General features: G+C 60.5%; 97 protein-coding genes, 9 pseudogenes and 1 riboswitch (2 of these 107 cut by a window edge). Of the genes and pseudogenes, 56 read left to right on the forward strand and 50 right to left on the reverse strand.

The features are described 5' to 3' along the window. Positions 1–1,312, forward strand: partial view of a glycosyltransferase gene (locus PP1Y_RS00540; protein WP_013831328.1) — the 3' portion only. The gene continues 2,462 nt to the left of window position 1, outside the view; only the last 1,312 of its 3,774 coding nucleotides appear in the window; its start codon lies beyond the left edge, outside the window; its stop codon occupies positions 1,310–1,312. 53 nt (positions 1,313–1,365) lie between these two features. On the opposite strand, the gene PP1Y_RS24970 is transcribed toward PP1Y_RS00540, so the two are convergent. The 7 genes from PP1Y_RS24970 to PP1Y_RS00575 all read right to left on the reverse strand — a co-directional run bounded on the left by PP1Y_RS24970 (position 1,366) and on the right by PP1Y_RS00575 (position 9,381). Then, a complete protein-coding gene (locus PP1Y_RS24970) occupies positions 1,366–2,193 on the reverse strand; it encodes a right-handed parallel beta-helix repeat-containing protein (protein WP_232512214.1) in 828 nt (275 codons plus the stop codon). Between the two features lie 461 nt (positions 2,194–2,654). Then, entirely contained in the window at positions 2,655–3,842 is a 1,188-nt protein-coding gene (locus PP1Y_RS00550) for a glycosyltransferase (protein WP_013831330.1), read from the reverse strand. After that, entirely contained in the window at positions 3,839–5,041 is a 1,203-nt protein-coding gene (locus PP1Y_RS00555) for a glycosyltransferase family 1 protein (protein WP_041558010.1), read from the reverse strand. Before PP1Y_RS00555 ends, PP1Y_RS00550 begins: the two co-directional genes overlap by 4 nt. Next, complete coding sequence (locus PP1Y_RS00560) at positions 5,038–6,771, reverse strand: glycosyltransferase family 1 protein (RefSeq protein ID WP_148274759.1); 1,734 nt, start codon at positions 6,769–6,771, stop codon at positions 5,038–5,040. The genes PP1Y_RS00555 and PP1Y_RS00560 overlap by 4 nt, the downstream gene beginning before the upstream one ends. Positions 6,772–6,795: 24 nt before the next feature. Beyond that, entirely contained in the window at positions 6,796–7,467 is a 672-nt protein-coding gene (locus tag PP1Y_RS00565; protein ID WP_013831334.1) for an ABC transporter ATP-binding protein, read from the reverse strand. After that, positions 7,464–8,261 carry an ABC transporter permease gene (locus PP1Y_RS00570; RefSeq protein ID WP_013831335.1) on the reverse strand — a complete coding sequence of 266 codons (798 nt, stop codon included), beginning with the start codon at positions 8,259–8,261 and terminating at the stop codon, positions 7,464–7,466. The genes PP1Y_RS00565 and PP1Y_RS00570 overlap by 4 nt, the downstream gene beginning before the upstream one ends. 10 nt (positions 8,262–8,271) lie before the next feature. Then, positions 8,272–9,381 carry a sugar ABC transporter permease gene (locus PP1Y_RS00575; protein ID WP_013831336.1) on the reverse strand — a complete coding sequence of 370 codons (1,110 nt, stop codon included), beginning with the start codon at positions 9,379–9,381 and terminating at the stop codon, positions 8,272–8,274. A gap of 318 nt (positions 9,382–9,699) precedes the next feature. On the opposite strand from PP1Y_RS00575, the gene PP1Y_RS00580 reads away from it, so the two are divergent. Then, entirely contained in the window at positions 9,700–10,887 is a 1,188-nt protein-coding gene (locus tag PP1Y_RS00580; RefSeq protein ID WP_013831337.1) for a polysaccharide biosynthesis/export family protein, read from the forward strand. Positions 10,888–10,911: 24 nt separating this feature from the next. Further along, entirely contained in the window at positions 10,912–12,207 is a 1,296-nt protein-coding gene (locus PP1Y_RS00585; protein ID WP_013831338.1) for a glycosyltransferase, read from the forward strand. 37 nt (positions 12,208–12,244) lie between these two features. On the opposite strand, the gene PP1Y_RS00590 is transcribed toward PP1Y_RS00585, so the two are convergent. Continuing rightward, positions 12,245–13,723, reverse strand: a complete 1,479-nt coding sequence (locus tag PP1Y_RS00590) for a phosphomannomutase (RefSeq protein WP_013831339.1) — start codon at positions 13,721–13,723, stop codon at positions 12,245–12,247. An 8-nt stretch (positions 13,724–13,731) separates the two neighbouring features. Then, on the reverse strand, positions 13,732–14,814 hold the full coding sequence (locus PP1Y_RS00595; RefSeq protein ID WP_013831340.1) for a mannose-1-phosphate guanylyltransferase/mannose-6-phosphate isomerase: 1,083 nt from the start codon (positions 14,812–14,814) through the stop codon (positions 13,732–13,734). Positions 14,815–15,005: 191 nt separating this feature from the next. Here PP1Y_RS00595 and PP1Y_RS00600 point away from each other — a divergent pair. From PP1Y_RS00600 to PP1Y_RS00615, 5 genes and pseudogenes are all read left to right on the forward strand, one after another. Beyond that, a pseudogene (locus PP1Y_RS00600) lies at positions 15,006–15,284 on the forward strand (transposase); the annotation flags it as partial. A gap of 159 nt (positions 15,285–15,443) precedes the next feature. Further along, positions 15,444–15,671, forward strand: coding sequence for a hypothetical protein (locus PP1Y_RS24980; RefSeq protein WP_013831343.1), 228 nt, complete (start codon positions 15,444–15,446; stop codon positions 15,669–15,671). Continuing rightward, the gene (locus PP1Y_RS00605; protein ID WP_013831344.1) at positions 15,671–17,053 is read left to right on the forward strand and encodes a hypothetical protein; all 1,383 of its coding nucleotides are present in this window, start codon (positions 15,671–15,673) and stop codon (positions 17,051–17,053) included. The genes PP1Y_RS24980 and PP1Y_RS00605 overlap by 1 nt, the downstream gene beginning before the upstream one ends. Positions 17,054–17,056: 3 nt before the next feature. After that, positions 17,057–18,616 (forward strand): sulfatase-like hydrolase/transferase, encoded by a 1,560-nt coding sequence (locus PP1Y_RS00610; RefSeq protein ID WP_013831345.1) that lies wholly within the window; start codon positions 17,057–17,059, stop codon positions 18,614–18,616. Between the two features lie 377 nt (positions 18,617–18,993). Then, positions 18,994–19,275 carry a hypothetical protein gene (locus tag PP1Y_RS00615; protein ID WP_013831347.1) on the forward strand — a complete coding sequence of 94 codons (282 nt, stop codon included), beginning with the start codon at positions 18,994–18,996 and terminating at the stop codon, positions 19,273–19,275. 484 nt (positions 19,276–19,759) lie between these two features. Here PP1Y_RS00615 and istB (PP1Y_RS00620) read toward each other — a convergent pair whose 3' ends face one another. Further along, complete coding sequence (gene istB, locus PP1Y_RS00620) at positions 19,760–20,488, reverse strand: IS21-like element ISSsp4 family helper ATPase IstB (protein WP_013831348.1); 729 nt, start codon at positions 20,486–20,488, stop codon at positions 19,760–19,762. Next, positions 20,475–21,989, reverse strand: a complete 1,515-nt coding sequence (gene istA / locus PP1Y_RS00625; protein WP_013831349.1) for an IS21 family transposase — start codon at positions 21,987–21,989, stop codon at positions 20,475–20,477. The genes istB (PP1Y_RS00620) and istA (PP1Y_RS00625) overlap by 14 nt, the downstream gene beginning before the upstream one ends. A gap of 583 nt (positions 21,990–22,572) precedes the next feature. On the opposite strand from istA (PP1Y_RS00625), the gene PP1Y_RS00630 reads away from it, so the two are divergent. From PP1Y_RS00630 to PP1Y_RS00655, 6 genes are all read left to right on the forward strand, one after another. Beyond that, the gene (locus PP1Y_RS00630) at positions 22,573–23,826 is read left to right on the forward strand and encodes a neprosin family prolyl endopeptidase (RefSeq protein WP_041558016.1); all 1,254 of its coding nucleotides are present in this window, start codon (positions 22,573–22,575) and stop codon (positions 23,824–23,826) included. A gap of 18 nt (positions 23,827–23,844) precedes the next feature. Beyond that, positions 23,845–27,330, forward strand: coding sequence for a hypothetical protein (locus tag PP1Y_RS00635; protein ID WP_041558018.1), 3,486 nt, complete (start codon positions 23,845–23,847; stop codon positions 27,328–27,330). Between the two features lie 33 nt (positions 27,331–27,363). Further along, on the forward strand, positions 27,364–28,590 hold the full coding sequence (locus PP1Y_RS24520) for a hypothetical protein (RefSeq protein ID WP_013831352.1): 1,227 nt from the start codon (positions 27,364–27,366) through the stop codon (positions 28,588–28,590). A gap of 230 nt (positions 28,591–28,820) precedes the next feature. Then, positions 28,821–29,963, forward strand: coding sequence for an AAA family ATPase (locus PP1Y_RS00645; RefSeq protein ID WP_083835144.1), 1,143 nt, complete (start codon positions 28,821–28,823; stop codon positions 29,961–29,963). Positions 29,964–30,072: 109 nt separating this feature from the next. Continuing rightward, positions 30,073–31,146, forward strand: coding sequence for a ParB/RepB/Spo0J family partition protein (locus PP1Y_RS00650; RefSeq protein ID WP_013831354.1), 1,074 nt, complete (start codon positions 30,073–30,075; stop codon positions 31,144–31,146). A 104-nt stretch (positions 31,147–31,250) separates the two neighbouring features. After that, positions 31,251–32,528: a replication initiator protein A gene (locus tag PP1Y_RS00655; protein WP_013831355.1), complete on the forward strand. Its 1,278-nt coding sequence runs from the start codon at positions 31,251–31,253 to the stop codon at positions 32,526–32,528. A gap of 691 nt (positions 32,529–33,219) precedes the next feature. Here PP1Y_RS00655 and PP1Y_RS00660 read toward each other — a convergent pair. Next, positions 33,220–34,485, reverse strand: a complete 1,266-nt coding sequence (locus PP1Y_RS00660; protein WP_013831356.1) for a type II toxin-antitoxin system HipA family toxin — start codon at positions 34,483–34,485, stop codon at positions 33,220–33,222. Beyond that, positions 34,475–34,711 (reverse strand): type II toxin-antitoxin system Y4mF family antitoxin, encoded by a 237-nt coding sequence (locus PP1Y_RS00665; RefSeq protein WP_013831357.1) that lies wholly within the window; start codon positions 34,709–34,711, stop codon positions 34,475–34,477. The genes PP1Y_RS00660 and PP1Y_RS00665 overlap by 11 nt, the downstream gene beginning before the upstream one ends. A gap of 421 nt (positions 34,712–35,132) precedes the next feature. On the opposite strand from PP1Y_RS00665, the gene PP1Y_RS00670 reads away from it, so the two are divergent. Genes PP1Y_RS00670 through PP1Y_RS00680 form a run of 3 tightly spaced genes read left to right on the forward strand, consistent with a single transcriptional unit; the run spans position 35,133 to position 37,079 of the window. Then, entirely contained in the window at positions 35,133–36,365 is a 1,233-nt protein-coding gene (locus PP1Y_RS00670; protein ID WP_232512217.1) for a tyrosine-type recombinase/integrase, read from the forward strand. A 33-nt stretch (positions 36,366–36,398) separates the two neighbouring features. Continuing rightward, positions 36,399–36,641: a hypothetical protein gene (locus PP1Y_RS00675; RefSeq protein WP_041558020.1), complete on the forward strand. Its 243-nt coding sequence runs from the start codon at positions 36,399–36,401 to the stop codon at positions 36,639–36,641. A 12-nt stretch (positions 36,642–36,653) separates the two neighbouring features. After that, positions 36,654–37,079 carry a hypothetical protein gene (locus PP1Y_RS00680; RefSeq protein ID WP_013831360.1) on the forward strand — a complete coding sequence of 142 codons (426 nt, stop codon included), beginning with the start codon at positions 36,654–36,656 and terminating at the stop codon, positions 37,077–37,079. A gap of 48 nt (positions 37,080–37,127) precedes the next feature. Here PP1Y_RS00680 and PP1Y_RS00685 read toward each other — a convergent pair whose 3' ends face one another. The 3 genes from PP1Y_RS00685 to PP1Y_RS00700 form a co-directional block, all read right to left on the reverse strand. Beyond that, positions 37,128–38,378, reverse strand: a complete 1,251-nt coding sequence (locus PP1Y_RS00685) for a type II toxin-antitoxin system HipA family toxin (RefSeq protein WP_013831361.1) — start codon at positions 38,376–38,378, stop codon at positions 37,128–37,130. A 6-nt stretch (positions 38,379–38,384) separates the two neighbouring features. Continuing rightward, positions 38,385–38,726, reverse strand: coding sequence for a helix-turn-helix domain-containing protein (locus PP1Y_RS00690; protein WP_013831362.1), 342 nt, complete (start codon positions 38,724–38,726; stop codon positions 38,385–38,387). 134 nt (positions 38,727–38,860) lie between these two features. Further along, the gene (locus tag PP1Y_RS00700; protein ID WP_041558022.1) at positions 38,861–39,181 is read right to left on the reverse strand and encodes a hypothetical protein; all 321 of its coding nucleotides are present in this window, start codon (positions 39,179–39,181) and stop codon (positions 38,861–38,863) included. A gap of 107 nt (positions 39,182–39,288) precedes the next feature. Here PP1Y_RS00700 and PP1Y_RS00705 point away from each other — a divergent pair, with 107 nt between their 5' ends. Continuing rightward, complete coding sequence (locus tag PP1Y_RS00705; protein WP_013831363.1) at positions 39,289–40,560, forward strand: hypothetical protein; 1,272 nt, start codon at positions 39,289–39,291, stop codon at positions 40,558–40,560. Here the strand turns inward: PP1Y_RS00705 and PP1Y_RS00710 are convergent. Then, a pseudogene (locus PP1Y_RS00710) lies at positions 40,557–41,381 on the reverse strand (IS110 family transposase). The gene PP1Y_RS00705 and the pseudogene PP1Y_RS00710 sit on opposite strands and share 4 nt — an antisense overlap. A 319-nt stretch (positions 41,382–41,700) precedes the next feature. On the opposite strand from PP1Y_RS00710, the gene PP1Y_RS00715 reads away from it, so the two are divergent. Genes PP1Y_RS00715 through PP1Y_RS00740 form a run of 6 tightly spaced genes read left to right on the forward strand, consistent with a single transcriptional unit; the run spans position 41,701 to position 52,200 of the window. Continuing rightward, positions 41,701–42,060, forward strand: a complete 360-nt coding sequence (locus PP1Y_RS00715) for a hypothetical protein (protein WP_041558024.1) — start codon at positions 41,701–41,703, stop codon at positions 42,058–42,060. Continuing rightward, positions 42,060–42,797, forward strand: coding sequence for a cellulose synthase operon protein YhjQ/BcsQ (locus PP1Y_RS00720; RefSeq protein WP_051009904.1), 738 nt, complete (start codon positions 42,060–42,062; stop codon positions 42,795–42,797). Before PP1Y_RS00715 ends, PP1Y_RS00720 begins: the two co-directional genes overlap by 1 nt. After that, positions 42,794–47,272, forward strand: coding sequence for a UDP-forming cellulose synthase catalytic subunit (bcsA, locus tag PP1Y_RS00725; protein ID WP_013831367.1), 4,479 nt, complete (start codon positions 42,794–42,796; stop codon positions 47,270–47,272). Before PP1Y_RS00720 ends, bcsA begins: the two co-directional genes overlap by 4 nt. Beyond that, positions 47,272–50,745: a cellulose biosynthesis protein BcsC gene (locus PP1Y_RS00730; RefSeq protein WP_232512204.1), complete on the forward strand. Its 3,474-nt coding sequence runs from the start codon at positions 47,272–47,274 to the stop codon at positions 50,743–50,745. The genes bcsA and PP1Y_RS00730 overlap by 1 nt, the downstream gene beginning before the upstream one ends. Next, positions 50,742–51,209, forward strand: coding sequence for a hypothetical protein (locus tag PP1Y_RS00735; RefSeq protein ID WP_041558026.1), 468 nt, complete (start codon positions 50,742–50,744; stop codon positions 51,207–51,209). The genes PP1Y_RS00730 and PP1Y_RS00735 overlap by 4 nt, the downstream gene beginning before the upstream one ends. Continuing rightward, positions 51,199–52,200 carry a glycosyl hydrolase family 8 gene (locus tag PP1Y_RS00740; RefSeq protein WP_013831370.1) on the forward strand — a complete coding sequence of 334 codons (1,002 nt, stop codon included), beginning with the start codon at positions 51,199–51,201 and terminating at the stop codon, positions 52,198–52,200. The genes PP1Y_RS00735 and PP1Y_RS00740 overlap by 11 nt, the downstream gene beginning before the upstream one ends. A gap of 3 nt (positions 52,201–52,203) precedes the next feature. Here the strand turns inward: PP1Y_RS00740 and PP1Y_RS24995 are convergent. The 3 genes and pseudogenes from PP1Y_RS24995 to PP1Y_RS25930 form a co-directional block, all read right to left on the reverse strand. Then, a pseudogene (locus PP1Y_RS24995) lies at positions 52,204–52,782 on the reverse strand (type II toxin-antitoxin system HipA family toxin); the annotation flags it as partial. Continuing rightward, positions 52,775–53,128 (reverse strand): helix-turn-helix domain-containing protein, encoded by a 354-nt coding sequence (locus PP1Y_RS00750; protein ID WP_041558030.1) that lies wholly within the window; start codon positions 53,126–53,128, stop codon positions 52,775–52,777. The pseudogene PP1Y_RS24995 and the gene PP1Y_RS00750, both read right to left, overlap by 8 nt. Before the next feature lie 1,150 nt (positions 53,129–54,278). Continuing rightward, positions 54,279–54,683, reverse strand: coding sequence for a hypothetical protein (locus PP1Y_RS25930; RefSeq protein WP_158511814.1), 405 nt, complete (start codon positions 54,681–54,683; stop codon positions 54,279–54,281). Here PP1Y_RS25930 and PP1Y_RS00755 point away from each other — a divergent pair. Further along, positions 54,682–56,958 carry an FdhF/YdeP family oxidoreductase gene (locus PP1Y_RS00755; RefSeq protein ID WP_013831376.1) on the forward strand — a complete coding sequence of 759 codons (2,277 nt, stop codon included), beginning with the start codon at positions 54,682–54,684 and terminating at the stop codon, positions 56,956–56,958. The two genes, PP1Y_RS25930 and PP1Y_RS00755, sit on opposite strands and share 2 nt — an antisense overlap. 32 nt (positions 56,959–56,990) lie before the next feature. Here PP1Y_RS00755 and PP1Y_RS25630 read toward each other — a convergent pair whose 3' ends face one another. Next, on the reverse strand, positions 56,991–57,236 hold the full coding sequence (locus PP1Y_RS25630; RefSeq protein WP_041558032.1) for a hypothetical protein: 246 nt from the start codon (positions 57,234–57,236) through the stop codon (positions 56,991–56,993). Positions 57,237–58,242: 1,006 nt separating this feature from the next. On the opposite strand from PP1Y_RS25630, the gene rnk reads away from it, so the two are divergent. Continuing rightward, positions 58,243–58,962, forward strand: coding sequence for a nucleoside diphosphate kinase regulator (gene rnk / locus PP1Y_RS26580; protein WP_065762381.1), 720 nt, complete (start codon positions 58,243–58,245; stop codon positions 58,960–58,962). 377 nt (positions 58,963–59,339) lie between these two features. On the opposite strand, the gene PP1Y_RS00770 is transcribed toward rnk, so the two are convergent. After that, a complete protein-coding gene (locus tag PP1Y_RS00770; RefSeq protein ID WP_013831382.1) occupies positions 59,340–59,891 on the reverse strand; it encodes a hypothetical protein in 552 nt (183 codons plus the stop codon). A gap of 75 nt (positions 59,892–59,966) precedes the next feature. Further along, positions 59,967–60,218: pseudogene (locus tag PP1Y_RS00775) on the reverse strand (aconitase family protein); the annotation flags it as partial. A gap of 366 nt (positions 60,219–60,584) precedes the next feature. Here PP1Y_RS00775 and PP1Y_RS26585 point away from each other — a divergent pair. The 4 genes from PP1Y_RS26585 to PP1Y_RS00790 all read left to right on the forward strand — a co-directional run bounded on the left by PP1Y_RS26585 (position 60,585) and on the right by PP1Y_RS00790 (position 62,401). Beyond that, positions 60,585–60,719, forward strand: a complete 135-nt coding sequence (locus tag PP1Y_RS26585; RefSeq protein ID WP_369799470.1) for a hypothetical protein — start codon at positions 60,585–60,587, stop codon at positions 60,717–60,719. A 10-nt stretch (positions 60,720–60,729) separates the two neighbouring features. Continuing rightward, positions 60,730–60,945: a type II toxin-antitoxin system RelE/ParE family toxin gene (locus tag PP1Y_RS26590; RefSeq protein WP_369799471.1), complete on the forward strand. Its 216-nt coding sequence runs from the start codon at positions 60,730–60,732 to the stop codon at positions 60,943–60,945. Next, a complete protein-coding gene (locus tag PP1Y_RS00785) occupies positions 60,942–61,253 on the forward strand; it encodes a DNA-binding transcriptional regulator (RefSeq protein WP_232512205.1) in 312 nt (103 codons plus the stop codon). Before PP1Y_RS26590 ends, PP1Y_RS00785 begins: the two co-directional genes overlap by 4 nt. 260 nt (positions 61,254–61,513) lie before the next feature. Continuing rightward, positions 61,514–62,401, forward strand: coding sequence for a hypothetical protein (locus tag PP1Y_RS00790; protein WP_013831385.1), 888 nt, complete (start codon positions 61,514–61,516; stop codon positions 62,399–62,401). Here PP1Y_RS00790 and PP1Y_RS25640 read toward each other — a convergent pair. Continuing rightward, the gene (locus PP1Y_RS25640; RefSeq protein ID WP_041558035.1) at positions 62,365–64,161 is read right to left on the reverse strand and encodes a hypothetical protein; all 1,797 of its coding nucleotides are present in this window, start codon (positions 64,159–64,161) and stop codon (positions 62,365–62,367) included. The genes PP1Y_RS00790 and PP1Y_RS25640 overlap by 37 nt on opposite strands. A gap of 273 nt (positions 64,162–64,434) precedes the next feature. Here PP1Y_RS25640 and PP1Y_RS00800 point away from each other — a divergent pair, with 273 nt between their 5' ends. The 3 genes from PP1Y_RS00800 (at position 64,435) to istB (PP1Y_RS00810) (ending at position 67,119) form a co-directional block, all read left to right on the forward strand. After that, positions 64,435–64,716, forward strand: coding sequence for a type II toxin-antitoxin system RelE/ParE family toxin (locus PP1Y_RS00800; protein ID WP_013831390.1), 282 nt, complete (start codon positions 64,435–64,437; stop codon positions 64,714–64,716). Positions 64,717–64,823: 107 nt separating this feature from the next. Continuing rightward, on the forward strand, positions 64,824–66,350 hold the full coding sequence (istA, locus tag PP1Y_RS00805) for an IS21 family transposase (RefSeq protein ID WP_013831391.1): 1,527 nt from the start codon (positions 64,824–64,826) through the stop codon (positions 66,348–66,350). Then, positions 66,340–67,119, forward strand: coding sequence for an IS21-like element helper ATPase IstB (gene istB, locus PP1Y_RS00810; protein WP_013831392.1), 780 nt, complete (start codon positions 66,340–66,342; stop codon positions 67,117–67,119). Before istA (PP1Y_RS00805) ends, istB (PP1Y_RS00810) begins: the two co-directional genes overlap by 11 nt. 119 nt (positions 67,120–67,238) lie before the next feature. Here the strand turns inward: istB (PP1Y_RS00810) and PP1Y_RS25045 are convergent, their stop codons facing one another. Continuing rightward, positions 67,239–67,508 (reverse strand): type II toxin-antitoxin system RelE/ParE family toxin, encoded by a 270-nt coding sequence (locus PP1Y_RS25045; RefSeq protein ID WP_013831393.1) that lies wholly within the window; start codon positions 67,506–67,508, stop codon positions 67,239–67,241. Between the two features lie 63 nt (positions 67,509–67,571). Here PP1Y_RS25045 and PP1Y_RS00815 point away from each other — a divergent pair, with 63 nt between their 5' ends. From PP1Y_RS00815 to PP1Y_RS00825, 3 genes are all read left to right on the forward strand, one after another. Then, positions 67,572–68,048 carry an Hsp20 family protein gene (locus PP1Y_RS00815; protein WP_013831394.1) on the forward strand — a complete coding sequence of 159 codons (477 nt, stop codon included), beginning with the start codon at positions 67,572–67,574 and terminating at the stop codon, positions 68,046–68,048. Positions 68,049–68,453: 405 nt separating this feature from the next. After that, positions 68,454–68,696, forward strand: a complete 243-nt coding sequence (locus tag PP1Y_RS26235) for a hypothetical protein (RefSeq protein WP_041558037.1) — start codon at positions 68,454–68,456, stop codon at positions 68,694–68,696. 57 nt (positions 68,697–68,753) lie between these two features. Continuing rightward, positions 68,754–69,173 carry an SPW repeat protein gene (locus PP1Y_RS00825; RefSeq protein ID WP_148274761.1) on the forward strand — a complete coding sequence of 140 codons (420 nt, stop codon included), beginning with the start codon at positions 68,754–68,756 and terminating at the stop codon, positions 69,171–69,173. A 451-nt stretch (positions 69,174–69,624) separates the two neighbouring features. On the opposite strand, the gene PP1Y_RS00830 is transcribed toward PP1Y_RS00825, so the two are convergent. The 4 genes from PP1Y_RS00830 to PP1Y_RS00850 all read right to left on the reverse strand — a co-directional run bounded on the left by PP1Y_RS00830 (position 69,625) and on the right by PP1Y_RS00850 (position 73,152). After that, entirely contained in the window at positions 69,625–70,056 is a 432-nt protein-coding gene (locus tag PP1Y_RS00830) for a phasin family protein (protein ID WP_013831397.1), read from the reverse strand. Positions 70,057–70,225: 169 nt separating this feature from the next. Further along, positions 70,226–70,948 carry an acetoacetyl-CoA reductase gene (gene phbB / locus PP1Y_RS00835; protein WP_013831398.1) on the reverse strand — a complete coding sequence of 241 codons (723 nt, stop codon included), beginning with the start codon at positions 70,946–70,948 and terminating at the stop codon, positions 70,226–70,228. Between the two features lie 1,122 nt (positions 70,949–72,070). Beyond that, entirely contained in the window at positions 72,071–72,424 is a 354-nt protein-coding gene (locus PP1Y_RS00845) for a PilZ domain-containing protein (RefSeq protein ID WP_013831400.1), read from the reverse strand. Positions 72,425–72,786: 362 nt separating this feature from the next. Continuing rightward, positions 72,787–73,152, reverse strand: coding sequence for a PilZ domain-containing protein (locus PP1Y_RS00850; protein WP_013831402.1), 366 nt, complete (start codon positions 73,150–73,152; stop codon positions 72,787–72,789). A gap of 845 nt (positions 73,153–73,997) precedes the next feature. Between PP1Y_RS00850 and gntA the strand changes: the two genes are divergently transcribed. Beyond that, positions 73,998–74,660 (forward strand): guanitoxin biosynthesis heme-dependent pre-guanitoxin N-hydroxylase GntA, encoded by a 663-nt coding sequence (gene gntA / locus PP1Y_RS00855; protein WP_013831404.1) that lies wholly within the window; start codon positions 73,998–74,000, stop codon positions 74,658–74,660. Next, complete coding sequence (locus tag PP1Y_RS00860) at positions 74,657–75,247, forward strand: DUF1989 domain-containing protein (protein ID WP_013831405.1); 591 nt, start codon at positions 74,657–74,659, stop codon at positions 75,245–75,247. The genes gntA and PP1Y_RS00860 overlap by 4 nt, the downstream gene beginning before the upstream one ends. A 300-nt stretch (positions 75,248–75,547) precedes the next feature. On the opposite strand, the gene PP1Y_RS00865 is transcribed toward PP1Y_RS00860, so the two are convergent. Beyond that, complete coding sequence (locus PP1Y_RS00865) at positions 75,548–76,453, reverse strand: hypothetical protein (protein ID WP_148274762.1); 906 nt, start codon at positions 76,451–76,453, stop codon at positions 75,548–75,550. Positions 76,454–76,973: 520 nt separating this feature from the next. Here PP1Y_RS00865 and PP1Y_RS00870 point away from each other — a divergent pair. The 3 genes from PP1Y_RS00870 (at position 76,974) to PP1Y_RS00880 (ending at position 79,428) form a co-directional block, all read left to right on the forward strand. After that, positions 76,974–77,516, forward strand: coding sequence for a helix-turn-helix domain-containing protein (locus PP1Y_RS00870; protein WP_232512206.1), 543 nt, complete (start codon positions 76,974–76,976; stop codon positions 77,514–77,516). Beyond that, a complete protein-coding gene (locus PP1Y_RS00875; RefSeq protein WP_013831409.1) occupies positions 77,513–78,727 on the forward strand; it encodes a type II toxin-antitoxin system HipA family toxin in 1,215 nt (404 codons plus the stop codon). Before PP1Y_RS00870 ends, PP1Y_RS00875 begins: the two co-directional genes overlap by 4 nt. Before the next feature lie 254 nt (positions 78,728–78,981). Further along, positions 78,982–79,428, forward strand: coding sequence for a carboxymuconolactone decarboxylase family protein (locus PP1Y_RS00880; protein ID WP_013831410.1), 447 nt, complete (start codon positions 78,982–78,984; stop codon positions 79,426–79,428). Positions 79,429–79,682: 254 nt separating this feature from the next. On the opposite strand, the pseudogene PP1Y_RS00885 reads toward PP1Y_RS00880, so the two are convergent. The 4 genes and pseudogenes from PP1Y_RS00885 to PP1Y_RS25070 all read right to left on the reverse strand — a co-directional run. Continuing rightward, positions 79,683–80,114, reverse strand: a pseudogene (locus PP1Y_RS00885) (RNA polymerase sigma factor SigJ); the annotation flags it as partial. Positions 80,115–80,155: 41 nt separating this feature from the next. After that, positions 80,156–80,320: pseudogene (locus PP1Y_RS00890) on the reverse strand (IS3 family transposase); the annotation flags it as partial. A 48-nt stretch (positions 80,321–80,368) separates the two neighbouring features. Next, positions 80,369–81,583 carry a DUF1624 domain-containing protein gene (locus PP1Y_RS00895; protein ID WP_013831413.1) on the reverse strand — a complete coding sequence of 405 codons (1,215 nt, stop codon included), beginning with the start codon at positions 81,581–81,583 and terminating at the stop codon, positions 80,369–80,371. A gap of 415 nt (positions 81,584–81,998) precedes the next feature. Continuing rightward, a pseudogene (locus PP1Y_RS25070) lies at positions 81,999–82,181 on the reverse strand (transposase); the annotation flags it as partial. 54 nt (positions 82,182–82,235) lie between these two features. Here PP1Y_RS25070 and PP1Y_RS00900 point away from each other — a divergent pair. Next, positions 82,236–82,469: pseudogene (locus PP1Y_RS00900) on the forward strand (carboxymuconolactone decarboxylase family protein); the annotation flags it as partial. A gap of 254 nt (positions 82,470–82,723) precedes the next feature. Here PP1Y_RS00900 and PP1Y_RS00905 read toward each other — a convergent pair. From PP1Y_RS00905 to PP1Y_RS00920, 4 genes are all read right to left on the reverse strand, one after another. Next, positions 82,724–83,575 (reverse strand): sigma-70 family RNA polymerase sigma factor, encoded by an 852-nt coding sequence (locus PP1Y_RS00905; protein ID WP_013831416.1) that lies wholly within the window; start codon positions 83,573–83,575, stop codon positions 82,724–82,726. A 13-nt stretch (positions 83,576–83,588) separates the two neighbouring features. Continuing rightward, positions 83,589–84,227, reverse strand: a complete 639-nt coding sequence (locus tag PP1Y_RS00910) for an FMN-dependent NADH-azoreductase (protein ID WP_013831417.1) — start codon at positions 84,225–84,227, stop codon at positions 83,589–83,591. A gap of 16 nt (positions 84,228–84,243) precedes the next feature. Beyond that, the gene (locus tag PP1Y_RS00915; protein ID WP_013831418.1) at positions 84,244–84,723 is read right to left on the reverse strand and encodes a carboxymuconolactone decarboxylase family protein; all 480 of its coding nucleotides are present in this window, start codon (positions 84,721–84,723) and stop codon (positions 84,244–84,246) included. A 759-nt stretch (positions 84,724–85,482) separates the two neighbouring features. Next, a complete protein-coding gene (locus PP1Y_RS00920; protein WP_013831421.1) occupies positions 85,483–85,971 on the reverse strand; it encodes a hypothetical protein in 489 nt (162 codons plus the stop codon). Between the two features lie 252 nt (positions 85,972–86,223). Here PP1Y_RS00920 and PP1Y_RS25075 point away from each other — a divergent pair, with 252 nt between their 5' ends. The 3 genes from PP1Y_RS25075 (at position 86,224) to PP1Y_RS00940 (ending at position 90,740) form a co-directional block, all read left to right on the forward strand. Further along, positions 86,224–86,469, forward strand: coding sequence for a hypothetical protein (locus tag PP1Y_RS25075; RefSeq protein ID WP_013831422.1), 246 nt, complete (start codon positions 86,224–86,226; stop codon positions 86,467–86,469). Positions 86,470–86,703: 234 nt separating this feature from the next. Further along, positions 86,704–86,950: riboswitch (cobalamin riboswitch) on the forward strand. 176 nt (positions 86,951–87,126) lie between these two features. Further along, the gene (locus tag PP1Y_RS00935) at positions 87,127–89,253 is read left to right on the forward strand and encodes a TonB-dependent siderophore receptor (protein WP_051009905.1); all 2,127 of its coding nucleotides are present in this window, start codon (positions 87,127–87,129) and stop codon (positions 89,251–89,253) included. 5 nt (positions 89,254–89,258) lie between these two features. Continuing rightward, positions 89,259–90,740, forward strand: a complete 1,482-nt coding sequence (locus PP1Y_RS00940; protein WP_013831425.1) for a PepSY domain-containing protein — start codon at positions 89,259–89,261, stop codon at positions 90,738–90,740. A gap of 473 nt (positions 90,741–91,213) precedes the next feature. Here the strand turns inward: PP1Y_RS00940 and PP1Y_RS00945 are convergent, their stop codons facing one another. The 4 genes and pseudogenes from PP1Y_RS00945 to PP1Y_RS00955 all read right to left on the reverse strand — a co-directional run bounded on the left by PP1Y_RS00945 (position 91,214) and on the right by PP1Y_RS00955 (position 94,843). Beyond that, a complete protein-coding gene (locus PP1Y_RS00945) occupies positions 91,214–91,912 on the reverse strand; it encodes a hypothetical protein (RefSeq protein ID WP_232512207.1) in 699 nt (232 codons plus the stop codon). Positions 91,913–91,962: 50 nt separating this feature from the next. Beyond that, entirely contained in the window at positions 91,963–92,799 is an 837-nt protein-coding gene (locus PP1Y_RS00950; RefSeq protein WP_232512208.1) for a hypothetical protein, read from the reverse strand. Between the two features lie 295 nt (positions 92,800–93,094). Continuing rightward, a pseudogene (locus PP1Y_RS26240) lies at positions 93,095–93,193 on the reverse strand (type II toxin-antitoxin system ParD family antitoxin); the annotation flags it as partial. Positions 93,194–93,244: 51 nt separating this feature from the next. Then, positions 93,245–94,843 (reverse strand): hypothetical protein, encoded by a 1,599-nt coding sequence (locus PP1Y_RS00955; protein ID WP_041558053.1) that lies wholly within the window; start codon positions 94,841–94,843, stop codon positions 93,245–93,247. Between the two features lie 457 nt (positions 94,844–95,300). Here PP1Y_RS00955 and PP1Y_RS00960 point away from each other — a divergent pair, with 457 nt between their 5' ends. The 9 genes from PP1Y_RS00960 to PP1Y_RS01005 all read left to right on the forward strand — a co-directional run bounded on the left by PP1Y_RS00960 (position 95,301) and on the right by PP1Y_RS01005 (position 104,405). Next, positions 95,301–97,205, forward strand: coding sequence for a potassium transporter Kup (locus PP1Y_RS00960; RefSeq protein ID WP_013831430.1), 1,905 nt, complete (start codon positions 95,301–95,303; stop codon positions 97,203–97,205). Positions 97,206–97,230: 25 nt separating this feature from the next. Continuing rightward, the gene (locus PP1Y_RS00965; RefSeq protein ID WP_013831431.1) at positions 97,231–98,676 is read left to right on the forward strand and encodes a DUF4118 domain-containing protein; all 1,446 of its coding nucleotides are present in this window, start codon (positions 97,231–97,233) and stop codon (positions 98,674–98,676) included. Beyond that, a complete protein-coding gene (locus PP1Y_RS00970; protein ID WP_013831432.1) occupies positions 98,673–99,353 on the forward strand; it encodes a response regulator transcription factor in 681 nt (226 codons plus the stop codon). Before PP1Y_RS00965 ends, PP1Y_RS00970 begins: the two co-directional genes overlap by 4 nt. 255 nt (positions 99,354–99,608) lie before the next feature. Further along, positions 99,609–101,576: a TadE/TadG family type IV pilus assembly protein gene (locus PP1Y_RS00975; RefSeq protein ID WP_158511815.1), complete on the forward strand. Its 1,968-nt coding sequence runs from the start codon at positions 99,609–99,611 to the stop codon at positions 101,574–101,576. A gap of 11 nt (positions 101,577–101,587) precedes the next feature. After that, entirely contained in the window at positions 101,588–102,214 is a 627-nt protein-coding gene (locus PP1Y_RS00980) for a TadE/TadG family type IV pilus assembly protein (protein WP_013831435.1), read from the forward strand. Between the two features lie 23 nt (positions 102,215–102,237). Then, positions 102,238–102,864: a TadE/TadG family type IV pilus assembly protein gene (locus tag PP1Y_RS00985; protein ID WP_232512209.1), complete on the forward strand. Its 627-nt coding sequence runs from the start codon at positions 102,238–102,240 to the stop codon at positions 102,862–102,864. 55 nt (positions 102,865–102,919) lie between these two features. Then, positions 102,920–103,279, forward strand: coding sequence for a hypothetical protein (locus PP1Y_RS25090; RefSeq protein WP_148274764.1), 360 nt, complete (start codon positions 102,920–102,922; stop codon positions 103,277–103,279). 596 nt (positions 103,280–103,875) lie between these two features. Further along, positions 103,876–104,121, forward strand: coding sequence for a BrnT family toxin (locus PP1Y_RS01000; protein ID WP_013831438.1), 246 nt, complete (start codon positions 103,876–103,878; stop codon positions 104,119–104,121). Beyond that, a complete protein-coding gene (locus PP1Y_RS01005; protein ID WP_013831439.1) occupies positions 104,118–104,405 on the forward strand; it encodes a BrnA antitoxin family protein in 288 nt (95 codons plus the stop codon). The genes PP1Y_RS01000 and PP1Y_RS01005 overlap by 4 nt, the downstream gene beginning before the upstream one ends. Before the next feature lie 372 nt (positions 104,406–104,777). On the opposite strand, the gene PP1Y_RS01010 is transcribed toward PP1Y_RS01005, so the two are convergent. From PP1Y_RS01010 to PP1Y_RS01025, 5 genes are all read right to left on the reverse strand, one after another. Then, positions 104,778–105,632 (reverse strand): HNH endonuclease, encoded by an 855-nt coding sequence (locus PP1Y_RS01010; RefSeq protein WP_041558059.1) that lies wholly within the window; start codon positions 105,630–105,632, stop codon positions 104,778–104,780. Beyond that, positions 105,632–107,275 carry an AAA family ATPase gene (locus tag PP1Y_RS01015; protein WP_013831441.1) on the reverse strand — a complete coding sequence of 548 codons (1,644 nt, stop codon included), beginning with the start codon at positions 107,273–107,275 and terminating at the stop codon, positions 105,632–105,634. The genes PP1Y_RS01010 and PP1Y_RS01015 overlap by 1 nt, the downstream gene beginning before the upstream one ends. Before the next feature lie 575 nt (positions 107,276–107,850). Further along, complete coding sequence (locus PP1Y_RS01020; protein WP_013831442.1) at positions 107,851–109,095, reverse strand: hypothetical protein; 1,245 nt, start codon at positions 109,093–109,095, stop codon at positions 107,851–107,853. Positions 109,096–109,470: 375 nt separating this feature from the next. After that, on the reverse strand, positions 109,471–109,773 hold the full coding sequence (locus PP1Y_RS25095; RefSeq protein WP_007014466.1) for a type II toxin-antitoxin system RelE/ParE family toxin: 303 nt from the start codon (positions 109,771–109,773) through the stop codon (positions 109,471–109,473). A gap of 2 nt (positions 109,774–109,775) precedes the next feature. Next, entirely contained in the window at positions 109,776–110,021 is a 246-nt protein-coding gene (locus PP1Y_RS01025) for a type II toxin-antitoxin system ParD family antitoxin (RefSeq protein ID WP_013831443.1), read from the reverse strand. Positions 110,022–110,193: 172 nt separating this feature from the next. On the opposite strand from PP1Y_RS01025, the gene PP1Y_RS01030 reads away from it, so the two are divergent. After that, positions 110,194–110,826 (forward strand): tyrosine-type recombinase/integrase, encoded by a 633-nt coding sequence (locus PP1Y_RS01030; protein WP_013831444.1) that lies wholly within the window; start codon positions 110,194–110,196, stop codon positions 110,824–110,826. A gap of 213 nt (positions 110,827–111,039) precedes the next feature. On the opposite strand, the gene PP1Y_RS01035 is transcribed toward PP1Y_RS01030, so the two are convergent. After that, positions 111,040–111,924, reverse strand: a complete 885-nt coding sequence (locus PP1Y_RS01035) for a LysR family transcriptional regulator (protein ID WP_013831446.1) — start codon at positions 111,922–111,924, stop codon at positions 111,040–111,042. Between the two features lie 114 nt (positions 111,925–112,038). On the opposite strand from PP1Y_RS01035, the gene PP1Y_RS01040 reads away from it, so the two are divergent. Next, entirely contained in the window at positions 112,039–113,595 is a 1,557-nt protein-coding gene (locus PP1Y_RS01040; protein WP_013831447.1) for a sulfatase-like hydrolase/transferase, read from the forward strand. A gap of 392 nt (positions 113,596–113,987) precedes the next feature. On the opposite strand, the gene PP1Y_RS01045 is transcribed toward PP1Y_RS01040, so the two are convergent. Together PP1Y_RS01045 and PP1Y_RS25645 are read right to left on the reverse strand one after the other, a co-directional pair. Further along, complete coding sequence (locus PP1Y_RS01045) at positions 113,988–114,419, reverse strand: hypothetical protein (protein WP_232512210.1); 432 nt, start codon at positions 114,417–114,419, stop codon at positions 113,988–113,990. Positions 114,420–114,514: 95 nt separating this feature from the next. Next, positions 114,515–115,343: the 3' portion of a hypothetical protein gene (locus PP1Y_RS25645; RefSeq protein ID WP_148274766.1), read on the reverse strand. It continues 89 nt past the right edge of the window; 829 of the gene's 918 nt are visible here — the last part of the coding sequence; the start codon falls outside the window, past its right edge; it ends in the stop codon at positions 114,515–114,517.

Here is a 115,343-nt window from a genome sequence, read left to right on the forward strand (position 1 = left end):
CGGGCTTGAAAGGAAACTGGCCGAAAGCGGCATCGCCTTGGGCGAGAATGACTGGCTCAACCTGGTGCAGGCGATGGGACGCAATGCGCCTCCGGCGCTGCGTCGCAAGAGGTTGCTGGTCGACATTTCCGAATTGGTTCAGCGGGATTGGGGATCCGGGATACAGCGTGTGGTTCGCTCTATCCTGGATCACTGGCTGCTCAATCCGCCGGCGGACTATATTGTCGAACCTGTCTACGCAGTTTTGAACGAGCCTGGCTACCGCTATGCACGGCAGTTTACCAGTAGAATGCTCGACATCTGGCCTTACTGGTGTGAGGACGAAGCGGTCGAGCCGGTGGCCGGCGACATTTTCGTCGGCCTCGACCTTCAGCCTGCCATCGTACCGCAACAACAACCATTGTTGCAGGAATGGCGCCGCATGGGGGTAAAGGTCTGCTTCATTATTTACGATCTGCTGCCGGCGATCGCGCCCGAATATTTCTTCCCCGGCGCCCGGCCCAGCCACCATACATGGCTGGCGACGATTTCCGAGTTCGACGGCGTGGTCTGCATTTCGCGCGCAGTAGCGGACGAATATCGCGAATGGCTCGACCATTACGGTCCTGATCGCATCACCCCGCTGGAAATTGACTGGTTCCATCTGGGCTGCGACCCCGAAATGGGACCCACCGGTTCAGACGCCCTGCCTGCGGAGGCAGGGGCCCTGCTTGCCCGGCTCCGCGGAGCCCCTTCCTTCCTGTCGGTCGCGACGGTCGAACCGCGCAAGGGGTTCCGGCAGACGCTCGACGCGATGGAGATGCTGTGGGCCAAGGGCCTCGATGCCAACTTTGTCATTGTCGGCAAGCCAGGCTGGATGATGGACGATTTCATCGCCCGGCTGCAAACTCATCCGGAACAGGATAAGCGCCTTTTCTGGCTTCAGGGCATCAGCGACGATTATCTTTTTGCGGTCTATGGCGCCTGTCATTATCTGATCGCAGCAAGCCAAGGAGAGGGGTTCGGCCTGCCGCTGATCGAAGCGGCTCGCTATGAGTTGCCGGTGCTGGCGCGCGATATTCCGGTATTTCGCGAAGTGGCGGGCGATGCCGCAACCTACTTCCCCGATTCCAGGGATCCTGCCGTTCTGGCGCAGGCCATTGAAAACCTGCTCAAATCGAACAAAAGCGTGGCCAAACCACGACGGATGAAACGGCTGACTACGGCGCAAAGTGCCGATGCGCTCCTAGCTTGCATCCTGCGCATCAACCAGCCCTATTTGCGCTGGATGCCCGATGGCATCCAGCGTTTCAGAGACATCGATCATCGGTGATGGGGTCACGCACAGGGGCAATGTGAAAGACGAACACTATGAAGGTACCGTGTTCAGGGCTGGCGCAGCAGAATGCATTTAGATGTGCTCATCGAAGCAAATTCAATGATATCGGTTCGAACTAACTTGAGAGAGGACGGAGAGATGTTAGCCGCAGGCCATGTCTTTCGTCCACAGTCAGAATTGGCGCTTCCCCCTGATCGCATAATGACATTACCTGTGATAGTCATAGGTCCAGTCAGCCGATCGACATTCAAACCCAACAATGCATTAGTAATGCGGTTGTTAGAAACGATGCCTCCAAATGTGCGTGCAGGATACCAAGGCTCTCCGCCAATCATGATGCCGTATCCGCAACGCCTTGCTTTATTGCAATCGATATTATTCAACGAAATGATACTGCCGGTAAAGTCGCCGCTGGTATTAGGCCAAGCATGGAGCATTAGTTCGGCGAAGGATGCGTGTGCAAAGGCGGCCGAGTGGTGGAAGGTGTTGCCTTCCACGATACAGTTCCGGCAACCACCAAAAACCAACTGAACATCAGTATTGTCAAGAAATTCATTGTTTTTTACGTATGCACCGCTGGAATCATGTATGGTTACACCGTCAGCCCACATCTGATGTACGTCATGGGTGCCATTAGGGCCAATTGTGCTGTTAAGAACGCTAGGATGCTTTGCGCTCACAACGATTTCTAATGCGGAGTAACAACTGACGTTGCGAATGAGAGCGTCTTCGAGACGAAAGCCTGACCCTCGGACGCGAATACCACCACCTAGCGAGCGCGTACTGTCGGTTAAACAAACCTGCTTTTGCCAATCAAGGCTGCGTGCGTTGCTGCCTACCACCGCAACAGCTCGCAGCGTGACGTTGGGCGCCATAATCTCTATGGGCATGACGCCTTGGGCAGATTGCTTCGGCATCTCGTCTAGAACGAAGACTGCGCATCCAGCGCTTTCTCCCTTGCTACATGCAACTGCTGGCTGTGATGCATCAGTTTCGATTGCGATTGGGCGAGATACAATCAAGGGTGTGCGAAGATGGTAATTCCCAGGTGGCAGGCGCAAGGTGGAGTAGTCGGGCAACTGGGAAATGCAGGCTACGATCGGTGGGGATGCATCGTCTTGTGCATAGGCAAGTTCTCGAAGTTTAAGGCATTCTCTAGGTAGAGATTTGGCGGTAGAATTGTCTGCCGGTTGAGCGCAGCCGACAGCCGAAATCATCAAGCTAATCAATACTAGCCCAATCACAGACAAAACGGGGCTAAAGGTCTGACGACGGGCGTACCTGCTGTGCATTACATTCTTTCGCGCAGCGCTTTGCCAGATGCCAAGCTAGCTTGTCAGCGACCAAGTAATCCAATCTGAGTAACGGCATCTTTCAATAGATGCTTCCAATGGAAGCGAGATCGAATTTCCTCGGGAGTGCCTCCGATGTAGCGCGGAGCATCCAAGATTTGTCGGACTTTTCTGCGAAATGACACTGGATCATCGGCAATATTAACGTGAGGGAGGTCCATCGCCTCTTCGAATCCACGGAAAGCTTTAGACGTTGCAACGATAGAACATCCGGCTTCCAGCGCCTCAGCGGTTTTCAAGTTAGAACCTTCCCCCTCTACAATCGGCAACAATATAACGTGTGCGGCACTGACAATTGCTTGGAGTTCCGTCTTTTCCATGCGCCCCATCACTTCCATGCGATCGCGATTGAGCATCCAATACTCATCGAAACCTTTCATTTTCATGATTAGATCGGATACTCCGCCAACGATGAGGACTTTCTCCTCCGGCCGCAGGAATGTCAATCCAGGGGCCATCATATCCCAAAAACCTGCGGCGTTAGGAAAATGTGCGCTACTGACAAATACCGGGAATGGTACGCCGATGAACTTGCGCCAGGATTCGACCCGATCCAGTTTGCAGGAAAACGGCTCGACCCCGTTTCCTGCCACCACAACTTTCACATTTGGTACGTTAGCACGATAGTAGTTTGCATCCGCTTCTGTGCAGGCGATAACGAGATCGGCACGAGCAGACGCATCGAGCTCCAGTTGTTCGATCGCAGCGACCAAACGATCACATTCATACCTGGGCATGTCTGTTTTAAGTAGTACGCCCCGCTTCAGCCTAAATTCAACATTTTGCGAGGAGTAGATCAATCGGGTGCCTGGGCGCGCATTTGCGATCTTCGCGGCGGCGGCCATTAACCAGGGTTGCTCGCAGATGATTGCGTCGATTTTATGAAAATCGGCAACTTTTTTGATCGCGGCCAGAGCCAATTTGTCACCGGCTGCGAAAAGTCCGGTTAAATAATCCGATAGAAAGTGGATGGCTGGGTCCCAGAAAGGGGATCTCTCACCGAAAGGTATATCGTCTTCTGAATCCGGTTCGTAATGCCCTTCGACATAGACGGCCAGAGATTTTACGCTGTGCCCAGCTTTACGCATTTCCTTGGCGAAGTAACTTGCACGCAATTGACCGCCATGCTGAGGCTTAGCTGTTGGATAGTTTGTTAACTGAAGTATATTCATCGGGCACCCAGGAAGGTTGTGCAGAACTCCTTGCCGAAGTCTTGCCACGTGCGTCTGAAAAGTTGCGTATCCAAGCCTTTTTCCAAGGATCGACGATAGCCAGCATCGTCAAGCAAGCGGATAAGCTCTTGCTTCCAACCTATAAAATCGAGGGGATGGTAGCTCGGCATCTTACCTTGGGTCGCTTCAACCAGCGCTCCAGTGCTGGAAACCACGCAAACTTTGCCAAGTGCGGCCGCTTCAGTTGCCGCCAAGCCCCAGCCTTCGAAGTAGCTGGGAAACACTGCAAAGGCGCTACGGGAATAGAGCTGGGCGAGCAAGGCATCACTGAGACCTTCGCGCCAAACGATTTTACCCGCTTTCGACGCCTGCATGCGCTGGGCCGACCGGATCATATCCTCGCTACCCCAACCGCGCATTCCCACAATAAGCAGCGTCGGGCACTTTTCTCCACGTTCTGCAAAGAGTTCGCGCCAAATGTCTAGTAGAAGCTGGTGGTTCTTACGCGGCTCTATTGTGCTTACGTAAATTACGTACGGCCCTTTCCGCTCAATCTCGTCGAGCATGGCGAAATCCTTGTCATCGAGATCGAATTCCGAGAATGTCGGAGCAGGTGCTGCGAGCGGCACTACCTCGACAGGCGGGGCAGTGTGCGCCAGCCCTTCCTTATCCCAGAAGTCACGCAACGATTTTGCCGACACCTCGGAAATCGCGAACACCGATTGCGCCATTCGAGCAACAGCTCGATAATGGTGATTAAACTGCTCAAAAAACTCCATTCCCGGGGTGAATTCCGGAAACAAAAGGGGAATGAGATCATAGCATGCTGCAACCATGACACGAGAAGATCCATAAAGCTTCTCAACCCTGTCTGGGATGTTGAACGACCAATCGCTGCCAACGGTTACGAATTGGTCGTCGTTCATCGGCGTGAACGGTTGCAGGTGCTTAAAAACACTAGCTGCCTTCTTGTCGGGTTCAAGACTGCTAACCCAAGAATCTGACATTATGTCCTGAAAGCAACTGTCATCTACCTTCATCCACCGGTCATGGGTACGATCGAGATAGACCGGGATCAGTCGTTCCGAACAATACGAATATACTGCTTTAGAAATTTCGCGTTCAACGCGAATGATGCCTACCGGCCGACGACACCAGTCTGCAGATGTCGACACGTTCATGATGATACGGCGCTTCATTTGCAATGCCCCAACACCAGTTCTTTGCACAATCGTTGGCCGATATCCTCCCAAGTAAGTGACCTGTATTGCTTGGAAATAATTTCCTCCAAAGAGCGGCGATAGGTCAAATCGTCTAGAAGGCGTTCGATTTCCGCCTTCCAAGCCTGAAAATCGAGAGGATGAAATGCGGGCATTAGCCCTTGTGTCGCTTCACCTAAAGAACTGTTATTTGCTACAATGCAAATTTTGCCATGCTGCATTGCCTCAGTTGCCGCCAAGCCCCAGCCTTCATAAAGACTGGGGAAGACGGTGAAAGAGCAGTTATGATATAGGTGCTGTAAAAGATCGTCGCTGACTCGGTGCAATCCATTTATTTTGCCACCAGTGTAAGCTGCCATACGTGAGACCCTCTGTATGGTGTCGTCAGATCCCCAACCTACTGCACCGACATAGACAAATTGCGGACAATCGGTGCCGCGTTTATTCCAAAGGTCACGCCATATGTCGAACATCAGCTTGTGATTTTTGCGAGGTTCAACCGAGCTCACGTAAAGAATATAATCGCCTTTTGAAAACACATCTCGCATGATCCCATGATCCCGACTGTCCAATTTGGGTAGGCGGGTGGTATCGGCATAGCTTGCGAGCGGCACAGTGATAATTTCAGGCAGGCTGCGTTCGATGCGAGCATTCTGCCAAAAGCGCGCCAAATCTTTTCCGGTTGCTTGTGATATCGCCCAGACTTTGTGCGCGCCATGTGCCATATCGATGAGGTGCTGCCGAAATTGTTGCCCAATCTCGTCGCGCACGAGAAATTCAGGAAACTGCACTGGAACAGTATCAAAGCAGGTCAGGATCGACTTCGCGCCAAACCGCTTTAGATATTTCAGAACCTGACTCGTCGGAGCATGATCCCAGTCCAAACCCATTGAGATATAGATGTCGTCAGGCCGGAGGGATGCTTCGCGCATGTGCGAAGGGTTATAAGGGATCAGTGCTGCTTCGGGATTACACCATTCTGGGGCAAGGATCCGATCGGCATGTATTCGACCGAGCAATCTTAGGCATTGCGCCTGCGGATCCCACAGGACGTAATCTACGTTCCTAAATCGTCTCAGGTAGGTGGCGATTTCCCGCTCCACGCGAATTATGCCGACGGGATGACTTCGCCAATGATTACTGGACGAAAGGTTAAAGATATAGCGTGTATCTCCGTCACCGAGGACATCATCCGCCTCGACGGATTCGGCGTGGTCTAGACGGTATTCCAGCTTCATTATCTGATCCATCAAGGCGTTGGCCTTGCCGTGGATCGCATCGAATAGCGTATTGCCCTTGCCATGGATCGCATCAAACAGCCTCTGGTACGAGGACATGTCCATGACGCCAGCCGGATGGCTCTGTCTTGACGGTGGTGACAATATAGAGCTGGCATCAGACGAAGAAAAACGGCTTGGCTTGAACGTCTTAACCAGGCGTGAGCGGATAGGATGCCGATAATTGAACACGGCCTCTGTGATATCCTGCTGCTGCGGCCGCTTAAGGGCCTCTTCGGAATGATAAAGATCGGAAATTACTTGAAGGCGCCCTCCCTTTTTCTTTAAAATATGAATATAGTGCTCGGCTCCGACCGGGTCGGATTGGCGACCTAGCACGACGCTGAAAACACCTTCTATGAAGGAAGCGTCATCCAAGGACATCAGCCAAGACAAGGAGCCAGGCTGATGTCTATCAAAATATTCGTTCATAATGATGCCTGGCCCATACCCAGATTAACGAACTTTAGCGCTTAGGTGAAGGTTATGATTATGTGCTTCAAGTGCCTGATCAAAATTGGGGTAAAAAGCTAGCTTTCCCTCGTTCAAAACAGCAAACTTCCCACAATGATTGCGTACATATTCGGTGTCGTGTGAGATGATCAGCATGGCGCGGTCCCCACGTTTGTGGAACAGTTCAAAGGCGCACTTTTCGTGAAATTTTGCATCTCCGACCGCGCTAATTTCGTCGATCAGGTAGCAGTCGAATTCGATGATCATGGAAATGGCGAAAGCGAGCCGTGCGCGCATGCCCTGCGAATAGGATCGTAGAGGTTCGCGCAGATAGATTCCAAGTTCAGTGAACTCGGAGACAAAATCGATATTTTGCCGATAGTCCTGGTTGTAGATGCGGCTGATGAAGCGGACATTATCCAGCCCGGTCAGCGCATTCTGAAACGCGCCCCCGAATGCCAGCGGCCAGGACACTGACATTGTGCGGGTGATTTCCCCCGAGGTCGCCCGTTCGGCCCCGCTGACTAGACGGATCAATGTCGATTTGCCGGCGCCGTTACGGCCCAGAATCCCCAGCTTCTCTCCGCGATCAAGGCGAAACGAGATATCGTCCAGGACGACCCGGTCGCCCTGGCGGGTCGGATAGACCTTGTGGACATGATCGACGTTGATCATTCTGGAGTGATCTCCCGGTTAGCGACGGCGACTTGCGCCAGGGCCAGCACGGTCAGCGCAATGCAGAAACCCAGCAAATAAGGCAGGTCGTAATGGACACGGATGTGATTGCCGAAATAGCCTTCCCGCACGATCTCCACGCCGTTCACCATGGGCACGTAGAGCGCGTACTTCTGGGCGGCAGGAGGCAAGGCATCGACCATGAAGGCCGCGCCCGACAGTGGGAACATGATATACGAAGCCGGGTGCCACAAGCGTTCTACGAGATCACTTTTCTCGGCAAGGGCGCCTAGGAAGGTGGCTAGGGCTGCGCCGAACCACGCCAGCAACAGCCATCCTTGGGCCACGGTTAAAACATCTTCTGGCGGCTCCAGCCAGCCAATGTAGATGTAAAACAGGCTGAGCACGATGAACGATATTGTGGCGCCACCGGCTTCAAGGAGCAGGCGGGCCAGGAAGACGTCGATCACACGCACGTTACGGTGATACATCAAAGCCAGGTTGGGCTCGATGGCCCCGATGCAGCGTGACGGCATGTTACGCCAGAGCAGAACGCTGGAATAACCGGTCAGGGCGAAAGCAACGATTGGCAAGGAGGAGCCGTGCACCGCTTTTGACAGGGTCCATAAGATGGTCACCCCGGTGGTGAACAGCATCGGTTCCGCGAAGAGCCACAGGAAGCCAATATTGTGCCGACCATAACGGGTCAGGATCTCGCGCATCAGCAGGGCGTAGACGACCCGCCACTGGACTGATGCACTCTTGCCTATTTCCGTGAGCTGCTGGAACGCCATGGTCTGGCGACTAGTCCTTGTGTTCCAGCATGCCGGCGACCAGCATGCTGATAACCGCCCACGCAGCAAGACCGAGGATCAGCGTCGAGAAGATTCCACGCCACCTGCGGGGCTCCAGCGAATCGTCGGGCACATTGGGAGCAACGATCCGTTCGACATAGGCCTGTTTGCGTCGCGCCTCGTTGCGGGCGTCTTCCAGCGAAGCCATGGCGCTGGCGAGATTCTTGTCCGCAAACTGGCTTTCCAAGTACAGTCGCTGGTATTCTGCAGCGCGCGAGGACAGCGACTTGCGATTTCCGGCCACAAGGCCGAGTTGCTCGTCTATTTCACGTGCGAGCCCCTTGGCACGCACATCGAGAACTTCGATCTGCGGATTTTGCGGCGTGTATGCGCGTAGTTCGCGCAGCTGCATTCGGGTGGCGATCAATTCATCCTGGATTTTGGAGATCATCTGTAGCTGGACTGTCGCCTGCTTCTCCGGATCCACCACGCCCGCCTGGTTGCGATAGGCAGACAGGGCCAGAGCGGCAGCCTTGGACTTGGCCTTCGCTTCATCGACTTCTCGCTGGGCGAAGCGGATAAGATCCTGCCTTCCGCGTTCGTTGAGCTTGTTGACAGTGGCTTCGGCCATTTCCAGAAGCTGTTCGTTGAAGCGGGCAGCATCCTTCGGCGTAAACGCCCGGACGCTGAGGGTCACAATCGAGGACGTCGTGTCCTGCTGAATTCCGACCTTCTTTTTGTAATATTTGAACAAATCCTCAAAACTGTGATTCAAGCCCGAAGGATCGAAACGGTCGAAGGTCGATATGAAGGGTGCCGTATAGGCGCGGGTGAAGGCTGCGTTGCGATCCAGAGCCTTTAACGCATCGCGCGAAAGCATATACTCTTGGGCGGCGTAAATCTCGTCACCTGAACTGCCGAAACCCGTGCTCTTGAGCAGCATGCCCAAGCCGGACGGCGTCTGCTTGTCCGGGCTGCGAACGACAAACTGGGATTCGGAAATATAAACGTCGGACGCAAATATCCCAAAATACAGTATCGATAGTGCAGTTGGAATGACGACCACGAAAAGGAAGAGCGGGCGTACTTTTCCGATGCTTGCTTTCAACGACGCTTTCATTCAGACCTTATTCACCACGTCACCGTGGAGCCATTGCAGATCGCGAGCGCCGTCAGATACGGAGCAAGCCATCATCGTTTTCAAGTGTGGCAGCGGAATTTAGGGCCCGTGCCGTACGCGCGAAGCCTTTAGCGGTCAGTGCTATCGGCGTCTAGCATCGATCATCGCTATTTACTTGCCGTTCCGCGGTTTGGCATGACTGCCGCATGGCTTCTCGTACTTGATCGGCACTCCTTGATCCGGAACCTCGCTTGCTCCATACGCCGGGTCATTTCGTCCATCTTTGGACGGCTGAACATGGTGCTAGCTGATTTCGATATGACCAAGCTGAACACTCTTGCCCGGCTGAGCGCCGCATTGCTCGTGGCTTCGGCCTTGTCTGGATGCGCGGTTTTGCCGAGCTCCGGTCCATCGACCGGGCAAATTGCCCGTGCTGCAAAGGCGCAATCTGCAATCGAGGCCGGGATTGCCATAATCGACGTCAACGACGCAGTCGCACGTGAGATCGTTACCGCAAATCGCCAGGTGCCCTTCTCGGAAAGTCTCGGCGAGGCGCCGCCTATAGGATCGGTGATCGGCAAAGGCGACGTGCTGGATATCGCAATCTGGGAAGCGCCTCCTGCCGCACTTTTCGGGGTTGCCGGAGGAGTAACGCAGCTGACAGCCTCGGGTGCGACTGCCAGGGGAACCTCCTTGCCCGAGCAGATGGTCGATAGCGATGGCCTGATTACCGTGCCATTCGTCGGTCGCATCCAGGCCGCCGGACGCACGCCGCAGGAAATCGGGCGTGATATCAATAGACACCTCATCGGCAAGGCGCATCAGCCCCAGACGATCGTGCGCCTGGTGCGCAACGCGGCGGCGAACGTGACTGTCGTTGGCGATGTCGCCACCAGCGCGCGGGTGCCGCTGACCGCACGGGGCGAGCGTGTGCTCGACGTTCTGGCCACTGCTGGCGGCGTAAAGCAGCCGGTAGGCAAGATGGTGATCCAGATCACCCGCGGCGCCAGCGTATCGGCGTTGCCGCTGGAGACGGTGATCCGCGATCCGCGCCAGAACGTGCGCCTGCAGCCCGATGACGTCATGACCTTGCTGTTCCAGCCTTACAGCTTCACTGCGCTTGGCGCGGTGGGTAGGAACGGAGAACTGCCATTCGAGGCTACCGGTTTGACATTGGCGCAGGCGCTTGGACGCATTTCCGGCCTAGATGACGCCCGCGCCAATGCGAAGGGTGCATTCATCTTCCGCTTCGAGCGCCCCGAGGCTCTGCCGCAAAACCTGCGGCAGCTGGGCAGGCCAACGCCAGACGGCAGAATTCCGGTTATCTATCGCATCAACCTAAAGGATCCGGCGACGCTCTTCGTGGCGCAGAGCTTCCCTATCCAAGACAAGGACGTACTTTACGTTTCCAACGCCCCGTTGGCTGATTTCCAGAAGTTCCTTGGTGCGGTCTTCTCCACGATCCTGCCGGCGGCGACCACCGCAGCGGTGATTTCGCAGCAGTAGCCTAGACTGGGATATTCTGAAAACGTGGCTAGCGCTTTGCGTCCTTTTCTCGATCTGCTGCCGTACCGCCTGGACCAGCGCCTTTCCGCCGCCGCATTGCGCCGGCTGCGGATAAGACGCCGGCGCAATGTACCCAAAGTCACGGCGCCTGCACTTCCCGGCCAGAAGCGTCGGCTATACGTAGATCTTGCGGTTATCAGCCGTCATGACGCCGGAACCGGCATCCAGCGCGTCGTGCGCGCAGTGGCGCAGGCGCTGGCCGAGGCGCCTGCGGAGCAATGGGACGTGCGCTTCGTCGCGGCCGACAGGCGTTGCCCCTATCGAGTTGTTTCATGGCCCGAGGCCGGTGAGGCCATCGACCACACGCCGATTGAAGCGCGGCCGGGCGATGTCTTCCTCGGGCTGGATTTCTCGCTAGACACCGTGCGCTTCCACCGCGCTCAGCTGGCCCGTTTCCGGCGCGCCGGGGGGGCCTTATGGTTCCTGGTTTGCGACCTGCTACCGGCCGAGCGGCCAGAGTGGTTTTCGGTTAACAATGTTATCCGCTATAAGGCATGGCTTGAAATCATAGCGGGCATCGCCGAGGGCTTCCTGTGCATATCGCAGCAGACCGAAGACGACTTGCGCCGGGTGCTGGCCGATCGTTTCGGCCTTGTGGACGGCTATGCGACGCGTATCATTCCCATGGGGCACGCGATCATGGACTCGCTAATGCAGGAAGCCGCGACGGCAGAACCGGCAAGCGCCCGTTTCGACATGACGCAGCCTTTCTCGCTGATGGTTGGAACCCTTGAGCCGCGCAAGGGACACGCCGATATCGTCGCGGCCTTCAGCGAGCTGTGGCGACAAGGTGCGGAGCACCGCTTGGTGCTGGTTGGCCGGATGGGCTGGCAAATCGAGGCGCTACGCGACACCATTCGCAACCACCCCGAGCACGGCGACAAGCTGATGTGGTTTGACGATGTTGGGGATCTGGAACTGGAACAGATCTACCAGGCTTGCGAAGGCGTCATCATCGCCTCGCATGCCGAAGGTTTCGGCCTGCCGCTGATCGAGGCGCTCGGACACCTCAAGCCCGTGCTGGCGCGCGATCTGCCGATCTTCCGCCTCCATGAGGAACACGGGGTGCGCTATTTCCCCGCAGCGGGCGATGCCGCGACGCTGGGGGCCTGCATCCGGGACTGGGTGGTGGACATCAGGTTGGGCCGCGCGACGGTCACGGCTCCGGACGCCAACTGGAGGAAATGCGCCGCGGTCGTCCTCGACGCGCTGAACGCCCAGCCAGATCCCGTCGCGCTCCCTTTCCGGGCGACGACATGATCAAAGCCTCGCGGGCTTGTAACTCGCGCGGCAACGGTCAGCTTGTCCGGATCATCTCCAGAACCTCACCACCCAACGTGGCCGCCCGTTCCGGCGTGGCGCTTTCGGTGTAGCAGCGCAGTTCGGGGGCGTTGCCGCTGGGGCGCAGGTGAATGATGTCGCCCCGATCAAAGGTGACGCGCAAGCCGTCAGTGGTGTCAAAGGCCGTGGCTTTGCCCGCAAGTTCGCCGAACATTGCCGAGGTGCGCGCCAGCACGTCTTCGGGGGTACCTTCCTGAAGTCGAGCCAACAGCGCTTGGCTCTGGGCAGTGGGATAGTTCTGCAGCCTCTCGCTGAAGGTGTATCGCGCTGGCAGCTGGGCCTGCAAGGCGCTCAGCGTCGTGCCCTGGCGCCGTGCGGCAGCAAGCACGGCGAGCATTGGAAGCACCGCGTCGCGGGTGGGCAGCGCCGCCAGGTTCCCGCCTTGGGATTGCACCGGCGTGCCGAGCAGGAAGCCGCCGTTTGCTTCGTAACCGCAGACGCTGCTGAAATCGGAAAGCAGTGCGTTCATGGCCTCGATCACAAAGGGAGAGCCGATGCGGGTGCGGCGAATCGCGGCGAAGGCGCCGGACAGGTCTAGCGCCGAATTGCAGCTCACCGGGGTGGCCACCGCTTCAATACCGAGCGCCTGCGCGCACAGGATGCCCAATACGTCGCCGCGCATCCATGCGCCGGTTTCGTCGGCCAGCAGCGGGCGATCGCTGTCGCCATCGGTCGAAAGGATCGCATCGAGGCCGAGGTCGCGTGTCCAGTCCAGCGCAAGTGCCTGATCCTCGGGCCGGACGGCTTCGGTGTCGACGGGAATAAATGTCTTGGACCGGCCAAGGCGCAAGACTTCGGCACCCAGTGTTCTGACGATCTCGACCAGCAGGTCGCGCCCAACCGCCGAATGTTCGTAGACACCCAGCCTCAGGCCGCGCAGCGCGTCAGATCCGAAGAAGTCGACGTAACGCGCCACATAGGGCGTTGCGACGTCGATCAGTGGGCCGCAGTCATCAGGCTGGATCAGCATGCCATCGGCGTCGAACAGGTCGGGCAGCGTCACCGTTTGCGCCCGCATCGCCAGCTCGTCGGGCTTGAGCACTTCACCGTCAGCCCGGTTGAACTTGATGCCGTTGCGATCGTCGGGGATGTGGCTTCCGGTCACCATCAGCGACGGGATTTCTTGCGCAAATCCGTAGGCCGCGACGGCGGGTGACGGCACGAAGCCGCAGTTGGCGACATTCCCGCCCATGTGCCGGATCGCGGCGGCGCATGCGGCGAGGATGCGCGGGGTCGACGGGCGCAGGTCTCCGGCAATCGCCACTGCTCGGCCCGGGGTGAACTGGCCGATGTCGGCCATGTGCTGCAGGAAACCGCACACATAGGCGAAACAAACTTCATCGGTCATAGCGACGACGAGTCCGCGCGCGCCACTAGTGCCAAAGGCAACGCCGGAATCGGCCATGATCGCGGCGATCGAAACGGTGCGCGCCATCGTCAGTGTCATTCCGCCGCTTTCATCGACTCGGTGTTGCGGATCGCTTCGGTGACCTTGCGGACCTTCTGCGATTCACCGCGGCGCAGGATCATGACTTCTCCCTGTGAAACCACGACAATCAGATCGTCTACGTCAACAAGCGTGACGCGCGCACCATCCGAGTGGACGAAACAGTTGCTCGAGCCGATTGCCAGAGCATCGCCGCGCAAGGCATTCCCTCCTGCATCCTTGGCGCTGATGATGTGCAGCGAGTCCCAGCTGCCAACGTCTGACCAGCCCATATCCACCGGCACACAGGCTACGCGGTCTTCGCGTTCCATGATTGCATAATCAACAGAGTCCGACGGGCAGGCCGCGAAAGCCTGACTTTCGGGAGTAACCCGATTACCATTGCGCTGCGCCCGCTCTAGCGAGGCCTTCACTGCAGTGAGCATCTCGGGCTGATGCTTTGCCAATGCAGCAATGTAGGCGTCGGCACGAAACATGAAAATGCCGGCATTCCAGGCGTGGCCGCCTTCATCAAGCATCTGTGCGGCTCGATCGGCATCGGGCTTCTCAACAAATCGAGCGACCTTATGAACGCCATCGCCACAAGTTTCGCCCATCTTGATATACCCATAACCGGTTTCAGGCGCATTGGGCGTGATACCGAAGGTGATGAGCCAGCCCTCGGCTACAAGCGACAGGGCGCGCGCGATCGCTTCGTGAAATGCAGGCAGATCGGCAATCGTATGGTCGCTCGGCATGACCAGCAAGGCATCGCCGGGCTCAGCTTCCATGGCGGCAAGCGCAATCGCCGGTGCTGTATTCCGACCGAAGGGCTCGAGCAAAACGAGATAGTCCTCGATGCCCGACGTCGCGAGTTGCTCGTCAATGATGTCAGCATGAGCTGCATTGGCAACCAGGATAGGACGGCCAACAGAAGCAGCGGGAAGATTGCTTGTCCGCTTCAGCGTGAGCTGTAGCATAGTTTCTTCAGCAGTGAGCGCGAGCAATTGCTTCGGGCGTTCGGGGCGCGACACCGGCCATAGTCGGGTGCCTGAACCGCCGGACAGAACGACGGGTATTACTGTCGGGAAATTGCTCATCGCTGCTCGCTCAATTCAAGTGACGATCTCGGCCAGTAGGGCCATCCGTTCGCATATGCAAAAAACAGCGACGGTCGTCATCAGCTTTTCAAAGAAATTCACAGGCTGGTCCATAAATGTACCTGTATCTTTTTGCATCGGGGTTGTGCGTGAGGCTAGGTTAAATTCCGGTAATAGGCCCTACTTTCCGCATCATCAGGCGCCAGCCTTGGGTCAAGCATCTCTTTGACGATGGCTTCTATGATCGCCTGAACCTCATGGACAAGGTCAGTTATCTGGATTTCGTCATAGAGGTCATCCGCCACAGCAATTGGCAGCATGACTTCAAGGTTTCGCCCCGTCGATGGGTCGTTGAGCAGACCTTTGGCTGGATGATTCAGTGGCGCAGAATCGTCCGAGTTTACGAGCAACGCATCGACGTTTTGAAGGTCATGATCCTCGTCGTCAGGGGCGGCAACCTCCTGCGATGAAACATTCATCTGTAATTTTCCAAACGGACCCTTGGAAGGCAATCGCCGTGTGCGAACGCATTTGGCCGCCCAAGTACGGTTAATATTTCATAAGGATCCTTGCTGCATATCGCTCTAGAGTGGCATTCAAGATCGAATGCTTTGCGATTGGAGGGCTAAATGGGACCTGCAGAGAGATTTGCTCTTATTCTTGGCGTGACTTTCGCCATACCGATGAGCGCTGCGCATGCCTATCTGGACGCCGCGAGCGCCAGCCTTGCCTTGCAAGCTCTCGTTGGGATCGGCGCGGCCTATATCGTTACGGGCAAGAGCTACATTCGCCGCATCAAGGCGTTGTTCAAAGGCAATAAAAAATCGGATGTAGAGACGCCGGGCAAGGACGATTGATGCTTTACGATCCGGGGTCCTACCGCGATCCGGCAGGCAGGGTACTCGCCGACGGAGAACGCATTCTTCGCGCAGTCTTCGAACCTGGCCGCAAGGCATTTGAAGCAGCGATGGACGCAGGCATTATGGAGCGCGCTGTCGAACGGTCCCTCCTGCTTCCTTATCGCCAGCTTGACCTGTCATCTCTGCCTGCGATGGATCGAACGGCTAGCTATCTCCTTGAACATCCGCGCTTGAACTTCGTTTCGTATCCCTACGAATGGAGCTTCTCAGGGCTAAAGGCGGCAGCTCTCCTGCATCTCGATCTGCACCTCGAGCTTCTGGGAGATGGCTTCACGCTGTCTGACGCAACGGCTTACAATGTGCAATTCCGGGGCACGAAGCCTGTCTTCATCGATCACCTCTCCATCATTCCATACCAAGATGGAGAAGCATGGATCGGGCAGCGTCAGTTCGTGATGCAATTTCTCGCGCCCCTGATCCTCTGGGCGAAGAAAGGCGTGGCTCCAAACCCGTGGTTCAGAGGAAGTCTCGAAGGGATACCTCCCGAAGACCTTCTGCCATTGTTGTCTTTCAGGGACCGTCTTTCCTTCACCGTCCTTGCTCACATCATCGGGCCAAGCAAGGTCCAGCGTCAGGCACTTGCGCAAGAACGCAAGGAGCACGCAAAACCCAGAGGAACGCTAACAAGAAAACGCTTTGAAGCGATTCTGATCGGCCTTCGCGACTATATCTCCGGCCTATCCCCGCTAGGCATGCAAACGGTATGGCGAGGCTACGATACAAACAATAGCTACGATGACGACAGTCGGGCGGCCAAGCATTCATTCGTGGCTGGACACGTGGCGCAGGTGCGGCCGGAATTGCTGTTCGACCTTGGTTGCAACAGCGGCGATTATTCGCAGACGGCATTGGTCAACGGCGCTCAAAACGTGATCGGCTTCGACTTCGATTTTGGCGCCCTGGAGCAAGCTTTCGCGCGCTTTGCAAAAAACGATGCGCCTTTCCTGCCTCTGTGGCTCGACGCGACCAATCCCACCCCTTCCCAAGGCTGGGCCGAACAGGAGAGAATGAGCTTCAGTCAACGCGCGGCCCCGGATTTTCTTCTGGCCCTGGCTTTCATTCATCATCTGGCGATAGCGCGGAATATTCCGTTGGAAATGGCGGTGAACTGGCTCATTTCCCTGGCTCCGACTGGCGTCATCGAGTTTCCAGACAAGGGCGACGCGATGGTTAGCACCCTCCTCGCCACTCGCTCCCACAATTATCCGGACTACTCCTTGGATGCGTTCATGCACCACCTGCGAGCGCGAGCGCGGATCGTGGACTCCCAGCCAATCGAGGGCACCAAACGAACCCTGGTTCGTTACGACAGGTATTGAGGCATGGAATCCCCACTAAGGAAGTTGTCAGCCCTACCTCTATTTCCGTTTCTTGTACCGATGCCAGCCTTCCTGCTGGTTTGGATCAGAAATATCACGCGCGTATCTTATGACATGGCCTTGCCTACAGTCGCCTTTCTCTTCGCGACTTCAGCAATTGTGCTCCTGGCGGTGAGATACTGGATCAAGAATTGGCCCAAGGCTTCGCTCGCTGCGGGAGTCTGGCTCGCAGTCCTACTATACCTTCCCCCTGTCTTGGGGCTGATCAGCACGAATGAATGGTTTTCGCTAGGCGGGATCGTGCTTGGCCTCCTGCTCGCTTGGGACATGGTCCGGCAACTCCCAAGTGAAGATGCTCGACTTTTGAAGGCAAACGGTCTCGCAACGCTTATTTGCGGATTAAGCGTTGCCGTAGTTGCAGGCGGCCTTGCGACGCAGCAAGTCAAGGCAGAAGCCGGCAGACCCGATCCCCAAGACTCATTTGAACACTTCTCTGGTAGTGTCGGCCCAAATAGCCCTGATGTCTGGCATATCGTTATGGATCGCTACGCGGGTCAGGAAACTTTGGCTGAGAATTTCGGCTTCGATAACAGAGACTTTGTAAACGCCTTGCGCCAACGTGGATTCTCGGTCGCCGATCACGCTCATTCAAACTACCAGATTACGCCGCTGTCCTTGGCCTCAACGCTAAACGCCTCGCACCTTCGCCCGTACACGGAAAAACTAGGCTCTCCTGTCGATTACGTCCCTCTGTTCAGGGCAATCGATCACAGCGCGGCTTTCAACTTTTTCAAGGCGCACGGCTACCAGTTCACTTTCGCTGGTGGATGGGCCGATGTGACGGGCAGCAACTCGCTCGCTGACAATCTCATCGAATTCAGACAACTGCGAGAACTCCCTCGAACTCTGCTTGAGCAATCGGTCCCTGGCGTTCTGGGTAAGATGATGCATTTGCCTTACACCGATGGCCGTAATGACCAATGCGAACGTGAGAAGTACAAATTCGAACAACTGACAGAGCTCTCACAGAGTTCGGAAAAAAAGTTCATCTTCGCACACTTCTTACTGCCTCATCCGCCCTACGTTCTCAATCCAGACGGCACCTGCAAGTCTATCAAAGACGCCAGACGCCTCGGAAGACGTGAAAGTTATGTGGATCAGGTCAAATATTCGAACGATCAATTGATCAAGTTGATTGATTCAATTCTCTCGGGAGTACGGCCCGCCACAATCATCTTGCAGGCCGACGAAGGTCCATACCCAGCTAAATATGCTGCAGATGAAACTGAATTTCCCCTCCGCCAGTTGCCATCTGAGAATTATCTCACAGACACCCCCGATGTCCGGAAAGAGAAGACAAGTATAATCTTGGCTATCCGCCATAGCGATGGTGTAGTCACGCCATCCCTCAAATCGCCTTTAAACATCTATCCGGAAGTCCTGCATCATTCGTTCTCAAGCGAAGTGACAAGATCTGATGATAATATTTATATGTTCCCAACTTACTTGAATTATAATGAGCTCTCAGAAGTTTCGTCTGATAATTTTTCCGTTGCTCATTAGCCTGCATTATTCATGAGGCCGCAACACCGGGCACGTTCTGCCGCAATCTGGAGGCCAGAGGAACAGGGCGAGCGCCTTTATCGGAGTTTTTCACAACAGCAAGGTCGATGGGCTTTCGAGGTTGATGAATGGGATCTTGGTCCAACTTGATCAGTGTGCTCGAAAAAGTCATCTGAAAATAACGCATAAAAGGGCGCGCAAGAGCTTCATCCCGCAACATTTCGTGAGCATAGGTCGAGGAAATGACAGTCGTTGAGGAGCATCTTCTCAACGCTGAGCGTCGCCTGGTGTCTATCGGGCCCGCGCGCAACTGGAGGTAGCTTGCGGCAGGCAAGGTCCTGTCCTAGTCGGGACAATGCCTTGCAGGAGAATTCAGTATGACGCTCATCGATCGCGCAGCTCGCGCTTTGGCAGAGCACGAGACTGGAACCAATCGTTGGGATGAACTGAGTGCCGCAGAGCGTGATCGGCACTATGAAGCGGTTCGTGCCGTTCTTCATGCGCTGCGCGAGGCCGATGAAGAAATGAAGGACGCGGGCTCGGAGGTAATCCGTGCAGTCCACAAAGGGGAAACTGACGACGCTTATCGCAATGACGCCGCCAATGCCTGGCGCTTCATGGTCGATGCCGCCGTGGGTCGCCGACGCACACTTCCTTGAGCCACAGCTGAGTATCAACGTGTTGGCGCTCGAGGACGAGCGGGACCAACGGCGCCTCGTCCTCGAGCTGGATGTCGCGCACCACGCTGCTCGAGCGCTCGCGTGGCAGGATGTCTGAGGCAATTGTCCCAGAGTTCTCGTTGGCGTCCCTTGGAACCATAGACAATCTGACGGCTCATCCCTTGCCCCCCTGCTCGTAAAGCCCCGATCACGGCCGAGCGCGTTGGAAACTGCTCTGGTGCCCTGCATTTCTCCAAGCGCTCCACGATGTGTGTCAACCGGCGCGCAAAACTGACCCCCTATCGGCGCCCAATATTGACCCCACCTTTCGGTAGTCAGGCGGTTATCCCGGTAGTCGATAGGAGGGGCCCACGGACGACGACGCGCACCGTCAGGTGTGCTGGCGGCGTCGTCCGTGGGAGGTCCCTGTTGACCCACCGGGTTAACCGCCGGGGATGGGGGTCCGGGGGAAGGGGTTTTCGGCTCAGTTCCGGTTTTTGAACCGCCAGCTGTCATTGCCCGTCTCGATGATGTCGCAGTGGTGCGTGATGCGATCGAGAAGCGCGGTGGTCATCTTGGGGTCGTGGAAGACGCTCGGCCATTCGCCGAAGGCGAGATTGGTCGTGATGATGACCGAGGTCTTTTCGTAGAGCTTGCTGATCAGGTGGAAGAGCATCTGGCCACCGGACCGGGCGAACGGCAGGTAGCCGAGCTCGTCAAGCACCACGAGATCAAGCCGCGAGAGTTGGGTGGCAAGGCTGCCGGCCTTGCCCAGGCGAGCCTCTTCCTCAAGCCGGTTCACCAGATCGACCGTATTGAAGTATCGGCCTCTGGCACCGGCGCGCACCACCGCGGCGGTGATGGCGAGAGCCAGATGGGTCTTGCCCGTGCCTGTTCCGCCGATCAGCACGATATTGCGCCGTTCCGGCAGGAACGAGCCCGTATGAAGCGAGCGGATCAGTCCTTCGTTGATCGGCGTGCCATCGAACATGAACCCATCCAGGTCCTTGATCGCCGGAAGCTTGGCTGCGGTCATGCGATAACGGATCGATGCCGCATCCCGGTGCGCCGTCTCCGCACGCAACAGGTCGCCCAACATCTCCATGACCGTTCTGTCTCGGCGGATGCCGTTGGTGACAGCATCATCGAAGGCCGCCACCATGCCCTTGAGCCCCAGCCCCTTGAGGGCGGCCATGATCTCATGCCGCTGCATCGAGGTCTCGCACGGTATCGTAGCGGCCGCAGTTCGCCTCTGGCGGATGCTTGAGCTTCAGGTTGACGACGACGTCCATAGCCTGGGCATCATGAGGCTCGCGGCGACGGGACAGGATGTTGAGGATGATCTCGTCGCTGATAGTACCGGCGCTGAGTGCCTCGCGCACTGCGGCCTCGACAGCCTCCAGGCCATCTTCGGGGACAGCGGCGAGGACGCGTACAAAGCGCCGGTCGGCATCGTCGCCCTTGCCCAGCTTACGCCGCAGTTGGGCCAGTGCAGGTGGGAGAGCCCAGTCCTGGAAGGGAGCACCATTGCGCAACGCACCGGGCTTGCGGGCGAGGATGGGCAGGTAGTGCCATGGATCGAAGATCGTCTGGTTCCGGCCGAAGACCCGTTCGTGTTCAGCCACGACAGCGCCGTCGCAGCGGATCACGACGCGCGTTGCGTAAGCACGCACCTGCACAGCCTGATGGGCCGCCTTTGCCATCACCGAGTATCGATTGCGATCGAAGCTCACGAGGCACGTCGAACTGGCGACGTGTTCGCTCTCGAAGAACCCGTCGAAGGGAACCGGTAGCGGTTGCAGCATCGGCTGCTCCGCCTCCAGCGCCTGCGTTATCGTCATATCCTCCTGGTCAGGGTGCTGGTTGCGTTCCGCCCAGCGACGGCACTCGGCCTCCAGCCAGATGTTCAGCTCCTCGAGGCTGGCAAAGCGCAGGCGCGGCTTGAACAGGCGCTCCCTGCTGGTCTGAACCTGGTTCTCGACCTGACCCTTCTCCCATCCTGCAGCAGGACTACAGGCCACCGGCTCAACGCGATAGTGGTCCGTCATGATCAGGAACCGCCGGTTGAACAGGCGCTCCTTGCCGGTGAACACCGTCGTCACTGCCGTCTTCATGTTGTCGTAGATGCCGCGCGTCGGAACCCCGCCGAAGAACGCAAAGGCGCGGGCATGGGCGTCGAACACCATCTCCTGCGTCTCGCGAGGATAGGCACGGACAAATGGTGCCCGTGACCAGCAAAACCGCATATGCGCGACCTTCACGCGCATCGGCTTGCCGGCGATCTCGACGTCCTCATGGCTCCAGTCGAACTGGTAAGCCTCGCCGGGCCGGTACATCAACGGGATGAACGCCTTGGCCATATCGCCGACCTCGACGCGACGCTCTCGCTTCCAGCGCGCAGCATAGCGCCGCACAGCGTCATAAGAGCCGCCAAACCCTTCCCGCTGAAGCAGATCATGGATCCGCGTCATGCGAAGCCGGTCACGTCGGGGCAGCCCTTCGTTCTCTTCAAGCAGTTCTTCCAGGCGAGTGCTGAAAGGGCCGGCCTGCGGCCGATACTGTTCCTTGCGCTCGTAACTGGCATCCGCGTCCGGCGCCCGGATCGCCTTGCGCACCGTGTTGCGCGACAACCGCAAATCCCGCGCTATCGCCTTGATAGGCTTCCCGTCCCGGTGCTCCCGACGGATCCTCGTAATCGTCTCCACAACCAACATCCCTGTACCCGCCGTTCGGAACCCAAACGGCGGCGCTTCTCACAATGAGATGAAGGGGGTCAATTTTAGACGCCGATCACCCCGCTAAGGGGGGCAATTTTGCACGCCGCTCCACAACGATGTGCGAGCGTCACGCATAACATCGCCGCCGTGCATGCCACGGTCTGCTTGAGGAGATAGACCGGTTACTCGCGCAGGAAGAGCGCAGGTACCGGACAACATCGGCCGCGCATTCTATGCGTCGATCCCGTCCGCTGCTTCACAATAGTCACTTCGCCGCAGGCAGAGAACGGGTCGTCGGCGCACACGCAAACGCTGATAGGTGGATATACCACTCATTCAGGCTTATGAATGGTTAACTTCATTAAACCATTATAATTACTCAATTGAAACGACGAGCAGAAAATAATAAAAGAGTCGTCTCATCAGAACATTCAATGCAAGAGTCTGGCAACCTTAGCCAGTACTTCAACTCGCATTAGCTTTCGAGATACCAGTAGCCACTTGATAGGATCATGAACTCGCATTTTTTGCGAGCCAGTCCTGCGTGGCTGAAACTGCACAAATCGGGCGGGGATGTGTTATGGCCAGTTCGCAATCAGGACCCAAGGGTATCCTCCCTAGACGCGACTACTCGCAAGCCATCAAGGAAGCCCGCTTCAGTTCGCTACGCAAGGATCCACGCGTTCGTGTGCGCAGTGAACATGAACTCGAGGCGATGAAATCCCATCTCGACGAGCTCTACGCAGATACGGACGCGGTCACGAGTTTCGTCGATGCCGGCGGACAGGTATTCGATTGCATTCCGATCAATGAACAACCTTCCTTGCGGGAAGGCGGCGGAACGCCTGCCACGCCCCCATCGCTTGCAGAAGCGATAGGCCTTGCAGAAGACGAACCTGTATCGCCTGTCGAAGCTTCGGAACCGGACCTCGATCGTTTCGGCAATCCAATGAAATGTCCTGCAGGCTTCGTGCCGGTGCGTCGAGTGACCCTGGAAGAGATGGCACGGTTCGAAACCCTGGCAGAGTTCTTCAGCAAAACCGGCGCCAAGCCCCTGTCTCCGCCAAGTGCGCCGGCTGCGAACAGTTCGCTGAACCATCGCTACGCCTATGCTCACCAGACGCTGGACAACCTGGGCGGTCATTCATTCCTGAATGTCCGCGCCCCGTCAGTGACAGGCGATCAGATCTTCTCCTTGTGTCAGCATTGGTACTCGGCAGGGGCCGGCGCAGCCCACCAAACCGTCGAGGTCGGGTGGCAGGTCTATCCGGCCAAGTACGGACACAGCCAGCCCGTGCTCTTCATCTACTGGACCGCGGACAACTATGGGCCCAGCGGCGCTTACAATCTGGACAAGGCTGGTTTCGTACAAACCAATTCCGACTGGACGATCGGCGGCACACTTTCGCCCGTAGGCAGCGGTGGCGGCCAGCAATACGAGATCGAGATCGCGTTCTACCTGAACGGCGGCAACTGGTGGCTGTATCTGGGCGGACTCAGTGCCCAGCATGCAGTGGGCTACTATCCTGCCAGCCTGTTCAACGGCGGGGCCATGGCAAGCAATGCCACCAAGGCGCTGTTCGGCGGAGAGACGGTATGCGGCGCGGCCGGTCCTTGGCCGGAAATGGGCTCGGGAGCATTCTCGGGAGCAATCTATCCGCACGCGGCCTGGCAAAGGGCTGTCTTCGTTATGCCCAAGTCCGGCGGTGCGCAGTGGGCAAGCCTCACCGGCCAATCGCCTTCGCCCGGCTGCTACGACCAGTTTATCGGAAGCTATACCGCGCCCTGGAACATCACGCTGTTCTACGGCGGCCCGGGTGGCGGAAATTGCTGAAATTGGGAGGCAATCATCATGGCACGGCAACCCGTCAGCGGTACGGCACCGAGTGAAAACATAGTCGCTACAGAAATCGACAAGGAGTTGGTCGCCCGCCAGCGCATCCCGCTCACTGCAGATACGCTTGGCGCTCTCGACGAGAAGCAAGAAAAGCTTTTCCTCGAAATCCGTGAATCCAACATCACGCACCTGTTCAAGGGAATGGGCGAAGTCAGGCAGAGCCTCGACATACTCAGGACCGAACTCAAGATCCGCATGGCACCGCCCCAATTGCTCGCGACGGTGATCCAGCCCGACGGCAGTCCGGCCAACCGCATTCAGGTGGAATTCGATCCTGCCAGCGTCGGGCGCCGGGGACAGCCCGTCACCGTGATGACGGGCGAGGATGGCGCCTTCACCATGCCCTTGCCCAGTGCGCTTCCACTTGCCGACAACGGCTCCCTCGAGCTCGTTTTGCATGGTGCCAACAGCGCCGTTCGCACCAGCATCCCCTTCAAGCAGATTGCTTCCAACGGCCTTGCAGGAACGATCGCGCTCGACCAGTTTCTGCCTCCGCTTCCAGTCAGCATCTTGGCCTCGCTGCAATCGTTGGCACCACCGCCGCCGACCGATGCCGCCGAACCACCGCCAGACAATACCCCGGTGCTTCCGGTACTGGCGATGGGGGACTGCGATGAATGCCTGCTGCAATTCGGCGCGAACAAGTCGATCGACAAGTTCCCCTATGGCGTCTTCTTCCGCCTCGTCGAACCACGTGCCAGCGTTTCCAGCGCGGTTCGGCGCTTTTCCCTCGGCGATCGCAAGTTCGGCTACCTTCCCTATTATGTGACAGGGGCGACAAGTACCGAACAGGTCAGTTACGTCGATCGGGTCCCGGTAGAGCAACCGCTCAGCATTGACGGTTTCCGCGACAGGCTCGTGGGAGTGAAGCCCAACGGACTCATCTCAACTGACGAGACTGTGCCCATGGCCGGCACTCTGGGCCTTGGCTATGTCCTGCACATGTCGCAGCGGTGGACCTTTCAAGGACTTGCGCTTGGAGATCTGGTCTATTCCCTCCCGCTTGCCCCTGGCGAGCAGCAGCAGGTCGCCATCTTCGAACGGCGGGACACATCAGCTGTCTTCGAAAGCGAATTCTTCGATGAATCGCAGGCGCTTCTGCAAAGCGCAACCGCAGACACCTCGACGACAGCGACCTTCGCCTCGGCATTCAACGAGGTCATCAATGGCCGCAGTTCCTTCCGAACCGACAGCGACACATCGAGTGTCGGAGGCAGCTTCTTCGGGCTTATCAGTGGCGGCTCCGGGAGCAGTTCGTCGAGCGGAACGACCAGCAGTTCCCTATCCGGCCAACGCAACACTACTCAGAATGCTGCCCAGGCCACCCATTCCAGCGCCCAGTCGTCCGCGGCAGCGCGCCGGTCTGCATCCCGCACAGGCATGCGAATTGCGTCTGCCAGCGAACGCCAGTCGGTGACGACCAAGACGATCACCAACCACAACCATACGCGCGCCCTGACCATGCAATATTGGGAAGTCCTGCGCCTTTACGATGTGACCACGGCCATCGACGGCCTCACAATGACTGTGCTGATACCGCTTCAGGTCGTGCGATTCCTGCCGCCGAACGTTCCGCTCACGATCACGAGCCCCTTCCAGCTCGACACGCGTGCCGAAGTCCTGCTGCGCTACAAGTCGATCTGCAAGCACGCTGACGTCCTGGAACGTTGGCTCCCGCGCAAGTATCATCAGGGCATGAAGCTGCTAACGCAGTTCGCTGCAGATCCGACTGCGGAAGTAGAAGCTGCGGGCGGGGTCGCCTCGGACGTCATCAAGTTCACGATCCAGGGCAGCTTCCTCGAAGCGGACCTTATATCCATTTATGCCGTCACCAACCGCGGCACCCGCGTCGGTCCCGTCCAGCTCAACAATACGGCACCCACGCCTCCTGCTGATAGATTCGCTTCGCGCGAAGAATTCGTGTCCTGGCTCAAGATTCAGCGCCAACATTCTGCCCATGTCTTCACAGGTGCGCTGGCGCTGCCTCCATCGATGAACCGCAGCACAATCATCGGCTTCGAGATCACGCGACGTTTCCGCTCGGCAAGCTACACGCTCATTTCCAAAGAACAGCAGGAGCTCAATGCCCTGCAGGCCCTCTTCGGCGGGCAGGCCAGTTGGATCGAACAGGCGATTGAGTCAGCTTTCAGCCAGGGATCGGCCCGTACGGCGCGCCAGACGATTACGCTCGATGCAGCCGCTCTTGAAAGGGAAGTCGGTGGTCCGAATGTAAGCAGTTTCCGTGCCCATGTCGTGGAACTGGACCAGAACGGCAATGAAGTCGGCCCGGGAGAGAACTACGCCCAGAACAGCATGGGCGGGGTCGAACTGCCCAATGCGCCCTACCCTGTTCCGGCGCTGCAATTGGCGCCCGTCCTGCGGTTCAAGGAAATCCTCGAGATCGAGGAAATGACCCAGCATGTCGTGCGCAACACCATGCGCTACTCACGCGCGGTCTGGTCTTCGCTGACCGCGGAAGAGCGGGCAGTCTTGCTCGAAGGCTACACAATCGGAGTTCCGGTCGGCGGAATCCAGGACCCAAGCCAGATGGTTCCCTTGCTTAATTGCGTCGAGAACAGGGTGCTGGGCTTCTTCGGCAATTCGATGATCATGCCCTTCTTCATCCCCCAAGTCCTTGCCCATGCGGGCAGTGACGGGCAGCCGCTCGATCCGGCCGAAATTCAGGAATCCCTGCTCGCCTATCAACAGGCAACGTTCAAGCCGCCGCACTCGACTATTGCATTGCCGACCAAGGGCGTACTTGGCGAAGCTGTCCTGGGCCGCTGCTCGTCGGCTGAGAAGATCGATATAACCCGGTTCTGGAACTGGCAGGATTCGCCTTCGGACACAGCCCCGACAATCTCTCCGGTCGAATTGCCCACCGGCTCGGCAGCCCTCACGGCGGGAGCAGTTGCGCCCAATTCGCTTACCAACCTGCCCTCGCTCATCAACAACGTCCTTACCGCCCCAACGCCGGATACGGCTCTGCTCCAGTCGCTTGGTGCGAACGCCGCTGCGCAGAAGGATTTCGACAGCGCCTTGACCAATGCCGGACAACTTGCCGGTCTGATCACCAATGCCCAGAATGTTTCCAACGATGCCCGGGCAGATGCGCTCAAGACGAGCAAGGAATTGCAGGCCCAGGTCATTGCCACGGCCGGGAACATCGTTGGCGGAATCTACGGAGGCAATCCAACCGCCGGTTCGGATGCTGCCGCAGCGCTGAATGGCGGCCAGCAGTCAGGCGCAAAGAAGCCAGCGGCGGGCGACGGCAAAGCCCCGAGCGGATCCACCGAGGGTAAGTCGGACACGCCATCGCCAAGTCCGGCAAACGGCCAGGCCGGTGGAAGCGGAGGACAGCAGGGAGGCGGAAACCAGGGTGGCAACGCAGGTGGCGGCGGAGCTGACCCCGCACCTGCCCCTGTCCCCGGACCGCAATGACAGCGCGGCGCACGTCTTGAAGGGAACACTGTCATGGCTAACACATCAACTGCCACAAGCGAGAATATGCCCGCTCTTCCGCCCATGATGCCGGACGCCGTGCCCGGAGATCCGATTTCGGCGAACGACCTGACGGAAGCCGGCGTCGGAGCAGGTCCCGTGGGATCGGCCGGAGAAGGCCCGTCTTCCGGACCTGCCAGCAATGCCGAGCCCGAGCCAACGCCAACGCCGACACCGACGCCAACTCCGTCGAGCAGCGGTAGCGGCGACCCTGGCGGTGATGCGGCCGACGAAACGACAGGAACCGCGGCATTCGCATCCATTGCAGGCGATACGCTGATCGACCTGCTCAAGAACGCGACATCTCCGGAAGCGCTGGAAGCGCAGAACATCATTCTGCGCCGCATCGCGCTGCAGGGCGATGTCATTCCTTCCCGTGTACCGCCGCCTCGCAACATCACGGAGATTGGCGGCTACCTGAACCTGCTGACTAACCTGAACGAACTGGACATGCGCTCGCAGGTCCTTGCCGGGATCCTTGGGGTAGCTGGTCCCAATCCTCCGTTAAGCGATGCCGGCATCGCTACGTTCCTCAGCTTTACGCCGGTAATCAACGATCGTCCGACAGGACCTTTCCAGGCCAGCCTGCCCGTCACCGTGCTGATCCGCAGCGACTTTGCGGGCCTCATAAAGGCGGCGATGGCTAGGCTGCACGAGCGCGGAGCGACATTGGCGATGCTGGCCGGACCTTATGCGCTGCCGCCTGCAGAAAGTCCGCTGACGACAATCATCGATCCGCTGGATTATGTCGGTCGTACATTGCGATTGGCTGGAGCTCTTGCCCTGACCGATCCGGGGACAGACCCACTCGCCCTCGTTCGCCAAAGCGGTTCAAGCGCCCCGTATAAATTGGCTGCACGCAGTGACGGTACAGGTTCGATCGAAGTTGCCGCAACAGATTACGAAGCCCTGCAGACCGGCCCTACTGGCATCGCCTCCGTCACGGTCACTGCAGGCCGGTTCGTCATTCTGGAGGAATTGCTCTCCGATACCGGTTTCGAACCTGGTGGACCGGCAATTACCGACCCCGAGAAGGCAATACCGACCGAGTGGGCAAAATGGCGCAATCTGGCTGGCCTCGAACCGGGAGTGACGCTTGGAGAGGAATTGCGCCTGCTTCACAGCCAAACCGAAATTCTCGGAAGTGCTCTGGCCGCAAAGGTGAACTGGCGCTGGAATGGAACCGAGTTCGCTCCCTGACGGTTCGTGCATTCGAGAGATAGATATCGGCGCGCCGGACTTACTTCGCTCAACGCAAAGCTCCGTCTATATCGCGACCAAACGCCCAATTGCAGGAGCTTCCAGATAGAAGTTGCGAATTGAACTCATTCGGTGCAATTTGCCGCCCGCAACATTCAAAATTTCCCTGCGGAGGCCATGTGAGTTCAATCGGTTCCCAGATCGGCGATCTTGCTCAAGCTGGTGAGAAGATGATCGAGCGTCTCCGGCGCAAGGCGTTTCTGCCTGAAAGCCGCAAGGGGCTCAACGTGCGTTTCGGCATTGCCGAGGCGGCGCAGTTGCTCGGCTGTTCGACCAATCGCATCCGCATGGCCGAGGACGACGGGCGCCTGCCCCCTCCTCCGGCCAGCGAGAACGGGCGCCGGGTCGGCTATACGGTCGAGGAAATGCTGCACATGCGCGAGGTGCTGGGCGCCTCCCCTGCCCGCGCGCCGCTCGACGTTCCGGCCATGATCGCGGTGCAGAATTTCAAGGGCGGCGTCGGCAAGTCGACTGTCACCACCCACCTCGCCCACTATTTCGCGGTGCAGGGTTACCGCGTCCTCGTCGTCGACTGCGACAGCCAGGCGACCACGACGACGCTGTTCGGTTTCAACCCGCATTTCAACATCACCCGCGAGGAAACGCTCTACCCCTACCTCTCGATCGACCCGACCCAGGCCGACCTGCTCTATGCGGTCAAGCACACGCCCTGGCCCAATGTCGATCTCATCCCCTCCAACCTCGAGCTGTTCGACGTCGAGTACGAATTGGCCGCGGCCGGGGCGGACGGGCAATCGGTGCTGGCCGCGCGTTTTCGCAAGCTCAAGCAGGGGTTGATGGACCTGGCGCGCGACTATGACGTCGTCATCCTCGATCCCCCCCCTGCCCTGGGCACGATCAGCCTTGCCGTGATGCAGGCGGCCAATGCGCTGCTGGTGCCGCTGGCGGCAACGACGCCGGACTTCTGCTCGACGGTGCAGTTCCTCTCGATGATGGACCAGGTCCTCGAGCAGCTGACCAGTGTGGGGATCGCCGTCGATTACAGCTTCGTGCGGCTGATCTGCTCCAAGTTCGACCAGGGCGATCCCAGCCACGAAATGGTGCGCACCATCATGGAGCAGGCTTTCGGCCCGGCCCTGCTTCCGGTTCCGATCCTCGAAAGCGCTGAAATCAGCCATGCCGCGCTGCGCATGATGACGGTTTACGAGCTGGAGAAGCCGATCGGCACGCCGCGCACGCACAAGCGCTGCCGCGCCAACCTGGACGAGGCGCTCGGCCAGATCGAGCAGCTCGTGCGGACCGGTTGGGGCCGTTCGCAGCGCATCGACGAGGAGCTGTTGGTCAATGGCTAAGCCTTTGTCCGTGATGGAACAAAAGGACTTTCCTACAAGGAATGTTCACCATATGTTCCAAACCTCCTCCCTGCCAAGCCCTTTTTCCGCGCGTCGCCCGAGGTAAGCCATGGCCCGCAAGCAATCCGACTATCTCGCCGCCCTGCTCTCTGACGATGATGAGGTCGCTCCGGCGGCCGAAACGTCGCAAGAGGCAGCGCCCTCCCCCGCTCCGACTGAGCGAGCGCCGCGATCCGAACGCGCGCGCGGAACGACCCTGCTCGGCCGCGAGAGCGCGCTGGCCCGCGTGGCGACCGGGGAAGTGCGCCAGGTTACGCAATTGCTGCTCGATCCCGCGCGCGTACGCGTCTGGGAAGGCAATGCCCGCAGCTATGGCCACCTTTCGGAAGACTCCTGCCGCGAACTGATCGATTCCATCATCGCCGAAGGCGGGCAGAAAGTGCCGGCCGTGGTGCGGCGCATCGATGGCGACCCCGAGCACGATTACGAGGTGATCGCGGGAACCCGGCGGCATTGGTCGATCTCCTGGCTGCGCGCCCATTCCTACCCGGACATGCAGTTCGTGGCGCAAGTGGCGCAGCTTGACGACGAGGCCGCGTTCCGCCTTGCCGATCTTGAGAACCGCGCCCGCAAAGACGTCTCGGATCTGGAACGCGCGCGCAATTATGCCGCAGCGCTGAAAGATCACTACGGCAACCACATGACCCGCATGGCCGAGCGTCTCAAGCTGTCCAAGGGATGGCTTTCGAAGATGCTCAAGGTCGCCGCCATTCCCGATGCGGTCCTGGCAGCCTTCGCCTCTCCCGCCGACGTCCAGTTGAAGCCGGCTTACCCGCTGGCGCAGATGCTCGACGACAGGGACAAGGCCCCGGCGATCCGCAAGGAGGCCGCGCGCCTGGCGAGGGAACAGGAAGTGCGGCGCGCATCGGGCCGCCCCGCCCTGCCCGCTGCCGATGTGCTCAAGGCGCTGCTTGCCGCTCCGGAGGCCGAGCAGACCAGGGCCGCGCCCCTTGTCGTCACATCTTCTCACGGCCGCCCGCTGGTAAGCGTCCAGACCTCGAACCGGCAGGGCGTGACCCTGCGCCTCCACGCGGGGTCCGGTGCCGATGCCGACGAAGTCCTCGCCGCCGTGCGCGATGCCCTCGACCGGCTCGATAGCGAAGGCCGGGGGCTGCAGCGGTGACCTCCTGCGCCATTGCAGCGGAGGGGGTCGGTTCTCCTCAAGTCCCCCTGCCCGCTCGGTCTCGAGCGATGTCAGGGAATCGTTTCCCCGGGGAAACATCCGGGATGAGCCGCGCACGCAAAGCTGCCATTGCCGAGCAGTTCGATCTCTTCCTGCCCTACATCGCCGACCTGCCCCTGCGCGACCAGCGCGAGATGATGGAGCGGCCCTTCTTCAGCCTGGCCAAATCCAAGCGCGTGAAGGCGATCGATTACACCAGCCCCGACGGCAAGCTCTGGGTCCATGTCTCGGCCAACCCGGATTACGGCATGGCGACGATCTGGGATGCCGACATCCTGATCTACTGCGCCAGCGTGCTTGCCGACATGGCACGGCGCGGCGCAAACGACGTGCCGCGCAAGCTGCATATCATGCCCTACGATCTCCTGCGCGCGATCGGGCGGCCGACCACCGGGCGCGCCTATGAGCTGCTGGGCCAGGCACTCGACCGTCTCGTCTCGACTACGATCAAGACGAACATCCGCGCCGAGAACCGCCGCGAGGCGACTTTCTCCTGGCTCGATGGCTGGACCCAGCTCGTCGATGAGCGCACCGAGCGATCGCGCGGGATGACGCTGGAGCTGTCGAACTGGTTCTGGGAAGGCGTGATGATGAAGGGCGGGGTGCTGTCCATCGACCGCGCCTATTTCGACATTACCGGCGGGCGCGAGCGCTGGCTCTACCGCGTCGCGCGCAAGCATGCCGGCGGCGCGGGCGAAGCCGGCTTCGCGATTTCCATGCCGGTGCTCTTCGAGAAGTCCGGCGCCGAAGGGCAATATCGGCGCTTCAAGTTCGAGATGCTCAAGCTCGCCGAGAAGAACGAACTGCCCGGTTACAGCCTCTGCGTCGAAACGGCGAAGGACGGCGAGCCGATGCTGCGCATGCGCCGCGTCGACGGGAAGGGCGGGGCCGAAACGAACCTGCCGGCCAATCCTGCAGAGCCCCATGTTTCCCCGGGGAAACACGCCGGGACGATTCCGGCAGAGGCGCCTGCCGAGAGCGCACCCGCCAAGACCGGAGACAGGCGAGGGCAGGGGGGCAGGCAGTCTGCTGCACCCGCAGCTCAGGCCACCGAAGCCCAGGCAGACGTCATCGATGCCCGCAAGCTGATCCGCTCGACCCTCGCCGGTCTTTCCGATGCCGCGACGCGCGGTTTCATGACCGACGAGACGATCGACTACTTGCGCCAGAATTGCCCGGGCTGGGATCTCCACGCCCTTCACGCCGAATTCGAACGCTGGGTCTCTGCCTCACCCGAGCGCACCCCGGCCGACTGGCAACGCGCCTTCATCGGTTGGGTCAAGCGCCATCACGAAAAGCACCGGCACACCCTGCGCGGGTAAAGCGCGGGGGGGAGAGGGGAGGGCTGCTTGCAGGAGCACCGCGACGCCCTCCCTTTCGGATCGGTACGGCGCGCCTGCCGCCTCCCATCAACCCATCTTCTCTCGAGCCCCTACGCAGGGGCCGGGCCATCCCAAGCCCGCTGCGATGGGCCGGCCACTGCATCCCAAAGGCCCCTGCGGACCGCCTCATCGCTTTGCGCCCGCGGTGCGCACCATGGCGATCATGGAGAGCAACCCACCCCGATCCAGAGACGAATCCGCCTTGCCGTTCCCGAAGTGTCGCGTCGGGACCTCGCCGTTATGGGCCGAGTCGGGTCTTCATGCGGTGACACGCACCGATTGAACGTCGATTTCCAACAAGCCGCAAAAAGAGATTCAAAAAACGCCTGCCTCTTGCGGTCTTCGACACTCCGGGAACGCTTGGAACCGGTTCTTCGACCCTTCGGGAACAGGTCAACGACCTTTCGGGAACACATGCGCCGACACTTCAGGAACGGATCGACGATCCAACGGGAACGGCACCCGGCACGCGACTCAGCGGATTGCGCCGGACTCCAAGGCAAGCGCGGCCCTCTAACCTTGTAACAGATTCCCTAAATACCATTCTAACCGGCAGGATGCCTGGGTTCTGGTTTGAAAGGGGTGATGAAGGCAAAAGGCGAAGGCCGCTCCCTTTACCGAAGCGAAATGCCTATCCGCGTGCCTTGAGAACCAGTCGGCCGGCCCGGTCCGAGATGGCCTGAGACAGCTCGCCGGACAGGGCCGTATCTGCCAGACCGGGAACCTCGATACCCCTGGCAATCGCCGCTTCGACTTGTCCAGCCAGAGCCGCGGCGCGCCGGCGCAGGAAGGGCAGGGTGAGGCCGCTGTCCTGCGCGAACCGTATCAGGCTGTCTCCATCCACTTCCTCGAGGCTGGCAGCTGGGCCGAAGCGCATGGCGAGCCTTGCGGAAAGTTCCGGCCAGATGAACGTCGCCACCAGATCGTAGAGCGGGGCAAGGACGACTTCCCCATCCTCCCGGCGCAGCAGGCTGAAATTCTTGGCATGGGCGTCGCCGTTGCCGATGATCAGGTTGAAGATCGCTGCATCGGCCAGCTTGAGAACCTCCCGCGCCGGGCGCGTGGCGGCCTGCCGCACGAGCGCAAAGCAATCGCGGAAGGTCGGTCCGCCCTCGCTGGCGTATTTCCGGTTGGACGGCACGCCCAGCGCCTGCGCGAAATCTTCCTGATGCAGCCGCTGGATCTGCCCGTTCCTTTCAACCCGGTCGTAGCGCGAGACGAGCAGGTAGGGCTTCCCGGCAACTGCCTGCCACTGCCCGGTCGCTGCATCGAGCCCTACAGCGCGCGCAAGCGCAAGACAGAAGGCCTCATTGGCGGCCAGACCGGCAAAGCGTTCGGGCTCCGGCTTGATCAGGTGAGTCGAAGGTTCGCCGATGCGCGGTACGGCGATCCTCCCGTTTGCCAGGACCACGGGGAGCTTGCCCTGCGCCCCGGCAAGGCTGAAGCGTGCCCCCCCTTCGCCCGCCAGCATGGGAGCCCGGGGCAAGCGCTGGAGAAGATCGGCGAGCGCCGCGTCATCGAGCGCCTCTGGGCGGCTCTCGGTCGGGGCCGGGGGCGGTTGCTCCCCCGGGGGCAGGAAGGCAAGGGCGCCTGCAACATCGCCGCCCAGCGCCGCCAGCAGCCGGAACGGGTTGTCGGGTGAAACGCCCAGCGCACGGGCAATCGCCGTGCGCTGCCCTTCTTCGGGAAGCAGCCCTCCGAACACGGCCTTGCACAAGGCATCGCCGAAGGCTCCCGCCTGCTTGGGCAGGGCGTGGGACAGGGCAGGGGCCCCGCAATCCGCCAGCCAGTCCTCGGCATAAGCGAAATGCATCGCCCCGCCTTGATCGATCGCAAGTTCGCCCGCGATGCGGCGATCGGACCAGACGACGAGGCGGTCGAGAATGTCAGCAGCCATCGCCGCGCTCCTCCGGCCGGAGATCTCCGGGACGCAGGACCTGCACTTCGCAGCCCAGCGCCGCCAAGACCGCGATCACCTTGCCGATCTGCGCCGTGACCTTGCCTCGCTCCAACTCGACGATGAAGCGCAAGCCCACCCCGCTTGCTGCCGCCAGCTGATCTTGGTGCAGGCCCAGCGCCTTGCGTTCCTCGCGAATGATCTGCCCGATTTCGGCCGTGTCCATGTCACACCCATAGTTTACCCGTTCGGGAAATTATTCGCGTTCTACGGAGACTTCAAGCGATATTTGCCCGTTCGGGAAATATCACGGCTCTGGCGGCAGCATTTCAAAGAAATACCCCGTACGGGAAAACGAGCCATTCAGGACGTCTGCATTTCCGCTGAAGCGCGTGCGCAGACCCGATCACAGGAAGGAAGGGAAGAAGGCCTGTCGGCAAGGCAGTTTGGAAGAAATTTCGGACGGAGCCGCGTGCGTTGCCAGAGCGGCTCTCCAAGGAAGTACCCAATCTATGAGCGCGGCGTTTATTGCTGACCTTGGCAGCACGCAGGGATTGGTCCCTCGGCAGCCTATATATAGTCAACTCGATTTAACTATACACCTTCTGATATGGTTGCTTTTCGCCTATTTTCCATAATCGGACATTATGGTAAGAACGTTATTGCCGAAATGCGGGTTTTTCGCCAGAATCGCTGCCGATGACCCCGCCGCAAACCGCCTGCTCCGTGTGATCCCTGCCCGCGCTTCTCCTTCCGCAGTGGAACTGGTGTTGGGTGCGCATCGCGCGCTGATCGACACGCGCGGGGCCAGCGCGCTCGCGCTCGAGGCGGCGACCGCGGCGATGGCGCCGGCGACCCGCGCGGCGATTACCGCCGACCTCAAGTGCTTCCTTGCCTGGTGCGCACGCCGCCACCCGCCGGTGCAGGCCGTGCCCGCCGCGCCCGAAACGCTCGTCCACTACTTGCGCTGGCTGGCATCCGGTTCGCCGGGCCGCTCCCCGGCGCGGCCGGCGACGCTGGCGCGGCGGATCGCCTCGATCGCCCGGATCCACCGCGTGCTCGGCTTCGGCGAAAGCGAACCGCTGCCCACGCAGGCCGGGATGGTGCGCGACACCCTCAAGGCCATCCGCCGCCAGAGCCAGGAGCGCCAACGCCAGGCCGCCCCGCTGCGGCTCGGGGCCGCCATGGCCGAAGGGCAGGCCGCGCCAGAGGGGATGACGGTCGAGGCGCTGCTGGCTGCCTGCGGCAGCGATATCCTGGACTTGCGCGATGCCGCGCTGATCAGCCTCGCCTACGATGCCGGGCTGCGCGTCTCCGAACTCGTTGCCGTACAGGTCGGCGATCTGACCGCGCACGAGGATGGCAGCGGCCGGCTCGTCATTCCCCGCTCGAAGACCGACCAGGAGGGGGAGGGCGCGCTCGCCTGGATCTCGCCCGAGACGATGCGCCGCCTTGCCGCCTGGCTTTGCGCCGCAGACATCGCGGGCGGCGCGGTGCTGCGCCGCGTCCACCTGCTCCCCGCGCCGCCCGGCGATGCGGAGGAGCGGGGCGCGCGGCACACGATCGGCGACAAGCCGCTCACCCGCCAAGGCGTGGTCGCGATCCTGCGCCGCCGCGCGCGCGCCGCCATCGCGCTAGGGCATGTGGCGATCGATCCCGACCGCGCGGAAGCGGCGATCCGGTCCTTGAGCGCCCACTCGTTCCGCGTCGGCCTGACCCAGGACCTGTTTGCTGCGGGCGAGGACGGCGCCGGCATCGCGCTCGCGCTGCGCTGGTCCTCGCCCGGCACCGCGCTCCACTATGCGCGCGAACTCGCGGTCGGCAGCAACGCCGCAGCCCGCGTGCTGGGCAGGATGCGCGGCGCGGGAAAGGCAGACTAGGGCGCGACAGGTCGTAGTGATGGCAAGGTAGACATGGATCTGCGCCGTGTTGTCGCGGCGCTGGCCCTGCGTTGCGATCGCCTCGAAGAAGCGGTCGAACGCCTGACGACGGAGAACGAGGCTCTGAAGGCCGAGATTGCGCGGCTGAAGGGGCTGCCTCCCCGGCCGAAGCTCAAGGCGGAGCCTTCGGGAATGGAGAAGTCCACTACGCCGGCGCCTGGCAAGAAACGGCGCAAGCGCACGCGCGGGGCAGTAAAGTCGAAGCTGGCTTTGTAACGCAGCTGGGTGATGCGCTTCGCTATATTCCGCAGCGGCACCTCCAAGTCCCGCCGCGCCTTTCTGGGCCTGCTCCAGGCCGGACGCTGTGAGCATGTCATCAATGGCGCCGCGCTGGAGCGCATGCGCAAGATGGGGATGGCCGCGCCGCAGATCGAGCAACTGGCCAGCCATGCCGACAAGCGCTTTGTGACCGCCGAGGCCTGGCAAGCTCGGGATCTCGTTCTACAGGTTCCTCGGATGCCGCTTCGCCGTCCCGAAAGCAAAGGACGTCCTCTGGCTCCCGGACCTCGTCTGCGCAGCACCGGCATAACTGCCCGGGAATCTGCCACGGTTACGCCGAAGTTAAATCATCATATTAATTTAAAGGCTTTTTATAGGATTTTTCGAAGCCTAAGTTTGCTCCAGCAATCACCCAGCAATCACCGTTTCGACTAGGCGGTTGAGGCAGGCCCGGTTTGAATGTTCGCAGGTGTGGGCGGCTGCTCATTCATCGTCGCTTGCCAGCCGGAAGCATGTTGCAAAACGTCCCTGATCGGCGGAGCCAAGACCGGCTTCCTCGAACAGTGGTTGCCAGCGCGCGGCGACCACAGCGCGCATTTTGGCAACTAGTGCCTGTGCCTCTTCCGGGCCGAGATCGAACACCGCCGCTCCAGCCAAGGCATTTTCAAGCGTCGCATTGCGCCCTTGTGGCCCCGCGCCCAGCACCAACCGCCGTTCGAGGCCGACCTGCGGCTTGGGCACGACATCGTAGAGTGGGGACAGGCGCCAGCCATTGCCGTCATAAAGGAAGCCGTGGTTGCGCAAGTGATCGTCGTCATTGGTGACGAGGATGTTGAACACCATGCGATTGAACAGTTCCTGCAAATCCTGGCGAACTTGTGTGCCGTACTGACGGAGGGCGCCGGCAAGGTCGGCATAGCTGTAGCGGCTGACTTCGCTTTCATGTGCGCCAAGGATGGTCAGTCCCGATGCGAAATGCCGTCGCTCCATCCAGTTGCCATGTGGAACCCGATCGAACCGCTCAATCAGATAGATGTCTCGTTCAAGCACGCGTCTGAGATCGATCGCGGGCACGTTCAGCCCGCATTCGGTCGCAAGCCGCATTGTGGCATATTCCACCCGGCATTCGGGGAAGTTGTCGTTGCGTGCCTGGAACTTGGCGATCCAAGGCTGGTCCTCGATTTCGGTCGCGGCTTTGGGGCGCGCACCGCCAAGCGATGATCCAGCCGTTAGCAGTCGCCGCAAATTTTCATCGAGTTCATCGACATGTTGTGCACGCTCAGCCGCCTCGGCCAGCTCTTCGAGCGTGAAATGTTCACCCGGCGCATCGCCTTCGCCCCAAGGTGTGATGCGCTGCGGGCGCTCCGGGGTCGGACCAAAGGCCAGACAACCAACCCTGTGTTCGCCTGATGCGAGGATAAGGTCGATCTCGTTCGGTAGCCGGTCGCCCATGGCCTTGTACATGAGATACTGGCCCCAGCCATCGGGGGCTGCATCGCGGATGGCGTTGAAGACCGCGAAGCCCTCTTCCGTGCGGAAAGTATGGCCGCTGTTCGCGTCGTGGAGTGGCAGGGCAACCGGGTCGACCGCCAGTCGGTCGGGACGTTCAAGATAGCGGCGGCCATAGGCAAAGGTCGCGAACTTGTTGCGCGGCTCGTCGGTCATGGTGAGCAGCCCGGCGGGAACCGGACCTTCGGGCAGATGCACAAAGACATAGGTGCGCACGCTCACCATGACGGATCAGAAATCCAGATCATCGACATCCGAGGCATGGGTCGTCTTCGGGAGACGCGCGAGATCCTCGCTAATGCCCGCGCGATCGCTGTCGGCGGCAACCAGGCTGGCAAGACGCGTGGTCATACCGAACACATGGAGCGCACTGGCAAGGACCGCGAGGCCTACCGTCGGGTCGCCTGCCTCCAGGCGCTGCAACGTCTGCACCGACACAAGCATACGCTCGGCCATAAGCCGCTGCGGCAGCTTGCGCCGCCGCCGCGCGAGCGCGATATCCTTTCCGAGCTGCGCGATGGCGCGCAGGCTCTGGGGCGGCAGTCCGCTGGCAACTCTGGAAGCACGTGGCATAGCACAGTAAATGACATATCATGCGTATTCCGTCAATTACACATGATATGTCATGTATGTTGAGGCAATCGAAGGGCCCGTAAGAACAGCAAAGGTCGAAGGCGCCAAGCTGCGCTCATCAAAGCCTGTGTCCCTCAGGACGGCTCTCCGAGTTCGGGGCGTTCGTCGAGCGCCTGAAACGCGCCGCCCAGGCCGCTGGAGACGAAGCGTTCATCGACCTTCAGACGGCGGACGCGATCTGCGAATGGTATGAGGGCCTCGAAGGAGGTCTCGCCGTCGGCGGTGGCGCGACTCCCGCGCGAGACGGCGAACTGCTCGTTTATGTGCCCGGCAGCCGCGTATCGGTGCGCCGCAACGGCATGCTGATTGAGCGCGTCATCGTCGAACCGTCCTACCAGGACGTGCTGGGCGAGCGCGCCCTCGTCTACTCCTGCGAGGGCGCGGACGGAAAGCATTTCATTCTGCCTGACACGATCGCACCCAGTGGGCAGGATTGGAGTCAGGTCTATTGGAATCCCGAAACCGGGAGCTTCACCGAGTTTGATGCGGAGCTGGGCGCGTTTTGACCGAGTGCGAAATCCTCATTGATACCAACCAGGGCCTCCACTTTCAGCGGATCGACCAGATCGACTGGTGTGCGCTGACGGGGTGCAACCGTTGCGTGCTCGTCATCCCTCCCATCCTGCTTCGCGAACTCGAGCAGAAGAAGATCTTCAGTCCCTCCGCCGCGCTCAAAGCCCGCGCGGGCGGGATGATCGACTTCCTTGTAAGCCAGATGTCGCTCCCCGATCCCGTCTTCCTGCGACCCAATGTGCTGCTTGCCTTTGCCGAGCACGAACCGACGATCGACTTCGCAGCCCACCATCTCGTGCGCGAGGTCAACGACGATCACTATATCGCCGCCGCTCTCGAGCGCCAATCCGCGACCGGCCTGACCACGTTCATCGCGTCCAACGACGGAGGTATGGCGATGAAGCTGCGGTCGCGTCCGATCAGAGTGCTGCGGCTACCCGACGAACTGCGCCTGCCGGCCGATGTTGATGCCGCGCAGAAGGAATTGCGCGACGCAAAGCGCGAGATCGCCCGCCTCAAATCTCGCCAGCCGAAGCTGTCGGTTACATTCACGGGCGGCGACACCCGGCGTGAAATCCGCAACGCGCGCGTTATTGAGTTCGGTGCCGCTGACTTAGAGGAGATGAAGGCGAAGCATCCGCCCTTGCCCCTGCCCGAAGCGGGACGCTCGCCCGCAGGAGGCGAGCTCACCGGACTTCGCGCATTTTCCAATCTGCACGGCGCGGGAAGCCGTAGCCGAGTCGAGCAATATAACACGGAGCTGCTCGACTATTACTCGCGCTACGAGCGCTACGTTGCGGAACTTGAGGCGTGGACCGAGGTATTCCGCCTCACAGCACAGGTCAGCCTCACCCTTCACAATGATGGGTCGGCGACCGCGACCGACATCGACGTCACGGTCCGCTTCCCTTCTACCATCTTCCTGTCCTCCGTCCGCGACCGTCCGAAGGAGTCCGAGGCGCCCGATCCGCCGTCGCGCCCCGGCTCGTTCGATGCCATCGGTTTCTATTTCGCCGGAAGTGGCTCGGGCTCCTATACCGACTTTCTCACCCCCGCCTTCGATTTCCATGAGGGCTCGGTCTATGTCGATGACGACCCGCACACCGCGCGGGTTGGTTACCGCATGACCGTGGTTTCGTTCTGGGGCTGCCTCTCTTTAAATGACGAGCGTCGATTATTTCTGCTCATAACAGGGCACGAGGATTCCCCACCGCGTTCCGCCTCCAACTTTGCGCATCGGAATGATAGTTTGCTCTTCTAAGCCGGGGCCACCGCCGTCGCTCGCGCGATGGCCCAGATGAAGCCGGCCATCTCACGGGCAATCGCTGTCGTCACAACGACCTTGGCCTGTAAGTTGCCTATACCGCTGGCACATTCGAAGCTGCCCTTTCCAAGCAATGTCGCGCACCGCTTGGGGGACGTTTTCAATGCGGTCGTGCAACTTGCGACTGACGCGTGCCTGCATCCGATAGGTCCATGCTCCTTCAATCAGTGCCCGCCGGGCCAGCCCACTGCCAGCCTTGGTGATGCCGCCCTTGCGCACGGAGGAGCCGCTGGAATGCTCGGACGGTGTCAGGCCGAGATAGGCCATCAATTTGCGCGGGTGATCAAACCGCTGGAAGTCGCCAACCTCGGCCACCACCGTGACTGCCACAATGAATGCCACACCTCTCATCGCCTGCACGGCTTCAACTATCGGCCACAGACTCCAGCTTGGAGCAAGCTGCTCGATCTGTTTAGTTCACCCGCGCGGTGCAGCCTCGCCAGCATCAGCGCATCGCGACGGTCCGTTTTTACCCGATCACCTGTTTTTACCGGTATGAGTGACGGAGCGACCACCATGCAATCGTGGCCATGCGCTACTAGCTGCCGGTGAAGACCGTAGCCGCAAGGCCCCGCTTCATAACAGAAATGGAGCTCCCGAGCCCTGCCTGACAGCTTCTCGACCACCTTCCTAATTTCGTCTGCGCGGTTGGGTATCACACCCAAGCTACGCACTTCTCCTCCCCGCTTCCCGTCGGCTACCGCCACGGAGATCGTTGCTTTATGGACATCAAGCCCGATAAACATGCTATCCTGCATGCGGTCTCTCCTCCATTCTTGAGGCTCGGCACCAGCCAACCTGGTGCAACCCTCGAACGCAGAATGCCGCAGGAGAGGCCACTTACCTAGTCAGCTCAGGCGAACATGGGGTCTAAACCTTTCGGTTATTCTGTGCCGGCTATAGGGAATGGCCGCAGGCCGATGCCGGTGCAAACGTGGTTACCGAATCGATCCTTGTGGCGCTGCGGTTTCAGGAACGAGTCACGCAAAACCGCATCGTTTCGCCGCACTCGAACGGCGACTTCAACTTCGCGTTAACCATTTTCTGCAAAGCCTACGCACAATTGCGGAGGTATTTATGCGTGTCGATGCCAAGGCCCTTCTCGACCGACTGGGTAAAAGCGACTTTTCCTACAAGGAATTTGCTGACCGTTTCAGCGAGCTAGAACTGTGGCCCTTGTTCGAGGCCCTGTTGAAAGACGAACGCATGTCCCAGCTGGATGACACCCCGGAGGCCGGCGAGGATGCGGCATCGGTTTCGATGCCCGTCGAGGCGGGCGCCAAGACTGCCGAGAGCCTGTCTTCCCTCTTCAACCGCTATGAAAGCGGTGGCACCGCTGCGGCTGCTGCTGCCCCCTCATCGTCCGATGCGGCGCAACAGGATGTCCGCGCCCTGCTGCGGCAGCTGTCCGAACTGAGCCGGAAGGGAGACCTCTGATGGCCGTTATCCTGTGCCATTCGCTGAAGGGCGGAACCGGCAATACCCTGCTGGCCGCCCATATCGCCATGGGCCTGAGCGAGGCGGGCGCCGACGTGACCGTGCTCACGACTTCGGAATTCGATCCCCTGCCGTTGCATTTCGCCCTGCCGCCTGCGACGCAGCTGCCGTCGTTGAGCGCCTCGTCTGACCAGTCGGTGGTGGTTTCCGGCATCAGCCTGAGGCATGAACCCCATGCAGTGGCCGATCCCGATTTCATGACGATGCTGGCCGATCTCGGCTTTTTGGCACCAGGCGAGGACAGGGTCCTGGTCGTCGATGTCGCAGCGGCCCAGCTCGATCTTGCGCGTATGCTCCTGCCGGTTGCCCATGTGCATCTGAGTACACTGGTGCCCTATCCCGAATGCCTGACGCTGCTGCCCGATTATACCGATGCCAGGATCGGGTGCTGGGGCGAGCGTACGGCGGTGGTGCTGAACGCGCTCGACGAGACGCGCCGGCTGGCGCGGCACACCTCGGCATTCTTCCGCGAACTGCTCGGCAATCGCCTGCTCGGCAAGGTCCGGCGTGACGAAGCCGTGTCTGAATCCCTGGCGATGTTGCAGACGCTGGAGCGCTATGCGCCTGCCAGCGCCGCCCTTAGCGACCTGCGGGCGCTGGCGGCGAGCCTGTTTCCCCTGCTGGACGCGCCCATCGCGCCGATTTCGACAATTCCGAACCGGAGCCAGGTGGCATGAGCTTTGCCCTTCCCGCAGGCCTGACGCCCCGCCGATCGCTCAAATACCTTGCGGTATTGCCCATCGCCCTTGTCGCGGCGATGGTGATCGGCGTTCCGCTGGATACGCACGAGCAATGGATCTTCGCCGGCGTCGTGATCGCGGGCACCGTGGTTCTGAAACGCTGGAAGAGCCGCAAGGGCGCGCTGGCGCTCGGGCTGCTGTCGGTCCTGGTCTCGACCCGCTACATCCTGTGGCGCACCACGCAGACCCTGTCCTTCGGTACGCTGCCCGAATTCCTGTTCGGAACCGGTCTCTACGTCGCAGAGCTCTACGCCTGGGTCATCCTGATCCTGGGCTTCCTGCAGACGAGTTGGCCTCTGACCCGTCCGGTGATCGAGCCCGAAGGCGATCCCGAGACCTGGCCGACCGTCGACATCTACATCCCGACCTACAACGAGAGCCTGGAGATCGTGCGCAACACGGTTTTCGCGGCGATGGACCTCGACTATCCGGTCGAGCGCTATCGCGTCTTCATTCTCGATGATGGCAAGCGCCCGGAGTTCCGCGCCTTCGCCAAGGAAGCGGGCTGCGGCTACATCACGCGCGATAACAACCTGCACGCCAAGGCGGGCAACCTCAACGCGGCGATGACCAAGACCGATGGCGAGCTGATCGCGATCTTCGACTGCGATCACGTGCCGACCCGGGCCTTCCTGCAATTGACCGTCGGCTGGTTCCAGCAGGACCCGCGCCTGGCCCTGCTGCAGACGCCGCATCACATGTATTCGCTCGATCCGGTGCAACGCAACCTGGGTGACCTGCTGGGCGAGATGCCGGGCGAGGGCGACCTGTTCTATGGCGCCGTGCAGGAAGGCAACGACCTGTGGAACGCCACGTTCTTCTGCGGTTCCTGCGCGATCATCCGCCGCGAGGCGCTGATGGAGACGAAGGGCTTCGCGGGCGAAACCGTGACCGAGGACGCGCACACCGCGCTCAAGCTGCAGCGCACCGGCTGGAACACTGCCTATATCGGCGCGCGCCTGTCTGCCGGCCTTGCTACCGAGCGCCTCGTCCTGCACGTCGGTCAGCGCATCCGCTGGGCGCGCGGCATGACGCAGATCCTGCGCATCGATTGCCCGCTGTTCGGGCGCGGCCTGAAGTGGCAGCAGCGGCTTTGCTATCTGAACGCGATGCTGCACTTCCAGTATCCGCTGCCACGGATCTGCTTCCTTACCAGCCCGCTGGCCTACCTGCTGTTCGGCCAGAACATCATCCATGCCTCCGCCTCGCTGATCTTCGCTTATGCCGCGCCGCACCTGTTCTGCTCTTCGGCCGCGAACGAGCAGAGCCAGGGCACCGACCGCCGCCCGTTCTGGGGCGAGGTCTACGAGACGGTCCTGGCCTTCCACCTTGTCAAGCCGACGGTGATGACCTGGTTCCAGCCGCGCAAGGGCAAGTTCAACGTGACCGACAAGGGCTCGCTGCTGGACCAGACCTATTTCGACTGGGGCATCGTCAAGCCGCACCTGATCTGCATCGGCCTGATCCTTGGCGGGATCGTGCTGGGCTTCGTCAAGCTTCTGTGGTTCCCTTACCTGTTCAACATCCAGCTCGATACGCTGGTCCTGAACAGCGCCTGGGCCACCTTCAGCCTGATCATCCTGCTGGCGGCGATCTCGGTCGCGCGCGAGACGAAGCAGGAACGCCAGGACATTCGCGTCAACGCGAAGCTCAAGGTCACCGCTTACCTGACTTCGGGCCATGTCGTTCCGGCGGAGACCATCGACATCTCGATGGGTGGTGCCGCGATTGCCTTGCCCGACGTCCTGCCGGTCGCCGACCGCGAATTGCGGCACCTGACCATGGCGATGGGCGACGAGGTCCTGTCGATCCCGGTCGAGACCGTGCGCGTGGCCAACGGTAATGCCTATGTGCGCTTCGAGCATCTCGACATGCTGGCCGCGCGTCATCTGGTCCGCGCCGTCATGGGGCGGGCAGATGCCTGGCAGCCGGTCGCCAAGGCCGAGCCGATGAGTGGCCTGCGTTCGCTGAGCGATATCATTCTCGTCGACATGATGACCATCCGCAGGCTGCTGCACCTCAATCGCAAGGAGCGCCAGCAGATGCGCGAGATCAACGAGAAGGCGAAACAGAGGGCGGCGGCACAGGCTGCGGCGGCAACCGGCCCCACCAAGGGCGGTCAGGCTCTGGCCAAGGCGGCCGGCCTGATGGCCGCCGTGGCGCTTGGTACCGGCCTGTTGGCCAGCGGCGTGACGCCGGCCCGCGCGGCATCTGCCAACGCCGCGGCTGCGGCCACTGCCGAAACGGTCGCGGATGCGCCGTTGCCCGCCGGTGCGCTGCGCCAGAAACTGTCGCTGAAGGGCTTGCGCATCACCCAGCCGATCCGCTTGCAGGGTACGCGCGGCGAAATCGGCATTCCCTTCGGAATGCGCCAGGATCGCGTCGTCAGCGCGGCCAGCCTGACGTTGAAGGCGGCCTGGTCGCCGGCACTGCTCGATGGGCTGAGCCAGCTCGTCGTCATCCTGAACGGCGAAGTGGTGAAGACGCTGCCGCTCACGAAGTTCAACGCCGACGGGCAGACGTTTACAGTGCCGATCAACCCGGCGCTGTTCCTGCCCGGCGATAACCGGCTCAACTTGCGCCTGATCGGCCACTATGCCCGTGATTGCGAGGATCCGTTCCATTCCTCGCTCTGGGCGAACATTAGCAATGTCGGCTCCTGGCTGGACGTGACCTATCAGTCCGCATCCCTGCCGCCCGACCTTGCCCGGATGCCCATGCCGTTCTTCGACAAGGGCGATAACCTGGCCTTGCAGATCCCCTTCGTGTTCGCCGGGCAGCCCCATTCCGGAGAGCTGCAGGCCGCCGCCAGCACGGCGTCATGGCTGGGTTCGCTCGCCAGCTATCGCGGTTTCGATTTCAAGCCGGTCTATGGTCGCCTGCCCAAGGGCAATGCGATCGTCTTCCTCAAGTCCGGAGACCAGATTCCGGGCCTGACGATCGCTGCGCCCAACGGCCCCGAAGCCGCGGTCGTCAGGAATCCGCAGGATCCCGAAGGCACTCTGCTGGTGCTGATGGGGCGCGACGATGCGGAACTGCGCGTTGCCGCCGCTGCGGTAGCGCTGGGACGCGGCGTCTTCGGCGGGCAGCGCATGAGCTTTGACGGCGTGCGCATTCCCACCTGGCCGCGCTACGGCGCCCTGCGCTGGATCTCGACCGACCATGCCGTCAAGCTGGGCGATATCATGCAGGCCTACGAACTGCAGGGCATGGGCATTACGCCCGGCCCGTTGACCGCCCGTTTCCGTGCCGCGCCCGACCTGTTCTTCTGGCCGCGCCAAGGTGGCAAGCTCAATCTCAAGTATCGCTATCCGCTGGCCCAGTGGCTGGACAAGCGCGCCTCTCGCCTCGATATCTCGATCAACGGCCAGTACCTCAAGACGCTGCCGCTGACGGCCAGCTGGTTGAACGGCCTGTTCGGATCGAGCGGCGCGACCAGCCACGATGCGAGCGCCAGCGTCATCCTGCCGCGCTACGCCCTGTTCGGCCAGAACCAGCTGGCGATGGACTACAACCTGGTCCTCGCCGACAAGAAGAAGTGCACGGGCACCTTGCCGGAGAACGTGCGCGTCTCGATCCTGCCGGACAGCGCGATCGACCTGACCTCGGCCTATCACGGCCTGCTCATGCCCGATCTGGCGGCGTTCGCCGGCGCCGGCTTCCCCTTCACCGCGCAGCCTGATCTGGCCGACACGACGGTGATCATGGCCCGCAATCCGGTGGCGTCCTCGGTCGAGGCGTTCCTGAATGTCATGGGACGGTTCGGGGACTCGACCGGCGTCCCGGCGACCGGCGTCACGGTGACTTCGGACGTGGTGCCTGAAAACATTCAGTCGCAGGACGTGCTGGTTATCGGCAAAAGCGACATCGCCGGTCTCGGCTCGTTGTTCGACGGATCGCCGGTACGCTTCGAGAGCGGCCGCCTGCACGTGATCGAGCGCTCGCCGCTACAGAACCTGCTGGCGCTGTTCGACGGTCGCGGCCAGTCCGACAATGCCGAGGATGCCGAACCGCTGGTCTATTCCGCGCGCGGCTTCGCGGGGATCGTCAGCTACCAGTCGCCGTTCGCCAGCGATCGCACGGTCGTGGCCCTGCTTGCCGATGATCGCGACGCCCTTCCGCAAATGATCGAAGGGCTGAACGACGCCAAGATCAATGCCTCGGTGCAAGGCGATCTCTCGGTTGTCTCGGGCGATGGCATGGACAGCTTCGCGCTCAGCAAGACCTACTGGGTCGGCTCGCTGCCGCTGTGGATGAAGGTCGCCTACTGGCTGAGCAGCCGTCCGCTGATGATGGGCCTGTTCACGCTGGTCCTGGCGGTCGTCCTGGCCGGACCTGCCTACCTCTACTTCCGGCGCCAGGCCGCGCGCCGTCTTGAACAAGCTGGCCGCCGTGCCAACGACAAGGACTGATGACGATGTTTCCAGTCAAGCTTGATGCAACCGGGCGGGCCCCGGTCAGTCCCAGGGGCGCACTGACCGGTCACCGGTTCGCGCGCAGGGCGATGGCGGCACTTGGCCCGCTGTTGCTGGCAGGCGTTGCCATGCCCGGCCTGGCGCAGGCCGAATCGAGCGCGGTCACGACCTTGATCAAGCAGGCGGACTACTGGCGTTCGAAAGGCCGCGAGGATCTGGCCCAGCAGGCGCTGCGCCGCGCCAAGGCGCTGGATCCGAACAGCGCGGCGGTTCAGTCCCGCCTTGCACGCCCGACGCCAAAGCCCGCCCCGGCGCCCACGCCGGATCGTACGCCTTCGCCCGCTCCGGCCCGTGCGGCCAGCCCCTCGCAGCCCTCTTCCTCGGTGCGTGCGGGGCAAGCCCGCACGGCCGGCTATGACGCGCTGCAGGACAGCAACCTCGCATCTGCGTCGGCGCAGTTCGAAAAGGCGCTGGCCGTCAATCGGCGCGATCCGGACGCATTGGGCGGGCTTGGGCTGGTGCGCTTGCGCCAGCAGCAGTTCGCCGAAGCGGCCGATCTGCTGGAGCAGGCATCGCGTCTCGGCAAGGCCGACCAGTGGGCCAGTGCTCTGGCCTCGGCACGGTTCTTCGCCGGGCTTGACGAAGCGCGCGATCTTCTGGCGCAGGGACGCCTCGCCGATGCGCAGACCCGTGCCGAAGCGCTGGTGCGGTCTGGTTATTCGGATTCCTCGCCGGCGCTGGAGCTGCTTGCGCAGATCTACGAAAAGCAGGGCCGCTATGCCGATTCGGCCGACCTGTACCGCCAGGCCGCCGAAGGCGGAAAGGCCGACGAGAAGCGCCTGCAATTGCGGGCGGTGCGCAGCCGTGCGCTGGCTGCGGCACAGGCGGGCGACGATCTGGGCGCGCAGCGCGAATTCCAGCAGGGTCTCGTGATCGATCCGAGTGATCCCTGGATCCGCTACGAATTCGCCCGCTTCATGATCAAGCGTGGGCGGGTGCCGGAAGCGGAATCGCTGCTGCGTTCGCTGGCCAGCACCGGCCAGCCCGATTCGCTTTATGCCGCGGCGCTGATCGATAACGAACTGGGACGGTCAGAGGATGCCGCGCGCTTGATCGGGATGATCCCCGAAGCGCAGCGGACCGCGCCGATGCGCAACCTTGCGATGGGTGTGAAGGTCGATGCCGCGATCGAACGCGCCAGGGCCATGGCCAAGACTGGCGGACAGATGCAGGCGCTTGCCGCGCTGCGCCAGATCGGTGCGACGGCATCGCTGCCTGTCGGCAAGCGGGTGGCCGTCGCATCGGCCATGCTCGAACTTGGCGATGCGATGGGCGCGGTCAGCTTGGCCCAGTCGGCGATGAACCAGGACATCACCAATATCGAGGACTACGAAGGCCTTGTCGACGTCTTTGCCCGTGCCGGTCGTGACGATCTGGCGCGGACCGCGCTACAGCGTGCGGAAACGCTGGCCGGCGGTAGCGCCGAAGGCCAGCAGGCCTATGCGCGGATGAGCGCCAAGCTGGCGATCAGCCAGGCCGAACGCGCGCGCCAGGCCGGGCGTTTCGCCGATGCTTTCGATATGCTGCAGACGGCGTGGAACGGTGCTCCCAACGATCCAGACGTGCTCGGCGCGCTGGCACGGCTTTATCAGGCCGGCCGCATGCCCGGCCGTGCCGCACAGACTTACCAGCTTCTGCTCGCCAGCAAGCCGGATGATCGCGATGCCTTGCTCGGCCTTGCCGAATCGGCGCAGGCCGCAGGCGACAAGGCGCTGTCCGAACGTGCCGAGAAGCAGGTGCTCGATGCCAAACCCGCCGATTACGAGGCCTATATGCGCATGGCCCGGGTCGAGCAGGCACGTGGCGACGACGGTGACGCGCTCAAGCTGTTCAAGCAGGCGCGCGAGATCTACGCCCGGCGTACCGGCACTGGTGGCCTGACCGGTGGCAATCCCTTCGCCGCAGTCGGTCCGGGCGAGGGCAACAACCCTTTCCGCAACATGCCGGCAGCGCCGGTCCAGCAGCCGCGTCAGGTCAATCCGTTCGCGCTTGACGGCGGCACGCGGCTGGATGGCGGCCCGGCCGCTCCTTATGGTGCTGCGACCGGCTATGCGCCCGCTACCTATGGCCAGAGTGCGGGTTCCGTTGGGGCGCCCACCGCATCCTTCGCGCCCGCGGGTTACGGCCAGTCGGCCTATCCGGGCGCGGCGGCAGCGCCGGCCTATGCCGCTTCGGGCACGGGCGGCTACACGGCCGGAGCTGGCTACACAGACGGTGCCGGGCAGGCGGATGCAACCTATCCCGCGGATCCGGTCATGGCGCAGCTTGAATCGGACATTCAGGGACTGGCGCGCGACAATGCGCCGCGCGTCGAAGTCGGCACCGCCTTCCGCCAGCGTTCGGGCGAGGCCGGCCTCAGCCAGCTCGACGAGATCAAGGGTTCGGCCAAGATTTCCGCCGGTGCGCTGGGCGGCCGGTTCTATGGCAAGGGCGAGGCAGTGGTGGTCGATGCCGGCCGTCCGACGGGCTCCGGCCTTGCCCGCTTCGGCCGCAATGCAACGCCCGAAGCGCAGGGGATCGTTGACGAGGAGGAATCCGCCCTCGTCAATGCGGACAGCCAGAACGCTTCGGGCGTGGCGCTTTCGGCCGGGTACGAAAGCGATATCGTCCAGCTCGAGGCCGGAACCACGTCGATCGGCATGGGCAAGACCAAGGCGACGTTCAATGCCGCCGTCACACCCAAGTTCAGCAATACCATAGCGGGCAAGGCCTGGGTCGCGCGCCAGCCGGTGACGGACAGCGTGCTGTCCTATGCCGGCACCCGCGATCCGGTAACCGGCGAGCGCTGGGGCCAGGTTATGCGCACCGGCGGCGGCCTGTCGCTCTCCTATGACCAGGACGGCAGCGGCGTTTACGGTGAAGGGCGCTATTACCGCTTCCGTGGCACCAACGTGGTGCGCAATGACGGGTTCGAGGCCAATGTCGGCGGCTATCTGCAAGTCATGCGCGGGCCCCGCTCGACGCTGAAGGTGGGGCTCAACGTCAATTACCAGAAGTATGACAAGAGCCAGAACACCTTCACCTTCGGCAATGGCGGTTACTTCAGCCCGCAGTCGTTCCTGAGCATCGGCTTCCCGGTCAATTATACGCTGGATACCGATCGTCTGACCGTGCGGGCCAACCTGACGCCGGGCTTCCAGAGCTACAGCGAGGACGAGTCCGCGATTTATCCGACCGATTCTGCGGCGCAGGCGCAACTCGACGCACTCAAGGCCCTCAACAGCGACGTGCGCTCCTATTACGACTCCACCAGCAAGACCGGCTTCGCGTTGAACGCGGGCGGTTCGGTCTATTACCGCGTCGGCGCGAATACCCAGATCGGCGGCGAGGCGAGCTATAATACCTTCGGATCCTACGACGAATTGCGCAGCGTACTGGGCGTGCGCCAGACATTCGGGAGCACCAAATGAAGATGCAGTCGTTTCCGCAACCGTGCTGGCCGGACAAGGACCGGGACGATGTAACGCCGGGCCTGTGCCTGCTGTCGGCCCTCACCGCGTCCGAACTGGGCGAAGCGCTTTCTCCGTCGCAGGCACGCGGGTTTTATCTAGCCATCGGCAAGCGCTTTGCCGCGCTGGAGCCGCTGGAAGGCGTTACCGACCTGGCGGTCCTGTCCACCCGCACGAATACCTTCTGGCGGACCCTGGGCTGGGGGTCGGTGGAGATCGAGGCCGGGGCGCAGGCGATCGCCGTGCGCCACCATCACGCACCGCTGGCGATACCGGGCGGAAACCCGAAGCACTGGCGCCCGGCGTTGCAGGCCCTGCTCGAAGGTGCTTATGACGCATGGTTTCGTGCCTTGGGCAGCGGGCCTGCGCTGACGACAGTATCGGAATGGAAAGGGGACGTGCTCGAGCTGCGCCATGGCCGTTGATAGACGCACATTCTCGACCGGCCTGCTCGTGGCCATGACCGCTGCCTGCACGGTGGGTTCGCAAGGCAAGGCGACAGTCCCGGCCAGCAGCTGGCTGCTATACCGCAAGCGCTTTGTGGCCCCGGAAGGCCGTGTGGTCGATACCGGCAACGGCAATATCAGCCACAGCGAGGGGCAGGGCTACGGCATGTTGCTGGCGGCCAAGGCGCGCGATGCGGACATGTTCGCGAAAATGGCGCGGTGGACCGAAGCGAACCTGGGCCACAAGGACATGGCGCTGCATTCCTGGCGCTACGATCCGTCGTCCGCCGATCCTGTATCCGATCCCAACAATGCGACCGACGGCGACGTCCTGATCGCCTGGGCGCTGGCCATCGCCGCGCAGAACTGGTCGGTGAAGGCCTATGCCGCGCGGTCGCAGGCGGTCCGCGCGGCGATCCGTCAGCATTGCGTGGCCAGCCGCTATGGCCGGTCGGCGCTGATGCCGGGGCTGGCCGGTTTCGAAACCGGCACGGCGCTGACGATCAACCCGTCGTACTTCATCTGGCCCGCGTTTGATGATTTCGCCCGGATGGACGGGCAGGGCGTGTGGGACGATGTCATTTCCGACAGCGTCGCGCTGACCACCCTGTCGCGCTTCGGTCCGGACGCCTTGCCCACCGACTGGGTGGACCTGACCGGCCACGGCGAGGTTGCACCTGCGAGCGGAAAGCCGCCGCGCTTCGGTTTCGATGCGGTGCGCGTGCCGCTTTACGCGATGATGGGCAATCGTCCGGCTCTGGCGGCACCGGTGGCGGCGTACTGGCGCAAGTGTCTGGCGCAGGCCAAGCCGATCCCCGCGTGGATCGATGTCGTGACCGGGGAAGAGGCACCTTACGCGATCTCGACCGGCGGCGCGGCGGTCGCCGGGCGGCTGCTCGGCACCACTATGCCGACGCAACTGGCCTCCGATTATTTCGCCGCCTCGTTGCAATTGCTGGCGACGGGCTGACCCTTTCAGTATCTGATCTGCCCCGTGTTGATCGAGCACCGAGGCCTTGGGGCGCGTGCCGCCGAGCGACGAGCCTGGCGCGAAGATCATGCGCAGATCCTCCTCGCTTTCCTCGTCGCGCTCGATCCGTTCGGTCACGGCGAGGAGCTTGCCGAGATCGACCAGTCCGGGAACGCCCGCGCCTTCTTCTGCAAGAAAGGACTCCTCACCCACCCGGCGGAAGCGCAGGGCACCGAGGCGCGCGCGGTCGGAGACGCCCAATAGATAATCGATTTCGGTCAGCGTGCGTGGCGTTCGTGCCTCGCGCTCAGCGCCGCGGCGTTCGGCGCGCTGCATGAGGCGGCGGCCCCATGTGTCGGGCGCCAAATCCCCGATCGAGCCGAACAGCCCTGTGGTGGGCTCGAAGGCGCCGCGGCCAAGCTGCAGCGCGGGGTCGAGCGAGAAATCGGTGTCGTGGCCCAGCCAGTCAGGATGATACTCGAAGACGACAGGCGCGCGGTCGCCGACGCGTTCGGGCGCGTAGAGTGTTCCGACACGCAACGTCGCCTCGCCGAGTGCGATATGCACCTCGACGTCAGCCATTGCTGTCAGGTCGAGTGCTCTCGGAGCGCGGTTTGCGCCGCTTTATCCGCGCGCGCTTAGGCAGGGTCTCGGCCGAGAGGCGCTGCCCTGTCGGGTCGTTCGCCGGATCGGCGAGCGCGCCAAGGCCGTCGAGCAGTCCCATCGCCTGGAGGACGGCGGCATAAAGTCCGATTCCGACGCCCGGATCACCGGCCTCAATGCGGCGAAGCGTCGGGCGCGTGGTAAAGGCGCGACTGGCGACGACATCTGCGGGCAAGCTGCGCCTTAGCCGGGCGTCGCGCAAATCGGACCCTAGCCTGGCCAGCGCGCGGCGAACCGCGATCGATGGAAGATGAGGACTCGGCATTGGAAACATCGCTTTCCGTTATCGGCACTTTATGTAATAGGATGTTTCCATTATGATAAGCTTAAACGTAGCATGGGCAGACCAGATGCTCAACTGCGCGCAGGCTTAGCCAAGACCGCGCTCCCCCCTCCGACCGATGCCTTAGCCGGCTCGATGAAGAACGCCATCTGCACGCTCGGCAGATGATGTTCGGAACTCGGCATGAGTAGCAAGCGATTGACGGTGTTATCCTGGATTCCGCCGTCATGATGGCCAGAATGGGAAACAGACTCTCCACTGGCTCGGTCCCTGAGTGTCGCCAATCGGGCTGCAGCTTGGTCGAGAACGAAGAGATCGTGGATCCTTCCGGCTACACGACCAAGGATCTGGCGAGGCACTTTGGCGTTTCGCGCCAAGCTCTCAGCACCCTGCTGAATGACGCTGCACCCCAGGATGTGACATCGAGCACGACTTCTTTGGCCGGACGGAGCCTCCGCAATTCTCAGAGCTCTGGCCCTCGCTTGGGATTGAGAATTGATCCTGCGGATTTCTCGTTCGGCCAATTTGTAGCGCGGCACAGCGGTAAGTCGCCAGTCCGCATGGGCAGCTGGACAAAACGACGCTCATTTTCATCATCGGCGTACCGATATTGGCTTTGCACGGATTGGTCCGGGCGGTGGGTAAGTTACATTGATCGACTGAAGCGAAAATGCTGCATGTTTATTGACCCAATTGCAGCCTGAGCGCGTTTAGGAAAATCGGGTAGGAGAACCGTTGTGAGGCAGATCTGCACAGATCCATTACTTTTGGGATTGTTTGCGGCTTGCTCGCTCGGATTGCCCCAGATGACAGCTGCGGACCCAGGCGCAATTCGCGAACTGCAAGGACGGTGTGAGTACGGAAACAAAGCAGCGGGTTATCCAGGACCGCAGAATAGCTTCCTATTCTGCCGATCAGTTCTGGTAGATTTGAGCGGCGCCGTAGAGTTCCGGGACGGGAACCATAGGAGAGTGGCTCGATACGAAGGGCAATTTGATGGGGACACCATGTCCGTTGAGAGCTTGGATGTTCCAAGGAAGGAAATTCAATCCGCGCGCGGTTCGTGTCGCATTTTCCGTCGGGACGGCGAGATATCAACCGTGACCTGTGTCGGTATCGTACATCAGCACTCTTATGCGGCTAATTTTGTCCCCCATCGGGATCTTTGAGAGGCATGCAGGATAGCATGTTTATCGGGCTTGATGTCCATAAAGCAACGATCTCCGTGGCGGTAGCCGACGGGATGCGGGGAGGAGAAGCGGTCCAGAGAAGAGGCGCGATTCGGCTTTTCACAGAAACGCGATAATTCCTCCATATTGATCTGAAGAAATCCCATCGCGACGAACCTCAACTGATCCTGTTCACAGGCCTTATCGTTGCGCTGATGATCGGCGGCACTATGTGGATCCTGGCCAGTCAGTTCAACGGCATGTGATGGCTGCGGCGCGCGCCCACGCAGCGATAAAGTGAAGCGGTTGCATGAAACCGATGGGACTGCCGATCCGTTGGACAGACAGACCTTGAGGAGAACGTGCATGGCCGAAACCGTCGACCCCATCGAATATGAAGGCCCAGCCGGGGGCTGGGGCTCGCTCAAAGGCATAGCGCGCACCGAAATCGCGCAGAAAGCCGGGCCCGGCGCGCTTGAGACACTCAAGGAGCAGAACAAGCCGGCCGGATACATGTGCAGTTCGTGCGCGTGGGTGAAGCCCGCTGAGCCGCATCCCTTTGAATTTTGCGAAAACGGGGCAAAGGCCACGCTCTGGGATCTCACCAGCGCCCGCTGTCGACCCGAGGATGTGTCGGCATATACAGTCAGCGAGCTTGCCGACTGGCCGGATCACGACCTGGAAATGTTGGGCCGCCTAACCGAGCCGATGCGCTATGACGCGGCGAGTGACCGTTATGTTCGAACGAGCTGGGACGAGGCATTCGCGGGAATAGCGGCTGAGCTGCAAAAGCTCGATCCCAAATCGGTGACCTTCTATGCCAGTGGCAAAGCTGGACTGGAGGCGAGCTACCTATATGCGCTGTTTGCGCGGATGTACGGGCATAACAACCTGCCGGACAGCTCGAACATGTGCCACGAGACGACATCGGTAGGACTGAAGAAGGTCGTAGGATCGCCCGTCGGCACTTGTCAGCTGGAGGATTTCGACCACTGTGATGCGATATTCTACCTTGGCCAGAACCCGGGCACGAATTCGCCGCGCATCCTCCACCCGCTTCAGCAGGCGGTGAAACGCGGCTGCAAGATCGTCGTCTTCAATCCCTTGAAGGAAAAAGGTCTTGTCGAGTTCGTCAATCCGCAAAACCCGCTACAGATGACGGTCGGCAAGCCGACGCAGATGAGCCACCTCTATCTGCAAGTGCGGCCCGGCGGCGATATCGCCGCGCTGATGGGCGTGTGCAAACGCGTGCTCGAACGCGACGAGGCGGCGAAGGCCGCCGGGGAACAACGCATCCTCGATTGCGCGTTCATCGAACAGCACACGCACGGCTTCGACGCGTTCCTTGCCAAACTCGGGGCGACGTCTTGGGATGAACTCGAGCAGGCTAGCGGTCTTACACGCGCAGAGATGATCGAGGCCGGCGACGTCTATGCCAGCGCCAATACCGTGATCGGTATCTATGGCATGGGACTGACCCAGCATGTCCACGGCAGTCAGTCGATCGGCCTGCTCGTCAACCTGCTGCTGCTTGGCGGCAATATCGGCCGCAAGGGGGCGGGCTGCTCCCCGATCCGCGGGCATTCAAATGTGCAGGGCCAGCGCACCGTCGGCATTACCGAGAAGACAAAACTTGCGCCGGTCGAGAAATATCGCGAGCTGTTCGGACTTGAGACGCCGGAGGAGGACGGCCACACCACAGTGGAGTTTCTCCAAGCGGTGATCGAGGGCACAAACAAGGGCTATATCGGTCTCGGTGGAAACCTTGCCCGCGCCGTGCCCGATCATGGCCGCGTCCATCCGGCGTGGCGGCAGATGGAACTGACCGTCCACATTGCGACGAAGCTCAACCGCACGCATTGCATGCCTGGCAAGTCCTCGTGGATCCTACCCTGCCTTGTGCGTGCCGAGGAAGATATTCAGAAGACCGGCAGCCAGTGGGTTTCGATCGAGGACAGTTTCAGCCACATCTACGGCTCGAAGGGCAAGCGCAAACCCGCGAGCGGGCACCTGATGAGCGAGACGGCCATCATCTGCGAACTGGCCAAAGCGACGCTGCCCGCCAATCCACGCTGGACTTGGGACGCATGGCGCGCAGATTACGGCGTGATCCGCGACCTTATCGCCCGCACTTTTCCAGACGAGTTCCATGACATGAGCGCGCGGATGAATCAGCCCGGCGGCTTTTATCGCGGGAACCCGGCGCATGAGCGCATCTGGAAGACCGAGAGCGGCAAAGCCGAATTCACCGATCCCACCGTGCTCAATGCTTGCGGGGTCACTGACAATCCGGGCGGCATGCATCTCGTGACGCTGCGTTCAAACGATCAGTTCAACACCACGATCTACGGTTATTCGGACCGCTTGCGCGGTCTCGAGGGCAGCCGCATGATCGTGATGATGGCGCCATCGGAAATGGAGCGGCTCGGGCTGGTGGAGGACCAGCAGATCGCGCTCGCCACTCAATATGCCGATGGTGTGAACCGCCGGGTCGAAGGCCTGGCGGTCAAACCTTACGACCTGCCTGAGCGCACGGTCGTAGGCTATTTTCCTGAGCTAAACGCGCTGGTGCCGCTCGAATACCACGATGAATTGTCCAAGACGCCAGCGAGCAAGGGTATCCCGGTAGGCCTCGAATACTGACGAAGCAAACCAGTCAAAAGGGCGCTGCGCATTCAGCGTTTCTCGGTTTTTTCCTTGATGAATTCCGTCTGCGTCGCTGCGCCGGATGGGCCGCGTTCCGGGCGATCGCTGGTAGGATCGGGTGCGTCAGGCTCCGGCTTGCCAGAGTCGACCGGGGCGTGGCCATCTGTGCCGGGCTTGCTGGCAACCGTGAATTTGGCTTCGCGGTCCGTGCGCGCACCTGCGCCGGTGTCGGACGGTTTGTCCGTTGTCTTCGGAGTTGAGCCAGCCTGTTTCATTGCAACGTCTCCTTTCCCTGTACATGATTGATGAAGGGTGGCAGCCTTCTCGAACGACGGCGCCGCCCCCGGTGATGAGCGGCGCCATCCCGACAATTGCTGGATTATTTCGCAGCGCGGGTGCCGGGCTCGTACACCTTTCCTTTGATGTAGCCGGCTGCTTCCTTTGCTTTTCCTTCGATGCTCGTTGCAAACTTCTTCGGTCTCAGGTGAAACTTCAAGAATGCCCCCCATCACGGACGGTTCCAAAGGCGATGCTAATTAACTCTAAGAGTAAGATAAAAGACGAAGAGAATGCACGTATCGCGGGTTCTATTGACGACGATCCCGCCGATATGCTGAGCGGTTTAGTGGTCGCGACTGGTGCCTTGAGTTGTATCGGCCTCTGCTCATGCTGCCTCCTCCATTCTTGAGGCTCGGCACCAGCCAACCTGGTGCAACCCTCGAACGCAGAATGCCGCAGGAGAGGCCACTCACCTAGTCAGCTCAGGCGAACATGGGGTCTAAGGCGAGGGCGGCAGCGGCCGCATGCGCATCGCTATATCATCGCTTGGGACGGTGCAGGAGGCGTTGGCCTCATGGATAACGCGATCATTCCGAACCACAGCACTTCGCCTGTTAGCTGTTCGGGATCGAGGTGTTACGCCATGGGGCGACCATGGCGCGCACTTGATCGAGTTTCGCGGGGCTGCATTGGAATGTGTGGCTGGCCAGATGCGAGAGATCGGTGAAGACCAACCCATGACCGATCACGGGCTTGCAGTTTGACTGCTCTCACGGATTGCGGCAACGTCACCCTCATGATTCTTGACCTTCGGCATTTCCGGTACGCCCGCCATGGGGGGCAGCTTCTCGCAGGCATTTAGCCCCGAGTTCAGGTGGATAGCGCCCCGAACTCGGGGTGAAGGTGAAACTACGGCGCCCGACAGCGGCGCTGCTCCACGCCATCCACCGGAAAGTTACAACCATGCCAAAGTCAGGGGCGGCAAAGCGGCCGCCAATTCACTTGATCGATGTCGAAGCCGATGCGCTTTCAGGTCTTGCATACTCAGCGGAGAAGCTTGCGCCCGACGTCAGCAAGCTCCTGCTTGAGGAGATTTTGCGCGCCAAGGTTTTGAAAGCCGAGCGCATCCCGAAAGACGTCGTCACCATGCGTGCCACAGTGAAGTATCGCGATGAAGCGAATGGCACTGCACGCTGGGTACAATTGGTCTACCCCCGCGAAGCCGATATCGTTCAGGGGCGAATTTCCATACTCACCCTGATAGGCGCGGGCCTTGTCGGTCTGCGCGAGGGGCAATCCATCCTTTGGCCAGACCGGGATGGGCAAGAGCGGCTCCTGACAGTTATCAAGGTTGTGCAGGGCGATCAGCTTGAGACGCCACAGGTCGAGGCGAAACCGCTGCGGGCCGAAGGCTTATCCACCCTGCCTGAACCGGCTACCGAGCAACAAACCGGCATCGATGTCATCATCCAGATCGAAATCGATAGGCGCCAACCAGGCTATCGCGCGCGTTTCGAAGAGGCCGTGCTGAACTGGCCCAATCTGCGAGAATGCCTGCTGCTGTCCAACGACATGAACTATTCTCTACGCCTTTGCCTGAAGAGCGTGGGAGAGTACGAACACGTCAAAAGCGGCCTGCTGGCAAATTTGCCGGGCATCCGAAAATTGACCGCCAACTTCGTTGTGTCTGACCTGCTTCGAAGACGGGAGCATCAGGGTTAGCGACTGGGCCGAAGGGAAGTTCGAAACCACTGGATCGCCTGCTTTTCTGGATCGATCTACTCGGCGATCCGTCCGCCAATCACGCTCTCGCCGAAACCTGGCGTATGGTGTCCGAGATCTTCCGGTTCATCCTCGGCTACGGCGCCCTCGCACGAACCATGACGGGGCTCTGTCGACTGCCCCGTCAACTCCAGCGAGGGCCCCGTGCAGCAGTTACGATGAATGAATGGCAAGTTCCATCGGACTGCCGAGTGGGTGTAAACGCCACCGAATTCGGCGATTACCGGCATTCGTCCTCCCCATCATCTGCTGGCACAGATCATCGCCCAATGCTTCGGCGACAGTCTCCAGCATTGCGAGAAGTTCACCTCGAAGGCTCATGCGCGCGCCATCCGTTCTTCGAACCTGTCTTGGGCCAGATTTGCTTCGCGCTGATTGCCCAGCCTGATCGCATCGACCAGCGCCAGCAATTCGTAAAGTCGCTCATCTTTGAGAGCTGCTTCGGGGACAGATTTGAACAATGGCGTTATAGATGACCCTCGCTGGCTTCCTTCGGCGTGAGGCCACACATAGATATCCGCGCCGGAGCTAACGAGTTGCCCTTCGAGCATGGGCGCAGCAAAGCCAGTGGCGACGCCCCGCTGTGGTGCACCAGGTTTGGCGGGGAACACATATTTCAGCCCGTGCTGGAGAAATTCGGTAAGATTGCGGCGGTTCACTTTCGGACGATCGTTGGACTTGATGGCCAATTTCGCAGCGATACTGCGCCGGAGTGATGCGCTTATCTCCGATTTGCTGATGCCCAATGCGCCTTCCAGACTTCGCAATGCAAATGGGTCGGAGCTTACCGGTTCATCAAGGCAGCCCTGCCTGATCTGGTCTTCCAAACTCACCAGCTTGAGCAATATGACGATGTCTTGGCTTTTCATGATGAACCCGTATGTCCGCTGTCCTAGGACCAAGGACAAGCATGCGCTAAGCTATCATGCTGTCAAACACCAAAAACGCGGAACCGTGCGCAGGCTGTTGCGCCCCTGTGCGGGTGCCTGGCCCATTCCGATGCAGCCATTGCAGCCGGCCTGATGCAGGCGGGCTCCTGCCTTCAGCAACGCACCAAGCGAACCGTCTTCGGTCAGAGCCACGAGCAAGGTGCGGCTTGTAGGATTGATATCCGGCGAAATGCCGTCGGCGATCGTACGATCCTGCACGATGCGAGCGGCAACCGCGAAGTCGCAAAAACCGGGATTGGCCGAAGCGTGCAAGCCTACCCGCCGTCATGGTTCAATGGGCGGCTGACTTCGCTGCAGGCCCGATGGTTCGACCTGAACTCGCCGTTGGTATCGAACCAGCTATCGCTGGCGCTTTGATATATCAATCCAAAGAGCCGGATGCGTGGCCCGCATGTCCGGTTCTGAGAGAGCCGCAGCAGAGTAATCTGCTGCGGCTACTCGACCCCGGCGACGGGCACGAAGCCGGGGCACGGCTGCGAGACCGCCAGAGGCGGTTTTGCGGCCCGGAAGGGCCAGCGGCTGAGAAGGTGATGTGCGGGCCGTCGCGATCATGGCAGCAGGTGTGGCGAGAGCGGATGAGCAGCTCAACACCGGCTCGCTATTTGGGCGTCATTGACGTATATGGTCGCGGTGAAGACCCGTCCGATCACCGTTGCCGCGACGCACTTTTTTCTGCGCGCGGCCGAGAAGACTTGGAGCGAGGAGGAACAGGCCGCACTGGTCAATTACGTCGCCCATAACCGCTGAGGCGGGCGACGTGATCCCCGGCACCGGCGGAGTAAGGAAGCTGCGCTGGGCGCGTTCGGGGAGCGGCAAGCGCGGCGGGGCGCGGGTGATCTATTTCTACTACCACCCCGACTGTCCGCTGTACCTGCTGCTGGCCTATGCCAAGGCGCAGGGAACGGACCTGAGCGCGGACGAGAAGAAGGCGGTGGCCGCCTTTGCGGCGACGATCAAGAGCGTGGTGGATTGAGCGTAAGGAGCATGGCGATGTCGGACTATGGCAAGGACCTGATCGCGGCGATGGAAGAGGCCGCAGCGCACGCCCAGGGCAAGGGCAAGGTGGCCCGCGTCCATACGATCGAGGTGCCAGACGTGCGCGCGATTCGCGAGGAGCTGGGGCTGTCGCAGCAGGCTTTCGCCAGCGCCTACCATATCCCGCTGGCCACCCTGAAGGGCTGGGAACAGGGCCGCCGTCAGCCCGATGCCACCGCCAGCGCCTATCTCTTGGTCATCGCCCGGCTGCCCGACGCGGCCCGCGACGTGCTGCGCGCGGCCTGACCGGGCAGCCCTATTTCCGGACCGCTGGAAGGGCCGTGATGCTGACGCATCGGACCCATAATTCGGATACACACCTCACGCACGGGTGCATGCCGGTTTTCTGCGGGTTTGAGGGGATGTTATCCGCACCCTCGTTCCGGGACGCTTGGCGGGATTGGCAGTTTTTCGCCATTTCTTGAGAGTGCGGATATCCTTGCACATCTGTTGCCCTTCAGTCTGTGATGGTTGAAGCAAGAGAGTTGCTGTGGTGAAGGAAGGATATGACCAATCTCCATCTTTCTCTGGACGTGACCGACACCGTCGAAAGTGCAACGTTCGACCGCTTTTTTGAGGGCTATGAGGAGAACTTCACGCTCCCCGAGGAGACTGAAGATCGCAGTGGTTTTTCGCGCTGCCTGGCGCTCAATCACGGAACTGAACACGCCCGGTTGGCGCGTCAGTTTGGGGCGTTTCGCGAGCTCTGCGTTGTTGCGCGTGACGCCCATTCAGGTCAGATGATCGGCGGCGCGAACTTTATCTCGCTAGCACCTGCGGCGCCTGGCCTGCCGGCCACCGCCAATCTCAACTACCTCTATATTTGCCCGGCCGCGCGGGGACGGGGTGCCTTGCGGACCTTTATCGGGGCGTTGTCGGATCTGATCGGATCGCTGTTCGGTAAAGACGATGCCGCTGGGGTCGCCATCTTCATCGAGCAGAATGACCCGTTTAGCATGTCGCGCGAGGCCTATGAGCGCGACTCTGAACACAGTGGCATGGATCAATTCGCGCGTCTGCTGATTTGGGCGCGCATGCAGGCCCGCGTTGTCGATTTCCCTTACGTTCAGCCGCCGCTGTCAGATGAACAGAGTGCCGACGATACGCTCGTCTATTCAGTCATGGGGATATCTGGCGACCAGATAGATCCGGCCGTGCTGCGCCACCACCTGGCGGGCTTTTTTGGGATCTCGGTTCTCAAGGGCGCACCGCTCGACCGGGTCGCCGTTGCGACCGAGCAACTGAATGCGCTGGAACGGATGCGGGCGGCGGGCGAGGCGATCGCGCTGCTCGATCCGCTGCCATATCTCAGGGCCCTCAACGATCCCGTAGCAGAGCTCGATCGCCCCGATCGCCCTCACAGCATCCGTTCGGCGCTCTCCATGCGCGCGTAATGTGACGCGACGATGGTCGGGAAACCGCAGGCCGAGAAATCATGTTGCCCCGGGGCGCCGCTAAAGTGCTTCATATCGAGGAGCTTATCGTCGCGCATACGCTTTATGATGGGGTCAGTGAGGGCGAGGGTGTTCAGCGCCTCACCGATCAGTTCACGCATTGTTACGTGGCCCGACCACTCCGGATACGCGAGCGAATGCCCGCACCCCGCCTCGTCGATTGCGCAGGCGAACGCGAAATGAAGCGGCTCGCGATCCTCGCCCCAGTCGCGAAGTGCGGACGCCAGGCCGGTTATCACCTTCGTTGCGAGCTGACGCTTTCCGAACAGGCAGCTTTCGGGATCAGCCAGATTTCCGTGTTCGAAGAAGGGGATGAAGTCCTTCCACGGTTCAGCACCCTCGGTGGGCAGGCTATTTATTGCGATCGCCCCCTCGGCGGTGGGAACCAGCACGACGATCGCCGCCCAAAGATAGGCCGAGTAATATCGGGATGGCAGTGCGTTTGCGTCCGCCGCGATGCGACCGCGCCGCGCGCCGCGGAATTCGACGTCTCCTTCGACCGCATTCGAGGCGACGATTTCGGAAATGAACAAGACCGGTCGCTCGTCTTGCGATCCGCCCCAACTGCTGAGCGCCGCACGCGGCAGCGCATTGACTTGCTCCTTTTGGCGTCCGCCCAGACTGCCCGATAGTCGCACACGGCCAATGACGTTTGCAGGAATAGCCATGCCCGTGAACGGCTTTGGTTCGGGGCGATCGGCGCCTATGGTACGAATGGCGCGCTCGTGCTCGATCTGCGCTGCCATCAGCTGTTCGAGGCTGCTGCGGATTTCCTTGCTTTCACCGACAATTTCGACGGAGTTGTTCTCGTCGCCAAAGCCATACTGGATGACCGAGTAACGGGCGGCCCAATTGCGGCATTCGCAGATCGGGATGCTGGGCCCCCAGAGCAGCCAGCAATTGTAGATGAAGAGTTGGATCTGCCGAAGGTCGCGGTCGCTTGCCGATAGCGGCTTGTGTTGCGCTCCTGTGTTCGCGTCCCGATCGAATGACTCCAGGATCTGCGGCCATTTCTGGTCGAATTTTACCAGCAGCCCCGTCAACAGATGCAGGGGCGTGACGAACCCCGATGCGATCTCGATCGGGCAAATGAAGCGATCGCCCTCCTCGCCTTCATAGCCCAGCGAGTGCAGACATTCGAAGTATCGTTCGATCTCTTCAATGCGGGCGCTCACGAGCGCCGGATTGTCGACATAGATCGTCCAATTACCCTCGATCGCCAGCGCGCGCCGCATGCTTTTCCACCACTCGCGCCGCTTTTTCCAATACGCGACCTTCATCTTGCGCCAGCGCCCCAGGGTCGTGATGGCCCGAATGGGAAACAGACTCTCCACTGGCTCAGTCCCTGAGTCTCGCCAATCGGGCTGCGGCTTGGTCGAGAACATCTCGTGCTCGATCAATATGCGCGTGCGCCTGGCCAGGGTGCGTCGGTCGAGAGAGAGCAAGGCGCGGTCCGTGAAAGCGAGGCGAAGCACGCTTCCAAACACTTGGCTAAAACTACCGCGCCTCTGGTTCGGGTTCATTCGGCGAAGCAGGATGAAGCATTTCGCAAACTCCTGATAGATCAGCAGGAGAGCGACCAGCGCCAGGATGATGGTGATGGCTGTCGGAACGCTCTCGATCCACTCCGGCGCGCCCTTCGATTTGAGCCATTCGAGCGCTAGCTCCACACCCGATCTCAGCCATTCAAGAAGTTCCATCGTTGTGCCGCCCCGAAATCCGCTATGCAAAGGTGACATGTCGCCAATGCATCTTCAATCGCGGCGATTCAGAAAGGCGTGCTCTCACGAAACGCTGGCATAACCGCCGCAGACGGGTGCAATGGGGTTCGCTCGAAGCGCCAACGGACGGCAGCGGGGAGGATCAATCGCCTTTGCGGATGAAGGGTGATGTGTGTTGTGGCTCGGTACAGCTAGGCCGCCCCTGTCAAGCGCCGGTCGACACGCGCCGCCGTGTCGCCCATGACTTGACGCGTGGAAATCGAAAGCATCACGCACAATGCGCTTCGCAAGATGTCCACCACAGGGTTGACCAAAGGCGTTATCGAGCATCGTCGCGTGATCAACATGCTTCAGTACATCGTGGGTGCAGGCTCGTTTGATGAACTGGCGTGTCCTTCCAATTTCGGCTTCCACCCGCTGTCCGGTGAGCGGGCAGGGACTTTCGCCATGACCGTCACCAAGAACTGGCGGCTGACTTTTACTATGGTTGACGAAACAACGATCGCCGACCTCGATCTGGAGGATTATTGTTGATTTCCGTTGAGAGTTGACCCGGGAGGGGCACAAATTTCCACTGAGAATTGACCCATGTTTTGATCGTTCCCCTGGCTGATTTGTCGGGGGATCCAGGAGTGATCGACATGGCGTTACTGAGTGTAATCCGACGCTGGCATTTCCGGCAAAACATCCCGATCCGGGAGATTGAGCGGCGCACGGGCTTGTCGCGCAACACGATCCGCAAGTACCTGCGCGCGGATACTGTGGAGCCGAAGTTCAAGGTCCCAGAGCGGCCGAGCAAGCTGGACCCGTTTGCCGAGAAGCTGTCGGCCTGGCTGCGGATCGAAGCTGGCAAGTCACGCAAGCAGCGGCGCACAGCTAAGCAGATGCACGCCGATCTCGTGGCTTTGGGATACGAGGGTTCCTACAACCGCGTGGCAGCCTTCGCGCGGGCCTGGAAGGCCGACCGGCAGCGCGATGCCCAGACCAGTGGTCGCGGGACTTTCGTGCCGCTGATCTTCCGACCCGGCGAAGCCTTCCAGTTTGACTGGAGCGAGGACTGGGCCATGATCGGCGGCAAGCAGACCAAGCTGCAGGCCGCACACACGAAGCTGTCGCACAGCAGGGCTTTCGTCGTCAGGGCCTATCCACTGCAGACCCACGAGATGCTGTTCGATGCCATGACCCAGGCCTTCCGGGTTCTGGGCGGCGTGCCGCAACGAGGAATCTTCGACAATATGAAGACCGCGGTCGACAAGATCGGCACCGGCAAAGCGCGGCAGGTCAACGCCCGTTTTGCCGCCATGGCGAGCCACTATCTGTTCGAGCCGGAGTTCTGCAACCCGGCCGCAGGATGGGAGAAGGGTCAGGTCGAGAAGAACGTCCAGGATGCACGGCGGCGATTGTGGCAGGCAATGCCAGCCTTCCCGGACATCGATGCGCTCAATGCCTGGCTCGAGGAGCAATGCATCGCGCAGTGGGGAGAGATTCCGCATGGCGTGCTGCCCGGCACCATCGCCGACGTGCATGCCGCGGAGATCGCGAGCCTGATGCCGCTGGGGCGGCCCTTCGACGGCTTCGTTGAACACACCAAGCGAGTATCGCCGACATGCCTGATCTCCTTCGAGCGCAACCGCTACAGCGTCCCCGCGTCCTTCGCCAACCGGCCGGTAAGTCTGCGGGTCTATCCCGAGCGGATCGTCATTGCCGCCGAGGGACAGATCCTGTGCGAGCATGGGCGGATCATCGAACGATCCCATGATCAGCCGGGACGGACGATCTATGACTGGCGGCACTATCTCGCGGTGATCCAGCGCAAACCGGGAGCCCTGCGCAATGGCGCGCCCTTCACCGAGATGCCGGAGGCGTTCCGGCAGCTGCAGAGCCAACTTCTGAAGCGCCCCGGCGGCGATAGGGAGATGGTGGAGATCCTCTCGTTGGTCCTGCACCATGACGAACAGGCCGTGCTGTGTGCCGTCGAACTGGCTCTCGAGGCCGGCGTCGTGACCAAGACCCATATCCTCAATATCCTGCACCGCCTGGTCGACGGCAAGGACGGCACTCCGCCCAGGATCGATGCCCCGCAGGCCCTGATCCTCCGCCGCGAACCCAAGGCCAACGTCGCACGTTATGATACCCTGCGGGACAAGGATCTGCGCCATGCGTCATGATCCCGCCAGCGCCGCCGTCGTGGTCATGCTGCGCTCTCTCAAGATGTATGGCATGGCCCAAGCCGTCGATGACCTCATCGAGCAAGGGGCGCCCGCGTTCGATGCGGCCGTTCCGATCCTCTCCCAGTTGCTCAAGGCCGAAGTTGCCGAACGCGAGGTCAGGTCCATCGCCTACCAGATCAAGGCGGCCAAGTTCCCGGCCTACAAGGACCTGGCCGGCTTCGATTTTGCATCCAGCGAGGTGAACGAAGCCCTGGTCCGCCAGCTCCATCGCGGCGAGTTTATCGACGGCGCCCACAACGTGGTGCTGATCGGCGGACCCGGCACCGGCAAAACCCACATTGCCACTGCGCTCGGCGTGCAGGCCGTCGAGCATCACCGCAAGAAGGTCCGCTTCTTCGCCACCGTCGACCTGGTCAATGCGCTGGAACAGGAAAAGGCCATGAACAAGGCCGGTCAGCTCGCCGATCGGCTGCTGCGCCTAGACCTGCTTATCCTCGACGAGCTGGGCTACCTGCCGTTCAGCGCGTCAGGCGGCGCGCTGCTGTTCCACCTGCTCAGCAAACTCTACGAGCGCACCAGCGTCATCATCACCACCAACCTCAGCTTCAGCGAATGGGCCGGTGTGTTCGGCGATGCCAAGATGACCACCGCACTGCTCGATCGGCTCACCCACCACTGTCACATCCTCGAGACCGGAAACGACAGCTTCCGCTTCCGCGCCAGTTCGGCAGCGCCCAAATCCAGAAGGGAAAAATCACCCGCTTGACCCACTGCCCGCACAGCGGGACATATTACCCACCCGGGTCACTTCTCGATGGAAATCCCGGGTCAACTCTCAACGGAAATCAACAGCGGGGCCACTTGCAGCGATGACCGCCGATCACCTCATGGGTTTTGAAGAACCGGCGCCAGATCGCGGGATGCATTGATAATTCGCTGCAATGTTACGACCGTTCCATTTACGGTGTATGCGATAAACACGCGGCGTTTGAATGCTGGCGTCCGCAGACCTGCGCTCAAGTCGTCGCGAGGGGATCCCCGGTGCGGAAATTCGCTCAGCGCCGCTAGGCGTGTTTCAATTCTGCTCTTGAACCGGGTATTGCCGATCCCAAATCTTGAAGTACCGGATGCCGATTTGCGGGTCCGGTTGGACACAGAGGGCGCTGGCTCTCATCCCGGCGCATCTCATGCTCAGATTGCTCATTGGAGGATTTGGAAATGAGAACGAACTTTGACTTTACACCCTATCGCCGCTCCACGGTGGGCTTCGATCGTCTGTTCGATTTGTTAGACAGCCCCACGCGCTCGGATGTAAGCGATTATCCGCCCTTCAACCTCGTGAAGGAGGGAGAGGACAGCTATCGGGTCGACCTTGCCCTCGCTGGTTACCACCGTGATGAAATCGATGTCGTCGCGCAGCAGCACCAGCTGACCATTACCGGCAGGCAGGCAGATGCCCGAGAGCAGGGCGAATTTCTGCACCACGGCATTGCGACGCGCGACTTCGAGCGTCGCTTCCAGCTTGCGGACTTTGTTGAAGTGACGTCGGCCAACTTCGAGAACGGCCTGCTCAGCATCTCACTGAAGCGGCGCGTTCCTGAAGCCATGAAGCCGCGCAAGATCGATATCGGTGCAAGCGAGCCGGTCCAAGGCAAAATTACGGCATCCAAGGCCCAAGAACCGGAAGCGGTTTAGCGCTGATTAAAAATGGGCTTGCCGACACCGCCGCGCAAGTGGCGGGCGGCAAGCCACTTCCTGGCCGTTCTTGATAGGAAGAGGATGACTGCGAAGCCAACTTCAATGGTGGGGTCCTGACAGTGACTATGCCGCAGACTGATGCGAAGCAACAAGTTCGCAGGATTCCGGTCTTGAATGACCGCTCCAGTAGCTGACACGCTGTAGCCCCTGCCTCCGGGCAGGACTCCATAAGGACTTGGAGAAGATAATTTCGCCTTTGAAACGGGGGTTGAAAAGCTCCTTGGCACTCATGTGGGCAGAGTGCCAAAACCCTCTTGACGCCGAAATGGAAAATCCCAAAATTCCTTGCAGCCGAAAGCTAGATATCGAGTCAGAAGCGGCAAGAACGAAAGGAGGATAGCCATGTCGCGGCCAATTTCTCGGTTTCTTCATCCATTCGACGTCGCGCGTCATCCCAGTCTTGAACCGGAGGTAAAGCGCGCAATCCTGGCCTCGTGGGCATCTGATCGCTCGGCAGTGAAAGACCAGCCAGCCTTGCGCAAGCCAAAGGGGATCAGCAGGCCATTTGGCGTCGACGAAGTTTTCAGCGCACTGCGTTCGCTCGATGAGCCCGGCGCGGATCCTTCCAATTCAGCCACGAATTAGCGGACAATCATCCGAAATAGCCGCTCTTGAAAATTCCCGAGAAGGGAAGGGTGGAGGATGGATATGCAAGCACGTTATGTTTCACAATTTCGGGCGATGTGTTGGGCGCTCGTCGCGAGTGGGACTGGGTTGGCTCTTGCCCCTCACCTGTTGGGGTTCGATGCGAACCAGTCAGCCACCTGGAGCTCTTGGACATGCGCAGCCGGATTTTTTGTGATGGCTGCCGTAAGGCAGAACGAATCCTGGTTCACCGGGCTTTTGATGCTGGCGGGGTTTGGAACGCTGATGGCACCGACGATTGTCGGCTTTGGGCCTTCCAGCGCTTCCGCCTTCTGGGTCCACGCTTTGGCAGGCGCTGTTGCGTTGGGCTGCGCCTGGCAGTTGTCTGGCGATGGCACGGCTGAAAGTGATCAGGAATCATCGAAGGTTGGTCGGCTGTCCGGGCAAGCCACGGGATCGCTGAAACAATCTGGATGATCGGGCATGCGGTGGACATGGGAAATCCCTTCGCTCAATGCCTATGAATATGACTCAACGTCGCAACCGAGCGACCCGCCCGCGAAGCACGCTCGTGCATGAGCCGAGATCCTCTGATGGAGCTTTCGCCTTGGACTGACAAAGCTGACGGGCAAGAACGACGACGTCTGGGACATGTTTGCCGGCCAACGTAAGATCCGGGGTCCTCAAAACCTGCCCCACATTACTTATCGGTTGTCGTGCGTGACGACCGGAACGGGGTGACAAGGTTGCCTTCTTCGCTTCCGATTCCGGAATGGATGCAGGGTTTGTGGGAAGGATCACCGCATAGCCCGAGAGTACGCCGGCACAGAATTGAGGTGGCAGAAAGAATGGAAAAATACCCCGGATCTGCGCGGCTAAGGTGTTGAGCAGATCCGGGGGAGCCTAAATTTGTTCCTGGAATGAGCCCCTAGGCAATCTTCTGAAGGGCTCGCACGTTCACATCGGCCTGCTTTGCAAGAGGGGCAGCTGCAGCCTTGGTGAGCTTCACAAGGGCATCATTGTTTTTCGTGCCAAGCGCGATCGCAGTTTCTACATTGCGGCGCAAAAGCTCACTCTGCAGCTTGTAGAATTCTGCCGGGGACGTGGCAGCGGCCAAGCTCTTCAGACCTTCTGAAAGATTTTCGAAGCTGGCTCGATTGTCTTCAGAGTAAGAGGTTCCAAGCTTCTGCAGGCCATCGGCAAAGATCTTTCCCGCCTCCCAAAGTGCGCTGACGTTCGCCTTCGCGATTTCGCCGTAAGCCCCAAACGCTGACGCCCCTTTGTCGATGGCAGTCTTGGCCTTGTCGCTGATTGCGTCGAAGGGAATCTTCTCGGCACTCGTTTTAGTCGTAGTATCCATATTTTCTTCTCTCTCCGTAGTAAAAATTCGGCCTTCCTGTGGAAGTTGCAATCAGTCACCTCTTGTGCCTCGCGATTGGATAAATAGAGGTCGAAAGTGATGACGATTGCTGCAGTGCAGCATATTCGCCGCTGAATGAGCATGCGTGCCCAAGCGCAGTGGCCAGGGGTCAGTACATATGCTGACCGCCGTTGATCGACAGGGTCGAGCCGGTGATGAAGGCAGCGTTATCTGAAGCAAGAAAGGCGACCCCACGGGCAATTTCGTCGGCGTGGCCCAGGCGTCCAACAGGAATGTTGGAAACGATCTTCTCCAGCACCGTATCGGGGACGGCTGCGACCATGTCCGTATCGACATATCCAGGCGCAATTGCATTGGCTGTTACACCAAACTTCGCCCCTTCCTGGGCGAGCGCCTTTGTGAAGCCGTGAATCCCAGATTTGGCTGCGGCATAATTGACCTGGCCATATTGCCCAGCTTGACCATTGACCGAACCAATATTGATCACGCGCCCCCAGCGCCGCTCTCGCATGCCGGGAAATGTCGCCTTGGCCATGTTGAAGCAACCGCCCAGATTGATTCGGATGACTTCGCTCCAATCATCCCAGCTCATTCTGTGGAGCGTACCGTCGCGGGTTATTCCTGCGTTGTTCACCAAGACATCGATCGGGCCGACTTCGGCTTCAACGCGCGCGCAGCCTTCGAGACAAGCATCATGATTTCCCACATCCCATTTGAATGCCGGGATGTCCGTTTCCTTTGTGAAGGTCTGGGCTGCAGTTTCATTGCCCGCATAGTTGGCGACTACAGTCAGACCTCTTTCCTTCAGCCTAAGTGCGATTGCCTTGCCAATTCCGCGTGTTCCACCGGTGACGATTGCCACTCGCGCCATTCAAGATTTCCTCTCGCTATCTCGGCTCTGTCGAGCCTTGGATGTGATTCCATATATGCAATCACGCTGCACTGCACAACAAAATTGTGCAGTGCAGCATTTCTTATGACTTGTCATGAACTTGGGAACAAAGTGGTGGTGTTGTGCGTTTAATGAATAAGTTTCGATTACATCGAAACCAGAAGGTTCGTCCTTTTCATTTCCGCAGGGCGAGGCCTTCGGGAAGGCGACCCGAACTTGGGCCGCTTTCTTTATCGACGGGGTGATCAGGCAATTGTGCTCAAGACGGCCCAGAGGGCTTCTTCAGAGACTGGCTTGCGCCGAAGCTGGCAGAGCCTATTGTCGCCACACCACAATTCGGCAGACCTATTGGGACTTTCCTTGTGCGCCTTAACTAGCGCAGCAACCGAATCTGCAGCCTCGAACGTAATGACCTCTTCGGGGTCATTGTCGGTCTCAAGCAGGATCAGCTTATATAGCGGCACCAATTCCTCCCTCCGCGCAGTTGCTAACTACGCTTGCTCCCAAGAGAATCATTTCCGCATTGGCTATATTGTCGCGCAAGGAAGATAAGCGCAACAATCAATTGGTCTTGGAAGGGAATAAAGTACCCCAATGCGCGCTTGCTGATGGACAGCCTGACCTCTACGATCTCGCTGACTGCGCTATCGCTTAGGCTATCCTCGATGTCTGAATCGGTTCAGGCATCTACAAGAGGCGCCGGCGGAGCAGAAGTTTCGGGCCCCGGTGAGTTCTTTGAAAGCGGCCCTCCATTCATCGAAGGACAAACGCGTTTGAATGACGTGAGCTGGAACGTCTCTGCCGATTGCCCCCTTCATCCTGGGACGCGAAAATCGGTTGGTTTGGGACGGCTATAGTACGGGCAACTTGAGAATAGGCATTGCTGCTAATGCAACGCGATGTTGCGGCGGTTAAGATCGACGCTTTGCCTATTGAGTAAGTTCACCGGTGACGGTAAACATCGATGCCCTCAAGGGATCAATCCGTTATTTGATCCCAGTTCCGCAGGCCCGGACTTCTTCGCTGCTTCCCCGGGCGAAGACCCTCCGGGCCTTTGGGCTTTGCACAAAGAGCTGAGTGCAGTATCTGCGCGGTCGAGGCTTAATATTGTTGGTATGCGGGCAATGGCCGACCAAGCCGGTCGCAAGGCGCGATGGTCTCGAAGGGTTCTTGGCGCGGCGTGAAGCCCAGATGTCGGACCTCAACATCAGCGAGCCTCTCATCGAAACGCACGCCAGCGTGCCCCTTTGCGAGCCATACGACCCTGCCTTGCGCTTCGATGAAATGGTTCAGCCGTAGATAAATGAGCGTTCCGCCCTCAAGTTCAAGATGGGGAGCCTCGATCATGCAGCCTCCGGCAGACAGATCGTAGACAAAGACCTCATGTCTTCGCTCACCGACAAAGCATTCGACTTCACGGTCAATGATAAAACGCTCGTGTTCACGCTCGTCCATTGCAATTCTCCCGAATCACCGGGTAATAAATTGACCGACAATAATGAATAAAATGTGATTTTTCGTTCATTTCACTATTCAGGTGAGTTTGCGCAAAGAGCTATACTTGAGTATAAGGTGTTGAACACAGATGGAAATTCCGATGTGGCGCAAACAATGCTGCGAATCTGATTTGAAGAGTTCGGCGCTGCATGGGCGAGAGGCGACATTTCCTCAAATCGCCGGTCACCTCATGCTGTGGCCCGTGCGTTACTGCGTTGAAGATTGCAGCCGCGATCGCTCCTGATGCGATCCCAGAGCCGCGGCGCCCTGCCATCTGTGCAGATCTCTTGGAACGATGCCCGGGCTTTGGAGCTGCGACATCAATATCCCGATCCCATTTGTGGCAATGGCGGCAGCAATCGGCCAAACCGGTCACGCGGCGCCAACGCCTCGAAAGTCTGGTGTCGCGGCATAAAGCCGAGATACCTGACAGCCGCTTCATGAAGTTTTTGGCCGAAGCGCACTCCAGCGCTCGCCCCAGCCTTCCAGACAATCTGGCCGTTCACCTCGATGAAATGGTTCAGCTTGAGATCGACGATGGTCTCGACCTTTAGCGGAACCCGCAAAGCCTGGATCATGCACCCGCCAGAACAAAGGTCGTAGAGGGAAACCTCATGACATCTATCATCGACAAAGCATTCAATCTTGCGCTCAACTACAAAGCGTTCGTGTTTGCGTTGGTCCATTGCACATCCCCCGATGTTACACGTAATGTATGGCAGTGATGGTTAACCAACAGTTAGCTCACGTAACACCAGTCTGATAAGCAACTCTGACAATGACTTTCCTGCGCCAACGGTAATCTGCCGATGGTCCCGCGTGTGATCGTCGCGCCCGCTGTGGGCTTCGACGAGCATGTAGCGTCGATCCTGGGCGGCGATCTGGCGAAAAGGAGCGGCCTGGATGCAGCCGGGAGTCTTCCCGTATTGGTGCGCGGACGGCCGGAGTAGGTCGGCAGCCGGCGCCGCGCGAACAACTGCTTTCCCCACAGAGCGGCTCCAAGCCGGACCTGTACCTATCGTGTTTCTCCACACGTTGTTCAAAACACAAGCGGCCGAAAGCGGTGCGAAGGCGGCGGTCGAGGGGCCGTATGTATTGAAGCATGAATCCTGGAAGCGGACTTACTTGCTTCAGGTTAGACATTTTCTGCGAAACTTGCAGCGTTCTGTTTCGTTGTTCGGTCCAGAAAGGAGATCATCCGCTTGGCACCCGGTGATGGTAACGCGGACCGTGCCAAGTGAGTTCTCCGACATTGCAACGGAGTACGCACATGACATTCATCCGATATGGTTTGGCGCTGCCTCTTCTCGTGGCCGCCGAATTACCCTTGGTGGCGGCAGCGATTTGCATGCAGGTGGGTATGTCGATCGCGGATGATGGTTAAGACAGTGCCGAGAACCGAAAAACCAAGTTTGCGGCGCAAGCCCGAGCGGTCATCATAACCGACGCTATCGTGCTCGCCGTGATGGTGATCATCTTTGTGGGTCGCAACCTCGGGCATGCCGAGGGGCGACAAGAGGACGAGAACAATATGGCAACCCTGTCATTGGAAGAGGAATTTCGAGCACAAATTCAGGATTCCGCCTTTCCTTGTGTCGGCGCGAAGTCGGCATTGGCGAAGGGCTCTTTGAAAGTTCTGCCTGCGCGCGATCTGACGAGCGCATGGAATGACGTCGCGATCCACCGCGAACTTCTTGCCTGGAGCCGAGACTATCGTGAGGGGCCAGAAGGGCTGCGGAGCCTTGCCGTGGTCTTCGAAGGTCCTCTCGACTTGACCGAGACGCAGTTTGAGTCGGCAATGTGGGAGCGTATCCAGTCATTTGCGGACAAGGATGCCTGGCTCGGCCAGCCCTATGATGAGGGCGTAAGCCCAGACCCGGCCGATCCCCATTTTTCGCTGAGTTTCGGCGGCAGCGCCTTTTTCGTCGTCGGCCTGCATCCAAACGCTTCCCGTCCGGCGCGGCGCTTCCGCCGCCCCGCGTTGGTTTTCAACCTGCACGACCAATTCGAGCGTCTGCGGGAGGAAGGAAAATACGAACGCATGCGAGAGAGAATCCTTGAGCGCGACGCGGCGATTGCCGGATCAATCAACCCGATGCTTGCTCGCCACGGAGAGGCCAGTGAAGCGCGCCAGTATAGCGGCCGGATGGTAGACGCCGATTGGGCCTGCCCGTTCCGCGATCCACGCGAATGAGTGGGCCGCAAGTCATCGCGCCGCGCAGCGGTACCGCGTTCCCACTGAAGGTCGGACAGGTGCTCACCGTCACCGATGTCCTCGGCTGCCAAGTGGCCGATCTCCTTGCCTTCGCGGCGGAGGACGCGCGTGAGGTGGTATCCAATGGCCGCACGTTCGATTACGAAGAGACTATCAGGCTGACCACTGGCAATCGTATCTGGTCGAACCGCTCGCGGGTGTTGCTGGAAATCATCGAGGACACGGCGGGCTGCCACGACTTCCTGCTCACGCCATGCAGCGAGGCGACCTTCCGACATTTCTATCCGGAAAAACCGGTCCATCGCGGCTGCTTCGGCAATCTGGCGGAGGCGCTGGCACCCTACGGGGTCGAGCCCGATGCTATCCCCGTCGCCTTCAACCTTTTCATGAACGTGCCTGTCAGTCCTGGCGGACGATTGGAGGTCCTGCCTCCGACGAGTAAGGCCGGCGATTTCATCCGCCTTCGCGCAGCGCAGGATTGCGTGATTGGCCTAACGGCCTGCTCGGCCTATGCCTCAAATGGCGGAACCTTCAAGCCGATCCACTACGAAATTAGCGGGCAGTAGCGGTCTCGAACGATCGCCCGTCAATTCTTGTCCGGCTGAACCGCTATGCGGGCAAATCGCTCAGGCGGATAGCGGAAAGACAGCGTACCGCCATGGCCAATGAACAGCAGCCCCCTCGAGCGCTTGCTCGGCTGTCTCCCCGCCACCTCTGCGGTGACGCTTTCCGACCGTCGACGTCGGACAAACCGTGCCGTGATTGGCGCATCCACGCGTCAAACCTATCTGCGAGTTTGTGTCGACCGTATGCGTGAAGCGTGGCTCCGTCATTCGCAACGGAGCGCCCGACCCGCGTTCCGTAAGTCAGAAGCCCCAGTTGATGCCCATTCGGCCGACAAGGTCGTATCGGTCGATGCCGCTGGCAACGGCGCTGTTCGGAACCCACAGGTCGGCACCTGCGCTAATGGTAAGTCCAGGGAGGCTCTCTGGCGCGGGTTGGCCGGAAAGTAGAAGGCCGGTGCGGAAGAAGCCGAAGGTTTCCTTGCCGCCATCGATACCATCATAGTACTCGTCGGACAGGCCGATCATGAGGGGAATGGCCACGTTGAGGGGTACGCCGGCGATCTCTGCATCGAAGGAAGGTGTCAGCGATGGCTCGATATAGAGCGCGTCCTTTCGCCCCGGGCGCCCAGCCTCTTGCACCAGTCGTAGCGAGGGCGACAGCCTGAAGTTATCCAGCGGTAGGCTATCCCAAGCCCCTGAATCGTCGTATCCTACGATCAATTCGAGATCGTTGTATCCCTCGAAGGAATCGCTGAGCGATTCATAGCGATAGTAGGTGGCAGAGATGTTCCATCTGTCGGCCAGCTGGACGGCGGCGCCGGCATAGAGGTCGGTCTCGAAAAAGCGGTTGAGGCTTCCGGCCGGGCCAGGCGGTACCGATCCGAGCTTGATGCTCGTCCAGCTGCCGGCAAAGACACTGGCATCGGTGACCAGCCCTCCGTTATCATCTACCAGATCCAGCGAAACGGTAACGCTGGGCTGCAGGCTCACCTCTTTTGCAAACATCACGCCGCGCGAGATGTACTCGGTCACCACGCTGGCACCCATGCTGACCGAGATGCGATCGCTCTCTTGCGAGGGCTCGTTATCTGGGAGGACGACTGGTGGGGGCGGATCCGGGCAGGGCGACGGTTCGTTTGCTTGTGCCGCGGCGGGAACGGCCAGGACGGGTGCCAGGGCAGTGGCGCCAAAAAGCAGGTTTCTCATGGTTTCCTCCGCGTTTTGGGCGGGTATGTTTGTAACAACCTGAGGCGGGCCGTGGATGTTCCGAAAAGTCGAATGGTGCGCTTCAGGTCTTTGATTCTTGCGCCATCTCATTTCCGTAAACGGGTCAATTGAGCCCAGGCAGCGACACGTGCGGAGAATGCCGGGATGAGCGCGTCGCGATTATGCAATTCTGGTCTGACGCGTTGGACCGGCTTCACGATGGCGCGACGGTGCCCAAGCCAAAGATTGGCACAAGACACTTTCGATAGGCCGCATGAGGTACGAATCTGGAGGAAATCCGCGGTCTCAGGGCAGTGCCCCTGCAGATGCGCCAGAATATATGTTACTACATATGCTAAGTATGGTGTATATGCCAAAGCATATTTTGTTTGATCAAAGAGTCAGCCAGATGATATGCAATGGCATATATTTCCTATTCAGTATATGCAAAAGCAGATGAATGAGCGCTGGAATTGACGAGATAGCCGCCAGCATTCGCGCGGCACGGAAGGCAAAGGCAATGACCCAGAAGGAACTGGGGCAGCGTGTCGGCCTGCCTCAAAGCCATATCTCCAAGATAGAGAAGGGCGCGGTGGATCTCCAACTTTCCAGCCTTGTCGAAATCGCGCGCGCACTCGGCCTTGAGGTCAAGCTTATCCCCCGCAAGGCCCTGCCCGCTGTGGAGGGCGCTGTGCGCGTCCACGGTACGCCAGTCGAAACCAGTCGCGCGCTGAACCTGCTCAATGAGCAAGCGCAGCTTGCCGAACGCATCAAGGGTAGCTTTCCCGAGCTCTCGCAGGTTGAAGGATATCAGAATGAGATCCGCAACATTCCCAGGCTGCAATTCGATGCTGCCCAACTGAAGGCTCTGGACGAAGCCTTCCAACCTTCAAGACGACTCAAATCCCTGATCGATGCGCCGGGAAGTGCGGCCCAACTGGCAAAGCAGCTTGAGGAGGCAACTTCGTCACTCAGGCACTTCCGCCAGATTCAAGTGCGTACCCCATTCATAGAGACACAGCGTCAGCTTCCCGCATACCGACTGGAGGAGGATGACGAATGATCGACGCAGCCGCGCTCGACATACTCTTGCATGACCGCCGGATCGGAACGCTCGCGCGTCTCGATGGAGATCGCAGCATCTTCACCTTCGACGATGCCTACCTCGCAGACGAGGATCGCCCAGTTCTCTCGCTCGCCTACCGTGACCCCTATGGCGGCATCGTCAATACGCCGCGTGCCTATCAGACCCGGATCGAGCCATTCTTCTCCAACCTTCTGCCCGAAGGCACCTTGCGCGACTATCTTGCGCGCCGCGCTGGCGTCAAAGCGGTGCGCGAGTACCCGCTACTCACTCAACTTGGCGGGGACTTGCCGGGAGCGGTCCAGGCCGTTCCCGTCGATGCACAAGATGGGCTGTCCGACGATGTTGAGGATGGTAGCATTGCAGGGCAGGCCAGGCATGCCCTTCGCTTCTCACTCGCGGGCGTCCAACTCAAATTCTCGGCATTGAAGAACAAGGGCAAGAATGCCGGCCTCACCATTCCGGTGAACGGCACAGGCGGCGACTGGATCGTCAAACTGCCCTCAGCCAGACATCCCGACGTTCCCGAGAACGAATTCGCGGCCATGAGTCTGGCTTCCAAACTCGGGATCGATGTCCCTGATATCGATCTCGTGCCGCTGGATACGATTGAAGGATTGCCCGATGGGATCACCCGATACGGGGCGTCGGCCTACGCTATACGCCGCTTCGATCGAAGCGAGGAGGGTGCAATCCACGTCGAGGACTTTGCCCAGGTCTATGGCGTGTACGCCGACGACAAATACGAGAACGCCAGCTATCGCCAAATCCTGTCGGTGCTCGCGATCGAGACAGACGAAGCCAGCGCCGTCGAGTTTGTCCGCCGTCTCACCTATTCCGTGCTGATCGGCAATGGCGACATGCATTTGAAGAACTGGTCGCTGATCTATCCCGACCGGCGCCGACCAATCCTCGCCCCCGCCTACGACCTCCTGTCGACGGTCGCTTATATCCCCGGGGAGGATTCCGCTCTCAAATTCCATCGCTCGCGCGAATGGGAGTCGTTCACCTACCGCGAACTGGAAACGATCGCGGACAAGGCGCGGCTGCCCACCCACCTCGTCATCTCGACAGTCAAAGAGACCGTCGAGCAATTTGACGCGCTTTGGGATCAAGAAAAGGCGCATCTACCCTTTTCGGGAGAAGTCACGGCCGCAATCGACAAGCATCGAAAGCGCCTTGCGGTCTAGGTATGCGCTCCCCGGCGGACAAAGCGATGGTCATTTTCATCATCGGCGTACCGATATTGCGCTTTGCACGAATTGGTCCCGGCGGTGGGTAGTCAGTCATTCAGGCGCCGACTTTCTGTACCCCGGGGCAGGCCGGCCTCTTCCCCCGCAATCCTCTCGCTTGCCGGTTTTTCCAGGCGCGATGTCACATCCGATGCCCTTCGCTCGTCATGCATGATGCCGCCATCCCGGCTCGACGAAAGAAGGAAGATCAGATGAAGCGCTTGAATTGGTCCGAACTAGCCCCCGCAGGGGCCAAGGCACTTTACGGCGTCCACCATTACATTACCGATGGCACAGCCCTTCCGGAAGAGCTGATCCACCTCGTCTTCCTGAGGGTTTCACAGATAAACGGGTGCGCTCACTGTATCGATCTGCACACCCGCGATCTTCTCAAGACCATGCCGATCGACAAGGTCGCGCTGCTTCCGGTGTGGAGCGAGGTCCCGCATCTGTTCCCCGACCAGTATCGCGCAGCGCTCGCATGGGCGGAGGAAGTCACGCGCGTGAGCGAGACACATGCTTCCGACGAGGCCTATGCCGCGGCAGCTGAAGCCTTCGAGCCGAAAGACCTGGTCGACCTGACGATCGCCATTGCAGCGATGAACGCTTTCAACAGGCTGGGCGCACCATTCCGCCTTCCGGTTGCGGCCTGGCCCTGAGGTGTGAGCACTGCTCTTTTGGCATTGCGGTCCAGTATCCGGGTCACCCGCATGCTATCTGCGCCGTGCGACACAAGAGGGCTTTTTCCCTCAGGAAACCCGGCTCTTTATCTTATGCTCGTCCGGTTTCGATCGGGCGGGGGTTCCTTCTGGGTAGGTCAAATCGTTTGGATGCCGCAATTGAAATGGTTGGCTTCGGACGCGGACAAATCAAGACATTGGCGGCCGACCTGGCCGTGCAGCCGCTCGGCAGTTCAGTGCAGATGTTTGAGTTTGTCCGGATTGCGCATGACGTAGATGGCGACGATCCTTTCGCCCTGGATTTCCAGCGCCGTGGTCTGCAGCTCGCCGTCGGCTTCCCTTGTGATGAAGCCGGGAAGACCGTTGATCATCCGTGTGCCGACCAGCTGCGATCCCTGCTTGCGAAACAGCACGGCAAGCGCCTTGTGCAACTGCAGAACCGGGCGGCTGCCGAAGATCGGCCGCACTGCGGCCGGGCGTTTCCCGCCGCCATCCGAATGCATGGCAACATCGCTGGCGAGCATCGATCCGAGCGCGGCCATGTCGCCGCTACGCGATGCTTCGAAGAAAGCCTGCGCGATGGCGAGGCCGCGCTGTTTCTCCAGTGTAAAACGGGGCCGCTCCTCCCGAACATGCGCGCGGGCCCGCGCCGCGAGCTGGCGGCAGGTAAAGCGCCCCGGGTTTTCCGGAGGCTATCCGGTTTGACTCAGGCAGCCATATCGAGGGTCTCGATGGCTGCATAGTAATTTGCCTCTGCTTCGGCGGGCGCAATGTAACCGATGGGTCCGAAGAGGCGATGCTCGTTGTACCAGTGGACCCAGCGCAAGGTAGCAACTTCGACGACCGACGCAGTCGACCAAGAGCGCTGGCGTGGCGGATCTTGGTCACGTAATTTCAGTGCAATGATCGGCAGAATTCCTCACAGATACTTGAGCCACCAGATGTCCTTGCGCCGCTGCTTGAGCTGGGCAAACCACTTCGTGGGGAAGTACATCGCCACGGTCAGCACCGCTGCGCTGAGCCAGATCATCCAGAACTCATCGAAGCCGTAGTAGTCGCCCTTGTTCGGCCCGACGGTGGCCCACATGATGTTGTAGAGCACCTTCAGCACATAGAGATGCACGATGTAGAAGAACATTGGCGCGCCGCCGAAATAGGCAAGGGGTTTTGCGACAGGGCTGTTGGGAACCCGTTCGAACAGGACCAACAGCAGGCAGCCGATACCGATCGTCGGCATGAGGAAGAGCAGCGAAGGCGGATACTTTGTCAGTGCAAGGAAGCTCATCACCGTCCGCAGTGGAGGCTGGGCTTGGAACCAAGGCGCATCCCCGTAGAAATTCAGGAATCGCAGGACAAGGAAGCCGACGATCAGGCCGATGCCGATGGCGACGAGTCTCTTCTCGCGCGCATCGGTGGTGATGCGGCGGCCGAAGATAGGTCCACAGGCATAGCCGGTAAGGATCACACCTATCCACGGAAGAAGCGGATAGGACGTGCGGATGACGAGATCGGAGCCGATTTGGAAATTCGTGCGTTCATAGAGCACGCCCCAGATTTCGTGGAACGGGGAACCGGGTGTCACGACGATCCCGCCCAGCAGATTGTGGAGGCACACGATGCCAAGGCCGATGGTAAACTGCGCCCAGCGCGGCAGATATATCAGCGCAGCCAGGGCGATCATGCTCAGGCCGATGGCCCAGATCACCTGCAGGTAGATGACCGGCGGCGGATAGCTGAGTGATTGCGTGGGCCAAGCATAGCCGACGATCGTGAATTCGAGAAGGACAAGAAATACGCCGCGCGACAGCAGGAACTTGCTGACTTCGGCCTTGGAGTGCTTCTGTCCGTAAAGATAGGCCGAAAGACCCGTGAGCGCGACAAAGATCGGCGCGCAGAGTGTTGAAGTCAGACGCGTGAAGAAGAGGGCGGGCGCCACAGTGCGGGCATCGACGGGATCGGTTATCGCCACATATAGCCAGAACGTCTCGCGCACATGGTCGAGCAGCATGAAGACCATGACCAGCCCGCGCAGCGCGTCGATTGAGGTTATCCGCGAGGTCCTCACGGCTTGGGCCATTGCCTTCGGCGGCGGTGGCAAGGTTTCCGATGCCCATGTTTCGGACGCAGCAGACATCTTCTGTTTCCTTCCTTCCGGTAGTGCGAACGGCGAGTGACAAAGCCGTGTTCGAGCCGATGAACAGAACCGAGCCGGGAACTCGAGCCTGCATTTTGCGCAAGGATCGCGGTGCGTATCATTGCACCGCTGTCTGGAAGGATGCGCTGAATTGCCGCGGCATGGCGGTAAACACTGCCGTTCGCAGTGTGAAAGCATCCGCAAACTTAGGCCCTTACGCTTTCTTCGCCGGACGTCTGCGACAGCGAGGCTTGCGGTCGACACGAGTTTTATGGAGAGCCGATCGTGGCGGACAGCGGCGGGGTACAAGTCGGAGAGCTTGGGGGGAGAAGGGTCGTCAAATCGCGCCTCATAGAGCAAGTCACTTTGTGCTTGGTTGATGTTCAGGGTCATGAGGCCATCACTGTATGCCGGGCGCAGGGTCGTCGCCGCGCCGGGATATCCGGCCCGCTTTCATGGTTTCGCCTGAAGCATAAATTCTGGGAGTGAGCCTAAGATAGGCGCCAGCGCTTGATGATCGGCGGAAACGAGCGGGATCGTCGATAGTGGCAACAAACCCGAGCGCAGTGACGACGCCGACCCCGGGCACGGTCATGAGGTGCCGCACAGTGGCATTGCGGCGCGCAGTCGAGCGAACCTTGGCATCAAGTGCCCGGATTTGAGCGAGGTCCCGCATCTGTTCCCCGACCAGTATCGCGCAGCGCTCGCATGGGCGGAGGAAGTCACGCGCGTGAGCGAGACACATGCTTCCGACGAGGCCTATGCCGCGGCAGCTGAAGCCTTCGAGCCGAAAGACCTGGTCGACCTGACGATCGCCATTGCAGCGATGAATGCTTTCAACAGGCTGGGCGCACCATTCCGCCTTCCGGTTGCGGCCTGGCCCTGAGGTGTGAGCACTGCTCTTTTGGCATTGCGGTCCAGTATCCGGTTCACCCGCATGCTATCTGCGCCGTGCGACACAAAAGGGCTTTTCTCCTCAGGAAACCCGGCTTTTTATCTTACGCTCGTCCGGTTTCGATCGGGCGGGCGTTCCTTCTGGGTAGGTCAAATCGTTTGGAGGCCGCCATTGGAATGGCTGGTCTCGGGCGCGGACAAATCAAGACATTGGCGGCCGACCTGGCCGCGCAGCCGCCCGGCAGTTCAGTGCAGATGTTTGAGTTTGTCCGGATTGCGCATGACGTAGATGGCGACGATCCTTTCTCCCTGGATTTCCAGCGCCGTGGTCTGCAGCTCACCGTCGGCTTCCCTTGTGATGAAGCCGGGAAGACCGTTGATCATCCGTGTGCCGACCAGCTGCGATCCCTGCTTGCGAAACAGCACGGCCAGCGCCTTGTGCAACTGCAGAACCGGGCGGCTGCCGAAGATCGGCCGCACTGCGGCCGGGCGTTTCCCGCCGCCATCCGAATGCATGGCAACATCGCTGGCGAGCATCGATCCGAGCGCGGCCATGTCGCCGCTACGCGATGCTTCGAAGAAAGCCTGCGCGATGGCGAGGCCGCGCTGTTTCTCCAGTGTAAAACGGGGCCGCTCCTCCCGAACATGCGCGCGGGCCCGCGCCGCGAGCTGGCGGCAGGCAGCGACATCGCGGCCGATTGTAGCAGCGACATCCTCGAACGCAGCGCCAAATACATCGTGCAGGAGGAAAGCGGCTCGCTCCAGTGGTGACAACCGTTCGAGCGCCAGCATAAGCGGAAGGGTGACATCCTCCTCTCCCTCCTCGTCCAGCACCGGGTCGGGCAGCCAGGGTCCGATATAGCTCTCGCGGCGATGCCGGGCAGACTTGAGGTGATCGAGGCACAGCCGTGTTACTGTCGTGCGCAAGAACGCTTCAGGTTCCCGGATCGCAGTACGGTCAATGCGCAGCCAGCGGATGAAGGCTTCCTGCACAACGTCCTCCGCATCGGCGACAGAGCCGAGCATGCGATAGGCTACGCGTATCAGCCTTGGGCGGAGCGGGCCGAATGCTTCCAAGGCGGCAGATGATGGCTGCATGACCATCACTCGTTCACCGTGCATGGCATGGCTGCCTCTCCGCCTCGCTTCTTCCGAACACCTGATCCTGGAGCATTGCCTCGGCTCCCTCCAGCAGCGCCTGGCCAGCTTGAACCGGGTTCACGAGGCCATCAAGATAGATGAAGCGCACATCGGTCATGCCTAGCGTGGAAAGCACGTCGGTGAGATAGCCGGTCATATGGTCGGGTTGCCCTCCATGCCGGCCGGCGATCGGGCCGCCAGCAGTCACGACCACCAGCACCGGCCTGTTTCCCAGCAGCCCCGACTTCACGCCTCCTACGGTCGCGAAGCTGCGGCCATGGCGAAGGACCAGATCGATCCATAGCTTGAGGCAGGCTGGAACCGTATAATTGTGCATGGGGGCGGCGATGGTGATGAAGGCCGCATCCTCCACTTCACGGATGAGCGCTTCGGATAGCTCGAAGGCTGAGTGATCATCCGGCTGCCGCGCCAGCACCGCATCGGAGTAAGCCGGCGAAATCACGGCACGCGGAAGCGCGGACAGATCGCGCTCCACAATCGCCAATGACGGATCGCCCGCCCTGAGGTTGGCGGCCGCGCGCGCGGCCAGTTTGGCGCCGCGCGAAGCAGCGCCGTAAGGACTGGCAAGGATGGAAAGAATGGAAGCCATTAGTCTGCTCCTGCCTTCAGGCGAGTCCGGCGCGGTCGAGGCCGAAGGCCTTGTCCGCCGATCCGGGAACGGAGCGAAAGGCGATGGAGGCGCGGTTCCAGGCGTTGATGACCATGATCATGTAGGTGAGGTCGACCAGTTCCCGCTCCGAGAAGTGCTCCCGCGCTTGTGCATAGACAGCGTCCGGCACGCCTTGCGGCGAAAGGCGCGTCACGGCTTCAGTCCACTCCAGCGCCGCGCGTTCCCGATCGGTGAACAACGTCGATTCCCGCCAGATTGCGACATGATGCAGCCGCAGCGGGCGCTCCCCATGAAGAGTCGCTTCCTTGATGTGCATGTCTACGCAGAACGCGCAGCCATTGAGCTGCGAGGCGCGAATTTCGGCGAGGGAGAGAATGTCTCTTTCTACAGCCCCCTTCTTTACCGCCAGAGTGAGCTCCGTGAGCTTGGCGGTGAGTTCGGGATGCTGCCTAAGGTGGTCCAGACGCTGCGACATGACTTGCTCCTGAGATAACGATGCAAGCCTTGACGACGCAGCACCCCGGGATGTGACATCGGGCACGATTTTTTTGGCCGGACGGAGCTAATCGTCACGTTCCGGGCTGTATTCGCCGCGGTGGGAGGCAAAGCCCTGCATCACTGAAATCGACAGCAAACGGCCATATCCAGACATCAGTCTATGCTCAGGGCATGGCCCTCAGCCTTCTCCTGGGTTTGATGATCTTGCATGTTTCGCGCTCACCCAATTTGTAGCGCGAAACAGCCCAGAAGTTGCCAGTCGACATGGGAAGCCGGACAAAATGTTGGTCATTTTCATCTTCGGCGTACCGATATTGGGCTTTGTCTAGATTGGCCTCGGCGGTGGGTAGGTCTCGAAGATCTGTGGAACAGGATCGATGTGGGTTATGAATGGATCGTGGGCCACTTCCATGGCTGAATTAAGCGCTGACCGCTTCACTCCCCGGCGCCCACTATTCTCGACTCTCCCGACATTAAACCGCGTTGACCCGGCGCGCGCTTGAGCGCACCGTCGAGGTCATGGCAATGCTGTTCCTGATCGGCCTGTTCGCGTTGATCGGATTCTCGGTCTGGTTGGTCTTGCGCAAGTAGCAAAGTCCTTCAGCCTGTTGCATACGCTGATGCGAGTCTTCCCGGTGGCATTCTTCGGAGCCCCCGTTCCCGGGCTGACTCGACCAGACCCCGGAAGACCCGGCCATTGTGCCGGGTCTTCTTTATCCGGCGATCAACCGCAAACCTACATCTGCGGTCGACATGCCTTGCCATCGTATTGATGCCGATTGAGCACGTAGGCCTTGCCGTTCCAGCGCTCGACCGGGAAGCAGAAACCCGGACCATCGATCTCGATATCAGGCCAGCCCCCGACACCCTTCGTTGCCAGGAAATTCGGAATGCCGGTGCCGCCGGTTATGTTCTTCCAGGTACCGTCGGCCTGTTTGCTCACGATTGTGTAACCGGTGCCCGTCATGCCGAAGCAATAAGTGCCGCCCTCGGTGATCACGGCTTCGGGGCGGCCATCTCCATTAAGGTCGCGGACGGACTCAATTTGCCCCGGCGAGTAGCTGGGCGTTCCCGGATCGCCGCAGGCTGACCACTTACCGGCCGCGAACTTGAAACCGGCCGCACGAAACGCGGCAGCGCGATCTTTCGGAGTGAGAGTAGATTGGGCCAGGACCGGCGAGGCGACAAAGATCGAGAGTGCAACAAGAGCAAGGCGAATCCGCATGCGAACCTCCGTCATCGAAGCCCGGCCTTCATAGCATGGCGTTCGAACTGAGCTGAAGCGAATCGAGCTTCAAAGTGCGCGACGTCAGAAGCCACCAAGACGGTGGCAAATGTGCCCTGTGCCGGCCGGAAGCTCACCTTTCCAATTGTCGGGCGGCGAAGATCGGCGCATGTTCGCGGACGCGGGGACCGCCATTCCGGCAACAATCCGCCCCGCACTAGCGTTGCTGTGATCCAGCTACTGGAGGCGAATATGGCCAGTCAGTGCGTTGCATTTCGTGATTCAAAAGGTGGTCTCCACGCCGGTCTCGAAGAGGCTACCCTCAAGGACCTTGCTGCAGTGCTCGGCCGCGTCGGTGACGAAGGCGGGATGACTGCCGGCGTTGCCAAGCTCGTCTTTGACAAGCGCCAGGAAATCGAACGCATCCTTGCCGAGCATGACCGACTGGTCGACATGGTACCGCCCAACGGGAACGTAGAGCGGCTCCACGTGCTTTGACTTTGCCCGGGCCGCTTCTGCGTCAACCTGCAGACGAGCGAATGTTCCCGGGTTAGGTACACAGATACGAAGCCTGGTCGGACAGTCGATGGCGTGAGAAATTCGGCGCCTGATCGACCGACAAGGGGTAGGGAACTGCCATTCCTGCATTTTTTGCCGCGCGAGAACAGGGCTTTAGTTCCTCTTGCCAAGGTTGATTGCCTCGAATAGAGCGCTCCTGCCTCTCAAATTCAGGGAGGCAATGATCGCGTTGGTGCCCCCGAAAGGGAGCTTAAAAGGGAACGCGGTGAGAGGGGCCTGCCCCTCGAATCCGAGGCTGTCCCTGCAACTGTAAGCGGCGAGTGCGATGCACATTCGCGGCGGGCCAACAGGCTCTGCCGCAGCCACTGGGCCGGACGCAAATTTCTGCGGGGCCTGGGAAGGCCGTGCATCGCGCGATGACCCGCAAGCCAGGAGACCTGCCAGCGTCCGGTCGCTCTTGCCCTGGTCCAGGGGATGGCCGAGGCACGGTGAAATCCGTCTGAGCGACGCATGTGCGGCGAGGGCCGCATCGACCCAAGCGGCGGCGCCCGGGGCGTCGTGCCGTTGCGCGGGTCGACCGTTCGCGCGGACGCCCTCGCCAGACGTCGATGACGCCGGACAGGGTTAAGTTTTTACATGACGACTTCCAAGTTTGTGCTGTGCGCAGCGCGCGGTATTGCCGTATTTTCCTTCCCCATGCTTTCTTCGGCCGCGCTCGCCGACGAGGCCGATTCCGCAAACACCATCCTGGTGACAGGGCTGCGGGCAGAGACCAGCCTCGATACCAGAAGCAGCGGCAGCCGACTGGGCCTGACGGTGTTTGAGACACCGGCCAGCGTCGAAGTGCTCGACGGCGACGCGATTCGGGCGAGGGGCGATCAGTCCATCCAGGAGGCGGTCAGCCGTGCCACCGGCCTGACTTTTCAGGGCACACCGGGCAACGGTAACACGGCAATGGCGGCGCGCGGGTTCTCCGGGCAGGGCTCGGTGCAACTGCTGGTGGACGGCACGCGCCTCTTCGTGGCCTCGGGTACGCTGACCTTCCCGGTAGATCCTTGGACGGTCGATCGCATCGACGTGCTGCGCGGGCCGAGTTCGGTCATTTCGGGCGAAGGCGCGATCGGGGGAGCGATCAATGTCATCATGAAAAAGCCGGTGACCGACCGCACCGTGGCGCGTGCGCGCGTGGCCTATGGTTCGGACAATGCGATACAAATCGCCGGCGATGCGGCCGGCCCGATCGGCGGGGGCCTGTCCTATCGTCTGGCCGCCAGTTCCACTCGTTCCGATGGCTGGCTCGCTCGCAATAGCGACAACCGCAACCTCGCCATTTCCGGTGCACTGCGCTGGGATGCCAGCCCGACGCTAAGCTTCACGCTCGCCTCCGACTATGGCGACGTCGATATGCTGCCCTATTTCGGCGCGCCGCTGAACGAGGGCAAGTTCGACAAGCGCTTTCGTTTCATCAATTTCAACATCGCGGGCAGCAAAGACCATTTCCGTGACAGCTGGACGCGACTGACGGCCGAGTGGCATGCGTCGGACGCGATTTCGCTGCGCAACTCGGTCTACTACCTCAGTTCGAACCGTGACTGGCTCAATGCCGAGAGCTATCGTTTCTCCGCCGCCACCGGGCTGGTGACGCGCGGTGACTATCTCAACATCATGCACCGACAGGATCAGATCGGCGATCGCGGGGATCTTACTGTCCGCACGCCGCTGGGCGGCGGCGTTGAGAACACCCTGCTGGTCGGCTTCGATCTTAACCGCGTCAAATTCCGCCATCTCAACAACTCGCCTTACGGCGGCAGTTCCATCGTCGATCCATTCGACTTTGAGCCCGGCGGCTTTATCACCGCGGTGCCCACGACCCTGGGCTTCCGCACCTTGACCACGCAGCACTCGGTGTTCATGGAAGACCGGCTCAAGCTGAACGAATCTGTATCGCTGGTGGGCGGTTTCCGGCAGGACTGGTACGACCTGCAGCGTATCGACGCACGGATTCCGGTGAACGGCTTTCGGCGCAACTACCACAGTACCTCGGGCCGTTTCGGCGTAGTGCTGAATCCGACGGTCGATACCGCGCTCTATGGCTCCTTCACGGTGGGCACCGACCCGATCAGCACGCTCGTCACCACGTCCAATGTACAGAAAGACTTCGGGCTCTCACCCGCGAGGCAGTTCGAGGTGGGCGTAAAGCAGCGTCTTCTCGAGGGACGTGGCTCGGCCTCGATCGCGCTTTTCGATATCGAGAAGCGGCGCCTGCTCACTCCCGATCCGGAAAACCGCCTGATCACGCAGCAGGTCGGCAAGCGCACGTCGCAGGGCGTCGAAGCGACGCTGGCGCTGCAGCTGACCGATGCCTTCGGGATCGAGGCCAACGGAACCGTCCTGAAGGCGCGGTTCAAGGATTTCGGCGAATTCGTGAATGGGGTCGTCATCGACCGGGCCGGAAACACGCCGCCGGGGATACCGACGAAGACCGCCAACATCTCCGCCAACTGGCGCGTCGCCGAACCCCTGCAGGCCCGCGTCTCGGCCCGCTTCGTCGCGCCGCGCTGGACCGACAACGCGAATACCCTGCGCGTGCCCGGCTACGAGGTGGTCGATCTCGGCCTGCGATGGACAATCAGCGACAAACTGGCAATCGACGGTCGGGTGAGCAATGCCTTCGATAAGGTGTACTCGATCGGCAGCAATTCGTCGCAATGGCTGCTCGCAGCGCCCCGGCGCTTTGACGTTCGCCTCGACATGAGCCTTTAGTCGCCATGACGCGCCCGGCTCTGGTGAAGGCTGGCCTGCGGTGGCTTTACTTGCTCCATCGCTGGTTGGGCATCGCTGCCTGCCTGCTGTTCCTGCTGTGGTTTCTGTCGGGCCTGGTCATGATGTACGTGCCCTATCCGTCGCTGACCGACGCGGAACGACTGGCAGGAATGGCCCCCATTGACTGGAGCCGGGTCAGGGTCGGTCCGACCGAAGCGCTGCGCCGGGCAGGGGAGCGCGGCTTTCCCTCCGAGCTGCGCCTCGACATGGCGGCGGGAGAGCCAGCCTGGCGCATTAGCGGCGAGAATCGGCGCACTGCAATCTCGGCTGTCGATGGCCGGCGGCTCTCCGCTCCCGATGCCGCTGCCGCGATCACGGTCGCGCGACGCTTCGCAGGCGGGACGCCGGTCAGCGACGTCGAGCGCAGCCATGACGACCAGTGGACGGTCGCACAAGGGTTCAACTGGGCGCGGCCGCTCTGGAAGGTCTCGCTGGCAGACGGGCGCGGCACGCAGGTTTACATTTCCTCCACGACGGCGGAGCCGGTCCAGAACAGCGACGCGCGCGAGAGGGCATGGAACTGGGTGGGGTCGGTGCCGCACTGGCTCTATCTCACCGCGGTCAGGCGCAACGGCTCTTTCTGGCGACAGGTTGTGCTATGGACCTCCGGCCCGGCGGTGGTCGTGGGTGTCACCGGCCTGTGGATCGGCATCCTGCGGCTGCGTCTGCGGCGGCGCTACCGGAGCCGCGCCATCACGCCCTATCGTGGCTGGATGAAGTGGCATCACCTGAGCGGGCTGATCGGAGGGCTCTGCGCAGTGACCTGGATGTTCAGTGGCTGGCTCTCGGTCAATCCATTCGACTGGTTCGCGCGGAACGGTCCTGTCGGCAGTGCCGCCCTCTATGCGGCGCACGATGGAGCGGACTTTCCCGCACTGGATGCCGCCGGGCTTGCCGTGCGCGGACCGCAGGCGCGCGAAGCGCGGTTCGCCTGGGTCGGTGGGCGCCCGGTCGTCAGCCTCGTGGCGCGCGAGGGGCGCCCAATAATCGCTACCCCCAACGGTGACGCGCTGCGCTTCACACAAGCAGAGCTAATAACCAATGCTCGGCGGATCGTGCCCGACCTGCCCGTTCGACGGGTCATGGTCCTCACTGAGCCGGACCTATACTGGTATGCGCACGGCCGGGAACGGCCCCTGCCGGTGATCCGCGTCATCTTCGGCGATCCTGATCGGACATGGGCTACCATCGAACCACACAGCGGCGCGCTGCTGGCTTTGCAGAACGCAAATGGGCGCAACTATCGCTGGTTGTTCAATGCGTTGCATAGCTTCGACTTGCCGCTTCTTCTCGCGAATCGCATTGTGCGTGATCCGCTGATGTGGCTGTTTTCAGCGCTTGGCGTAGTTATGTCGATTTCGGGCGTGGTGATTGGATGGCGAAAGCTCGTGCGATACCATCGTCGTCATGTCGCGAGACATGGGTAAACGCCGAAGCGTGCGTAAGTCAGATCGCAAATAGTAGCCCTAGCAGACTCAGCTTGCGATATCTGACGCTCTGGAAGCGCCCAATCCTGCGTGGTCGGTGCAACTGGCGGTAGCGCCGTGACAACCCATAGTGCCATCGTGGGCTATTATAGCACTCGATCCGCAGCTTGGTCTTCTCGTGGGCTTATGAACCGATCCCGCGCATTTCTCGCGATCCCAATGTGTAGCGGGGCAAGGCCGCAAGTCGTCAGTCCGCATGGGCAGACGGACAAAACGATGGTCGTTTTCATCATTGGCGTACCGATATTGGGCTTTGCACGGATTGGTCCCGGCGGTGGGTAGGCACGATCCTGCGCAGATGCGCCTTCAGCTTGCGGCGAGCGTGCTCACTCAGCGCGCGCAGCCCCAGGACTTGCCGCGCGGCCTCCTGATAATCACCGCAGTCGGCCCGGGCGCTGTTATGACCCTGTAATTCAGAGATTATAGGCGTGGCGCAGTCGATCGATCACGACCTCTCTTGTCATCGCGACGCCAAACTGCTTCGGCGTGAAATCGTCCTGTTCGCCAAGAGCGTCGATGAACGCCTGCATATCGGCCTTGATCGTTTCGGACAGGTCATACGCCGCCTCCGCGCTCAGGAGCTGCAACAGACGCGCCACATCGTTGCGGTGCTTCTTCACGTCTCTGTCGTCGACTTTCTCGCCCTCCGCACGACGGCGGCTGAGATCAACCCAGGCACGCGCCTTGAAGGGAATAAGGCCGGCTTCGCCGAGAACCGGCACGCCGTCCAGCGACCGCCCCATCGTCTTGAGAAACGCATAATAGTCGGCGTCGAGCAGGATGGCCGACAGGCTCGCAGCTTCCTCGGCGATCGGGATCGGCGTGAGCTGGCTACCGGGCGCCAGCTCAAATCCTTCCGGCGCATTGGAGAACAGCTCCAACATCGCCGGGTAGCCCTCGGTTGACGGTTTGGCGAACCGGTAGAGAATCCGTTCGCCTTCGCTCCGCTGCCGGATCTTGTATCCGCCCGCCTCGACAAAGGCCATGAACGTCTCGGAGAATGCCGGGTCGAGCGCCTCGACGATGAGGACAATATCGAGATCCTTGGTAGCGCGGAAATCGAGACCGGCCTCCTCCATGATCAGCTCGCATGCGGCTCCGCCGATCAGCACATATTGGTGCTCATGGCCGGAAAAGTGCGCGCGAAAGCGGTCGACGCCAGCTACCATCCAAAGGGCTCCAAAAGGTGATCGGCTGCCTGCGCGACTCGTTCGTCGGCGTCATGCCGTGCGCTCAGATAGAGCGAAAGTCGGTCGGCAACCTCATTGTCGCTGAGGACTTTAGGATCATAGGCCCATGTCTGGACCTCGATCCGGTGTTCGTCATAGGCCCAGGCAGGTTCCAATCCGTGATGCCGCGCCATCCGCTTCCATGCGGCGGCCGGCGCCGCCCTGCATTCAATTCGCGGTTCGTTGAGCATCGTATATCGGGCAAGGGCGCTTTCGCCCGCCAACACCGCCTCGTTCAGGGGCAGATCGCCCGTGACATAACGAGTCTTGCGCACCGGCGATTGCAAGCGCCCCTCGACCGCGCGCCAAAGGTCGCCGCCACCAAAGCGAAGACTGAGGCGACGCTGGCGGCCGACGCGGTGCGGCCGCGCCAGTTCGAGCGCTTCCAGTTCATCGAACGCCCGGCTCATGCTCATGATCGCGACTTGGTAGCGCTCGGAGAGCTGGGTCAGGCTGGCATCGTTCACATCGTGCCCAAGCAGGGCGGCCAGAATTACGACCTGAGTGGTGGGAGACACCCGCTCGGACGACGGTCCCGGTTCGCTGGAATAGGTCTCGCGCAGGTCGACAAACGCTTCGGGCACATAGAATTGTGCGCCCGGCGAGATGAACGCGACGCGCTTCTCCACGAGGCGCCGACGCAATGCCGCCGGTACAGCTTCGAGCAACAGCACGAACAGGCGGGCATCGATATGGCGTCGCATCTGGTCCCGATGCTTCAGGAACTCGTCAACACCGCCTATTCCGCCGCTTTGCGGAACGATGAACACGGTCGGACTGTCGAGCAGTTCCCCGCGCCACAAGGCATAGCGATCATACAAGAAGTGCGGGAGCCCGAGCGGCTTAATGGGATCGAGATGGAGGTGCGCACCGAAAGCTTCGCGCGCATAAGTTTCCGATGCGTTCGCCAGCGCGCGTAATCGCAGGTCAGGAAATTCATCTAACATCGCACCGTTTATCTAACATCAGCGGTGTTAAATATCAACTTCAATGTTAGATAGCATGGTTCCCGCTTCTTCGGCAGCGATCCGCTGCTCTATTTCCTGGGCTTCGGACACGCCTACCGCGCACATATTCGCTGCCCGTGCCAAAGCCGCGGCTTTGGACCTGTTGATCGACAAAAGCCTTGAGCGCGTCGGGAAGCGAAATGTTCATCGTCGCCATAGGCCGCTTATTCCGCCAATGGCAAAATTTGCCAAGTTGGCTGCTTGACCGTCACGACATCGGAACAAGCCGTTGGCCTGTTCGGGCCGCCTCCGTCGTTTGTACGGCAATGAAGCGCGCTAGTGGAATCTCGCTCAGAGGTCGTTCCGAAGCCATCTCACGAGCGACGAGCGCCATTTCGATCCAGTCCGAGCCGTTGCCGTCACCTCGCTGTGCAAATGCACTCCAAGCGATGACGCTGGCCCAATAGGCCCGCTTCGGTTCCAGCACCTTCTCGATAATTGCGGCGATCCGGTCTTCGATCTTGCGCTTGCCTTTGATCGCTGCGGCGACATCGTCGCCATTCTCAAACCAGGAATCGATCTGAGGGTTGGTCGCCAGCCACCGGCCTGAAGCGCGCACTGCCCTCTTCACCGCCTTGGCATCGGTTTCCGCAGCGTCGGTCTCCGCGAGCATCGAGGCAATGAGATCTTCCACCGATAGAAAAGTGGGCGCGACATCCGAGAGCCCCATAAGCGTGATCGCCTGAACGAGGCCAAATGGGGGTGGCGAGTTAGCCGGACCGTCCGCCATTGCGCTGCTCAGGATCAAGGCCGTATCCTCAGCCGTCGCTTCATGGACCGGCATCTCGGATGCAATATGGTCAAGCATGTCTTCGATCTCAGGCCTGCTCAGCGAGTGCACTACCCAAGCGTCCCGCACACCATGACCCTGCTTGACCAAAATCGAAACCAGCGCGTTCTTCCTGCCCTGCTTGATCGATGCAAATATGCTTTGGGCTCCCGCCCCATCGCGCTCGGATAGCAGAAGTTCCCTGACCTGAATTGCGGGGCGCTTCTCCGGCACCGAGTCGACAGCTCGTGCGGCTCTAATGATCGCGTCGATTGCACGGCGCCGATCTTCTGGGACCCAGTTTCGGATCAGCATGAGGTTGGTAACCGACGATGCCGGTATGAGCCCTCGTTTCGCGGTCTCTTTCATCATGGAGGCTAACGGCAAGGCGATCGCGGGTTCTGCAAGAAGCCAACCGATAGCGGCCTCGCGCAGACTGGATTCGTCAGCGAGGACGAAACCTTCCAACAGACTGAGTTGCAGCTCGGCAGGCATGGCTGCTGTCAACTCGGCGAACTGGCTGTGGATCAGGAAAGGGTCGCCCTCACAGGCTGTCACCAAGTCCTTCAACATTTCGTCGACATCTGCCGTCGGGAGATTCTGTTGGTCAGCTCCGGTCTGGATCATTGCGTGATCCATTGCGCTGCGTATGTCTTCCCCCACGTCGATCCCAGCCCGTGAAAACGCCGAGACAAGCGCCACCGCTGCTGTCGGCACGAGCTTGCCGGCACGCATCTGCTGAGCGATCGCGGCCCTGACATTCTCCATGGCCATGCCCGCATGGCCGTTTCCGGCTTCGCTGCGCTGACGTAGCTGCTCAAGAGCCTGATCAAGCATGAACGAATATGCCTGATGCATCGTTGAGTCAGGCCGCTTCTTGCGCCCTTCGGCAGCGGTGAGGTCGACGATCAGGATTAAGGCTTCGGGTTGAGCTGCCAGCATCTCTCCGACGCTGTGGGCCCCGGGCGACAGTTCGCCCGAGCGGATATCATCCCGAACCATGCGTGCAATTTGCTGGATGGCGGCACGTGGCGTCACGATTGATGTTCCTTTCTCGCACGGCGTTTCGTAGCCGGTACAACTAGCGGCAGCGCGGCGACAATCCATAGCGCCATCGTGGAATATTGTAGCACTCGATCCGCCGCCTGACCTTCCGCGACTTTCAGGGCTCTGGCCTTCTCCAGGGTTTTAGAACTCATCTTGCACATTTCTCGCTCATTCAATTTCGAGCGCGAAACAGCCGTAGGTTGCCAGTCCGCATGGGCAGACGGACAAACCGATGGTCGTTTTCATCATTGGCGTACCGATATTGGGCTTTGCACGGATTGGTCCCGGCGGTGGGTAGGCTTCAGCTGCGCAGGCTCGCGTGGTTACGACCGGGGACAGACATAGATAGCGGAGTTTATGCATTTTTAATGGCGCGTCGGCGGCTTTCCCATGGCGCCTTAATGCCCCGGCGAGCGATCTTGCTTTCCAAGATTGAATGGAAACCAAGATGCGCGAAAAGTCCCCTTTGCCCCATGCATCCACCGCTGCCCTGACCTTAGGCGCGATCGGCGTCGTCTATGGCGATATCGGCACGAGCCCGCTCTATGCCTTTCGCGAGGCGCTTGCCCATGTCGGCGGGCAGGAGATCGGCAGCAGTGACATCATCGGGGTGCTGTCTCTGGCGCTTTGGGCGCTGATCATCGTCGTCACGCTGAAATACGTGCTCTTTCTGTGCCGGATGGACAACAAGGGTGAGGGCGGTGTGCTCTCGCTCATGGCTCTGGCGCGGATCGCGACCGGGGGGCGCTGGTTGATCGTCACCATCCTCGGTGCGACGGGCGCCGCGCTGTTCTATGGCGATGCGATCATCACCCCGGCCCTGTCGGTTCTCGCCGCTGTCGAAGGTCTAAGGACCGTGCCGGGGCTTGAGGGCATGGAACTGCCGATGATCCTGGGCCTGACGATGGCGATCCTGTTCGGGCTGTTCGCCTTCCAGTCGCGCGGGACGGCCGGCGTCGCCAGCCTGTTCGGCCCGGTGTGCTGTGTCTGGTTCCTTGCGCTTGCGGCGCTCGGCCTCATCCATATCTTCGATGCGCCGCAGATCCTGGCCGCTTTCAATCCGCTCGCGGCCACCGGCTTTCTCACGCAGCACGGTATGGCCGGGCTCTTCGTGCTCGGAGCGGTGTTCCTGACCGTGACCGGTGCTGAAGCGCTGATCGCCGACATGGGCCACTTCGGGCGCGGGCCGATCCAGCTGGGCTGGCTGAGCTTCGTCTGGCCGGCGCTTACGCTGAACTATCTCGGACAGGGCGCCATGGCGCTGCAGGCCCTTGCCGACGCGCAGGCCGCGGGCAGGCCGTTCGAGAACGCGGACTGGTTCTTCCTGATGGCGCCCGACGCGCTGCGGGCGCCGCTTGTCGTCCTGGCGACATTCGCGACCATCATTGCCAGCCAGGCCGTGATCACCGGCGCCTACTCGCTGACGCATCAGGCGATTGCGCTGGGACTGCTGCCGCGCATGACGATCCGCCAGACTTCGGCATCCCAGAGGGGCCAGATCTACATGCCGATAGTGAACTGGCTGCTTCTGGGCGGAGTGCTGGTCCTGGTCTTCGCCTTCAAGAGCAGTTCGGCCATGGCCACGGCCTATGGGATCGCGGTGACCGGCACCATGGTCGTGACAAGCCTGCTTGCCTTCATCATCGCCTGGCGCGCATGGCACTGGCAGCCGTTCTGGACCGCGCTCCTGCTTGCGCCGTTCCTTGGCCTCGACATCATTTTCCTGGGGGCCAATGTCCTTCGTATCATGCAAGGCGGTTGGGTCCCGCTGCTCGTCGCAGGTGTCATGGGGACGGTGATCGCGACCTGGCTGAGGGGTCGGCAGGTCATGCGCCTGCGCATCGCCAGGCAGGGCGCCTCGATGCAGCAGCTGGCCGCCGCGCTGGAGCAGCGCCCTGCAGTGATCATTCCCGGCGTGGCCGTGTTTCCGACCGAGAACCTCGACGTTGCCCCCTCGGCGCTTCTGCACAACCTCAAGCACAACAAGGCGCTGCACGAAACGAACGTGCTGCTAAAGGTGGTCACCGAGGGCGTGCCCTACGTGGCGCCCGCCGATCGACTGGCGCTGGAGCGGATTAACGAGCGCTTCACCCGCGCCGTCCTGCATTATGGATACATGGATCAGGTCGACGTGCCGAGCGACCTCTCCCGCGGCGAAGGGCTGCTGCTGGGCCGAGGCGGGACTTCGTTCTTCGTGGGGCGCAATGCCATCCGGCGCGCCAGCAATCCCATGTTGCCGCGGTGGATGACGTGGCTTTATCGCTTCCTGCACCGTAATGCTGCCGATCCTACGGCCTGGTTCGCCATTCCGGCCAATCGCGTCGTGGAGCTCGGAAGCCAGATCGAATTGTGACCCGAGAGCAGCTGGACAGGACACTATGCAACGCTCGATTGCCTCTTATGCGATTGCCCTGTTCGGCGTGGCGGCCATTGCCTGGCTGACCGCAACCCTGCTGCCGCAGATCGGCATCGCTTCGGCCGCGCTGCTGTTTCTTCTGCCCGTTCTCTACGCGGCTGTGCGCGGCGGGTTGCTGCCCGGTCTGCTGGCCGCCTTTGCAGGTGCGATCGCCTACAACTTCTTCCTTCTTCCGCCGCGCTTCACGCTGCGGATCCACGGTTTCGACAACGTGATCAGCGTTCTCGTGTTCGTCGTGGTTGCCGTGGTGACGAGCCGGCTTGCGACATTGCTGAAAGCGCGCGAGGAGGAAGCGCTGGCCCGCGCCGCCTGCAGCGAGGAACTGGCCGCGCTTTCGGCTTTGCTGGCGAGCAAGGATGCCGCATCGGCGCTGGGCGAGGCCATCAGCTGGCTTGAACGTCGCCACGACCGCATTCTGCTGATCGACGAGGATTTCTTGTCCGGCAATGATGCCGGTCTGTCCGCGCTCGACCTGGCCGCAGCATCATGGGCCCTCCATAACGCAGACATGACCGGCCACGCCACGCAGGTCATGCCTGCTGCAGACTGGACTTTCATACCTCTTGGCCCCCGCCTCGGGACGGACCCGGATGTCCTTGCCGTTGCCCGTCCCGCGACCGGCGTCACGCGCGGCGCAAGCGAGCTGTCCCATCTCGGGCAGATTGCCGCGCTGCTCGGTCAGGCCCGGGACCGGGCCGCGCTTGAGCAGCAGACGCGCGAGCGCGAACGCCTCGCCCAGGGTGACCGGTTAAGGCGCACCTTCCTCGCCTCGCTCGCACATGATTTTCACACGCCGCTGACGGTCATAACCGGACGACTTGTATCGCTCAGCCAAACCGTGCCCGATGCCGACGAAGCCCTTGAAGCGGCACGGCGATTGGAACGGATGCTGGAGGACCTGCTCGGCGCTGCGCGGATCGAAGACGGTTCGGTCGCACCGCGGATGGAAAGCGTCGATCTCGTCGATGTCGTCGGGGCCGCGGTGGAGGCCGTGCGCCTGCCGGGCCGGATCGCATTGGTGCGCGATATCCCGCCGGACCTCCCATTCGTCCATGCGGATCCGGTCCTGCTGCGCCATTGTCTGATCAACTTGCTGGATAATGCCGGGCGGCACGCCTCCGGCACCGTTACGCTTTCGGCGCGATGTGCAGGTTCCCGCATGGCGCTGGCGGTCTGCGATGACGGTGGCGGGATCGCCGAAGCGGACCGCGCGCGGATCTTCGAGCGGTTCATCAGGCTTGAAGGCGATGACCGGGGGCAGGGCAGTGGGCTGGGCCTCTCGATCGTCAAGGGCTTCGCAGAGGCCATGGCGATCCCCATAACCGTGTCGGACAGCGCGTCCGGCGGCGCCTGTTTCCGTCTCTCGCTGGCGCAGGTCAGTCCCCGGCAACCGGAGCCCGAAGAATGAGCAGTGTCCTGATCGTCGATGACGAAGCGGCAATCCGGCGCCTGCTCGAGGCAATCCTGTCCCGCGCCGGTCACGACGTCATCGCTGCCCCGAACGCGGCCAGCGCGCTGTCCGCCCTCGATCGCGGCAATGTCGATGTCATCCTGCTCGACCTGGGCCTGCCCGACCGGGACGGACTGGAGGTTATCGCCGCGGTTCGGCAACGCTCCCCCATTCCGATCATCGTGCTGACGGCGCGCCACGAGACAGCTGAAAAGATCTCGGCCCTCGATCTCGGCGCGGACGATTATGTGACCAAGCCATTCGACAGTGACGAATTGCTGGCGCGCCTGCGCTCTGCCCTGCGCCGTTCCGGAACGGCGATGACCGGCGATGACGAGCACCTCGAATTCGGACCGGTCAGGATGGACCTGGCGCGTCACGAAGTGCGATGCAATGACGCACCGGTTGCCCTGACACCGCGCGAGTACGCGGTCCTCAAGGCCCTGCTGCAGGCCTCGGGACGCATCCTCACCCACGCCGCCATCCTCGAACAGGTATGGGGCAAGACGCACGTCGAAAGCGTCGACTACCTGCGCGTCGTCATCCGCGCCTTGCGGCTGAAACTGGAAGCCGACCCCTCGGACCCTCGCCTGATCCGCAATGAACCGGGCATTGGCTACAGGCTGGTTGGATAGGGCAGGCTTTCCGATCCAGGCTGCGCGCTGCGCCGTGGCATTGCCCTCAATGCGGATGCAGCCTCACCGGACCTCCAGGCCCGCTTCTAGCAATGCATTGCTAGTGGAGATCCAACCTGCCGGCAGGTGTACTTCAAAACGATCCGAAAAATTAACGAATCATTTGTGTTTTTTACGTAAAAACAGCCCGGGGAATTGCACCTGCTTTGTTGCAGGTGACTAATGGCAAATTGCTCCTGTGGGGGGGGTATACACATGTGGTGCGTCGATTTCTGCCGGTCACTGCTGCGTGATACTCGAGCCAATGTCTTTATTATCTGTGCGGCCGCGATGGTGCCGATTGCGGCAATGATCGGTGGGGGCGTCGATATAGGCCGCGCCTATATGGCCAAGAGCAAGCTTCAAAGTGCTTGCGATGCTGCATCACTGGCTGCGCGCCGGGTGATGAAGGACGATAGTCTCAGCGACGAAGTTCAGGAGACGGGCCGAAAATTCTTCGATTTCAATTTTCCGGCGGGGATCTACGAAGCGACTTCGTTCGAACCGCAGATTTCGCGGCCGGAATCGGGGATCGTCAGGATCACGGCGGCAACCACCATCCCAACCTCGATCATGAAGATCTTCGGCTACGGAAGCATTCCCATTGCCGTAAGTTGCGATGCGTCGCTCAACTTCGTCAATACTGACGTTGTCCTGGTACTGGATGTGACGGGATCGATGGCCGATCCCATCGGCGGTGAACCGAAAATCGAAGCTCTGCGTGACGCAGTGCTCGCGCTTTATGATGAACTGGCACCTGTTCAGGCGCAGCTTGAAGATCAGGGACTGCGGCTACGTTATGGGATCGTGCCGTACTCGAGCACTGTAAACGTGGGCCATCTGATCTACAGCGTGGACCCTGACTATCTGCTGGACAGCGCTTCCTACCCGTCGCGCACGGCAAATTTCAACCAGGCTTCCTACGTAGCCAACGATCCCAGTTCAAGCGGTGCCTGGGAGTACTACAGCGGAAGCTCGGGTTCCGGGTCATCCTCGCCGACGAGTTCGACGCGATCCTCCAGTCAGTGTCAAAGCTGGGTAAACTCCTCGGGAGGCACCGGGGGAGGACCTGCGCCATCTCCTACGTACCAATTCACTTACGATGGGAGTTCCAGCAGCTCAAGCTATGTGCAGAGCATGAACTGGGGATGGTCAGGTGCTCCTGTGACCTCGGGTTCCAATCGCAGCTGCCGGCGCTGGAAGATTACTACCACCACGACGTACTCGACCCGGCGCACGTTCAGCAACTGGACCTACCGGCACGAGACTTACGACCTGAGCGACTACATACAGCCCGGCGGAAGCATGCTTCTTGCAACGAATGCCTCCGGGTCCGTCGCCGAGCCTGGCGGAAGCTTCAATGCCCAGCAATTGGCGGCTGCCGCAACTGGCGGCAGTTCTGCATCGGTAAGCTGGAATGGCTGCATCGAGGAGAGGGCGACCACAAGCTCGATCGATGGCGGGACCAGCATGGTCATACCTTCAGAGGCTCTCGACCTCGACATCGATGGAATCCCGAGCAGCGATGACTCGCGTTGGCGCCCCATGTTGCCAGACGTCGTGTATACCCGCACTGCCGGCTCTACCTCGGTCAATTCCAACAGCGGCAGCACCAGCACCACGGGATGGATCAAGAACTATTCCTACAGCCAGGGATACTGGGCATGTCCAACCGAGGCACGCCGACTGCAGGAGTGGTCGCGTGACGATTTGGAGGACTACGTAACGGGCCTGCAGACCGTCGGCGGCACCTATCATGACATTGGCATGATCTGGGGTGCACGGATGATCTCGACCGACGGCATATTTGCTGACGGGTGCGAAGAGTACAATGGGATGCCCTGCAACCGGCACATCATCTTCATGACCGACGGCGCGCAGACGGCCTATTGCAATGTCCTGACAGCCTACGGCGTCGAGCAAAACGACATGAGGACGACGGGCGCCGGGAACTGCCCCAGCCAACTCGCACGGCACCAGCAGCGCTTTCGAATGGCTTGCAATGCCGCGAAGAACATGAACGCCTCGGTTTGGGTGATCGGCTTCGACACGTCACTCAACTCGAACCTCACAGGGTGTGCCAGCAATGCCTCCCAGGCCAGCACGTCATCCGATCGAGACAGCTTGATTGCGCGCTTTCGTCAGATCGGAAACCAGATCGGTGCCCTCAGGCTGACCAAATAGGACAGGATGCAATGAAGCTGCCGATCAACCGATGGGATCGCATCTGCAGATTGCTGCGAGGTGACACGCAAGGCGTGACGATCATCGAGTTCGCTCTTGTCCTGCCTCCCTTGCTGATTATCGTCATTGGCGGCCTGGATCTGGGCTATCAGGCCTATCTGCAAACCGTGCTGCAAGGCGCCCTGAACGATGTTGCGCGTTCAGGATCGATGGAATCTCCCTCATTCGATTGCGATGGAGACACGGTGGAAGCGAAGATCGGCTGTGCAGTCCAGAGCAGGTCCGACGTGATCGCGCGTGACGCGACCTACAGCATCGTGATGAAGAGCTTTTACGACTTTTCCGGCGTTGGCCGCAGCGAAAAGCTGATCACCGACTACAATGGGAACGGCGAGTATGATGATGGCGATTGCTACTCCGATCTCAACGAAAACGGATCCTTCGATGAAGATGCCGGAAAGGAAGGCGTCGGCGGGGCGGACGACGTAGTGTTCTACCAGGCTTCTCTTTCCATGCCGCGACTGTTTCCCATGAAGGGTTTGCTCGGATGGGACGACAATTACACCATCACTGCCGAAATGGCGCTCCGCAACCAACCTTACTCCCGTCAAAAGACGCCTCCGACGGTGTGCAATTGATGCGCTCGCCCAGTCCTTTGTGCGTGAAGCGCCTCATCGCTGCCAGCCTCGCCCGTCGCGAAGGGCTTGCCATGATCGAGTTCGCATTCGCGTTCCCGGTGTTTGCCTTGGTGGTCCTGGGCGGGCTCGAAACTGTTCATCTCGCAATGGCGCACATGCGTGTGAATCAAATCGCGATCACGGTAGCCGACAATGCAGGCCGCGTTCGCACCGCGATCGATGAAACGAACATCAATGAGGTCTTCGCAGGTGCCGATCTGGTGGGCAAGTCACTGGGCTTCGCATCGAACGGAAGGATAGTTCTTTCGTCACTGCAACCGAACGAGCAGTCCGGCACCAGAAAAGGGCAAATGATCAACTGGCAGAGATGCCACGGTAATCTGTCCGTCGATCCAAGGTACGGACGGGAGGGCGCCGGCAAGTACGATGCTTCTCTCGTTGACGGAATGGGCGGTACGGGACGCCAGATTCAGGCCGCCGAGGGTACAGCCGTCATGTTCGTGGAAGTCACGTATCGGTACGATCCGCTGATCTCCGGCGTACTCGGATCCGGCCCGCAATTCATCCGTTATGAGAGCGCCTTCAACGTCCGCGAGCGGACCAATCAGGACATTTCCAACGTACAAGGCCTGGGTGTGAACCGCTGCTGATCGAGAGTGAAATACTCGTTACGAAACCATGCTTCTGTTTCCTGGAGTGCGTGAGATGTCTTTGATGGCAAATCGCAACACGGTACTGATTGTTTCGGGAATTGTTGTAGTTATTTCGCTGTTTATTGCAGATGCTGCGGATAGGAATTTTACAAACCACGAGGCAGGGCAAGTCAGATCTGCGACAGTGGAATTGCCCCATCCCGAAGGGGCCGGCTCGAAGGCGATCGTGACGAATGCAGATGGTTCACCCTATGAGCCGTCGCTTGAGGCTCCGGACGAAGCAGCGCAAGGTGACGAACCCGATGGCGATCTTGCCGCGGATTGGAGCCAGGATTCAGTCAATTCGAACGTTTCCAGCCAGACGTCCTCCATGGGAACGGAAGTCGTGGCCGGAGCAAGGCGCATCGATTGATGGCTTCCACCAAGCGGGTTCATTTACGCACGATTCGAGGTAGTTGGCCTCGTCACAGGGCAGAATGATGCCCACAGGCCTGCGCCCCTGTCCATGCCGACCCGCGCCCTCGGCCCCTGAGGCCGCGCGGACGAGTTCCAGCGCGGGTTCCCGCAAGCACTTTTCAGGATTTCAATCCGGAAGGCGCCTGTTCGGAAGTGACGATAGGCTCACAGAGCGTCTGCGGCTGCCATGCGCGCTCGTTGGTAGTTCCATACCTGATCCAAAGCGACAGGGAGCCGGCGGCCCGGCTTCCCTTGCCGACTACGTTCGCCGGCGGCGAAGAAGGACGCGTCCTGCAAGGGCTCGATCCGGCCCAACGCCCGCGCGCTGCGCTTAAGCTGGGACAGGTCCTTCGCCGCTCGAACCTCAGGCGCGTGGCCGATAACATGCTCGCGGACGGCTCGACCAGCGCGCTCGCCTTGCCGCCGTCAGGCCGGCAAGATGTTCAAGGGCGTGCGACGCCTTAAGAATTGGAAGATAGATCGCGACGCTAAAGGCAAATTGTAGTTACGATAAACGATTGACGACCAATCAAATCGTAACTACAAAAAACCATGATCATCGTATGGGATGAACCGAAACGGCAAGCGAACCTCGTCAAGCACGGGATCGACTTTGCCGATGTGGGGGAAGCGTTCTTCCTCTCCGCTCTGGTTATCCCCGCGAAGGACGGACGCTTTGCCGCCATCGGTGAGATGAACGGCACGATCACGGTGATTTTCGCTGTGCTGGGCACCGAAGGCGTCTCGATCATCTCTGCCCGCCCGGCCAGCATTATGGAACGGAGGCTCCTGCCATGACCGACCCGAAACACGTCGCTCCCGGATACACCAAGGCCGATATGGATGAGGTCAGTAATAACCCCGAATGGACAGCCGAGGACTTCGCCAGGGCAAAGCCTTTCGCTGAGGCCTTCCCGGACCTCGCAAAGACGATTCGCGCACGCGGTCCGCAGAAGGCCCCGAAAAAGGTCAGCACCACGCTGCGCCTTTCGCCCGAGGTGATCGAGCATTTCAAATCCGGCGGTCCCGGTTGGCAGTCACGGATCGATGCTGCCCTCAAGGATTGGGTGGCCGCGCACTGAGGCCGAAGTGCGCCCATCCAAGCCGCTCGAGTGGGAAAATGGCGCGCATATGAGCGGTCAGTCCGTTTATGACCGGGGCTGGGACATTGCCGTCATTCCTGGTCCCGGCTCGGAAGGGCGGCTTTCAGCTGGGCACCGGACGTTCCGAAGGACGCGATGCCGTGGCATGGAACGGGAAAGGTGGGCCGGTTGCGGACAGGTAGCTTTCCGCGAAGATTTTTGAGAATCAGACATTAGGACCTCGACGGTGCGCTGCAAAAGCGGCGCCTTGACGCGAGGCCTGCACCTTACCAGCCGCAGGATCACCAATGTCCGGGCTCCAAACAATGCGTCCCGCCGCAGTCGCTCCAAACGAACGGCAGCGCGCAATTCCTAAGCAGGTGGCCGCGGCAACAGATCGCGATACCCGCCCGAACAGAAGGACGCCTCGGCTGCCAACGCGCGCGACATGATCGCCTGCCAAAACCCTATGCGATGTTGCAGTTCGATTCGGTCTGCGTTGCGGCGAAGGTACTCCTCGATCAGGGACTGATCGATAACGCCGCCATTCGGCGCGACCACCTCGGTTTCGAGCCGCAACGCCAATTCGGTAAGCAGTTCGCCCACCTCTGGCAACAGCGCCCGATTGAAATCGACCTTCTCGAGCTGGCGCGCCATGCGCTTGGCGAGCACGGAATCAGGGATCGCGGCAGGCGAGAATGCGAAACTGACCGTGTAACTACCCACCGCGCGGGTCACGGTGGCCGTCAGGAACGAAACCGCCGGGATTTGATCTATATACGGGTGAACGAACGCGCTTGCGATGGTTTTGCCCGTTGTCGCCGACTTGCGCTGGTTGCATGGGCCGCACATCGCAACGAGGTTGAGCGGGAAGATCGCAAACTCGGGGAACGGCGTCTGTGGGAGGTGGTGATCGAGTTGGACGGGCCGTGCGCCGCCGCAGCTCGGGCAACGATTGCCCGCCACCGCCAGCAACTCCGCCCGCAAACCAAACAGCGGCTTGCCCTCATACGTTTTCTTGTAAGCGGCGCGCAGCGCCGCACCGTATTTAACGCGAAACGGTTTGTTGGCGGTGATGCGGCAACCGGCACCGCTCCCCAGCCAATAATCAAGGTAGAGCGTGCGCAGCGCAGTTTCCATGGGTTTGGGCACGGCCTTCCCGAGCCCAGCCTTTAGCACGTCGAACGGATCGCCGATTTTGTCGTGCGGATAGCGAAGTGTGTACATTAGTCTTCGGCTTCGGCGTTTCTTGCCCGGCGCGCGATCGTTGCCATGACATGCGCAAGCGCCTGCGACGACAAGCGCGATCCGAGCGCCTCCTCAACGCCTTCGACGGTTTCAAAGGCGTCGACCATGCGGTCAAGAACGTGCCGGTAGTCCCCGGCCGTCGGATAGAAGCCGAACACCTCCCGGCTGAGTGCGCCGACATTCTCGCCATAGGTCTCGATTGAAGGCGCCTTCGCGATCGTCGGCTCCCGGCCAGCGAGGATGACCACCTGCCCCGCCAGCGCTTCCTGGACGACGACGGGTGAATGCGTGGCAACGAGCGCATATGCCCGCTGCTTCGACAGCAAGCGGCGGATGGATGACATAAGAGCCGCAAGCAACGGTGGGTGCAAATGCGTTTCGGGTTCGTCGATCAGGACGAGCCCGTGACGCTGAAGCATGGCGGTCATGCCCGCCAATTGATGCAAGACGATCTTGTGTCCGCTCGACAGCTTCAGGAAGGCGGCAGCGGGGTCCTGACCAAACCAGCGATTGAGTTGCTCGACGCGGACTTCGTCCAGCGACCAAAAATCCTCGACCTCTTCCGGGTCATCGTGGGGCGGGATGCCAACATAGGCGCGGACCGACACTTCCTCGAGCACCGGTTTCATGATTTCTGCGAAAACTTTGAACCGGTCGAGCTCGCGGATGCGAGTGACATGCGATGCGAATGTCGCCGCAAGCTCGGCCTGCGTCAGCAGCCGCGGGGCAATGTCGCCGCCCTCAATGAGTCCAGCGGGATCTCGCATTCCAAGATAAATGTATCGCCCGCGCCCCGCGATGAAGTCGGCGCGCCGCTCCTCGGGATCGTCGCCGGCGAGCATCGGCGGAACGAAGTTATCGAACGAGCTGTAAGATACCGCCAGAATATTGGGGAAGCCCGGGCCATCGGTGATGGCCCCTTCGACCGCCGTCAGCTGCTCGCGCTCCGCAGGCGGCGCGTACGCGACGCGCGCGATGCGCGCGAGCAAGTGCGTCTTGCCGACGCCGTTGGGCCCAATGATGATGCCCGCCCGCCGTGACGGACGTGTCTGGTGTAGTCCCGCAGGCGCTTCCGTCTCACCCAGCGCGAAGGTAATCGGTTCGTTGGATCCCAATGGCGTGAAGGTGAGGGTGAACGCGTCTTCACCCGGCGGCGCACCACCGGCCTCCACTGTCCGCGTAATCTCGTCGTAAAAGTCCTCGGGGCGGCGATGATCGCGATAGAGCGAAATCTTCAAACCCGGCTCCTCAGCGAACGCCTCGCGCAGCTCGGGATGCGACGAGAGATCATTGAACAGCTTCCGCACCTTGTCGAGTAATCCAAGCTCGATCAGGCGAACATAATAGTCGATCGAGGTACCGAGCGAGACCACGTGCTTGGTGAACTGCACGCCCTTGGCTGGCCCGACGGCAAGTGCGGGAGGACCCTCACGCTGGCCTTCCTTGAGGATTTTCAGCGTTCCGACTTGGTGCGTCGTGCTGCCGTCCTTGTAATAAAGCGTATATAGAGTCCGGTAGCTGTAATCGTTCCAATTATCTCCGAGCAGAATTAACGCCTTATCGGCATCGACCGATGTGACGTTTCGGGCGGCTGTCTGGATGAAAAGGCGCAGCGCCGACATCTTCTTTGTACCCCAAAAAAAGACGGCCTGCTTGGTCAGATCGTCCGCAGAGCGCTTAGTGAGCGATCCGTCGCCGCGATGCAACTCGCCGGGGACATATGATCGCAGACGATTCTGGCCATAATGGTGCGGCTGCCTGCCCCGAATTTCGGCGGCGGCACGAAGACATCACGCACGGCACCCCTTGTTCGACGCCGCGTCGCCAGACAACGACAGCTAAAAATGCGTCGCGTCATGCAATCTGTCGCTCAGGCATGATCGCGAGTCGATGGGGTGCGTAGCCAACCGCTTCTTCGGCTCCGCGATCGAGCGTGGCGGATTCCCAAGGCCGCAATTCACCGGGCCGCCGAGTCCTCGGTGAAGTTGGCTAGGCAGAGCCGGGGATCGAGATGGCGGCAGCTTTTGGATATTGAGGCAAGCAGGCCGAACGACTGATTTGGGCGCATTCCCGGCGGGCAGGTCGCGCAAAAACCGCAGCGCTGAACGCGCACACTCTATTTGATCAGACGATCGATCGAGGACAGGTTGATGGGCACATATTTGCTTGAGGCGGCGGCGGGCAGCCCGGTCCAAGGTCAACGGAAACTGTGGTGAATCGCAGCAACGACGGCACGTCCTTCGTTCAGCGTCGCTTCGATCATCGACTGAAGATGGCGCGTGGTTGCGCCGCGCGTGCCGACGTAACCTGATCGGACCAGCTCAACGAATGCCTCGCTGCGCAAATAGTGGCCATCGAGCTCGGTATGGTCGATGCGGAGGCCGCCTCGGCTCCCCCGCATACCGCCATTGCCAATCATATGGTCGAGATGGCCAAGACTGATAACGATGCCCGCTGCACTTGCGGCCGAGTGGCGTTTCATCATTTTCACGAAGAAAGCGCCGGGATGGAGGCGGTAAGGCCCTTCCGGCTCGAGATCGCAATCGAATTGCCGCATCCGATCAAGCTCATCTTGGAACTGCCAATTAATGCGGACCTGCCATCCCTCACCCAAATCGCGGTCGCGCTCAAGCATCTTGTATTGCACCATTACCAGCGCACCACGTCGCTCGTTGAGGTAGATTAGATCCACCCCGAGAAGCTCCTCAAGAGGTCGGCGATTGGCCGTATAGATCTCAAGCTCGCCGTCATGTTTCCTGAAACGCGCCCGTCCGGTCAGATCGCTGTCATCCATCGTCCAGCCCGGCAACCACCGGGCGTCATGTTCGATCGCCGCGTCCTCAAGCACGCGGATCGACGCGATCGCGCTTGGGCCGCGAACAGCCAACTCATAGGCTTCGCCATCGCCGCCAAAGGCGTTGACAGCGAGCTTGATCGCGTCGTGCTGCATGACGACCGCATTTTCGACACGACCGCGTCCGGCGATCCAGGCGAGGATGCGACGCAGGACGGGCGCGTTAGCTTCATTGGCGGCTAGTGCCGCGATCATCGATTGGCCGAGTTGGCTGGATACTGCGGTGATCTCTTGGGAGGCAGCGCGCAATTGCGCGGCAGCATGTCTCAACGTCGGGGTTTCGACGTAACGCAAGAGCCGTGAAAGCGAGCCGGGTTCGATATCATCGACGAAATCGAACGCGACTCGGGTATCCAGCGATGAGATGGCCTGTCGCGAGCGAACGATCCCAATGCGGAGGTGCGACCTGCCGACCGCGATCAGCGCGAGCGAGCGCGTTTTGGCTGGCCTCGCCACCGAATGGCGAAAGTTGAGTGTGAACCGCGCACCGTGTCGCCTCGTACCTTCTAGCGCTTCCCATGTCTCCCGATCAACCCGGACTACGACAAGGCCAGCGGCCTGCAATTGGCGAACTTCACGTTCTTCCATGACTTCCCCAGCATAGAGTCGCGCACCGGGCGCCCGGATTCTCTAGCCCAGATCTTCACTCAGCGCATCGCCATCAGTTGCTGTTGTTTGTCCACTATCGCCAATAGCAGTTAGGCAGTTGAATCCCAACTTCGGTCATTTCGGTTTGGGCGGACTAATGGCCGAGGGTCCGCTATTAGGATCGCTGCAACTGCGCTGGGACGACTTACTAGGGCGCGTCACCGACCGGCAGCTGTCAAACTTGCAAGGGACCGGTTTCAGTGCAAGCCGTCATTCCGGCGCCCATACCGGAATGGCTTGAGTTGGTCGGCAGGAGAAACGCTAAGTGTGGTGAGAATCTCTGCGGATTGGCCGCCAGCACGGACCTTTTTACGGCTAACCGTCGTAATTCGATGATGTCCAATCTTCCCGACCATGCCGGACGCGTAGAATGATGACCTCGCCCTCATTTCCTACATCATAAATCACCAGGTGGGCCTTGTAGGGATGCACGCGAACTGGCGGCGAGATTTCCTCTCGCAAGCGCGCAGCATGGGGATAGTCTGCGAGAAACGCGAAAATCGCACTCAGCCCTTCGTGATAAGCGTCAGCCTGCGGCAAGCCAAACTGCTCGATGCCTTCCAGAAAAATGGCTGTCAGATCGTCGGCTGCGGCGCGTGTTAAGTGAAAACGTGGCACAGTCAGGCTTGCAGGCCTGCCTGGCTGATCGCTCGCGCCCGGATATCCGCCATCGTCTCATCGCTCAGACCGCCAGCTCGGGCGTCGTCGACAAGGCGCTGCATGGCGGCAATCTTGTCGGCGCGTTCCTGGTCACGGCGGATAAGATCGCGCACATAGTCGCTGGCATTGCTATACCGACCAGTATCAGCTTGCGCTTCCACCCATTGCTTCATCGGATCGGGCAGTGAGATGTTCATCGTAGCCATGGCAACCTCCATGCCCTGAAATAGCAAAGATTGGCAAAGCTTGTCAATTGCTGCTCAGCCATGACCTACCCCCACGAATAGGGACAATTATGCAGCCGACGCCTCGCAGCACCTCCCCCTGCGGCTGCCAGACGTTCTTCCGTTGGCCAATTCTGGCTATCGGAGAATGAACATGGAAATGCCTGAAACCCAACCTACATCCGCCAAGCGTCAGGTCTGGAACGCAGGTCGCGCTGTCGGCGCGAAGCGGGCGCTGAAGCCGAAGCAAATTTGGGAGATCCGCTTTTATCTCAATCAGCGTCGTCGCCTTCGAGACCGGGCTCTGTTCGACCTGGCGATCGACAGCAAATTGCGTGGTTGTGATCTCGTGCAAATGAAAATCGGCGACATTGTCAGCGGCGGGCAGATCCGAACACGCGCCATCGTAATGCAGCAGAAAACCGGCCGCCCTGTGCAGTTTGAGTTGCTTCCTGATGCCCGCGCCAGTCTGCTGGTTTGGCTTGAACGCCGTGGCGGCACGGTGGACGATTATGTCTTTCCAAGTCGGGTCGATCGCAACGGCCATCTCAGCACCCGCCAATATGCCCGGCTTGTCGATGAATGGGTGACCGGTGTGGGCCTGATGCGAAGCGAATATGGCACCCACTCGCTGCGCCGGACGAAGGCGTCGATCATCTACCGGGCAACCGGCAACTTGCGCGCCGTCCAGATCCTGCTCGGTCATAGCAAGATCGAAAATACGGTGCGGTATCTTGGGATCGACGTGGAAGACGCGCTTGCCCTCGCCGAGAATACCGAAATTTGAACCGTTGGCTCCCCGCACCGCTGGCGGGGAGCCAACTTTGGTGGGCCTTTTTTTGGGACGAAGCCGTCGTTCGCGAACGTGCCCAGGAGCGTCGGGTTTCGGATAAAGCGGCCGTTCACACGGCGTGGGCTTCTGACCAGATTACGACGCTCGCAGGAATTGGGACGAACGTCCGGACTTGCGTGAATTGGACGAACGGGGGACCCTTATAGTTTACTGCGAACAGGCGGTCGGCTCAGCCGCAATGAGATCGCCCAGTACCTTTGCTAATTGCAACAGATGCCGGTCTGCATTCGGAGAGGCAAGTTGCCACCGACTGACCTCAATCAGGCCGCTAAAGTCTGGAACCATGCATAACAAACCTGCATCAACCAGCGCTGACGCTCGACGACCATTGATTATGCCGGCTCCTATGCCTGCGGCTACCATCTCCATGACGGAACTGGGCTCGACGTGAGCAACTACTCGGAAATCTCGTTTTAGCCGGCGCTGCAGCAGGCGCACGATGCCTTCAGTTGTCCGAGATCCTGCCGGAGGCAGGAGGACGGGTAGAGGCGCACGATCGGACAAGCGGGCCAGCAACGGCGGCGCAATAAAAAGCCCGTTTTCATGGGTCGAGAGCCGACGGGCGATGGCAGGTACAGGCTCGTCGGCGCCTTCAGTGAAATGGAGCAGATCGAGTTCTGAGCGCCTCATGTCTTCGAGAGGATCCATACCAGCCTCAATAGCGATCAAATCGATTTCCAACTCCCCACACATTTCCGTCAGCCGCTGGCGGGCGGGTAGCAGGTGAAGGTTGAGGATCATCTGGTCTGACCCCACCCGAACGCGACGGCGTGCCGGTGCGATGTGGCCGATCCGACGTCCGCTCTCCAAGGCTTGAAGGGCATCTGCCAGCACCGCTTCGCCATCTGCGGAGAGTTGATTGGTCTTGCCGGTCTGCCGTCGAAAAAGCTGTTTTCCCACAGCTCGTTCGAGGGCGTTGATGTGGCGGCTTACCGCCGCTTGCGAAATGCCCTCCGCTTCGGCTGCCCCCGAGAAACTGCCATGATGGCATACCAACGCGAAGATTTCGAGCTGACGAAAGGTACCTGCCATGATCCTAACCCATAACCTATTGGTCATGTCTCCCATAACATGCCGGGCCATAGGCTGCGCCGGAAATTTCACGCATCGGTGATGTGACCGCCTAACCGAAAGAAATCCGCAGAGATGACCGTCGATCGCCGCACTGTTCTTGGCCTTCTCGGAACGGCACTCGCCGCGCCGCGCACGGCCTTTGCTGCCCCTGCGCGGCGACCGAACCTAGTCTTGTTCATGCCTGACGAACTGCGTGCGGACGTGCTGAGCTGTTATGGCAACCCCGTAACTCTCACCCCCAATTTCGATGCGCTGGCGCGGCAGGGCACGCGTTTCGCCAATTGCCACGTGCAATATCCGATCTGCAGTCCATCCCGCTGCAGCATGCTGACTGGCTGGCCTCCAAGCGTGCGAGGCCATCGCAGCCAGTTTGCGCGGCTTCGCCCAGACGAACCCAACATGTTCCGCTATTTGCGCGAGGCGGGTTACGACGTATTCTGGGTCGGTAAGAATGACGCGCTGACCCAGGAATGCTTCCGTGACAGTGTCACCGAATGGCAGAGCCAGCCAATCCTGCGCTTCGGCGGCGGGCCTCTACCTTCCGTCGATACGGCAACGATGGTGATGCGCCCCGGCGAGGCCAAGCGGACCGACACGACGGACTATGCCTGCATCCAGCAAGCTGTTCAGTGGCTCGAACGTCGGGAAACCGATCGCCCGTTTTGTATCTTCATTGCTTCCTGGGAACCGCACCCGCCTTACCGCGCTCCGGCCGACTTTGCCACGATGTATAAGCCTGCAGACCTGCCACCACTGATCCCGGCGGGCCTGGCGAAGAAGCCGGACTTCCACGCAGCGATCCGAGGCTCCCACGGGTTAGATCGCATCGATGACGCCGCTTTGCGAGAGGTTCGAGCCGCCTATTACGGCCAAGTGAGTTACACGGACTGGCTATTGGGCGAGTTGATGGAGGCAATGGAGCGCACAGGCCGTAGCCGTGATACGGCGTTGTTCGTTGCCTCTGATCATGGAGATTATGCCGGTGATTATGGTCTGATCGAAAAGTGGCCGAGCGATCTGACGAGTTGCCTCACCCATGTGCCACTAATCGGACGCGTGCCTGGGCTCGCAGGCGGGCAGGCCGCGAGCGACATGGTCGAACTCTTCGACATCATGCCGACTTTCCTTGGTCTTGCTGGCACTCGGACTCGTCATACGCATTTTGCACGTTCGCTGCTGCCGCAAATGCACGGCCTTCCGGGCGATCCCGATCGTGCCGCATTCAGCGAGGGCGGTATGAACGTCTATGAACCGCAGGCTTTTGAGACGAATTGGCCGGGACCATTTTACAAGGCAAGGATTGAGCTGCCGCTGCAGCATCCCGAGACGATATCGCGATGCGCGGCGATCAAGACGCGGCGCTATACCTATGTTCGCCGACCGCAAGGCCAGGACGAACTGTACGACCGCGCTGCAGACCCTGCAGAGACGAACAACCTCATCGACGCTCATACGCATGCCTCAGCTAAGGATTCGCTAGAGCGTCGCCTGCTCGACTGGTACGTCAACACTAGCGGTGTCCCGCCGACCGATCGCGACAATGCTAGCGAAATGCCTCCCTATTCGCCGCCGCCGCAAACTCTGCCCGGCTCCGATGCGGAAACAGTCGCCAGAATTCTCAACAGCTGAGGCGTCAATCGCCAGGTCACGACCAACTCACGCTGTTCTGGGGCGGTCGCCGGAATGTCCGCTGATGCCAGAACTCACCGTTCATGATGGTGTTCGCGAACAGCAGTTTCGTCCCAGACATTTCATAGCTGAAGGTCCGCTTCCTAGCGCTGGAAAACGGGAGCCGAACGGCGAAGATGGGCGCGTTGCTGCCCGGCAACTGTCAACCTTTCGAATGACCCGTTCCGGCGTGGGCCGACATTCCCGCAGCCGCATTGGAACAGCGTGAGTTGGTCGGCTGCTGCCGGCGTGTGAGCGACAGTTATCCCAGTTTCTGCGCTCTGAACCCGACATTCGCCTATCGACCCATTGCGGGCATTTTGCCTGTCCGCGCCGCCTTGGAGCGGCGGCCATCAGATAGGCAGAATCTGAAGGTCCAGCCTGTCGGTATCGAACCCGTTTTCTCCGGGAATGGCGGCAATGATGCGTTCTCGAATGCGGGGGCCGGTGGTGTGGCTGAGAACGGCCTGACCTGATCCATTCAACACCACGACGTCATTGCCGGCGATCAGGGTCGCGCCGCGCAAAGAGCCTGGCGCGTAGGTGACCACGAGCTCATAGCCGCCCGGTGCATTGCAGTATTCACGGAACGTGCCCAGCGAAACTGCGCCATGGTCCATGATGCCGCCGCCGGTTGGCTGATGGCGGACAGAACAGAACACGGGAACGGTAAGCTGCAGGTTATAGCCCATGGCTGCCGCCTGCGCAGCCGATGGCAGGACTGCGAGCGCGAGGCATCCCATAGCGAGCGAGACTTTCCGAACCATCCAAGCACCTTTCGCCATGAGGCCAAATCTTGGACTGATTCTAGGTCGTGCCGCGCTAACATTCAGTTAAAGGGCGATTATCCGCCGCAAGAAAGCGGGTGCAGGCGTCTGGTTCACCGCGCCGATACCGAAATGGAGATGATGTCGCTGTAAACGCCTGCGCGCCGGTTCGAGACGTCTCCGATGATGAACTGGATCGGCAGTGACTCGCGGCGATATCCATGGCCGGCCGGGCCGGTGACCGGCGCAGTGCCTGCGAGGTTTACCGATTGGCCCCCAATGGCGAGCGAATAAGGCACGCTCCACTGGGTGGAATCCATCCTCAGCTTGCCCGAGTTCGCGGACGAAACCGCAAGATCGTATCGACCCGTGCTGCTTACGCGAAGCTGCAGCGGCACCGGAGCAACCCCCTGTCGCAGCTCTCCCAGCTCGACCACCGCCTGACCGTCATTCATCGTGAACGCACCAGCAAGACCGATCCTGGCCGACGGCAGGACATCTATGCCGAGGGTCAGCCGGGTGCCGCCATATGTGCGGAAAGCCGCATCCCGCGCTTCGACGATCACGTTCTGCGAGAAAGTGCCTGCATCGCGAACCTTGTCCGCGTCGACGGCCAGCTTGTACAGTATCGTCCGGGACTGGTTCGCCTTCAGCACGATTTCACGCTGCAGGGTCGTTCGCACAGACCGGCCGGCGCGCGGGGTAACGTCCTGCGAATCGGTGAGATCGAGCAGCACATAGCCGATCCGCTGGCCCGACCCGGAGGATAGGCCGAAGGGCGGTTGATCGAGTTCGAAAGCCGGAGAGAACCGGCAATCCTTATCACCGTCATTGACGTAGGTAATGCTGAAGGTGGCCTCGGGCGCGACGTCCCCGAAAGGGTCGAAGCCCTGTATGGTCCAGGCCGTGGGCGTCGCCGTCATGCGAACGGTGCAGTCCATC

Origin of the sequence: Novosphingobium sp. PP1Y, assembly GCF_000253255.1 — a bacterium.
GTDB lineage: Bacteria > Pseudomonadota > Alphaproteobacteria > Sphingomonadales > Sphingomonadaceae > Novosphingobium.

Bases quoted from the DNA above. Each gene is read 5' to 3' on its own strand.
- PP1Y_RS24970 (WP_232512214.1), bottom strand. From the start codon at position 2,193: ATGGCGCCCAACGTCACGCTGCGAGCTGTTGCGGTGGTAGGCAGCAAC.
- PP1Y_RS00550 (WP_013831330.1), bottom strand. From the start codon at position 3,842: ATGAATATACTTCAGTTAACAAACTATCCAACAGCTAAGCCTCAGCAT.
- PP1Y_RS00555 (WP_041558010.1), bottom strand. From the start codon at position 5,041: ATGAAGCGCCGTATCATCATGAACGTGTCGACATCTGCAGACTGGTGT.
- PP1Y_RS00560 (WP_148274759.1), bottom strand. From the start codon at position 6,771: ATGAACGAATATTTTGATAGACATCAGCCTGGCTCCTTGTCTTGGCTG.
- PP1Y_RS00565 (WP_013831334.1), bottom strand. From the start codon at position 7,467: ATGATCAACGTCGATCATGTCCACAAGGTCTATCCGACCCGCCAGGGC.
- PP1Y_RS00570 (WP_013831335.1), bottom strand. From the start codon at position 8,261: ATGGCGTTCCAGCAGCTCACGGAAATAGGCAAGAGTGCATCAGTCCAG.
- PP1Y_RS00575 (WP_013831336.1), bottom strand. From the start codon at position 9,381: ATGAAAGCGTCGTTGAAAGCAAGCATCGGAAAAGTACGCCCGCTCTTC.
- PP1Y_RS00580 (WP_013831337.1), top strand. From the start codon at position 9,700: ATGACCAAGCTGAACACTCTTGCCCGGCTGAGCGCCGCATTGCTCGTG.
- PP1Y_RS00590 (WP_013831339.1), bottom strand. From the start codon at position 13,723: ATGGCGCGCACCGTTTCGATCGCCGCGATCATGGCCGATTCCGGCGTT.
- PP1Y_RS00595 (WP_013831340.1), bottom strand. From the start codon at position 14,814: ATGAGCAATTTCCCGACAGTAATACCCGTCGTTCTGTCCGGCGGTTCA.
- PP1Y_RS24980 (WP_013831343.1), top strand. From the start codon at position 15,444: ATGGGACCTGCAGAGAGATTTGCTCTTATTCTTGGCGTGACTTTCGCC.
- PP1Y_RS00605 (WP_013831344.1), top strand. From the start codon at position 15,671: ATGCTTTACGATCCGGGGTCCTACCGCGATCCGGCAGGCAGGGTACTC.
- PP1Y_RS00610 (WP_013831345.1), top strand. From the start codon at position 17,057: ATGGAATCCCCACTAAGGAAGTTGTCAGCCCTACCTCTATTTCCGTTT.
- PP1Y_RS00615 (WP_013831347.1), top strand. From the start codon at position 18,994: ATGACGCTCATCGATCGCGCAGCTCGCGCTTTGGCAGAGCACGAGACT.
- istB (WP_013831348.1), bottom strand. From the start codon at position 20,488: ATGCAGCGGCATGAGATCATGGCCGCCCTCAAGGGGCTGGGGCTCAAG.
- istA (WP_013831349.1), bottom strand. From the start codon at position 21,989: ATGTTGGTTGTGGAGACGATTACGAGGATCCGTCGGGAGCACCGGGAC.
- PP1Y_RS00630 (WP_041558016.1), top strand. From the start codon at position 22,573: ATGGCCAGTTCGCAATCAGGACCCAAGGGTATCCTCCCTAGACGCGAC.
- PP1Y_RS00635 (WP_041558018.1), top strand. From the start codon at position 23,845: ATGGCACGGCAACCCGTCAGCGGTACGGCACCGAGTGAAAACATAGTC.
- PP1Y_RS24520 (WP_013831352.1), top strand. From the start codon at position 27,364: ATGGCTAACACATCAACTGCCACAAGCGAGAATATGCCCGCTCTTCCG.
- PP1Y_RS00645 (WP_083835144.1), top strand. From the start codon at position 28,821: ATGATCGAGCGTCTCCGGCGCAAGGCGTTTCTGCCTGAAAGCCGCAAG.
- PP1Y_RS00650 (WP_013831354.1), top strand. From the start codon at position 30,073: ATGGCCCGCAAGCAATCCGACTATCTCGCCGCCCTGCTCTCTGACGAT.
- PP1Y_RS00655 (WP_013831355.1), top strand. From the start codon at position 31,251: ATGAGCCGCGCACGCAAAGCTGCCATTGCCGAGCAGTTCGATCTCTTC.
- PP1Y_RS00660 (WP_013831356.1), bottom strand. From the start codon at position 34,485: ATGGCTGCTGACATTCTCGACCGCCTCGTCGTCTGGTCCGATCGCCGC.
- PP1Y_RS00665 (WP_013831357.1), bottom strand. From the start codon at position 34,711: ATGGACACGGCCGAAATCGGGCAGATCATTCGCGAGGAACGCAAGGCG.
- PP1Y_RS00670 (WP_232512217.1), top strand. From the start codon at position 35,133: ATGGTAAGAACGTTATTGCCGAAATGCGGGTTTTTCGCCAGAATCGCT.
- PP1Y_RS00675 (WP_041558020.1), top strand. From the start codon at position 36,399: ATGGATCTGCGCCGTGTTGTCGCGGCGCTGGCCCTGCGTTGCGATCGC.
- PP1Y_RS00680 (WP_013831360.1), top strand. From the start codon at position 36,654: ATGCGCTTCGCTATATTCCGCAGCGGCACCTCCAAGTCCCGCCGCGCC.
- PP1Y_RS00685 (WP_013831361.1), bottom strand. From the start codon at position 38,378: ATGGTGAGCGTGCGCACCTATGTCTTTGTGCATCTGCCCGAAGGTCCG.
- PP1Y_RS00690 (WP_013831362.1), bottom strand. From the start codon at position 38,726: ATGCCACGTGCTTCCAGAGTTGCCAGCGGACTGCCGCCCCAGAGCCTG.
- PP1Y_RS00700 (WP_041558022.1), bottom strand. From the start codon at position 39,181: ATGCTTTCCGTCCGCGCCCTCGCAGGAGTAGACGAGGGCGCGCTCGCC.
- PP1Y_RS00715 (WP_041558024.1), top strand. From the start codon at position 41,701: ATGCGTGTCGATGCCAAGGCCCTTCTCGACCGACTGGGTAAAAGCGAC.
- PP1Y_RS00720 (WP_051009904.1), top strand. From the start codon at position 42,060: ATGGCCGTTATCCTGTGCCATTCGCTGAAGGGCGGAACCGGCAATACC.
- bcsA (WP_013831367.1), top strand. From the start codon at position 42,794: ATGAGCTTTGCCCTTCCCGCAGGCCTGACGCCCCGCCGATCGCTCAAA.
- PP1Y_RS00730 (WP_232512204.1), top strand. From the start codon at position 47,272: ATGACGATGTTTCCAGTCAAGCTTGATGCAACCGGGCGGGCCCCGGTC.
- PP1Y_RS00735 (WP_041558026.1), top strand. From the start codon at position 50,742: ATGAAGATGCAGTCGTTTCCGCAACCGTGCTGGCCGGACAAGGACCGG.
- PP1Y_RS00740 (WP_013831370.1), top strand. From the start codon at position 51,199: ATGGCCGTTGATAGACGCACATTCTCGACCGGCCTGCTCGTGGCCATG.
- PP1Y_RS00750 (WP_041558030.1), bottom strand. From the start codon at position 53,128: ATGCCGAGTCCTCATCTTCCATCGATCGCGGTTCGCCGCGCGCTGGCC.
- PP1Y_RS00755 (WP_013831376.1), top strand. From the start codon at position 54,682: ATGGCCGAAACCGTCGACCCCATCGAATATGAAGGCCCAGCCGGGGGC.
- PP1Y_RS25930 (WP_158511814.1), bottom strand. From the start codon at position 54,683: ATGCACGTTCTCCTCAAGGTCTGTCTGTCCAACGGATCGGCAGTCCCA.
- PP1Y_RS25630 (WP_041558032.1), bottom strand. From the start codon at position 57,236: ATGAAACAGGCTGGCTCAACTCCGAAGACAACGGACAAACCGTCCGAC.
- PP1Y_RS00770 (WP_013831382.1), bottom strand. From the start codon at position 59,891: ATGAAAAGCCAAGACATCGTCATATTGCTCAAGCTGGTGAGTTTGGAA.
- PP1Y_RS00790 (WP_013831385.1), top strand. From the start codon at position 61,514: ATGACCAATCTCCATCTTTCTCTGGACGTGACCGACACCGTCGAAAGT.
- PP1Y_RS25640 (WP_041558035.1), bottom strand. From the start codon at position 64,161: ATGGAACTTCTTGAATGGCTGAGATCGGGTGTGGAGCTAGCGCTCGAA.
- istA (WP_013831391.1), top strand. From the start codon at position 64,824: ATGGCGTTACTGAGTGTAATCCGACGCTGGCATTTCCGGCAAAACATC.
- istB (WP_013831392.1), top strand. From the start codon at position 66,340: ATGCGTCATGATCCCGCCAGCGCCGCCGTCGTGGTCATGCTGCGCTCT.
- PP1Y_RS00815 (WP_013831394.1), top strand. From the start codon at position 67,572: ATGAGAACGAACTTTGACTTTACACCCTATCGCCGCTCCACGGTGGGC.
- PP1Y_RS26235 (WP_041558037.1), top strand. From the start codon at position 68,454: ATGTCGCGGCCAATTTCTCGGTTTCTTCATCCATTCGACGTCGCGCGT.
- PP1Y_RS00825 (WP_148274761.1), top strand. From the start codon at position 68,754: ATGGATATGCAAGCACGTTATGTTTCACAATTTCGGGCGATGTGTTGG.
- PP1Y_RS00830 (WP_013831397.1), bottom strand. From the start codon at position 70,056: ATGGATACTACGACTAAAACGAGTGCCGAGAAGATTCCCTTCGACGCA.
- phbB (WP_013831398.1), bottom strand. From the start codon at position 70,948: ATGGCGCGAGTGGCAATCGTCACCGGTGGAACACGCGGAATTGGCAAG.
- PP1Y_RS00845 (WP_013831400.1), bottom strand. From the start codon at position 72,424: ATGGACGAGCGTGAACACGAGCGTTTTATCATTGACCGTGAAGTCGAA.
- PP1Y_RS00850 (WP_013831402.1), bottom strand. From the start codon at position 73,152: ATGGACCAACGCAAACACGAACGCTTTGTAGTTGAGCGCAAGATTGAA.
- gntA (WP_013831404.1), top strand. From the start codon at position 73,998: ATGGCAACCCTGTCATTGGAAGAGGAATTTCGAGCACAAATTCAGGAT.
- PP1Y_RS00860 (WP_013831405.1), top strand. From the start codon at position 74,657: ATGAGTGGGCCGCAAGTCATCGCGCCGCGCAGCGGTACCGCGTTCCCA.
- PP1Y_RS00865 (WP_148274762.1), bottom strand. From the start codon at position 76,453: ATGAGAAACCTGCTTTTTGGCGCCACTGCCCTGGCACCCGTCCTGGCC.
- PP1Y_RS00870 (WP_232512206.1), top strand. From the start codon at position 76,974: ATGACCCAGAAGGAACTGGGGCAGCGTGTCGGCCTGCCTCAAAGCCAT.
- PP1Y_RS00875 (WP_013831409.1), top strand. From the start codon at position 77,513: ATGATCGACGCAGCCGCGCTCGACATACTCTTGCATGACCGCCGGATC.
- PP1Y_RS00880 (WP_013831410.1), top strand. From the start codon at position 78,982: ATGAAGCGCTTGAATTGGTCCGAACTAGCCCCCGCAGGGGCCAAGGCA.
- PP1Y_RS00895 (WP_013831413.1), bottom strand. From the start codon at position 81,583: ATGTCTGCTGCGTCCGAAACATGGGCATCGGAAACCTTGCCACCGCCG.
- PP1Y_RS00905 (WP_013831416.1), bottom strand. From the start codon at position 83,575: ATGCAGCCATCATCTGCCGCCTTGGAAGCATTCGGCCCGCTCCGCCCA.
- PP1Y_RS00910 (WP_013831417.1), bottom strand. From the start codon at position 84,227: ATGGCTTCCATTCTTTCCATCCTTGCCAGTCCTTACGGCGCTGCTTCG.
- PP1Y_RS00915 (WP_013831418.1), bottom strand. From the start codon at position 84,723: ATGTCGCAGCGTCTGGACCACCTTAGGCAGCATCCCGAACTCACCGCC.
- PP1Y_RS00920 (WP_013831421.1), bottom strand. From the start codon at position 85,971: ATGCGGATTCGCCTTGCTCTTGTTGCACTCTCGATCTTTGTCGCCTCG.
- PP1Y_RS25075 (WP_013831422.1), top strand. From the start codon at position 86,224: ATGGCCAGTCAGTGCGTTGCATTTCGTGATTCAAAAGGTGGTCTCCAC.
- PP1Y_RS00935 (WP_051009905.1), top strand. From the start codon at position 87,127: ATGACGACTTCCAAGTTTGTGCTGTGCGCAGCGCGCGGTATTGCCGTA.
- PP1Y_RS00940 (WP_013831425.1), top strand. From the start codon at position 89,259: ATGACGCGCCCGGCTCTGGTGAAGGCTGGCCTGCGGTGGCTTTACTTG.
- PP1Y_RS00960 (WP_013831430.1), top strand. From the start codon at position 95,301: ATGCGCGAAAAGTCCCCTTTGCCCCATGCATCCACCGCTGCCCTGACC.
- PP1Y_RS00965 (WP_013831431.1), top strand. From the start codon at position 97,231: ATGCAACGCTCGATTGCCTCTTATGCGATTGCCCTGTTCGGCGTGGCG.
- PP1Y_RS00970 (WP_013831432.1), top strand. From the start codon at position 98,673: ATGAGCAGTGTCCTGATCGTCGATGACGAAGCGGCAATCCGGCGCCTG.
- PP1Y_RS00975 (WP_158511815.1), top strand. From the start codon at position 99,609: ATGTGGTGCGTCGATTTCTGCCGGTCACTGCTGCGTGATACTCGAGCC.
- PP1Y_RS00980 (WP_013831435.1), top strand. From the start codon at position 101,588: ATGAAGCTGCCGATCAACCGATGGGATCGCATCTGCAGATTGCTGCGA.
- PP1Y_RS25090 (WP_148274764.1), top strand. From the start codon at position 102,920: ATGTCTTTGATGGCAAATCGCAACACGGTACTGATTGTTTCGGGAATT.
- PP1Y_RS01000 (WP_013831438.1), top strand. From the start codon at position 103,876: ATGATCATCGTATGGGATGAACCGAAACGGCAAGCGAACCTCGTCAAG.
- PP1Y_RS01005 (WP_013831439.1), top strand. From the start codon at position 104,118: ATGACCGACCCGAAACACGTCGCTCCCGGATACACCAAGGCCGATATG.
- PP1Y_RS01010 (WP_041558059.1), bottom strand. From the start codon at position 105,632: ATGTACACACTTCGCTATCCGCACGACAAAATCGGCGATCCGTTCGAC.
- PP1Y_RS01015 (WP_013831441.1), bottom strand. From the start codon at position 107,275: ATGTCGGCGCTGCGCCTTTTCATCCAGACAGCCGCCCGAAACGTCACA.
- PP1Y_RS01020 (WP_013831442.1), bottom strand. From the start codon at position 109,095: ATGGAAGAACGTGAAGTTCGCCAATTGCAGGCCGCTGGCCTTGTCGTA.
- PP1Y_RS01025 (WP_013831443.1), bottom strand. From the start codon at position 110,021: ATGGCTACGATGAACATCTCACTGCCCGATCCGATGAAGCAATGGGTG.
- PP1Y_RS01030 (WP_013831444.1), top strand. From the start codon at position 110,194: ATGGAAATGCCTGAAACCCAACCTACATCCGCCAAGCGTCAGGTCTGG.
- PP1Y_RS01035 (WP_013831446.1), bottom strand. From the start codon at position 111,924: ATGGCAGGTACCTTTCGTCAGCTCGAAATCTTCGCGTTGGTATGCCAT.
- PP1Y_RS01040 (WP_013831447.1), top strand. From the start codon at position 112,039: ATGACCGTCGATCGCCGCACTGTTCTTGGCCTTCTCGGAACGGCACTC.
- PP1Y_RS01045 (WP_232512210.1), bottom strand. From the start codon at position 114,419: ATGGCGAAAGGTGCTTGGATGGTTCGGAAAGTCTCGCTCGCTATGGGA.